The 115,343-nt window shown below is 49.8% G+C and carries 99 protein-coding genes, 2 pseudogenes, 1 riboswitch and 1 other annotated feature (1 of these 103 running past the window's edge); of the genes and pseudogenes, 85 read left to right on the top strand and 16 right to left on the bottom strand.

Going from position 1 to position 115,343, the window contains the following annotated elements; translation table 11 throughout:
• The 9 genes and pseudogenes from DXC51_RS19500 to DXC51_RS19455 form a co-directional block, all read left to right on the top strand.
• On the top strand, nt 1–604 hold the 3' portion of the coding sequence (locus tag DXC51_RS19500) for an NAD(+)/NADH kinase (protein WP_021635773.1). Its footprint begins 269 nt before the window's first position; only the last 604 of its 873 coding nucleotides appear in the window; its start codon lies beyond the left edge, outside the window; the stop codon is at nt 602–604.
• 4 nt (nt 605–608) lie between these two features.
• Nucleotides 609–1,061, top strand: a complete 453-nt coding sequence (argR, locus tag DXC51_RS19495) for an arginine repressor (protein ID WP_021635774.1) — start codon at nt 609–611, stop codon at nt 1,059–1,061.
• A gap of 79 nt (nt 1,062–1,140) precedes the next feature.
• Nucleotides 1,141–2,826, top strand: coding sequence for a DNA repair protein RecN (gene recN, locus DXC51_RS19490; RefSeq protein ID WP_035321653.1), 1,686 nt, complete (start codon nt 1,141–1,143; stop codon nt 2,824–2,826).
• 235 nt (nt 2,827–3,061) lie between these two features.
• A complete protein-coding gene (gene spoIVB / locus DXC51_RS19480) occupies nt 3,062–4,366 on the top strand; it encodes a SpoIVB peptidase (RefSeq protein ID WP_243003234.1) in 1,305 nt (434 codons plus the stop codon).
• 581 nt (nt 4,367–4,947) lie between these two features.
• Nucleotides 4,948–5,310, top strand: a pseudogene (spo0A, locus tag DXC51_RS19475) (sporulation transcription factor Spo0A); the annotation flags it as partial.
• Between the two features lie 82 nt (nt 5,311–5,392).
• A complete protein-coding gene (glgA, locus tag DXC51_RS19470) occupies nt 5,393–6,838 on the top strand; it encodes a glycogen synthase GlgA (RefSeq protein ID WP_021636689.1) in 1,446 nt (481 codons plus the stop codon).
• Between the two features lie 141 nt (nt 6,839–6,979).
• Nucleotides 6,980–7,891 (top strand): DUF3298 and DUF4163 domain-containing protein, encoded by a 912-nt coding sequence (locus DXC51_RS19465; RefSeq protein WP_055725899.1) that lies wholly within the window; start codon nt 6,980–6,982, stop codon nt 7,889–7,891.
• Nucleotides 7,892–7,973: 82 nt separating this feature from the next.
• Nucleotides 7,974–8,159, top strand: coding sequence for a hypothetical protein (locus DXC51_RS19460; RefSeq protein ID WP_025491128.1), 186 nt, complete (start codon nt 7,974–7,976; stop codon nt 8,157–8,159).
• Nucleotides 8,160–8,177: 18 nt separating this feature from the next.
• Nucleotides 8,178–8,432, top strand: a complete 255-nt coding sequence (locus DXC51_RS19455; RefSeq protein ID WP_025491129.1) for a spore coat protein — start codon at nt 8,178–8,180, stop codon at nt 8,430–8,432.
• A 161-nt stretch (nt 8,433–8,593) separates the two neighbouring features.
• Here DXC51_RS19455 and DXC51_RS19450 read toward each other — a convergent pair whose 3' ends face one another.
• From DXC51_RS19450 to DXC51_RS19440, 3 genes are all read right to left on the bottom strand, one after another.
• Nucleotides 8,594–9,250, bottom strand: coding sequence for a GNAT family N-acetyltransferase (locus tag DXC51_RS19450; RefSeq protein ID WP_147332381.1), 657 nt, complete (start codon nt 9,248–9,250; stop codon nt 8,594–8,596).
• Between the two features lie 58 nt (nt 9,251–9,308).
• Entirely contained in the window at nt 9,309–11,045 is a 1,737-nt protein-coding gene (locus DXC51_RS19445) for an Rqc2 family fibronectin-binding protein (protein ID WP_035322035.1), read from the bottom strand.
• Between the two features lie 184 nt (nt 11,046–11,229).
• Entirely contained in the window at nt 11,230–11,961 is a 732-nt protein-coding gene (locus tag DXC51_RS19440) for a TraX family protein (RefSeq protein ID WP_051358390.1), read from the bottom strand.
• Nucleotides 11,962–12,569: 608 nt separating this feature from the next.
• On the opposite strand from DXC51_RS19440, the gene DXC51_RS19435 reads away from it, so the two are divergent.
• From DXC51_RS19435 to xerD, 14 genes are all read left to right on the top strand, one after another.
• The gene (locus tag DXC51_RS19435) at nt 12,570–13,448 is read left to right on the top strand and encodes a YicC/YloC family endoribonuclease (RefSeq protein WP_035322029.1); all 879 of its coding nucleotides are present in this window, start codon (nt 12,570–12,572) and stop codon (nt 13,446–13,448) included.
• A gap of 15 nt (nt 13,449–13,463) precedes the next feature.
• A complete protein-coding gene (locus tag DXC51_RS19430; protein ID WP_021636679.1) occupies nt 13,464–13,724 on the top strand; it encodes a DUF370 domain-containing protein in 261 nt (86 codons plus the stop codon).
• Nucleotides 13,714–14,346 (top strand): guanylate kinase, encoded by a 633-nt coding sequence (gene gmk / locus DXC51_RS19425; RefSeq protein WP_035322027.1) that lies wholly within the window; start codon nt 13,714–13,716, stop codon nt 14,344–14,346. Before DXC51_RS19430 ends, gmk begins: the two co-directional genes overlap by 11 nt.
• Nucleotides 14,347–14,348: 2 nt before the next feature.
• The gene (rpoZ, locus tag DXC51_RS19420; protein WP_035322025.1) at nt 14,349–14,594 is read left to right on the top strand and encodes a DNA-directed RNA polymerase subunit omega; all 246 of its coding nucleotides are present in this window, start codon (nt 14,349–14,351) and stop codon (nt 14,592–14,594) included.
• Nucleotides 14,595–14,652: 58 nt separating this feature from the next.
• A complete protein-coding gene (gene rimO, locus DXC51_RS19415) occupies nt 14,653–15,990 on the top strand; it encodes a 30S ribosomal protein S12 methylthiotransferase RimO (RefSeq protein WP_021636676.1) in 1,338 nt (445 codons plus the stop codon).
• Nucleotides 15,974–16,507 carry a CDP-diacylglycerol--glycerol-3-phosphate 3-phosphatidyltransferase gene (pgsA, locus tag DXC51_RS19410; protein ID WP_021636675.1) on the top strand — a complete coding sequence of 178 codons (534 nt, stop codon included), beginning with the start codon at nt 15,974–15,976 and terminating at the stop codon, nt 16,505–16,507. Before rimO ends, pgsA begins: the two co-directional genes overlap by 17 nt.
• Nucleotides 16,508–16,523: 16 nt before the next feature.
• On the top strand, nt 16,524–17,801 hold the full coding sequence (locus DXC51_RS19405; protein ID WP_021636674.1) for a competence/damage-inducible protein A: 1,278 nt from the start codon (nt 16,524–16,526) through the stop codon (nt 17,799–17,801).
• 80 nt (nt 17,802–17,881) lie between these two features.
• A complete protein-coding gene (locus DXC51_RS19400) occupies nt 17,882–19,348 on the top strand; it encodes a zinc ribbon domain-containing protein (RefSeq protein WP_021636673.1) in 1,467 nt (488 codons plus the stop codon).
• Between the two features lie 515 nt (nt 19,349–19,863).
• Nucleotides 19,864–20,997 carry a recombinase RecA gene (recA, locus tag DXC51_RS19395; protein WP_021636669.1) on the top strand — a complete coding sequence of 378 codons (1,134 nt, stop codon included), beginning with the start codon at nt 19,864–19,866 and terminating at the stop codon, nt 20,995–20,997.
• Nucleotides 20,994–21,632 (top strand): regulatory protein RecX, encoded by a 639-nt coding sequence (locus DXC51_RS19390; RefSeq protein ID WP_021636668.1) that lies wholly within the window; start codon nt 20,994–20,996, stop codon nt 21,630–21,632. Before recA ends, DXC51_RS19390 begins: the two co-directional genes overlap by 4 nt.
• Nucleotides 21,633–21,811: 179 nt before the next feature.
• Nucleotides 21,812–23,359: a ribonuclease Y gene (gene rny / locus DXC51_RS19385; RefSeq protein WP_021636667.1), complete on the top strand. Its 1,548-nt coding sequence runs from the start codon at nt 21,812–21,814 to the stop codon at nt 23,357–23,359.
• Between the two features lie 66 nt (nt 23,360–23,425).
• Entirely contained in the window at nt 23,426–23,968 is a 543-nt protein-coding gene (locus tag DXC51_RS19380; protein ID WP_117545199.1) for an NUDIX domain-containing protein, read from the top strand.
• 122 nt (nt 23,969–24,090) lie between these two features.
• Complete coding sequence (locus tag DXC51_RS19375; RefSeq protein ID WP_162162500.1) at nt 24,091–24,690, top strand: stage II sporulation protein M; 600 nt, start codon at nt 24,091–24,093, stop codon at nt 24,688–24,690.
• 186 nt (nt 24,691–24,876) lie between these two features.
• Entirely contained in the window at nt 24,877–25,761 is an 885-nt protein-coding gene (gene xerD, locus DXC51_RS19370; RefSeq protein WP_117545198.1) for a site-specific tyrosine recombinase XerD, read from the top strand.
• A gap of 234 nt (nt 25,762–25,995) precedes the next feature.
• Here the strand turns inward: xerD and DXC51_RS30105 are convergent, their stop codons facing one another.
• Nucleotides 25,996–26,145 (bottom strand): hypothetical protein, encoded by a 150-nt coding sequence (locus DXC51_RS30105; RefSeq protein WP_242991413.1) that lies wholly within the window; start codon nt 26,143–26,145, stop codon nt 25,996–25,998.
• Nucleotides 26,146–26,170: 25 nt separating this feature from the next.
• Between DXC51_RS30105 and DXC51_RS19365 the strand changes: the two genes are divergently transcribed.
• The 3 genes from DXC51_RS19365 to DXC51_RS19350 all read left to right on the top strand — a co-directional run bounded on the left by DXC51_RS19365 (nt 26,171) and on the right by DXC51_RS19350 (nt 28,937).
• Nucleotides 26,171–27,589, top strand: coding sequence for a DUF1538 domain-containing protein (locus DXC51_RS19365; RefSeq protein ID WP_320912122.1), 1,419 nt, complete (start codon nt 26,171–26,173; stop codon nt 27,587–27,589).
• 11 nt (nt 27,590–27,600) lie between these two features.
• Nucleotides 27,601–28,287, top strand: coding sequence for a P-II family nitrogen regulator (locus DXC51_RS19360; protein ID WP_021636662.1), 687 nt, complete (start codon nt 27,601–27,603; stop codon nt 28,285–28,287).
• A gap of 248 nt (nt 28,288–28,535) precedes the next feature.
• Nucleotides 28,536–28,937: a hypothetical protein gene (locus DXC51_RS19350; RefSeq protein WP_102288438.1), complete on the top strand. Its 402-nt coding sequence runs from the start codon at nt 28,536–28,538 to the stop codon at nt 28,935–28,937.
• A 66-nt stretch (nt 28,938–29,003) separates the two neighbouring features.
• Here the strand turns inward: DXC51_RS19350 and DXC51_RS19345 are convergent, their stop codons facing one another.
• Both DXC51_RS19345 and DXC51_RS19335 read right to left on the bottom strand, forming a co-directional pair.
• The gene (locus DXC51_RS19345; RefSeq protein WP_025491143.1) at nt 29,004–30,032 is read right to left on the bottom strand and encodes a 3-deoxy-7-phosphoheptulonate synthase; all 1,029 of its coding nucleotides are present in this window, start codon (nt 30,030–30,032) and stop codon (nt 29,004–29,006) included.
• Nucleotides 30,033–30,372: 340 nt separating this feature from the next.
• Nucleotides 30,373–31,752, bottom strand: a complete 1,380-nt coding sequence (locus DXC51_RS19335) for a putative polysaccharide biosynthesis protein (protein ID WP_117545195.1) — start codon at nt 31,750–31,752, stop codon at nt 30,373–30,375.
• 210 nt (nt 31,753–31,962) lie between these two features.
• On the opposite strand from DXC51_RS19335, the gene nifS reads away from it, so the two are divergent.
• The 5 genes from nifS to DXC51_RS19310 all read left to right on the top strand — a co-directional run bounded on the left by nifS (nt 31,963) and on the right by DXC51_RS19310 (nt 36,809).
• Complete coding sequence (gene nifS / locus DXC51_RS19330; protein WP_117545194.1) at nt 31,963–33,144, top strand: cysteine desulfurase NifS; 1,182 nt, start codon at nt 31,963–31,965, stop codon at nt 33,142–33,144.
• Between the two features lie 33 nt (nt 33,145–33,177).
• On the top strand, nt 33,178–33,621 hold the full coding sequence (gene nifU / locus DXC51_RS19325; protein WP_021636655.1) for a Fe-S cluster assembly scaffold protein NifU: 444 nt from the start codon (nt 33,178–33,180) through the stop codon (nt 33,619–33,621).
• 3 nt (nt 33,622–33,624) lie between these two features.
• Complete coding sequence (mnmA, locus tag DXC51_RS19320; RefSeq protein ID WP_021636654.1) at nt 33,625–34,701, top strand: tRNA 2-thiouridine(34) synthase MnmA; 1,077 nt, start codon at nt 33,625–33,627, stop codon at nt 34,699–34,701.
• Nucleotides 34,702–34,993: 292 nt separating this feature from the next.
• Complete coding sequence (locus tag DXC51_RS19315) at nt 34,994–36,148, top strand: immunity 26/phosphotriesterase HocA family protein (RefSeq protein ID WP_117545193.1); 1,155 nt, start codon at nt 34,994–34,996, stop codon at nt 36,146–36,148.
• Between the two features lie 136 nt (nt 36,149–36,284).
• Complete coding sequence (locus DXC51_RS19310) at nt 36,285–36,809, top strand: hypothetical protein (RefSeq protein WP_021636651.1); 525 nt, start codon at nt 36,285–36,287, stop codon at nt 36,807–36,809.
• 142 nt (nt 36,810–36,951) lie between these two features.
• On the opposite strand, the gene DXC51_RS19305 is transcribed toward DXC51_RS19310, so the two are convergent.
• Complete coding sequence (locus DXC51_RS19305; RefSeq protein ID WP_117545192.1) at nt 36,952–37,770, bottom strand: histidinol-phosphatase HisJ family protein; 819 nt, start codon at nt 37,768–37,770, stop codon at nt 36,952–36,954.
• 413 nt (nt 37,771–38,183) lie between these two features.
• Here DXC51_RS19305 and gap point away from each other — a divergent pair, with 413 nt between their 5' ends.
• The 5 genes from gap (at nt 38,184) to DXC51_RS19280 (ending at nt 47,855) form a co-directional block, all read left to right on the top strand.
• Nucleotides 38,184–39,203 carry a type I glyceraldehyde-3-phosphate dehydrogenase gene (gene gap, locus DXC51_RS19300; protein WP_021636648.1) on the top strand — a complete coding sequence of 340 codons (1,020 nt, stop codon included), beginning with the start codon at nt 38,184–38,186 and terminating at the stop codon, nt 39,201–39,203.
• A 91-nt stretch (nt 39,204–39,294) separates the two neighbouring features.
• Nucleotides 39,295–40,503 (top strand): phosphoglycerate kinase, encoded by a 1,209-nt coding sequence (locus DXC51_RS19295; RefSeq protein WP_021636647.1) that lies wholly within the window; start codon nt 39,295–39,297, stop codon nt 40,501–40,503.
• An 82-nt stretch (nt 40,504–40,585) separates the two neighbouring features.
• Nucleotides 40,586–41,335 (top strand): triose-phosphate isomerase, encoded by a 750-nt coding sequence (gene tpiA, locus DXC51_RS19290; protein ID WP_021636646.1) that lies wholly within the window; start codon nt 40,586–40,588, stop codon nt 41,333–41,335.
• A gap of 321 nt (nt 41,336–41,656) precedes the next feature.
• Nucleotides 41,657–45,103: a tetratricopeptide repeat protein gene (locus DXC51_RS19285; RefSeq protein ID WP_117545191.1), complete on the top strand. Its 3,447-nt coding sequence runs from the start codon at nt 41,657–41,659 to the stop codon at nt 45,101–45,103.
• Between the two features lie 324 nt (nt 45,104–45,427).
• Nucleotides 45,428–45,676, top strand: a binding site (T-box leader).
• Nucleotides 45,677–45,845: 169 nt separating this feature from the next.
• Complete coding sequence (locus tag DXC51_RS19280; protein ID WP_021638550.1) at nt 45,846–47,855, top strand: 2-isopropylmalate synthase; 2,010 nt, start codon at nt 45,846–45,848, stop codon at nt 47,853–47,855.
• Nucleotides 47,856–47,895: 40 nt separating this feature from the next.
• On the opposite strand, the gene DXC51_RS19275 is transcribed toward DXC51_RS19280, so the two are convergent.
• Together DXC51_RS19275 and DXC51_RS19270 are read right to left on the bottom strand one after the other, a co-directional pair.
• On the bottom strand, nt 47,896–48,303 hold the full coding sequence (locus DXC51_RS19275; protein WP_025491152.1) for a hypothetical protein: 408 nt from the start codon (nt 48,301–48,303) through the stop codon (nt 47,896–47,898).
• A 94-nt stretch (nt 48,304–48,397) separates the two neighbouring features.
• On the bottom strand, nt 48,398–48,958 hold the full coding sequence (locus DXC51_RS19270) for a TetR/AcrR family transcriptional regulator (RefSeq protein ID WP_021638552.1): 561 nt from the start codon (nt 48,956–48,958) through the stop codon (nt 48,398–48,400).
• A 363-nt stretch (nt 48,959–49,321) separates the two neighbouring features.
• Here DXC51_RS19270 and DXC51_RS19265 point away from each other — a divergent pair, with 363 nt between their 5' ends.
• Nucleotides 49,322–49,702 carry a MerR family transcriptional regulator gene (locus tag DXC51_RS19265; RefSeq protein WP_021638553.1) on the top strand — a complete coding sequence of 127 codons (381 nt, stop codon included), beginning with the start codon at nt 49,322–49,324 and terminating at the stop codon, nt 49,700–49,702.
• 162 nt (nt 49,703–49,864) lie between these two features.
• Entirely contained in the window at nt 49,865–52,402 is a 2,538-nt protein-coding gene (locus DXC51_RS19260) for a glycoside hydrolase family 2 protein (protein ID WP_117545190.1), read from the top strand.
• A gap of 193 nt (nt 52,403–52,595) precedes the next feature.
• Here the strand turns inward: DXC51_RS19260 and DXC51_RS19255 are convergent, their stop codons facing one another.
• Entirely contained in the window at nt 52,596–52,808 is a 213-nt protein-coding gene (locus DXC51_RS19255; RefSeq protein ID WP_035323270.1) for a DUF4368 domain-containing protein, read from the bottom strand.
• A 555-nt stretch (nt 52,809–53,363) separates the two neighbouring features.
• Here DXC51_RS19255 and DXC51_RS19250 point away from each other — a divergent pair.
• The 3 genes and pseudogenes from DXC51_RS19250 (at nt 53,364) to DXC51_RS19240 (ending at nt 55,246) form a co-directional block, all read left to right on the top strand.
• Nucleotides 53,364–53,777, top strand: a complete 414-nt coding sequence (locus tag DXC51_RS19250) for a DUF3795 domain-containing protein (protein WP_021638558.1) — start codon at nt 53,364–53,366, stop codon at nt 53,775–53,777.
• A gap of 21 nt (nt 53,778–53,798) precedes the next feature.
• Nucleotides 53,799–54,602: pseudogene (locus DXC51_RS19245) on the top strand (helix-turn-helix domain-containing protein).
• Nucleotides 54,603–54,664: 62 nt separating this feature from the next.
• Nucleotides 54,665–55,246, top strand: coding sequence for a type 1 glutamine amidotransferase family protein (locus DXC51_RS19240; protein ID WP_021638561.1), 582 nt, complete (start codon nt 54,665–54,667; stop codon nt 55,244–55,246).
• Between the two features lie 709 nt (nt 55,247–55,955).
• Here the strand turns inward: DXC51_RS19240 and DXC51_RS19230 are convergent.
• Nucleotides 55,956–56,636 carry a hypothetical protein gene (locus DXC51_RS19230; RefSeq protein ID WP_021638564.1) on the bottom strand — a complete coding sequence of 227 codons (681 nt, stop codon included), beginning with the start codon at nt 56,634–56,636 and terminating at the stop codon, nt 55,956–55,958.
• Nucleotides 56,637–57,043: 407 nt separating this feature from the next.
• On the opposite strand from DXC51_RS19230, the gene DXC51_RS19225 reads away from it, so the two are divergent.
• The 6 genes from DXC51_RS19225 (at nt 57,044) to DXC51_RS19200 (ending at nt 69,135) form a co-directional block, all read left to right on the top strand.
• Nucleotides 57,044–57,463: a hypothetical protein gene (locus DXC51_RS19225; protein WP_117545189.1), complete on the top strand. Its 420-nt coding sequence runs from the start codon at nt 57,044–57,046 to the stop codon at nt 57,461–57,463.
• Between the two features lie 52 nt (nt 57,464–57,515).
• Nucleotides 57,516–62,708, top strand: coding sequence for a DUF4132 domain-containing protein (locus DXC51_RS19220; RefSeq protein WP_025491160.1), 5,193 nt, complete (start codon nt 57,516–57,518; stop codon nt 62,706–62,708).
• A gap of 162 nt (nt 62,709–62,870) precedes the next feature.
• Complete coding sequence (locus DXC51_RS19215) at nt 62,871–65,573, top strand: DEAD/DEAH box helicase (RefSeq protein WP_025491161.1); 2,703 nt, start codon at nt 62,871–62,873, stop codon at nt 65,571–65,573.
• 125 nt (nt 65,574–65,698) lie between these two features.
• Entirely contained in the window at nt 65,699–66,028 is a 330-nt protein-coding gene (locus DXC51_RS19210; RefSeq protein ID WP_330413856.1) for a YqfO family protein, read from the top strand.
• 186 nt (nt 66,029–66,214) lie between these two features.
• Nucleotides 66,215–68,356, top strand: coding sequence for an ATP-dependent helicase (locus DXC51_RS19205; RefSeq protein WP_025491163.1), 2,142 nt, complete (start codon nt 66,215–66,217; stop codon nt 68,354–68,356).
• A 185-nt stretch (nt 68,357–68,541) separates the two neighbouring features.
• Complete coding sequence (locus DXC51_RS19200; protein ID WP_025491164.1) at nt 68,542–69,135, top strand: SOS response-associated peptidase; 594 nt, start codon at nt 68,542–68,544, stop codon at nt 69,133–69,135.
• A gap of 431 nt (nt 69,136–69,566) precedes the next feature.
• On the opposite strand, the gene DXC51_RS19190 is transcribed toward DXC51_RS19200, so the two are convergent.
• Together DXC51_RS19190 and DXC51_RS19185 are read right to left on the bottom strand one after the other, a co-directional pair.
• The gene (locus DXC51_RS19190) at nt 69,567–69,887 is read right to left on the bottom strand and encodes a hypothetical protein (RefSeq protein ID WP_025491165.1); all 321 of its coding nucleotides are present in this window, start codon (nt 69,885–69,887) and stop codon (nt 69,567–69,569) included.
• A 207-nt stretch (nt 69,888–70,094) separates the two neighbouring features.
• A complete protein-coding gene (locus tag DXC51_RS19185) occupies nt 70,095–71,396 on the bottom strand; it encodes a DNA polymerase Y family protein (RefSeq protein WP_035323275.1) in 1,302 nt (433 codons plus the stop codon).
• A 178-nt stretch (nt 71,397–71,574) separates the two neighbouring features.
• Here DXC51_RS19185 and DXC51_RS19180 point away from each other — a divergent pair, with 178 nt between their 5' ends.
• From DXC51_RS19180 to DXC51_RS19120, 13 genes are all read left to right on the top strand, one after another.
• Nucleotides 71,575–72,447, top strand: a complete 873-nt coding sequence (locus tag DXC51_RS19180; RefSeq protein WP_021638581.1) for a carbohydrate ABC transporter permease — start codon at nt 71,575–71,577, stop codon at nt 72,445–72,447.
• Nucleotides 72,444–73,277, top strand: a complete 834-nt coding sequence (locus tag DXC51_RS19175; protein ID WP_021638582.1) for a carbohydrate ABC transporter permease — start codon at nt 72,444–72,446, stop codon at nt 73,275–73,277. Before DXC51_RS19180 ends, DXC51_RS19175 begins: the two co-directional genes overlap by 4 nt.
• A gap of 26 nt (nt 73,278–73,303) precedes the next feature.
• Nucleotides 73,304–74,674, top strand: a complete 1,371-nt coding sequence (locus tag DXC51_RS19170) for an ABC transporter substrate-binding protein (RefSeq protein WP_021638583.1) — start codon at nt 73,304–73,306, stop codon at nt 74,672–74,674.
• A 120-nt stretch (nt 74,675–74,794) separates the two neighbouring features.
• Nucleotides 74,795–76,354 carry a response regulator transcription factor gene (locus DXC51_RS19165; RefSeq protein ID WP_021638585.1) on the top strand — a complete coding sequence of 520 codons (1,560 nt, stop codon included), beginning with the start codon at nt 74,795–74,797 and terminating at the stop codon, nt 76,352–76,354.
• The gene (locus DXC51_RS19160) at nt 76,351–78,159 is read left to right on the top strand and encodes a sensor histidine kinase (RefSeq protein WP_021638586.1); all 1,809 of its coding nucleotides are present in this window, start codon (nt 76,351–76,353) and stop codon (nt 78,157–78,159) included. The genes DXC51_RS19165 and DXC51_RS19160 overlap by 4 nt, the downstream gene beginning before the upstream one ends.
• A gap of 18 nt (nt 78,160–78,177) precedes the next feature.
• Nucleotides 78,178–79,641, top strand: a complete 1,464-nt coding sequence (locus DXC51_RS19155) for a sulfatase family protein (RefSeq protein ID WP_117545188.1) — start codon at nt 78,178–78,180, stop codon at nt 79,639–79,641.
• 212 nt (nt 79,642–79,853) lie between these two features.
• Nucleotides 79,854–80,054 (top strand): FeoB-associated Cys-rich membrane protein, encoded by a 201-nt coding sequence (locus tag DXC51_RS19150; protein ID WP_021638589.1) that lies wholly within the window; start codon nt 79,854–79,856, stop codon nt 80,052–80,054.
• Between the two features lie 5 nt (nt 80,055–80,059).
• On the top strand, nt 80,060–80,521 hold the full coding sequence (locus tag DXC51_RS19145) for a transcriptional repressor (protein ID WP_021638590.1): 462 nt from the start codon (nt 80,060–80,062) through the stop codon (nt 80,519–80,521).
• 282 nt (nt 80,522–80,803) lie between these two features.
• Nucleotides 80,804–81,844 (top strand): alcohol dehydrogenase, encoded by a 1,041-nt coding sequence (locus DXC51_RS19140; RefSeq protein ID WP_021638593.1) that lies wholly within the window; start codon nt 80,804–80,806, stop codon nt 81,842–81,844.
• A gap of 212 nt (nt 81,845–82,056) precedes the next feature.
• Nucleotides 82,057–83,241, top strand: coding sequence for a serine hydrolase domain-containing protein (locus DXC51_RS19135; RefSeq protein ID WP_025491175.1), 1,185 nt, complete (start codon nt 82,057–82,059; stop codon nt 83,239–83,241).
• Nucleotides 83,242–83,540: 299 nt separating this feature from the next.
• Nucleotides 83,541–83,870 carry a TIGR04076 family protein gene (locus DXC51_RS19130; protein WP_021638596.1) on the top strand — a complete coding sequence of 110 codons (330 nt, stop codon included), beginning with the start codon at nt 83,541–83,543 and terminating at the stop codon, nt 83,868–83,870.
• 437 nt (nt 83,871–84,307) lie between these two features.
• Entirely contained in the window at nt 84,308–84,883 is a 576-nt protein-coding gene (locus tag DXC51_RS19125) for a GTP pyrophosphokinase (protein ID WP_025491176.1), read from the top strand.
• A 145-nt stretch (nt 84,884–85,028) separates the two neighbouring features.
• A complete protein-coding gene (locus DXC51_RS19120) occupies nt 85,029–85,286 on the top strand; it encodes an HPr family phosphocarrier protein (RefSeq protein WP_025491177.1) in 258 nt (85 codons plus the stop codon).
• A 221-nt stretch (nt 85,287–85,507) separates the two neighbouring features.
• Here DXC51_RS19120 and DXC51_RS19115 read toward each other — a convergent pair whose 3' ends face one another.
• A complete protein-coding gene (locus DXC51_RS19115) occupies nt 85,508–86,080 on the bottom strand; it encodes a TetR/AcrR family transcriptional regulator (RefSeq protein WP_021638601.1) in 573 nt (190 codons plus the stop codon).
• A gap of 287 nt (nt 86,081–86,367) precedes the next feature.
• Here DXC51_RS19115 and DXC51_RS19110 point away from each other — a divergent pair, with 287 nt between their 5' ends.
• Nucleotides 86,368–88,446 carry an efflux RND transporter permease subunit gene (locus tag DXC51_RS19110; RefSeq protein WP_117545215.1) on the top strand — a complete coding sequence of 693 codons (2,079 nt, stop codon included), beginning with the start codon at nt 86,368–86,370 and terminating at the stop codon, nt 88,444–88,446.
• A 103-nt stretch (nt 88,447–88,549) separates the two neighbouring features.
• Nucleotides 88,550–91,093 (top strand): YhgE/Pip domain-containing protein, encoded by a 2,544-nt coding sequence (locus DXC51_RS19105; protein ID WP_117545187.1) that lies wholly within the window; start codon nt 88,550–88,552, stop codon nt 91,091–91,093.
• A 184-nt stretch (nt 91,094–91,277) separates the two neighbouring features.
• Here the strand turns inward: DXC51_RS19105 and DXC51_RS19100 are convergent, their stop codons facing one another.
• Nucleotides 91,278–91,862 carry a helix-turn-helix domain-containing protein gene (locus DXC51_RS19100; RefSeq protein ID WP_117545186.1) on the bottom strand — a complete coding sequence of 195 codons (585 nt, stop codon included), beginning with the start codon at nt 91,860–91,862 and terminating at the stop codon, nt 91,278–91,280.
• 516 nt (nt 91,863–92,378) lie between these two features.
• Between DXC51_RS19100 and DXC51_RS19095 the strand changes: the two genes are divergently transcribed.
• From DXC51_RS19095 to DXC51_RS19015, 17 genes are all read left to right on the top strand, one after another.
• A complete protein-coding gene (locus DXC51_RS19095; RefSeq protein ID WP_025490270.1) occupies nt 92,379–94,907 on the top strand; it encodes a glycyl radical protein in 2,529 nt (842 codons plus the stop codon).
• 25 nt (nt 94,908–94,932) lie between these two features.
• A complete protein-coding gene (locus DXC51_RS19090) occupies nt 94,933–95,724 on the top strand; it encodes a glycyl-radical enzyme activating protein (protein ID WP_021636243.1) in 792 nt (263 codons plus the stop codon).
• Between the two features lie 28 nt (nt 95,725–95,752).
• Nucleotides 95,753–96,127 (top strand): BMC domain-containing protein, encoded by a 375-nt coding sequence (locus DXC51_RS19085; protein WP_021636244.1) that lies wholly within the window; start codon nt 95,753–95,755, stop codon nt 96,125–96,127.
• Nucleotides 96,124–96,591, top strand: coding sequence for a EutP/PduV family microcompartment system protein (locus tag DXC51_RS19080; protein ID WP_117545185.1), 468 nt, complete (start codon nt 96,124–96,126; stop codon nt 96,589–96,591). The genes DXC51_RS19085 and DXC51_RS19080 overlap by 4 nt, the downstream gene beginning before the upstream one ends.
• A gap of 199 nt (nt 96,592–96,790) precedes the next feature.
• A complete protein-coding gene (locus DXC51_RS19075) occupies nt 96,791–97,600 on the top strand; it encodes a class II aldolase/adducin family protein (RefSeq protein WP_025490268.1) in 810 nt (269 codons plus the stop codon).
• The gene (locus tag DXC51_RS19070; protein WP_025490267.1) at nt 97,600–98,079 is read left to right on the top strand and encodes a GlcG/HbpS family heme-binding protein; all 480 of its coding nucleotides are present in this window, start codon (nt 97,600–97,602) and stop codon (nt 98,077–98,079) included. Before DXC51_RS19075 ends, DXC51_RS19070 begins: the two co-directional genes overlap by 1 nt.
• Nucleotides 98,070–99,461: an aldehyde dehydrogenase family protein gene (locus tag DXC51_RS19065; protein WP_025490266.1), complete on the top strand. Its 1,392-nt coding sequence runs from the start codon at nt 98,070–98,072 to the stop codon at nt 99,459–99,461. Before DXC51_RS19070 ends, DXC51_RS19065 begins: the two co-directional genes overlap by 10 nt.
• 64 nt (nt 99,462–99,525) lie before the next feature.
• Complete coding sequence (locus DXC51_RS19060) at nt 99,526–100,740, top strand: zinc-dependent alcohol dehydrogenase (protein WP_025490265.1); 1,215 nt, start codon at nt 99,526–99,528, stop codon at nt 100,738–100,740.
• Nucleotides 100,741–100,762: 22 nt separating this feature from the next.
• The gene (locus DXC51_RS19055) at nt 100,763–101,077 is read left to right on the top strand and encodes a BMC domain-containing protein (RefSeq protein WP_021636250.1); all 315 of its coding nucleotides are present in this window, start codon (nt 100,763–100,765) and stop codon (nt 101,075–101,077) included.
• 102 nt (nt 101,078–101,179) lie between these two features.
• Nucleotides 101,180–101,455, top strand: a complete 276-nt coding sequence (gene pduA / locus DXC51_RS19050; RefSeq protein WP_021636251.1) for a propanediol utilization microcompartment protein PduA — start codon at nt 101,180–101,182, stop codon at nt 101,453–101,455.
• Between the two features lie 19 nt (nt 101,456–101,474).
• Nucleotides 101,475–101,798: a BMC domain-containing protein gene (locus DXC51_RS19045; protein WP_025490264.1), complete on the top strand. Its 324-nt coding sequence runs from the start codon at nt 101,475–101,477 to the stop codon at nt 101,796–101,798.
• Between the two features lie 213 nt (nt 101,799–102,011).
• On the top strand, nt 102,012–102,290 hold the full coding sequence (locus DXC51_RS19040) for a BMC domain-containing protein (protein ID WP_025483876.1): 279 nt from the start codon (nt 102,012–102,014) through the stop codon (nt 102,288–102,290).
• Between the two features lie 154 nt (nt 102,291–102,444).
• Complete coding sequence (gene pduL, locus DXC51_RS19035; protein ID WP_154466406.1) at nt 102,445–103,053, top strand: phosphate propanoyltransferase; 609 nt, start codon at nt 102,445–102,447, stop codon at nt 103,051–103,053.
• A gap of 64 nt (nt 103,054–103,117) precedes the next feature.
• Nucleotides 103,118–103,384 (top strand): EutN/CcmL family microcompartment protein, encoded by a 267-nt coding sequence (locus DXC51_RS19030; RefSeq protein WP_021636255.1) that lies wholly within the window; start codon nt 103,118–103,120, stop codon nt 103,382–103,384.
• Between the two features lie 12 nt (nt 103,385–103,396).
• On the top strand, nt 103,397–104,725 hold the full coding sequence (locus DXC51_RS19025) for a 4Fe-4S dicluster domain-containing protein (RefSeq protein WP_117545214.1): 1,329 nt from the start codon (nt 103,397–103,399) through the stop codon (nt 104,723–104,725).
• Between the two features lie 25 nt (nt 104,726–104,750).
• Nucleotides 104,751–105,299 carry a BMC domain-containing protein gene (locus DXC51_RS19020; RefSeq protein ID WP_117545184.1) on the top strand — a complete coding sequence of 183 codons (549 nt, stop codon included), beginning with the start codon at nt 104,751–104,753 and terminating at the stop codon, nt 105,297–105,299.
• Nucleotides 105,300–105,322: 23 nt separating this feature from the next.
• Entirely contained in the window at nt 105,323–106,090 is a 768-nt protein-coding gene (locus DXC51_RS19015) for a DeoR/GlpR family DNA-binding transcription regulator (protein ID WP_021636258.1), read from the top strand.
• On the opposite strand, the gene DXC51_RS19010 is transcribed toward DXC51_RS19015, so the two are convergent.
• Nucleotides 106,065–107,057 carry an AraC family transcriptional regulator gene (locus tag DXC51_RS19010; RefSeq protein WP_021636259.1) on the bottom strand — a complete coding sequence of 331 codons (993 nt, stop codon included), beginning with the start codon at nt 107,055–107,057 and terminating at the stop codon, nt 106,065–106,067. The genes DXC51_RS19015 and DXC51_RS19010 overlap by 26 nt on opposite strands.
• A 677-nt stretch (nt 107,058–107,734) precedes the next feature.
• Here DXC51_RS19010 and rhaB point away from each other — a divergent pair.
• The 6 genes from rhaB (at nt 107,735) to thiD (ending at nt 115,274) form a co-directional block, all read left to right on the top strand.
• Nucleotides 107,735–109,141, top strand: coding sequence for a rhamnulokinase (gene rhaB, locus DXC51_RS18995; RefSeq protein ID WP_021636262.1), 1,407 nt, complete (start codon nt 107,735–107,737; stop codon nt 109,139–109,141).
• Between the two features lie 93 nt (nt 109,142–109,234).
• Nucleotides 109,235–110,491 carry an L-rhamnose isomerase gene (locus DXC51_RS18990; RefSeq protein WP_025490260.1) on the top strand — a complete coding sequence of 419 codons (1,257 nt, stop codon included), beginning with the start codon at nt 109,235–109,237 and terminating at the stop codon, nt 110,489–110,491.
• Between the two features lie 191 nt (nt 110,492–110,682).
• Nucleotides 110,683–110,790, top strand: a riboswitch (TPP riboswitch).
• Nucleotides 110,791–110,965: 175 nt separating this feature from the next.
• Nucleotides 110,966–112,273, top strand: coding sequence for a phosphomethylpyrimidine synthase ThiC (thiC, locus tag DXC51_RS18985; protein ID WP_021636266.1), 1,308 nt, complete (start codon nt 110,966–110,968; stop codon nt 112,271–112,273).
• A gap of 34 nt (nt 112,274–112,307) precedes the next feature.
• Nucleotides 112,308–113,195 carry a hydroxyethylthiazole kinase gene (gene thiM / locus DXC51_RS18980; RefSeq protein ID WP_117545213.1) on the top strand — a complete coding sequence of 296 codons (888 nt, stop codon included), beginning with the start codon at nt 112,308–112,310 and terminating at the stop codon, nt 113,193–113,195.
• Nucleotides 113,185–114,480, top strand: a complete 1,296-nt coding sequence (thiE, locus tag DXC51_RS30475) for a thiamine phosphate synthase (RefSeq protein WP_117545183.1) — start codon at nt 113,185–113,187, stop codon at nt 114,478–114,480. Before thiM ends, thiE begins: the two co-directional genes overlap by 11 nt.
• A gap of 11 nt (nt 114,481–114,491) precedes the next feature.
• Complete coding sequence (gene thiD / locus DXC51_RS18970; RefSeq protein ID WP_117545182.1) at nt 114,492–115,274, top strand: bifunctional hydroxymethylpyrimidine kinase/phosphomethylpyrimidine kinase; 783 nt, start codon at nt 114,492–114,494, stop codon at nt 115,272–115,274.
• Nucleotides 115,275–115,343 lie beyond the last annotated feature (69 nt).

Genomic DNA, 115,343 nt, shown 5'->3' with positions numbered 1-115,343 from the left:
AAACCTGGGCACTGTGGGATACCTTGCCGAGGTGGAGCCTTTAGCGCTTGATCTGGCGCTGGAAAAGCTTCTACGGGAGGAATATACCATTGAAGAACGCATGATGCTGTCGGGGCGGGTGCTCCGTGAGGACGGCAGCGGGGAAACGGCCCAGGTGCATGCGCTCAACGATGTGACCATCACAAGAAGAGGCCCGCTGCAGATCATACAGTTCCGTATCTGGGTAAACGGCCAGGTGCTAAACAGCTACGGTGCGGATGGCATTGTCATTGCAACTCCCACCGGCTCCACCGGCTACAATATGTCGGCCGGCGGCCCCATCGTGGAACCGGGAGCAAGTCTGATCCTCCTTACACCCATCTGTCCTCATACGTTGAATACCAGAAGCATAATTCTGCGGGCGGAGGACGAGGTTGTGGTGGAAATCGGTGAAAGGCAGTCCGGGCAGGAGCAGGAGGTAGAGGTGAACTTTGACGGCAGCCGCTGCCTGATCCTCAAATCCGGGGACCGGCTTAAGGTAACCCGCAGCGATAAGACCACCTCCATTATGAAATTGAGCGAACTGAGTTTCCTGGAGCGTTTACATAGAAAGATGAGTGAGTAGGCCGATGAAACAAAGCAGACATGAGAAAATTGTGGAATTAATAGAAAACAGTGAAATAGAGACCCAGGAAGAACTGGCGGACAGACTGCGGGAAGCCGGCTTTACGGTTACCCAGGCCACCGTTTCCAGGGATATCAGGCAGCTGCATTTATCCAAGGTCCCGGCGGGAAACGGCAGGCAGAAATACGTGGTGCTGCGTCAGGACGACAGCCATCTCTGGGATAAATATGTAAGAGTGCTCAGGGACGGCTTCGTTTCTATGGATATGGCTCAGAATATTCTCGTAATTAAGACGGTTTCCGGTATGGCCATGGCGGTGGCTGCGGCTGTGGACGCCATGAAATTCAGGGAAATCGTGGGAAGCATTGCAGGAGACGATACGATCATGATGGCGGTGCGCAGTGTGGAGGACACCAGAATCGTGATGGATAAAATCAGGGAAATCCTGGAAAAGTAAATGCGGCCGCAAGACAATGCCGGGCAGGAATGGGGAACCCGCCGGGAAGCGTTCGGAAGGAGCAATAGGAGAAGTAAAGATGTTAGTAAGCCTACATGTTAAAAATCTGGCATTGATTCAGGAGACCGAGGTGTATTTCGGGCCCCGTCTGAACATCCTGACAGGTGAAACCGGCGCAGGAAAATCCATCATTATAGGTTCTGTGGGGCTCGCGCTGGGAGGCCGGGGCGATCGCGATCTGATCAGGACAGGAGCCGATTATGCCCTGATCGAGCTGGTTTTCCATCTGGAAAAGGAAGGACAGCTGGAACGGGTGAAGAAGCTGGACATCCCGGTGGAAGAGGACGGCCTGGTCATTCTGCAGCGCCGTATCATGCCCCAGCGCAGTATCAGCAAGGTAAACGGCGAAACGGTGAATGCCAAGCTTTTGAAGGAGCTTTCCGGCGTCCTCATCGATATCCACGGACAGCATGATTCCCAGCAGCTGCTGCAGTCAAAAAAACATTTGGAAATTCTGGATGATTTTGCCGGGGAAGAAATTACCGGTATAAAAAAAGAAATAAAAGAGAAATATCATATTTACAGAAAACTTCAGGAACAGCTGAAGGAAACCAATCTGGATGAAAGGGAAAAGGAACGGGAGCTTTCCCTGGCCCGCTTTGAACTGGAAGAAATCGAAAGCGCTTCTTTAAAGGAAGGCGAGGATGAGGAGCTGGAAAACAGCTACCGGAAAATGAGTAACAGCCGCAAAATTGCGGAGGTGCTGAATAACGTACATTCCCTCACCGGCTATGAGTCGGACTGCGGCGCAGGCGGCGCTGCCGGACGCGCCCTTCGGGAACTGAACAGTGTAAGCGCCTTCGATACCTCCCTGGAGGAAATGGCAGGCATGCTGACGGATATCGACGGCCTGCTCAATGATTTCAACAGGATTGTATCCGATTACCTGTCCGATTTGGAGTTTGACCAGAACTTATTTTTACAGATTGAGGAACGGCTGAACATAATCAACCGGCTGAAGGATAAATATGGATCCACAATAGAAGAAATCTTTCAATACCAACAGCAGAAGCAGGAAGAGATGGAACGGCTCCTGGATGCCGATGCTTACCGGGAAAAACTGGAAAAGGAATTAAAGCTGGCCCGTGCCGGCCTGGAAAAGCTGTGCGCAAGGGCCACGAAAATCAGGAAAGACGCGGGCAAGAAGCTGTCTGCCCTGCTGATAGACGCCCTTTTGGACCTGAATTTCAACCAGGTGGATTTCAGCGTGGCTCTGGAGAAAAAGGAGGGCATTGGCCCCGACGGCTGGGACGATGCAGCCTTTATGATCTCCACCAATCCCGGCGAACCCCGCAGACCGCTTGCCAGCGTAGCCAGCGGCGGTGAGCTGTCGCGTATTATGCTGGCGTTAAAAACGGTTACGGCAGGCCAGGAAGATAAGGACACTTTTATTTTCGATGAAATAGACACCGGAATCAGCGGCAAAACCGCATGGAAGGTATCACAGAAGCTGGCGCTTCTTGGCAAAACCCGCCAGGTTATCTGCATTACCCACCTTCCACAGATTGCCGCCATGGCCGACAACCATTTTGTAATTGAAAAAAAATCCATGGAAGAAAGTACCGTTACCGCCATTGCCGAAATCCGCGGGGACGCTATTTTAGACGAGCTTGCCCGTATGCTTGGCTCAGATACCATTACGGAAAGCTCGCTCGCCAATGCCAGGGAATTGAAAGAAATGGCAGCAAATACAAAACAATACTAAATTATCTTGAACCATTTGTCACATACTAGAAAGGACGTACATGTAACGTGTATGTCCTTTTCTTTGTTTTACAGATGAAAAAAACTGTGACGCAAAGACACTGTACCTGCTTTAAGCGAAGTCTGATACCTGGCGGCAGGCTGCCTGGTATCTGCACCGGCCCTTCTGATGATGAAAAGATCCATCAGGCCGGCTGGCTTACTGCGGGAATATACGGCAGGAAGGATGTGGAAAATTGGAAAGAAGAGAAAAATACCGACTGTTTTTATATGTGCTGCTGATCGGCTCAATCACAGCTTTATTTATATGCTGGATGATTCTCATATGGGAAAAAATACCCGGCGCTATTCATATCCGGGCGGGTATCCGGCAGGATCTTGACCTTAATGTTCCGGTATCCGGAAAACTTTACAAAGCTCCGGCTGAAACAGAGGATGGAGCCATCCCCGTTACAGGCATGAATGCTGCGGTCGATGCCAGGGAGACGAAAACCCTCTCCGTGGACCTGGCGGAGCCTCTCACCCTCTATGCGGAGGACATTGAGACCTATACCATGGATCTGAAGCTGTTCGGCCTCATTCCTTTTAAAACGGTAAACGTTCAAGTAATCAACGACAAGACACTGATACCTGCGGGAATCCCCATCGGAATTTATGTAAAAACCGAAGGAATCCTGGTGATTGCCACAGGGGATTTTACCGGAGACGACGGACAGGCGAAGGAACCGGTGGGCCACCTTTTAAAGGAAGGAGACTATATCCTCAAGGTAAACGGACGGGAGGTAGAAGGGAAAGCCGCCTTTATGCGGCAGATAGAAGAAAGCAATGGAGAGGAGCTGGTATTAACCATCCTCAGGGAAGACCAGGAATTTGACTTAAAGGTCAGGCCCGAACGCAACCAGGACGGAGAGTACAAGCTGGGCATTTGGATACGGGACAACGCCCAGGGCGTGGGGACGCTCACCTACCTGGATGAAAACAACTCTTTTGGGGCGCTGGGCCATGGAATCAACGATATGGACACAGCCACGCTTATGAATCTGAAAAACGGAAGCCTGTACACCACCGAGATTGTATCCATAACCAAAGGAGAGAACGGCACCCCGGGAGAGCTTACCGGAGTCATAGACTACAAGGAAAGCAACAAAATGGGAACAATCGAGGCCAACACCGTGGAAGGCATATTCGGGGAACTAAACGAATCCGCCGCCTCCCACATCACCACACAGGCCATGCCCATCGGCCTGAAACAGGAAGTAGACCTGGGCCCCGCCCAGATCCTCTGCAGCGTAGGAGGCGCCCCCCAGCTCTACGACGTAAAAATTACATCAGTCCACCTGGACCATGATAATATAAACAGAGGAATCGAACTGCAAATCACCGACAAAACCCTCCTGGAAACCACCGGAGGAATCGTCCAGGGGATGAGCGGAAGCCCAATCATACAAGACGGAAAACTAATAGGCGCCGTAACCCACGTCCTCGTCCAGGACCCCACAAGAGGATTTGGGATATTTATTGAAAACATGCTCCTCCAATGAGCCGTGCAAAATACAAGTGGAGAGGGCCTTATTGAGCTAGCTCAATAAGGCCCTCTCCACTTGTATTTTATGGGGCGAAGCCCCACAGCCTTGGAATTGCCCGCAATTCCAAGGCTGCCACGGCGGCCCCCCGCTTATTATCCCTTCTCCCTCCCTCCCCCACTATCTGCCCCCTAATTATCCCCTAAATTTTAACATTTCCCCCCATTTTCCTCCATCTCCCCCACCCATCCATCGCCCATTTTCCCCCATTTTCGCCTTCTTTCGCCCTCCCTCCGCGCGATTTACCCCGAATCCCCACGAAACCCCGCCTTTTCTGCGATGAAAGAAGGTTGCCATAAATTGTCATTCTTATATAATAAATGCAGGAAGAGACAGAAAGAAAAAGATTTCTGTTGGAATGGAGGACATATATGGAACAGTTACGCATGAATACAGGGAAAGACAACGAAAGAGTGGTACAGATTCTCACGGATCTTATGAAAACCAATAAAGAATTCCAGATTATGATAACCGTACCGGCATCCGGCGCTTCATCAGCATCCGACTTTATGCCCAGGGAAGAAGAGACGGCAGACCAACCGGCCGTAACCCATAACCTGGAAAAAGACGTAACGGACATGATACATGAAATCGGCGTACCTGCCCATATCAAAGGCTATCAATACCTGCGTGAAGCTATAATGATGTCGGTGGAGGACATCGAAATGCTCAATTCCATTACCAAAATCCTCTACCCCACAATCGCCAAGAAATACCAGACAACACCCAGCCGCGTGGAACGCGCCATCAGACATGCCATTGAGGTTGCATGGAGCAGAGGAAAAATGGAAACTCTGGACTCTCTGTTCGGCTACACAATCAACACAGGTAAGGGAAAACCCACCAATTCCGAGTTTATTGCCCTCATTGCAGACAAAATAAGGCTTCAATATAAAAATTAATCTTTTATTAAATGCCGTAATGATGTATAATATTTGTAAACCTATCTAGGGAAGGTATTAAGAAATTACGGGAGGATTCGGAATGAAGAAAATTTTATTTGTGGCTTCGGAAGGCGTACCGTTCATTAAGACGGGCGGCCTGGCAGACGTAGTAGGTTCCCTGCCCAAATGTATCGATAAAGAGTATTATGACGTACGCGTGATCTTGCCCAAATATGTATGCATGTCCCAGGAAATGAAGGACAGACTGAATTACAGAACGCATTTCTATATGGATTTCCACTGGCAGAATCAGTATGTGGGCATTCTGGAAGCGGAAATGGACGGCGTGAAATATTACTTTATAGATAATGAATATTATTTTAACGGCTTTAAGCCCTACGGTGACAACGCCCTGTTTGAAATCGAGAAATTTGCATTCTTTTCCAAGGCTGCGCTTTCCATACTGCCTGTCATCGACTTCCGCCCGGATTTAATCCATTGCCACGACTGGCAGACCGGACTGATTCCCGTATATCTGCATGAACGCTTCCAGGGAAGCGATTTCTACCGTGGAATCAAGACGGCCATGACCATCCATAACCTGAAATTCCAGGGAAAATGGAGCATTAAGGAGGTGCAGGACATAACTGGCTTACCCATGTCCTTTTTCACCCCTGATAAGCTGGAGGCCTACAAGGATGCCAACCTTCTCAAAGGTGGCCTTGTCTATGCGGACGCGATAACCACCGTAAGCGATACCTATGCGGAAGAAATCAAGACTCCCTTTTACGGAGAAGGGCTGGATGGCCTGATGCGTGCGCGCAGCGGCGATCTCAGAGGTATTGTCAACGGCATTGACTACGACGAATACAATCCGGAAACAGATAAATTCATCACCCATCACTTTAATGCGGTGAATTTCAGAAAAGAAAAAATTAAAAATAAACGGGCGCTCCAGGCAGACTTCGGACTGGATCAGGATGACAAGGCCATGCTGATCGGCGTAGTATCCAGACTGACCGACCAGAAGGGCTTTGACCTGGTAGCCTATGTCATGGATGAGCTGTGCCAGGATAACGTTCAGCTTATGGTGCTTGGTACCGGGGAAGAACAGTATGAGAACATGTTCCGCCATTTCGCATGGAAATACCCGGGCAAAGTATCCGCCCAGATCTACTATTCGGAAGCTGTATCCCACAGAGTTTACGCTTCCTGCGATGCCTTCCTTATGCCTTCCCTGTTTGAGCCCTGCGGACTCAGCCAGCTGATTGCCCTGCGCTACGGCACCGTGCCCATTGTCAGGGAAACCGGCGGCCTGAAGGATACCGTACAGGCATATAACGAATTTGAAAGCACAGGAACCGGCTTCAGTTTCATGAACTACAATGCCCATGAAATGCTGGGGACCGTCCGGTATGCGGAACGCATTTATTACGACAAAAAGAGAGAATGGAATAAGATCATTGACCGCGGAATGGCAATCGATTATTCCTGGCAGGTATCCGCCAAGAAATACCAGGAGATGTATGACTGGCTCATCGGCTGATGAAAGCTGCATAGATAAGAACACAGGGGGGAAACCATCTGACACAGGAGTAAAAATCCTGTGCCGGATGGTTTTTGTACGTTTAAAATTCCCCTCACAGGGAAGGCTAAAGATAAAATAATTCAAAGAGAGGAAGAAATTATGAAAAAATTTGCATGTTTTGCTTTGACTGCGGCGCTGCTCCTTGCAGGCTGCAGCGGCACAGACGGGGATAATGCAGCGCAGAGCCAGACCGAGACCGGAAGCGCCGCTCAGGAAAGCACAGCCCAGGAGAGCACTGGCCAGACAGAGCAGGAGGGCACACAGACGGAAGGTACACAGACAGAAAGCACAGAAGCAGCTTCCGCAAATGGAGCCAGCATTAAGGCCGGAGATTACTCTTACCATGTGGAGTCCCTGGAAAAAGAATGGACGACAGACAATGGAACGCTTGCGTGCACAGTCAAGCTGGCCTACCCTGTGTTTGAAGGCGATACCGAAGGAGAAAAGAATATCAACGCATTTTTTAAAGAATGGGCTGATGATAAACTGGACTATTATGAAAACGATAAGGATTCCATCGTAAACATTGCCCTCCAGTACCAGACAGAGCTGGAAACCGAACAGAATTCAACGCAGGAAGACTCCACGCTTCCGCCTGTCCCGCCCAGTGAAGAAGATTTTTCAGTGGGAGGCGTAACGGTCCGCGGCAGTGTGATTTCTGTTTTCATGGAATCCTACAGCTATGAAGGCGGCGCACATGGTATGCCTGGCCGGGCTAACTACCTCTTTGACAAGACAACGGGTAAGGAAACCACGCTGGCTTCCCTCATCAGCATTTCCGAAGAGGAACTGAACCAAAAGGTACGCGGCTTGTTCCAGGAGCAGGTAAAGGGCAATACGGAAGGCTTCTTTGAGGATGCGGAAGAAACACTGAATAACAAAAAGGATTTTATTGACAACTATTATTTCAGTGAAGACGGCGTTGTTTTTTATGCCACACCCTATGAAATCGCCCCCTATGCGGCTGGCTATACTGAGATCACGGTTCCTTTTGAAGAGCTGGGACTGTAAAAAAAGAAAAAGTTCCCTGCATATTCAACCCCTGTTCGGCGCACAATAAAAAGGCAGAAGCAAATTGAATGGAGGTATGGATATGGCAAATTTATCAGAACTCGATCTTCAGAACCTGCGCCATCTGATTGGCGGTTATGACACTACTCACTGCAAGATGAAGGAATACGCATCCTGTGCGGAGGACCCCAAGGTAAAACAGTTCTTTGAACAGGGCGCAAAGTCCGCTATGGAAAACAAACAGCAGCTGATGAAATTTTTGCAGTAAGGAGGAAAACTGACCATGATGCAGGAAAAAATAATGGTATCTGATACACTGGCAAGCATTAACGGCGAACTGGTAAGATTCGGGGAGATGATTCCCCAGACAGAAAACAAAGAACTGAAAAGCGCACTGAAGCAGATGCGCACAACCTGTGAGCAGTCACAGGAACAGCTCTATGAAATTGCACGCGAGAAATCCTATTATGTGCCTGCCCAAAAGGCATCCCAGGAAGAGGTTGATCACGTTAAAGGCCTGTTTACTTCAGGAACCCTGTAAAATACTTTAGATGTTAACAGCGGCTGATTGTTATCCGAAGCCGCCCCGGAAACCTGGCTGCCTTTCCAAAACGGCAGCAGGTTCAGCCAAAAAGCCACCCTGCAGCGGCAGATGCCTGTGCAGGATGGCTTTTTTTAAATATTGCTCCGTCGGTTGCATTATCAGTTTTCCGGAATCCACAGCCTAAAATTTTTTTCAAATACGGAGATCGGATAAATAGAAAGATAGAAATCACGAAGCGCTTCAAGAAAGGCCTCCTGATTAAACTGTCCCTCACAGAAGGCCTCCTTCTGCAATGTTTCCCGGAGTCCTGTTTTCCCGCCATTTTTACATGCTGTTTTTTCACAATTTTCTCCGTGCAGCTCTTCCTTCAGGGGAGATAACACAAGCATCCGGTAGGTAACACCGAACAGCTGCGCTCTGACCTGCGTCAATACTGCGCCGTTTCTCTCATAAAAACGAATCCGCCTTTCCCGAAGCTCCCTCTGCTCAGCGCAGTCTGCAGTTTCAGGCGCTTCACACTCAATAAAGCATCCCGGGAAATCGCTCTGCTTTTGGATTTCGTGAAGAAATACACTGCCAAGCCCCCGGCAGCGATACTCTTCCATAAAAGCATAATAATCCAGCAGCATCTTTTCCCTGTCCTTATCATGCATCAGCAGGGCATAACCGAGCAGGCCGCCCTCCGCTGCGGCGGATCCGTCATAAAGGCCGTAGCCGGAGTATTGCCCACGCTCCAGCAGCATTTTCACCGAAGAAAGAGGCTTTAATTCTGAATCCGGGAAATGCTCCGGCCCCCAGGCATCATAAACTGCCATAATTTCCTCCGGTGTCAAAGCCTTACATAATTCCTTCATAAATATCCTGACCTGCCTTTTACTCAATTTGTTTTAACGCGCTGATATCCGAATCGATCATCATCGAATAATTGGTATAGTATACAACGAAGCCGGGTTTACCGCCGCCTGGCTTTTTCACGTTCTTTTTTTCCGTATAATCGATTTCCACCTTCTCCTGCCCGCGCCCCCTGGAATAATGGGCGGCCAGCCTGGCCGCATCTTCAAAGGTGCTGTCAGGAAGCTCGTCGCCCCGGGATTTCACCACGACATGGGAACCAGGCATCCCCTTGGCGTGGAACCACCAGTCATTTCCGGAAGCGAACCTGAAGGTCAGCTCATCATTCTGATAATTGTTCTTCCCGACATAAATGTCATAACCATCGCTGCTTACATAATGAAAGGGACGGCTGGTAACTTTTACTTTTTTCGAACCGCCTTTTCTTCGGATATACCCGCTCTCGATCAGTTCCTCCTTGATCTGCACCAAATCCTCTTCCTTCTGGGCAATATCAAGCGCATTGCTCACCGATTCCAGATGGTCGATTTCCGATTTTGTCTCCAGCGTCAGCTGTGAGAGCGCCTCAAAGGTTCTTTTCAGCTTGTTGTACTTATCAAAATACTTCTTTGCGTTTTCCCCTGCTGTCAGCATGGGATCCAGCGGTATGACAATATCCTCATTGGTATAATAATTCAGGGCGGTCATGGACTTCGCCCCTGGCTCCACCCCATAACCATAGGTATTCAGAAGCTCTCCATAAATGCGGTATTTATCCTTCTTTTCCGTATCCCTCATCTGCTTCAGTTGCAGATCATATTTTTTAATATTCCTTTCAAGCGCTGTGGAAACGATCCGGCGCAGGTCGGAGGAACGCTGACGAATCCGCGTAATCGTATTCTTTTCCGCATAATAATCCTCCAGAAGAGCACTGATGGAAGCATAATCCTTTCTCTGCGCCTCAGGATAAGAGGTCAGCCGCAGCGCAGCATACTCAGCAGGAACCCCGTTTTCATACACGATGCAGGGAGAAAAGTCCCCGCTGCGAACATCCCCCATCATCTCAGAAAAAGCGCGGTAAAGCGCCTTGCGTCCCGCCTCATCCAGCGCTGCAGTGGAAAGATCCGCATCCCCTCCCGCCCGGTAGCAAATCTCATGGGCGATGGCCGGAGACAGGCCCGTAAAACCGGAATACAGCGCCTTAAAACAAGGCATGCTGCCCGCAAATACCCTGTCCATAAAATCCTCCTCCGAAGCCGTGAGCGGATTCAGTTTATCCTGCGTATGCGGAATAAAATATTCCTTCCCGGGAAGCACCTCCCGCACAGAGCTGACAAGTCCCGAAATATGCTTGATGCTGTCAATGATAATCCCGGAATCATTACAGAAAATAATATTGCTGTGCTTTCCCATAAGCTCCACAATCAGCAGCTTCCTGCACACATCCCCCATTTCATCTAGATGCTCAATTTCAAAATTAATAATACGCTCCATGCCCGGCTGGCTGATACTGATGATTTTCCCATTCTGAATATGCTTACGCAGCAGCATACAGAAATTCGGAGCCGTCATGGGGCTGGTTTTATTCTTATCCGTCAGATAAATTAAAGGAAGGGACGCGGAAGCAGAAAGCGTGACCCTCTGCTGCGTTCCATTATTCTTAATCGTAAGAAGAAGCTCATCAGGCTCAGGCTGCGCGATTTTATAAACCCGTCCCCCGGTGAGCGCCTCGTCAAGTTCTTTCCTTATATTTGCAATTGTAATACCGTCAAATGCCATGACCTTACCCTCTCTGTTTCCATAATAAAGATACAACCCCCAGTATATCAGAAAATCCCTCCCCGCGCAATTGCATGAAAATCCGCCCCTGAGCATAAAATCCCCTGCCGGCAGCCTTATCAGAACAACTCCGACAATACCGCCGACAGGGGGACAGAACCATAAAACTTGAAAACCACCAAATCTAAAAGCCCATAAAGTACCGCACCAATGCAATGAGAGCCAGGTGAGCCGGATAAAACACATAGAAAAACCACTTAGGAAGCTTAATGGAAGTATTCGTATGGAAATAAATGAAAGGCAGCGCAAGCAGCGAGAAAATTTCAAAACCAACAGGATGCCCGCCAACCACCCAACACAAAGGATCCTCAAGACTGCCTCCAAACAGAGCCGGAAGATAACTCAACGTATACAAAACAGCCCCCAATACCGGTTTTTTACGGCAAAGATAAAAAATAAGCATAAGGAGAATTCCGGTAAAAGAATAATCAAAATTCCAAAAACAGATTACAAAGGTAGAAACTGCAAAAAGCCACCATTTTTTCTCCTTAAAACCCCACACAGCCAAAAGACTGATAAACAAAGTAAAAAATATATTCCAGTTCGTCAGATTCCCCCAAAAATCATGCGGATTAAAAGCAAGAATCCAGAACGGCTGGGAAATAACCGCAAACACCGCAATCCGCCCCAAATACCTCTTAATATCTCTCGTATAAAGCATCCCCACGGTCATACAATAACAAAATATAGGAAACGCCAGCCTCCCGATCCACCGGAACACAGGATATTCAGGAAAAAAAGTCCCCCCCACATGATCCAAAAGCATACTGATAACAGCGACCACCTTTAAAAAAGTAGTATCCAGATTCGTATCCAGCAAAGCCCCATTCTCCAATGTACCATTCCTCATATTCATATTTATCATTTCCTTTCTTCTGTTCTTTTGATACCCCAATTCTACCTCACCCTGCCATCCCCAGCCACCCCTCCAAATGTCAAGAACAACCGCCTTAATGTAAAGTTTGGACATATAAAGTTTTATATAATGTAAATATAAAAAAACCTCCCTGCACTACCAGGAAAAAGGTATCGGGGGCGTGCTTTGCTCCGGTGGCGGCCGGCAGCTGGTTTCCCCTGGGCGGGGCGGCTGTGATGTTTTTTCAGATCCATTGGAAAAAAAGGTGTTGTTTCTTACTGCTCCTGCCTGCCGGAATTCTGCCGCCCTTAGCAGCCTGTCTGACGAACACAGCAGGCCAACGGCCGCTGTGAGAGGAGTTTTGGCTGCGCCGGCAGAATCCCGACAGACAGGAACAGTTAGAAACCCCCCTTTTTTGAGACCGGATCCGAAAAAACATCACAGCCGCCCCGCCCAGGGGAAACCAGCCGCCGGCCGCCGCCAAAGCGAAGCACGCCCCCGATACCTTTTTCCGTCCTTTTCCGACCTCCCTCAAAATCCTTGACTACTCACATGCATTGCTTTATAATAAAATGAATTATGGGAATGTATTTTCTGGAGGAATACTGATGATAAAAAGTATGACAGGCTTCGGCAGATGCGAAATCAGCGAGGCCGAACGTAAAATTACCGTAGAAATGAAGTCCGTAAACCACAGGTATCTGGATGTAAGCATAAAGATGCCAAAGAAGCTGAATTTTTTTGAAGCTTCCATAAGAAGCGTGTTGAAAGAATATATCCAGCGCGGCAAAGTGGATTTGTTCATTACCTACGAAGATTTTACAGAGAACAATGTGACGATCAAGTACAACAGGGATATTGCCGGGGAATACATGCAGTATCTGAAGCAGATGGCAGAGGATTTTTCACTGGACAACGATATCCGTGTTTCCTCCCTTTCCAGATTCCCGGAGGTTTTCTCCATGGAGGAGCAGGCCATTGATGAGGAAGGCATCTGGAAGACGCTGGAAAAGGCGCTGAGGGGAGCGGCAGAAGGACTGTCACAGACCAGGATTACCGAAGGGGAGAACCTGAAGGAGGATTTGATTTCCAAGCTGGACGGCATGCTGGAAAGCGTGGCTTTTATTGAGGAAAGGTCGCCGCAGATAATAGCGGAATACAGGCAGACGCTTAAGGATAAGGTAAAAGAGCTTCTTGAGGATGCCCAGGTGGATGAGAACCGTCTTCTTATGGAGGTTACTATTTTTGCCGATAAAGTGTGTGTGGATGAAGAACTGGTGCGCTTAAGAAGCCATATTGAGACTACGAAAAAAACTCTTGGTGAAGGTGGAAGCATCGGAAGGAAGCTTGATTTTATTGCCCAGGAAATGAACCGGGAAGCCAATACCATTCTTTCCAAGGCCAATGATCTGGAGACCTCCGACCGGGCGATTGAGCTGAAGACGGAAATTGAGAAGGTCAGAGAGCAGATTCAGAATATTGAATAATGGCGGAGGCGGTCAATGAGTCAGTTTATCCATGTCGGTTTTGGCAATATTGTAAATACGGAAAAGATTATCGCGGTGGTCAGCCCTGATTCCGCACCCATCAAGCGTATGGTGCAGACAGCCAGAGAGACGGGGGCGGCCGTGGACGCGACGCAGGGACGTAAGACAAAGGCGGTGCTGGTGATGGAGAACGGTCAGCTTGTGCTGTCGGCGCTTCTGCCGGAAACCATTGCAAACAGGGCGCAGGCCGAACGGGAGGATAATGATGAAGCATAGGGGAATTCTGATTGTCGTATCCGGTTTTTCCGGGGCAGGCAAGGGAACATTGATGAAGGAACTGCTCAAAACCTATGATAATTATGCGCTGTCGGTTTCCATGACGACAAGAAAGCCCAGGCCGGGCGAGGAAGAAGGTAAATCCTATTTTTTTGTGGATAAGGATACCTTCGAAGAGACGATTGCAAAGGACGGGCTGATCGAGTATGCCAGCTACTGCGGCAACTACTACGGAACGCCCAGAGAATATGTGGAGGCCTGTCTGGACAACGGACGGGACGTAATCCTGGAAATTGAAATCCAGGGCGCGCTTAAGGTGAAAGAAAAATTCCCGGAAGCCCTTCTTTTATTTATCATGCCGCCCAGCGCGGAAGAATTAAAAAGAAGGCTGGAAGGAAGAGGCACCGAAAGCGAGGAGGTCATCTGCCAGCGTATTGCGCGCGCGGCAGAGGAAGCGGAAGGCATTGAAAATTATGATTATATCATAATCAATGATAAACTGGACGACTGCGTGAAGGAAATGCATTCCATTATTTCCGCATCCCGCAGAAATCCGAAAAGAAATAAGGAATTGATAGCTGATATGCGTTCCGAGCTGGACGCGTTAGTGAAAGGAGAATGAAAATGTTACATCCCTCTTATACCGATTTAATGAAAGTCGTGAACAGCGACGTGGAGCCCGGCGAAACCAAGATTGTAAGCAGCCGTTATTCCATCGTTATGGCGACTTCCAAAAGAGCAAGGCAGATCATCGGAGGCGATGAGCCGTTAGTAAATATGAAGACAGGCATGAAGCCTTTATCCGTTGCTGTAGAAGAACTGAATGAAGGCAAAATCAAAATTCTCGGAGATGAAGAAACCGAAGATTAAAATGGGGGAAGGGAGAAGAGAAATTGCCGTGTGCATTTCTCTTTTTTCATAAGAAAGCATGAAAATACTATTTATTTCCCTGGGCTGTGATAAAAATCTTGTGGATACCGAGATGATGCTTGGGATGCTGGCCGAAAAGGGGCATACCTTTACGGATGACGAGGCGGAAGCGGAGGCTGCGGTAATCAACACCTGCTGCTTTATCGGCGATGCCAAGGAAGAAAGCATAAATACCATTCTGGAAATGGCCGAATTAAAAAAGAGCGGACAGCTGAAGGCGCTTATCGTGGCCGGCTGCCTGGCGCAGCGTTATAAGGAAGAAATCCAGACGGAAATCCCGGAGGTGGATGAAATCCTGGGGACCATGGCTATTGATGCGGTGACAGCCGCCATTGATGAGGTTTCGGCAGGAGAGAAGCACAACCATATTACGGACCCGGACGCGGCGCTGGTTTACGGCAAGCACCGCAGCGTCACTACAGGCGGCCATTTTGCCTATCTGAAAATTGCGGAGGGCTGCGACAAACGCTGCACCTACTGCATTATCCCAAAGGTGCGGGGCAATTACCGCAGCGTCCCCATGGAAGTGCTGGAAAAGGAAGCGCGGGAACTGGCTGAGGGCGGCGTTAAGGAGCTGATTCTTGTGGCCCAGGAAACCACGGTTTATGGGAAGGACATTTACGGCGAAAAGAAGCTGCCGCAGCTGCTTCACAGGCTCTGCGCCATCCCCGGTATCTACTGGATAAGGATTTTGTACTGCTATCCGGAGGAAATTACGGATGAATTAATAGAAACGATAAAAACAGAACCGAAAATCTGTCATTATCTGGATATGCCAATCCAGCATGCTTCAGACAGGATATTGAAGCAGATGGGCAGGCGGACCGATCAGGCCGAGCTGCGGGAGCGGATCGGCAGGCTGCGGGAGGAAATTCCGGATATCTGTCTGCGTACCACGCTTATCAGCGGATTCCCCGGAGAGACGCAGGAGGATCATATAGAGCTGTATAATTTCGTGGATGAGCTGGAATTTGACCGGCTGGGGGTATTTACCTATTCCCAGGAGGAAGGGACGCCGGCGGCGCGGATGGAGAATCAGGTCCCCCAGGAAGTGAAGGAGGACAGACAGGCCGAGCTGATGGAGCTGCAGCAGGAAATCGCCTTTGAGAAGGCGGAGAACATGAAGGGAAAAACGCTTATTGCCATGATAGAAGGCAGGGTGGACGGGGAGAATGCCTATGTGGCAAGAACCTATAAGGACGCCCCTAATGTGGACGGACTGCTGTTTGTCAATACCTCAAGAGAACTGTTGACGGGTGATTTCGTAAAAGTGCGGATTACCGGATCTTATGAATATGATTTGATAGGAGAGCTGGAAGATGAATTTACCGAATAAGCTTACGATACTGAGAATGATAATGATCATACCCTTTGTGGTATTCATGCTGGTTCCCATCGGCGGTGCCGGGAAGTGGATTGCGCTGGCCCTGTTTGTCATCGCCAGCCTGACGGACCTGCTGGACGGCAAAATTGCCAGAAAATATAACCTGGTAACCACCTTTGGAAAATTCATGGATCCCCTGGCGGATAAGCTTCTTGTATGTTCTGCCTTGATCTGCCTTGTGGAAATGGGAAAAATCCCGGCCTGGATTGTAATTATTATAGTCAGCAGGGAATTTATCATCAGCGGCTTCCGTCTGGTGGCATCCGATAAAGGCGTGGTGATTGCGGCAGGCTACTGGGGAAAATTCAAAACCACCTTCCAGATGGTGATGATTGTGCTCATGATAGCGGATATTCCGGTGCTTTCCCTGGTTACGACGATTGTAATGTGGGCGGCTCTGATTCTTACGGTAGTGTCCCTTGTAGATTATCTTGTGAAAAACAAGGATTGTCTGAAGGACCAGAAATAGAGAAAAGAGGTTCGGTATGGTAGTTGAATTAATTTCGGTAGGAACTGAGCTTCTGCTGGGGAACATAGTCAACACCAACGCAGCATACCTGGCGGAGAAATGTGCGGGGCTGGGATTGTCCTGCTATTATCAGACAGTGGTGGGCGACAATAGCGGAAGGCTTGCGGGGACAATACGGACGGCGCTGGAACGGTCGGATCTTGTGATTCTGACGGGAGGCCTTGGGCCGACCCAGGATGATCTGACAAAGGAAACCGCCGCCGGCGTATGGAACAGGCAGCTTGCCATGGATCCTCATTCCCTGGAAAGAATCGAAACTTATTTCCGGGAACGCGGTTTGGAAATGACGGAAAATAACAAGAAGCAGGCGCTTGTTCCCGAAGGAGCCATTGTTGTAGACAATGACAACGGCACTGCTCCGGGTATTATCATGGAAAAGGAAGGAAAACGGATGATTCTGCTTCCCGGTCCTCCCAATGAATTGAAGCCGATGTTTGAAAACAGCATCGCGCCTTTTCTGACGGGCCTGGAGAACCCTGATGCGCCGGGGATTATTTTTTCCAAAACCGTAAAAATATGCGGTATGGGCGAAAGCAAGGTGGAAAGCCAGATTACAGATTTGGAGGCCCTTGCCAATCCCACGGTGGCTCCCTATGCCAAGACCGGAGAGGTGCATCTGCGTGTTACCGCCCGAGCTGAGGATGAAAAGGAAGCGAAGAAGCTGGTAAAGCCGGTGGTGAAGGAACTGAAATCCCGGTTCGGCAGCGCCGTGTATACCACGGAAGAGGATGTGACGCTGGAAAAGGCGGTGGTTGACCTGCTTTTGGCCAACGAGCTGACCGTATCAACCATTGAGTCCTGCACGGGAGGCATGCTTGCCGCCCGCCTGATTAACATACCTGGGGTTTCCGAGGTCTTCAAGACAGGTTATATTACTTATTCCAATAAGGCAAAAAGAAAAATTGCCGGCGTAAAAAAAGGCACGCTGGATAAATTCGGCGCGGTAAGCCCGCAGACGGCCAAGGAAATGGCGAGAGGAACTGCGCTTCTGACGAAAGCGGACGTTACCTTTTCCATTACGGGAATTGCGGGACCTGACGGCGGCACTGCTGAGAAGCCTGTGGGACTTATTTATATGGGTTGCTATGTGTGCGGCACCACGCATGTAAAGGAATTCCATTTCAGCGGAAACCGGGCAAAGATAAGGGAAACAGCGGTTTCGGCCGCATTAACGATGATGCGTCAGTGTATACTGGAATATTACAGTCAGAAGACTTTCGGGAAAAAAGTATGATTCCGGCCTTGCGGGGAAGAGGGGAAAGAAGAAAAAAGCTTTTGGCACATAAAACCGGCCTGAGCAATGGAGGATAATGTATGTACGAGGATGAAGAATATGGATTTTGTCCGGAATGCGGGGCGCTGATGAAAAACGGTGTCTGTATAAGCTGCGGATATGACCGGAATAAAAAGGATGCAAAAGCAGAAGGAGCAGCGGAGACGGAAGCTCCTGATGGGAATGCCGTTGAACAGGCTGCGGTCCCTCCCTGTGAGACGGGCGGTGAAGCTTCGGTACCTCCTTATGGATACGCTGCCGGGCAGGCGCCGGTGCCCCCTTATGGAAATGCCGGTTCACAGGCTCCTGTGCCTCCCTGTGGAAATGAAAATATTCCGGCCGGCGGCCAGGGAATGCCTCCCTGCGGCGCGCAGAATATTCCGCCCTATGGAAATGTGCCAGGAGGCCAGGCAGGCCCGGGTGCGCCCGGCGCCGCGCAGGGCGGGCAGAATAATACCCGGTATGGCTCTTCGCAGCAGTATGGACCGCAGCAGAGCGGGTACTATGGACAAATCCCTCCGGGAGGAGTGCCTCCATATGGCCGGCAGCCTTATGGAGCCTATCCCAATATGCCCCCTCAGAAGCGTAACAACAGCAGAACCGTGGCGGCGGTTATTGTAGCGGTAATCGCGGTGCTTCTCTGCATCGTCATGGTCCTTATTTTTATTATTGTCAAGGGTGCGGTCAGGGAAGCCAGCAGCGGTATTTCTAATTCCAAGAATTACGGAGGGGCAGTTCCTGAGGAAACGATACCCTTTGGTTATGACAGCGGCGATGACAGCCAGCTTCCTGATTTCAGCGGCGGTGGAACCTATGAACCGGAAACAGAGGAAGGGGATTATGTTCCCAGCCCGGAGGATGACTACTATGTAACAATTGCCAATTCCATCCGTGACGACCTCAGTTATACGGTGGAATGGGAAGATTACAGCTATGTGGATGACGAGACAGGCGCTACGGCAACCGGAAAATACCCGCAGCTGAAGGGTGGGAATATTCCCCATCTGGACGAGCTGAACCAGGAGATTGAATACGAGGCCACTTATTACAGCAAGCTTTACAACTACTATAAGGATGCCCAGGGTGAAGATGAGCAACTCTCCTACGCAACCTCCAGCATTGGTTATGTAACCTATATGGATGAGGAAAAAATCAGCATAGTCCTTCAGGAGAAATATGCAATGAACCAGGAATCCTACATTTCGCTTTACTGCATTAATATCGATCTGGTAAGCGGCGAACTTTTGGACAACGGGGAAATGATAGAGTATAACGAGCAGCTGGCCAAAGAATTCAGGGATCAGGATGCTTACCAGAACGGAACGGCCGAGGCTGTGGATCGGATGGATGACGAACAGCTTCAGGATTTCCTTTCGGATTCGGATACCAATATTATTTTCTATACCCCTGTAGGCCTGGAAATCGGGTTTAATTATACCACCAGCACGAGCAGCGGCTGGGTTACAGCCACTATTAAAGATTATGGACGTTATATGAAGAAAATTTAGGGAGGGCATGGATTGTTGCCCCAATACTACGGCATGTGCGGCAGTTCAGATAAACTGAACTGTTGCGGACATCCGGCCATTTGATTTGCCTCACAACAGGCCGGATGCCTGCTGCCGCTATATATTTGTACAGTATGCGCAGCTAAATTCGCAGACCCGTCTGAACAGTATCCCGGCATGTTCCTTTTTTATGGAAGCATGCTTTTTTTAGTGGCATTTGGATGAAGTTTATGTTACAATCAAAAAAGCATATCTTTGCTGGAGGCGTTCCAAACCGGTGCACCTTTGTCTGAAGGAATTCAGCCATGTCCATTCCATCTATAGAGCGGACATCTAATCGGGCATTTCGCCAATCGTTTCAATGCAATAAAAAATAAAGGAGGGATGCCTGTTGAGGGAGTTTTATCGGACACCTGATATTGTATATTATATTTAAAGTTGGGAATTGACAAATACGAACAGATGTTTTATTATAGAAAAAGAGAACATCCGTTCTGGATAAGAAGGAGAACATAATGGAAAAAGAAGACAAACTCAAAGCGCTTGACGCCGCACTGGCACAGATTGAAAAGCAGTTTGGAAAGGGAGCAGTCATGAAGCTGGGGGATCCGGCTACGCAGATGAATGTGGAGACGATTCCCACAGGCTCATTAAGCCTTGATATTGCACTTGGCCTGGGCGGAATACCCAAGGGAAGAATTGTTGAAATATATGGACCGGAATCCAGTGGTAAGACCACCGTCACCCTGCATATGATCGCTGAGGTTCAGCGCAGGGGCGGCATTGCAGGCTTTATAGATGCGGAGCATGCGCTGGACCCTGCCTATGCGAAGAATATTGGTGTGGATATTGATAACCTGTATATTTCCCAGCCTGATAACGGAGAACAGGCTCTGGAGATTACAGAGACCATGGTGCGTTCAGGCGCCATCGATATCGTTGTTGTTGACTCCGTTGCGGCTCTTGTTCCCAAGGCCGAAATAGACGGCGATATGGGGGACAGCCACGTGGGCCTGCAGGCCCGTCTGATGTCCCAGGCGCTGCGTAAGCTTACTGCAGTAATCAGCAAGTCCAACTGTACAGTTATCTTCATCAACCAGCTGCGTGAGAAGGTGGGCGTCATGTTCGGCAATCCGGAGACCACTACCGGCGGCCGTGCCCTGAAGTTCTACTCTACCATCCGTCTGGACGTAAGAAGGATTGAATCCCTGAAGCAGGCAGGGGAAGTGGTAGGAAACCGTACCCGTGTCAAGGTGGTAAAGAATAAAATAGCGCCGCCCTTCAAGGAAGCGGAATTTGACATCATGTTCGGAGAGGGCATTTCCAAAGTCGGGGATATTCTGGATCTGGCAGCGGATATTAATATTGTCAATAAGAGCGGCGCATGGTTTGCCTACGAAGGAAACAAGATCGGACAGGGAAGGGAGAATGCGAAGAACTTCCTGAAAGAAAATACGAAGATCTGCGATGAAATCGAGAAGAAAGTACGCGCATACTATAAGCTGGACGAGAAGAAAGAAGCCGATGCTTCAGACAGGAAGGAAGAACCTGTGAAGGAAGCTGCCGGAGCCAAAGCTGCAAAGGACAGCAGGGAAGTGAAGGCGGCCGCCGGCGCTGCGGTTAAAGCCGTGCAGGCAGAACAGAAATGATTGTTACCAGGACAGAACCAATAAATAAAACGAAATATGCAGTCAGCATCGATGGAGAATTCGCCTTTGTATTATACAAAGGCGAACTTCATAAATACGGTATTGCACAGGATAGAGAACTGCCCCCTCATGTCTATGAGGAGATTATGGAGAACGTACTCCCCAAGCGGGCGAAGCTGCGCTGCATGAACCTGCTGAAGTCCAGGGAATATACAAGACAGCAGATGGAAGAGAAGCTGCGGCAGGGAAAGTATCCTCCTCCGGTCATTGAAGAGGCTATTGCTTATGTGGAATCCTTTGGGTACATAAATGATGAGGCTTATGCAAGAAGATATGTGGAAACCTACATGGAAACGAAAAGCCGCAGGCGGATGGAGGACGATCTGAGACGCAAAGGCGTTGACAGAAGCTGTATTGAGGAGGCGTTTTGCACCGTTCAGGAAGCGGATGGCCTTCAGAATGAGGAAGCTATGATTAAAGAGCTCCTCAGAAAGAAGCATTTTGATGCGAAACAGGCGGATTTAAAAGAAAAAAGACGGATTCAGGCTTTCCTGTACAGAAAGGGTTTCTCGCCGGATAAGATAAGAAAAGCCATGAATTGCGATGATTTGGAAGAAGGGGACTCCTGGGAATAACAGGTTATCTTGTGCAAAAGTTATGAAATTTGGTCAAAATATGCTTTTCTACTTGACATAATACCTGTTATTTATTAAAATTGAAGTGTTGTAAAATCGCTTATAAGAATGTTTGGCGTACATACATTCTATAACAGATATTCGCACAATGAAAATTTAATAAGGAGGTGCTCCTGTCTATGCTTAGTTATGTAATAGCAGTAGCGGTCACTCTGTTGATTTCTATCCCGGTTACATTTGTAGTAACCTCTGCATATAGGAAGAAAGAAACTGAGACCAAAATCGGCAACGCCGAAGACAAGGCAAGAGAAATTATTGATGATGCGGTGAAAGCTGCTGAAACCAAAAAGCGTGAGGGACTGCTGGAAGTGAAGGAGGAATCCATTCGTGCAAAGAACGAATTGGATAAGGAGATCAAGGAACGCAGAGCCGAGGTGCAGCGCTTTGAAAGAAGAGTGCAGCAGAAGGAAGAGAACGTGGACAAGAAGTCGGATGCCATTGAAAAGAAGGAATCCGTACTGGCAGCCAGGGAAGAGGAATTAGCAAAGCAGAAAGCAGAGATCGCGAAGCTGAACGAGCAGAGAGTACAGGAACTGGAACGAATCTCAGGATTAACCTCCGAACAGGCAAAAGATTACTTATTGAAAATTGTTGAAGATGAAGTAAAACATGAATCGGCCGTGATGATCAAGGATATGGAAAGCAGGGCCAAAGAGGAAGCAGACAAGAAAGCCAGGGAATATGTGGTAACCGCCATTCAGAGATGTGCGGCAGACCATGTGGCTGAAGCTACGATTTCCGTGGTACAGCTTCCGAATGACGAGATGAAGGGGAGAATTATCGGGCGTGAGGGAAGAAATATCAGAACCCTTGAAACGCTGACCGGTGTGGATCTGATTATAGACGATACACCTGAAGCAGTAATTTTATCTTCTTTTGACCCTATCAGAAGGGAAGTAGCAAGAATTGCGCTGGAGAAGCTGATTGTTGACGGACGTATCCATCCGGCAAGAATCGAAGAAATGGTGGAAAAGGCGCAGAAGGAAGTCGAAGTAATGATTAAAGAGGAAGGAGAAGCCGCGGTACTTGAAGTTGGGGTACACGGTGTTCATCCGGAACTCGTAAAGTTACTGGGCAAGTTAAAGTTCAGGACAAGTTATGGACAGAACGCTTTAAAGCATTCAATAGAGGTGGCTCAGCTGTCAGGGCTTCTGGCATCAGAGCTTGGTTTAGATGTGAGAATGGCCAAACGTGCCGGCCTGCTGCATGATATCGGCAAGGCAGTGGATCACGAGATGGAAGGTTCCCATATTCAGCTTGGCGTGGAACTTTGTAAAAAGTATAAGGAATCCGCTACGGTTATTAATGCGGTGGAGTCCCATCATGGTGATGTGGAGCCCACTACGCTGATTGCGTGCATTATTCAGGCTGCAGACACAATTTCCGCAGCAAGGCCGGGCGCGAGAAGAGAGACTCTGGAGACTTATACCAGCAGATTAACACAGTTAGAAGACATTGCAAACAATTTCAAAGGTGTAGACAAATCTTTTGCTATTCAGGCAGGTAGAGAGATTCGGGTAATGGTAGTTCCTGAACAGGTGTCAGATGCGGACATGATTCTGATGGCACGCGATATTTCCAAGGCGATTGAAGCCGAACTGGAATATCCGGGACAGATTAAAGTGAATGTTATCAGGGAGAGCCGTGTTTCTGATTATGCAAAATAGCGATTGCAAAAGCCTTGCAGGGTTTTCCCTGCAGGGCTTTTAAAAGTTTAAGATGGGAGAAATATTATGGCTGACGAATTCAAACGGTTGGACAGGGAACTGGTTTATAAGGGTTCCATTATTGATTTTTATAAGGATACGGTGCAGGTGCCCAATGGAAATATTGTAAAATGGGATTTTATCAAGCACCAGGGTGCGGCGGCAGTGGTGCCGGTTACCGCGGATGGAAAGCTGCTTATGGTAAGGCAGTACCGGAATGCATTGGACAGGTATACGCTGGAAATCCCGGCCGGAGGGCTGAACGGGCCGGAAGAGCCGACGATGGAGGCCGCTGCCAGGGAATTGGAGGAGGAAACGGGCTGCCATGCCGGAAAAATGGAGTGGCTGATTACCATAAGGACCACCGTGGCTTTCTGCAATGAAAAAATTGACATTTATGTGGCTACGGATTTGACACCGGGAAGCCAGCATCTGGATGAGGATGAATACATTAATGTGGAAGCTTACACAGTTGATGAACTCTGTGAGAAAATCCTGTCAGGGGAAATAGAAGATTCCAAGACGATTTCCGCGATTATGAGCTACAGGGCGAAATATTTATGTAAATAAGAGCGAAAGTATTTTATCCCCGCGGCCTGGCCGGAGTATGAACCGGCAGGGTTAACCCCTTTGCATGCATGTGTGCGTTGACCGACGCATATATTAAAAAAAGCAGGCAAAGGGGTTTTTATATGGAAAAAGGTAGTTTGGCAGATGCAAAACTTAACGGGCGCATTCTTGTGCTCTTTACAGCCGGTTTTCTGGCAGGACTTGCTCTTATTTACATAGGGCAGGAAAGCCTGGTGGTAAATGCGGATTTCCTGGACAGCTTCAGTGTGGGAAGAATGGGGGTATTGGATATCGACAGCTCCATGCTTTTCTTTTACAGCATCAAGCAGAGGCTGGCGCCTGCGGTGCTTCTTGCGGTGCTGGCTGTGGCGGGTATTGGAGGTATGGCGGTAAGCCTGTATCTGGTCTGGACCGGATTTTGTGCAGGGACGATTCTGTCAGTGCTCTCTATCCGGTACGGCATCCGCGGGATTCTCCTTTTTTCAGGAGGAATTTTCCCGCAGGTCCTGCTTCTGGCGCCGGCCTATCTGTTCCTTTTCCGGTGGTGCCAGGGTTTTCAGGATAGGGTATACAATGGCCGTTACGGGAGCGGCGCAGGAGGAAAACGGGGAGCGCTTCGTTTAGGCACTTTGCTTGTAATCCTGGGAATGCTGCTGGCAGGCTGTCTGGTGGAGAGCTATATCAATCCGATGATATTACAAAAAGTATTTTTCTTTTTCTGAAAACAGGAACAATATCTGGTACAAACATAATTTCGATTACCGATATATTGTGCTTCAAGCAAATTGTTGTAAAAATCCCCGTAAAATCGGCAAAAATGCGCATTGCTTTTCTTCGAAAAACTGATTATAATGTGTTTTGAATCTTTTTTGGTTTACATAAACAACGAAGCAGGAAGGCATTGGAGCATGGAAAAAGAGATACGGGAGTTTGTTATTTATCTTCATGATGTGAAGAAGACGTCGGAGAACACGGAGCTTTCCTATAAAAGAGATCTGCAGAAGCTTCAGAGCTTTTTGAAGGAGCAGGGGATTGAGGAGCCGGGCCGGATAACGGAGACTTCCCTGAATTCCTATATTCTTTTTCTTGAGAAGAACCAGTTCGCACCGGCTACCGTATCCCGGCATATAGCGGCTGTAAAGGCTTTTTTTCATTTTATGGTCAAAAAGGGCATGGTTTCGGAGGATGTGTCTGAGAATCTGAAGGCTCCCAGGATTGAGAAGAAGATGCCGGAAATTCTGACAATGGGAGAAGTGGTCCGGCTTCTGGAGCAGCCGGGCAGGAATACGCCCAAGGAGATTCGGGACAGAGCCATGCTGGAGCTGCTGTATGCCACCGGTATCCGGGTTTCCGAGCTGATTTCTCTGCAGATAACTGATTTGAATCTCAGGCTGGGCTATATAATATGTCGGGATTCGTCGAAGGAACGTGCCATACCTTTTGGGAACCAGGCGAAGGAGGCGCTGCTTCTTTATCTGAAGGAAGCCCGGGATATCCTGATAAAAGGGACGCAAACGGAGACTCTTTTTGTTAACTGCTCCGGTAAGCCCATGAGCCGTCAGGGGTTCTGGAAGCTGATCAAATATTATGCCGCTAAGGCCGGGATAGAAGCGGACATAACGCCGCATACGCTCCGGCATTCTTTTGCGGCCCATCTGGTGGAAAAAGGGGCGGATCTGCACAGTGTGCAGGAAATGATGGGACATTCCGACATTTCTTCCACGCAGGTTTATGCCAACATAGGCGGTTCCCGCATCCGAAGCGTGTACCAGCAGGCGCATCCAAGAAAATGATCACAAGGGAATAAACATCGGGAAAATAAATACCTGGAAATAAACATTGAGAAAATAAACTATTAACGCGATACATCTTTTCTGCTGTATCGCGTTAAAAAAATGTTAAAAGTTGTAGGAGCGGGCAAATTTTTGCTATCCTGTTTTTCCCTGTTCATGCTATAATAAAAACAGATCATAACTGTAACGCTACCGGACAGTTATGGCAGTCCATTATTCTTTTATTGTGTAACCTCAAATCATGTTGGCGTCGGCGCCGATAACACAACAGAAAGGCAGCGTATATTTGAAGTTTTTTCGCACAAATCTCCAGGAAAAGTTAAAAGAAACAGGAAAAGCAGTGTTTCCTGTCATCGCAATTGTATTGATTTTATGTTTATCCATAGCCCCGGTTTCTCCGGGAATCCTCATGGCATTTCTCATAGGGGCGGCGTTGCTTACCGCGGGAATGGTACTGTTTACTATGGGCGTGGATATGGCTATGACGCCTATGGGGGAACGGGTGGGAACGTGCATGACACAGTCAAGAAAGCTGTGGGTTGCAGTGCCCATGAGTTTCATTCTGGGCTTCATCATCACGATATCCGAGCCGGATCTCCAGGTTCTGGCGGAACAGGTGCCATCCGTACCCAATCTGATTCTGATTCTGGCAGTGGCCTTTGGCGTGGGAATTTTTCTTGTGGTTGCCCTGCTGCGTATGCTGTTCAGCATGGCCCTTCCTCCGTTGCTTCTTTTTTTCTATGGAATCGTATTTTTACTCACTTTTTTTGTACCGAAGGATTTTCTGTCCGTGGCCTTTGATTCCGGCGGCGTTACCACCGGGCCTATGACGGTGCCTTTTATTATGGCAATGGGTATCGGTATTTCCGCCGTAAGAAATGACCGTCACGCTTCGGATGACAGCTTTGGGCTGGTTGCCCTGTGTTCCATCGGGCCGATTCTGGCGGTGCTCTTGCTGGGAATGATTTACCGCCCGGGAAGCGGGGATTATGTGCCTGTGGAGATACCGGAAATAGCGGATACGGTAGAGCTGTGGAAAGTTTTTCAGGCAGGCTTTCCGTCTTATTTGAAGGAGATGGCTGTTTCCCTTCTGCCGATTGTGGTTTTCTTTTTCCTTTTCCAGATGATTTTCAGGCTGGTTCCCGGAAAAAGCCTGGTTAAAATAAGCGTGGGGCTCATCTATACCTATGTGGGTCTTGTGCTGTTTCTTACGGGTGTGAATGTGGGCTTTATGCCTGCGGGAAATTATCTGGGCAGAGTGATTGCCGGACTTCCATACCGCTGGATTATTGTGCCTATCGGTATGCTGATTGGGTATTTTATTGTACTGGCAGAGCCTGCCGTATTTGTGCTGACCAAGCAGGTGGAGGAGATAACGGACGGAGCCATTTCGGCAAAGGCCATGAGCATGAGCCTTTCCATCGGTGTTTCCGTGTCTCTGGGGCTTGCCATGATACGGGTGCTGACCGGTATTTCGATTCTGTGGTTCCTTGTTCCGGGATATTTTATAGCGCTGGGCCTGTCCTTTTTCGTACCGAAAATATTTACGGCCATCGCTTTTGACTCCGGCGGAGTCGCCTCCGGGCCTATGACCGCCACCTTTCTGCTTCCCTTTGCCATGGGAGCCTGTTCGGCGGTAGGAGGAGATATTATTGCGGATGCGTTCGGCGTGGTCGCCATGGTTGCCATGACGCCGCTGATTACCATACAGATACTGGGCCTTGTTTTCCGGCTGCGCGCGGGCAAAGCGGAGATCGGGCAGGCAGGGATTGCCGCCGTTGCCGCAGATGCTGCTGGATGGGGTGATTATGACATTATTGACCTGTAGGAGAAACGTATATGAGTAAAGTATATTTAATGGTTACGATTACAGGGCGGGGCCAGGGCGAGCAGTTCGCCGCGCTGAATCGGACGGAGAACCTTCCTGTTATGATGGTGGCTCTGGGTAAGGGGACGGCCGGTAATGAAATACTGGACTGCCTCGGACTGGAGGGAAGTGAAAAAATAGTGCTTTTTTCCATGGTGACAGGAGATGTGTGGAAGCGGGTAAAGAGAGGGATGGAGCACAAGCTGGGCATAGATGTTCCGGGAATGGGAATTTCCTTTCTCGTTCCCGTGAGCAGCATCGGAGGGAAAAAGGCGCTCCAGCTTATGCTGGCAGGACAGGAATTTGAAAAAGAGGAGGAGACATCATTGAAGGATACGGAATATGAACTGATTGTGGTGGTTTCCGATTTCGGGTATACGAATCTGGTGACAGATGCCGCCAGGGAAGCGGGGGCAGGCGGCGGAACCGTCATTCATGCCAAGGGAACCGGAATGGAGAGGGCGGAGAAGTTTCTCGGCGTTTCCCTGGCATCGGAAAAGGAAATGACGTTCATTGTAACCAGGACTGAAAAGAAAAAGGAAATCATGAAGGCCATTATGGAAAAAGCAGGGCTGGAAAGTAAGGCAAAATCAATCCTGTTTTCCCTGCCGGTGGTGGATACGGCAGGACTGAGAATTTCCGAAGACTGGGAAGGATAAAAAGATGAATCCAATGGAAATATGTGTTAAAATGGAAACAGAAAGTCATTATTTTCTTTATTCCCGCGAGCAACGAGCCAAGTAGCCATGCTTGCATGGATATTTGGCGACTGCCGCGAGGGTCAAATACCCCGCTGCTCTGCAGTGCTGCAAGTTTGTCCCGTTGCTTGCAGCGGGGTATTTGATTGCGGCAAAGCTGCTGATTGCGCCGGGTTTTAAAGCGAAGGAGCAGGAGAAGGAGGAAAAGCATGAATAGAAAAGTACTGGCGGCCATTTTCTCTGCAGCGGTCCTGGTCGTTATTGTGATGACGATTATCCTGTATCATTTAAGCGGTTTTTCTTCCTTTGTGAGCATGGGCTGCACGGCGGAAGGGTATGAGCAGAAAGACGGGACAGGATATCTTACCATCGGGCTGGAGGGCAGCCCGGCCAGGGACAGCGCAGTAATCAGGGTATCTCAGGAAGCGCTGCAGAAAGAACTGTCAGAAGGGGAACTGTCAGATATCATCGGTGTAAATATGGTTCTGGAAATCCCCGCCCATGTGGCAAGGAAAAATAATATTGACAGGAATACCGATGTATTCGGCCTGCTGTATGCGTCGGATGCTTATGATAAGTACCTGACCATAACTGCCGTATTCAGACGCTGAAATCCCGGAGAGACTGCCGTTTCTCCGGGATTTCCTGTTTTTTATTTCCTGTTTTTTGCTTCTATTCTATTCGTATTCGGCAATATCATAAATCAGTCTTTCGGAGTCCTCCCAGGACAGGCAGGGATCAGTGATGGATTTGCCATATACCCCGCCGCCGACCTTCTGGCAGCCTTCCTCGATGTAGCTTTCCACCATAACGCCTTTTACAAGAGAATGGATGTCTTTGTTCAGCTTGCGGCTGTGCATAACCTCTTTGACGATACGTATCTGCTGTTCATGCTTTTTGTCGGAATTGCTGTGGTTGGCATCAATGATGCAGGCAGGATTCTTCAGATCCCGTTCATTATAGAGGGTGAGAAGCGTATTCAGATCCTCATAATGGTAGTTGGGAATATTACGGCCGTGCTTGTTGGTGGCGCCACGGAGTACGGTATGCGCAAGCTCATTGCCTGTGGTGTTGACCTCCCAGCCCCGGTAGATGAAGGAATGGGGATGCTGCGCCGCATATACGGAATTGAGCATCACGGAGAAATCGCCGCTGGTAGGGTTTTTCATACCTGCGGGGACGTCAAAGCCGCTGACGGTAAGGCGGTGCTGCTGATCCTCCACGGAGCGCGCGCCGATAGCCACATAAGAGAGAATATCGGAAAGATAACGCCAGTTTTCAGGATAAAGCATTTCATCTGCAGCGGTAAGGCCGGATTCATCGATGGCGCGAATGTGCATTTTCCGCATGGCGATGAGTCCCTGCAGGAAGTCGGGCTTTTTCTCCGGATCAGGCTGGTGCACGATTCCCTTATAGCCTTCGCCGGTGGTGCGGGGTTTGTTGGTGTAAATCCGGGGAATCAGGATTAGCTTGTCCTTTACCTTTTCATTTACTTTTGCAAGTCTTGCTATGTAATCACAGACAGCGTCTTCATTGTCTGCGGAGCAGGGGCCGATAATCACAAGAAATTTATTGCTTTTTCCGGTAATGACATCCCTTATTTCCTGATCCCGTTCTTCCTTCAGCCTGACCAGCCTTTCCGGCATGGGATATTCTTTCCTGATTTCATCAGGGGTGGGTAATTTCCTTATAAATTCAAAACTCATGATACATAATCTCCTCTGTAAAAATAAAACCGTCCGCCGGCAGTTATTGCTCCGCCGTCAGAACGATATTGCTGCCGGAAATGAAAACGCGTCGTCCGGATAAACGAAAACCATCCGGCCTTCGGGCAGCCTCCTTCACGGACAGGCAGTCTCCGCCGCAGGCGGTATCGGATGCAACTGTCCGCGTACATTATAATATAGAAAAACGTAATGTGCAAGTTTTCCGGGGAAGCTTTCAGGCAGGTCTGCGCAGACGTGTTACTGTTCACACCCCGTTTGGGCTCCTGCCATCGCTGCCCTGTGGCCACGCCTCTGTGTCCGCCAGCCGGCATCGGTCTGTTCAGCCCGGCAGCAGATATTTGCGCAGAGGGATCAGGCAGCAGAGCGTGGTGTAAAGCTGGCTTAGCAGCATACCGGCCAGATATCCCCTGATTCCATAGACCGGTATGGCCTGGAAGACAAAAAGCAGACGCAGCAGAATGCTGGTCAGGTTGAGGAAAAAGGAATAGCCGGTTTTGCCAAGGCCGTGGAGAATGCTGGTCAGGGTGGTGTTCAGGTACAGAAAAGGGCACATAAAGCTGAGGATCATAATAAAATGGCCGGCCATTTCACTGTTGTACAGCATCCTTCCCACCGTGGGGCCGAACGTCAGAAAGCACACAAGGCAGATACAGCCCAGCAGAAGGCAGTATCCAAGGCATTTGCGGACGGCTTTGCGGATGACCTTCTGGTTATTTGTGGCATCGGCCTCGGATATGGCGGGCATGAGCAGTACGGAAACAGAGTTGGTCAGTGTGCCCGGGAAAAAAATAAGCGGCAGGGCCATTCCCGTCAATACGCCGTAAACACTCAGGGAATCACTGACCGAATGGCCGTAAACCTGCAGCTTTGCCGGAATACAGGCGGCTTCAATGGCCTGGAGGACATTCAGGCACAGCCGGTTGGCGCTTAATGGCGCAGCAAAACCAAGAATCTGACGGCTCAGCCTGCCATAAGCCTGAACGAGCCGGGCCGGGCCGGAGCCTGTGGCTTTCCGGTGCAGCGTGCCGGAGGGCGGCCTTCCGCCGGGGTATGCTTTTTTTACAAAATGAAGGTATGCTGCGGGAAGGGCAAGAAGCATGGAGGAAAGCTCTCCAATGGCGAGACCGGCTGCGGCAACCGCGATGGTAGGCTCCTTTCCCTCCTTTATGCACATGGAAGCGATAAGGAAGACGCTTCCCACCCGGAAGAGCTGTTCGGTAAGCTGGGTTGCCGCAGGGACGCCGGTTTTCCTGACACCGTAAAAATAGCCGTTGATGCAGGAATGGACGGAGGCAAACGGGAAAGACAGCGCTGCAATACGCAGAAGCGGCGCGCATCTGGGTTCAAACAGCAGATAAGAAGCAATAAAATCTGAAAAATTATAAACGCCAATGAGGCAGCAGGTGGATAAAGTGAGCGAGAATGTAAATCCTACTAGCAAAATGCGCAAAGATGCTTTATAATCATGGGTAGCTGTTTCACCTGCCACGAACTTGGAAATGGCGTTCTGCAGCCCGGCCGCGGACAGGGAAAAAACGAGAGCCATGACCGGCCCGATCAGCTGATAAATCCCCATATTTTCTTCGCCGAACAGCCGGGAAAGAAAGATGCGGTAAAAGAAACCGATGAGACGGCTGGCAAGGCCTGTGACTGTAAGAATGATCGTTCCGGTGATCAGGGTGTTTTTCTTAATGCGCATACTGCTCCAATCTTTGCGCGGACAGTGACTGTAAACAGTGACCGCAATGGCTCTTTTGGTAAATATATGCAGAGGAGCCTGTTGACAGAACGCAGAGGCAGTGTTATATTAACCATAGAAAACGAAGCGGTTTAGTAGGAATTGATATTCCCCCAAAACCGTCTCCATATAGAAAAAGCATGCATTTCATGCAGACAGGAGAGTAGAATAATGAATAAACTGATTTATCTGGATAATGCGGCAACCACGAAAACCGCGCCTGAGGTGGTACAGGCCATGCTTCCCTGGTTCACGGAGAACTACGGGAACCCCAGCAGCATTTATTCCCTGGGCACGGAGAGCAAGAAGGCCGTGAGCGAGGCGAAGGATATCATAGCCGGTTCCCTGGGCGCTGCCAGCAATGAGATTTATTTCACAGCCGGAGGCTCTGAAGCGGACAACTGGGCGCTGAAAGCTGCTGCGGAGGCCTATGCATCCAAAGGAAAGCATATCATCACCTCGAAAATAGAGCATCACGCCATTCTCCATACCTGTGAATATCTGGAGAAGAAGGGCTGTGAAATTACTTATGTAAATGTGGACGAAAATGGTATAGTAAAGCTGGACGAGCTGGAAAAAGCCATCCGGCCGGACACTATCCTGATTTCCATCATGTTTGCCAATAATGAAATCGGCACAGTCCAGCCCATTAAGGAAATCGGTGAAATCGCGTCCAGACACAATGTCCTGTTCCATACGGACGCAGTACAGGCTTATGGCCAGCTGTCGATCAATGTGGATGAATGCCATATCGATATGCTCAGCGCCAGCGGGCACAAGCTGAACGGACCGAAGGGAATCGGCTTCCTTTATATCAGGAAAGGAATCAAGATCCGTTCCTTTATCCACGGCGGGCAGCAGGAGCGTGGCAGAAGGGCCGGCACGGAGAACGTTCCGGGCATTGTAGGCATGGGTGCCGCTGCCAAACGGGCATTTTCCATTCTGGAAGAGAAAAGGGCAAAGGAAACCGAACTGAGAGACTATCTGATAGAGCAGATTGAAAAGGAAATCCCTTACTGCCGCCTGAACGGAGATCGTAACAGAAGGCTTCCAAACAACGTGAATTTCAGCTTCCGTTTTGTGGAAGGGGAATCCCTTCTTATCATGCTTGATATGAAAGGCATCTGCGCTTCCAGCGGTTCTGCCTGTACCTCGGGCTCTCTGGATCCCTCCCATGTCCTTCTTGCCATCGGCCTTCCTCATGAAATCGCGCATGGTTCCCTGCGTCTGACATTGAATGAAGAAAATACGAAGGAAGAAATGGACACAACGGTGGCCGCAATTAAGGAAATCGTAACCAAACTCAGAAATATGTCTCCTCTGTACGAGGATTTTGTAAAAAAACAGAAATAAGGAAATCAATCAGGAAACGGAAAGGATAACGATATGTACAGCGAAAAAGTAATGGATCATTTTGAACATCCCCGTAATGTGGGGGAAATAGAGAACGCAAGCGGCGTTGGCACCGTAGGAAACGCCAAATGCGGCGACATCATGAGAATTTATCTGGATATTGACGAGGAAGGCATTATCCGCGACGTTAAATTCAAAACCTTTGGTTGCGGCGCGGCTGTTGCCACCAGCAGCATGGCAACCGAGCTGGTAAAGGGCAAGAGCATCCAGGAAGCCATGGAAGTGACCAATAAGGCGGTTATGGAGGCGCTGGACGGCCTTCCGCCCGTAAAGGTACACTGCTCCCTGCTCGCAGAGGAGGCCATCCATGCGGCGCTCTGGGATTATGCCCAGAAGCACGGCATTACCATTGAAGGACTGGAAAAACCCAAGTCCGATATTCACGAAGGAGAAGAAGAAGCAGAGGAAGAATACTAAAATATGAGCAAAAAAGTAGTTGTGGGCATGTCCGGAGGCGTGGATTCCTCCGTGGCTGCCCTTTTGCTGAAAGAACAGGGTTATGAGGTCATCGGCGTCACCATGCAGATCTGGCAGGATGAGGCGGAGGAAACCAGGGAAGAAAACGGAGGCTGCTGTGGCCTGAGCGCTGTGGACGATGCCAGGAGGGTTGCCGAAAAGCTGGATATTCCTTACTATGTTATGAATTTCAAGAAGGAATTCAGAAAATATGTGATGGATTATTTTACGGCGGAATACCTGAAGGGCAGAACCCCCAACCCATGCATTGCCTGCAACAGGTATGTGAAATGGGAATCCCTGCTCACCAAAAGCCTGGGACTGGGAGCCGATTATATCGCAACCGGCCACTATGCCCGCATTGAACAGCTTCCCAACAAAAGATACGCTATACGCAATTCCGTTACGGCGGCAAAGGATCAGACTTACGCCCTTTACAACCTGACCCAGAAGCAGCTTGCCCATACCCTGATGCCTGTAGGCGCCTACCCTAAGGATGAGATCCGCAGGATAGCCCGGGAAGCGGGGCTGCCGGTAGCGCACAAAAAAGACAGCCAGGAAATCTGTTTTATACCGGATCACGATTATGCCGCTTTTATCGAAAGGGAATGCACAGACTCTGTCCCCGGCCCCGGCAATTTCGTATCCGTTACCGGAGAAATCCTTGGGAAACATAAAGGCATCACCCACTATACCGTAGGCCAGAGAAAGGGCCTGAACCTTTCCATGGGACATCCGGTCTTTGTCACGCGGATCAACCCGGAAACCAATGAAGTTATCATCGGAGAAAATGAAGATGTCTTTTCACGCACACTCACCTGCAGCGGCCTGAATTTCATGTCCGTCCCGGATCTGGAGCAGCCCATGCGTGTGAAAGCCAAAATACGCTATGGCCACAGCGGCACCTTCTGCCTCATAGAAAAGACAGGAGAGGACCGAATCAAATGCACCTTTGAAGAGCCGGTCCGCGCCGTAACCCCGGGCCAGGCCGTTGTTTTCTATGACGGCGAATATGTACTGGGCGGCGGAACCATAGAGTAAAAAGAAAGACGGCTTGATGCTGCAGACCCGGAAGTAGGGAAGGACAGCGCCTGCGCTGATGCGTTTATCCTGGCGCTGTCCGTTCAAGCCGCAGCCTGCGGAAAAAATAGAGAGACAAAACGGCATAGTCGTGCAGACTATGCCGTTTTGCCGTTGATAGTTCTGTCAGGTTTTGTGCTGCGAATACACTATATCCATGGATCCGGAATTGTAGTAGAATGATAAAAAGGCCGAAGAAGCGTTCATTTTAACTTAGTACACGCTGTGGCATAGAAAAGGAAGGAGAACCTTTGTGGATAACAAATTTATGTTAACTAATGAACAAAGAAGGTATCTGGGGCTGGAACCTGTGGAAGCGCATTGGGAAGTGATGGATATCAAAGGCACCCTATATTATTTTGACGGGAATATTATTAAAAAGGAAATTATAACTTCATACTGCCGGGAGGAAAATTTCAGATACAGGGAAAGTGAACTCTATGTAGAGACTGCAGAAAACAAAAAGCTGGTCCTGCCCAAAACTGCAAAAGGAAAGCCTAAGAAATTGAATTTTACCGCCACACAGTCCTTCAGGCCTGTTAATGTATATTTTGCATGCGAAGGAAGCTGTATAACGATAGCAAATTATACGACACAAAAGACCTTCTATTTTGAAGATATCAAAAACGATGTCACTGCCCCGGTTTTGGAAAACTGGCTGAAAAACTGGATAGAGGAAACTACACAAGATGACCTTGAGGATTTGGAACGCTTTAAATACGAGAAAAGAGTACATCAGAAATATAAAGAGGGCGATATTTTCACCTTCAAAATCGGAAGAAGACAGTATGGCTTCGGGAAAATCTTAATCGATGTCGCAAAACGCAGGAGAACAGAAGAATTTAAGCAAAATAAGAATTATGGCCTGGCTAATCTGATGGGCCCGGCGCTTATTGTAAAGGTGTACCATAAAATCAGCGATAATATCAATGCAGATATCGATGAATTGGAACGGGGACTTTCCCTGCCGCCCCAGGCCGTCATGGACAACCGAATTTATTATGGCGAGTATAAAATCATCGGAAACAGAAAGGTAACAAACCGGGATCTGGATGATGCGCCAATCTCAACCAGCAAAAGCATAAACTACCAGGACAGAGACATCGCATACCTTCAATACGGCCTGATATACAGGGAACTGTCCCTTTTTGAATTTGAAGCGTACGATGATGAGGATTGGTGCCACAAAGACTACAGGAATGAAGGCATTGGTTTTTCTCTGGATTTGGATGCACTGCAGGAATGCATCAATGCACATTCCAACGAACCCTATTACCGCAGCAATGCCCGGAGAAAGCTGAACCATCCGGCGAATAAAAGGGATAAAAATGCAGCTTTTAAAGCCTTCGGACTGGACGGAAGCCTGGATTATGAAGGAAATTTGAAGAAATGTTTTAAGCGAATGTAGCAAACTTCACTGTCCCGGCAGCAGACGCCCTGCCCGATAGGGCGGTTTTGGCCGGAAATGGGATGCTACAGGCACTTCTTTCCCTTTACCGCATAAACATAAGAAAAAGGCCATAAAGGAAAACAGAAAATTGGATATGGATTTTAATTCGTACAGAATGAGACAGAGACCTGTCTACATGGTATTTGAAGGCGTTGTCACCCACCTGGAAATTGCACCGGGAATGATGGGACGATATGACGGATGCACCCAGATGGTGACCGTAGAAAATGAAGCGGGAAATACCGTAAATTTTTTAATGAACGCCTCCACCTTCGTGGTAGACTATACCACCCTTTATGAAAGCATGCCCGTTACCGTTTTCTACAGCGGCGACACAGCGGTCCCTGCGATTTATCCGCCCCAATATGAAGCGGCGGTCATCGCGCCCCGCCAGGAAGGCCAGAATGTCTTCGTGGGATACTTCAACAACCTCCTCATGAGCAGCGACCAGAGCCTCAAGCTCAACCTGGCTCCCACCACCCAGGTAGTTACCTCAAATAACCAGACCTTCATGGGAAACCCGGGAAACCATACCCTGGCCGTACAATACAGCCAGACCACCAGAAGCATACCCGCACAGACAACACCGGAACGGGTCATCGTCCTCTGCGGCATGTAACCGCCTCTTCCGGGAAATTACCACTGTCTGTCCGGCTCCAAAGGAAGCCTCCCCGAAAAAAGTTCCCCGGAGAAAACTCCCCGGAAAAGACCAACTGAGGAGCCCTCCTGCAAAACCGTATAAGGAGCCGGAAAAAGACAGCCTACAGCTTTATAAAAGAAGCAGTACGCTTATCAAACACCGTATAATAAGAAAAACCACAGTCCCTGAGAAACTCCTCAGCCCTCTTGAACTCCCTGCAAATATCCGCAGGCCTGTGAGCATCCGACCCGACCGTCACAATTTCCCCGCCCAGATCATGATAACGCTTCAGCACCTCCCGGCACGGATGAAGCTCCTTCAGCCCATAACCGATCCCCCCGGTATTGACTTCCACGCCAATCCCATTCTCCAACAGCAGCTCCAGCATCCTCTCAAACAAATCCCGATACTTTTCATATGTATAAAACTTATCCTGATCCGGACCATACCGCACCACATAATCCAGATGCCCATAAATATCAAAATCATGAAACACCTCAAGATTGTCAATTATGGATTCGAAGTACTCCCTGTAAGCCTCCTCCTCACTTCTCCCCGCAAAGAACCCCGCATCATACGGATCCTTCCCATTACACAAATGCGAAGACCCGATAATAAAATCAAAAGGAAAAGAATTCACATATCCCTCCTGCACCTCGGCCAGATAAGCCTGCAGCCCCAGCTCCACCCCAAAGCAAAGCTTAATCCTGTCCCCATAAACCGCCCTGCACCGCAGCAGCTCATACAGATAAGCATCCGTATTCACCTCAAAAAATCCCTTCGGAATCCCCTCCGAAACCGGAAAATCAAAATCCATATGCTCCGTAAAACACATTTGCCCAAGCCCCAACGCAATCCCTCTCTCAACCATCTCCCCCATAGGAGCCTTAGAATCCCCCGAAAAAGAAGAATGCAAATGAAAATCCGCCCGAATAGCCATACAAAAACCGCCTTTCTTATCATCATTAAACAATCCACTATTATATATAAAAAGTGAAATCCTTCTAAAAAGTATATCCTATCCCCAAAAAAAACGCAAAGAAAATTACCCCCCTCAAACTATTCCCAAACCACCCCTTTCCTTTTATTTTTACGATAGCCCCGGGGGGCGTACTCCCTTCAATTATAAACTTTTTGTAAAATAATGGGCGATTTCCAATAATTTTTTAATTACGTCTTGATATTTTTATGCAGATTAGGTAAAATGATTGTGCTGATAAAATTTTGTCAAGCTTTTGGGACAGGCCCGGATGCCAATCCGCAATGTCCAAGGTGAGGACTTACGCTGGACGTGGGTCCATTTGCTGTGCTTGATAAAAGAATATAAAAAAACATTTTTAGGAGGAATTAAAAATGGCAGTAAAAGTAGCAATTAATGGTTTTGGCCGTATTGGACGTCTTGCTTTCAGACAGATGTTCGGAGCAGAAGGATTTGAAATCGTAGCAATCAATGATTTAACATCTCCCGAAATGCTGGCTCACTTACTGAAATATGATTCAACACAGGGCAGATACGCTCTGGCAGACAAGGTATCTTTCAGCGAAGATTCCATCACTGTTGATGGAAAAGAAATCAAGATTTATGCAAAAGCTAACGCTGCAGAGCTTCCTTGGGGAGAAATCGGAGTAGACGTAGTTCTGGAATGTACCGGATTCTACACCTCCAAAGCAAAAGCACAGGCTCATATCGATGCCGGCGCTAAGCACGTTATCATTTCCGCACCTGCCGGAAGCGATCTTCCTACCATCGTTTACAATGTAAACCATGAAACCCTGAGCAAAGATGATCACATCATCTCCGCTGCTTCCTGTACAACAAACTGCCTGGCTCCCATGGCTAAAGCTCTTAACGACGCTTTCCCGATCCAGAGCGGTATTATGTGCACAATCCACGCTTACACAGGCGATCAGATGACTCTGGATGGTCCTCAGAGAAAGGGCGACAAGAGAAGAAGCCGTGCAGCAGCAGTGAATATCGTTCCCAACAGCACAGGTGCTGCTAAGGCTATCGGCCTGGTAATCCCTGAACTGAACGGCAAGCTGATCGGTTCCGCTCAGCGTGTTCCTACCCCTACAGGATCTACCACAATCCTGACAGCAGTAGTTAAAGGACAGCCTACAAAAGAAGCTATCAACGAAGCTATGAAGGCTGCTGCAAATGAATCCTTCGGCTACAACACAGACGAAATCGTATCCAGCGATATCATCGGTATGAGATATGGTTCCCTGTTTGATGCTACTCAGACCATGGTTCTTCCTATTGACGAGAATACATCTGAAGTACAGGTTGTTTCCTGGTACGACAATGAGAATTCTTACACAAGCCAGATGGTTCGTACAATCAAACACTTTGGCAAGCTGCTGGAAGCATAATTTAATCCAGCTGGTGTAAAGGCATAGGCTCATAAAGGGTCCGGTCTGATGAGGGCCGGATCCTTCTTTCATTTTTAAGGAGGTTTTTACCATGTCATTGAATAAGAAATCCGTTGATGATATCAACGTAAAAGGAAAACGCGTCCTTTGCAGATGCGACTTCAACGTACCGCTGAAGGAAGGCAAAATCACAGATGAAAACCGTCTGGTTGCAGCGCTTCCTACTATCAAAAAGCTGATCGCAGACGGAGGAAAGGTTATCCTTTGCTCCCATCTTGGAAAGCCTAAGGGAGAACCCAAGCCGGAGCTGTCTCTGGCACCTGTTGCAGCACGTCTTTCCGAGCTGCTTGGCCAGGAAGTAAAATTTGCAGCAGATCCCGAAGTGGTTGGACCTAATGCAAAAGCAGCAGTAGAAGCTATGAAGGACGGAGACGTTATCCTTCTTGAGAATACCCGTTACAGAGCAGAAGAAACCAAGAACGGCGAAGCTTTCTCCAAAGAGCTGGCTTCCCTGTGCGACGTTTTTGTAAACGACGCTTTCGGTACCGCTCACAGAGCACACTGCTCCAACGTTGGTGTGGCACAGCTGGTTGATACCGCAGTTGTTGGTTATCTGATGCAGAAGGAAATCGACTTCCTTGGAAATGCCGTAGAGAATCCCGTAAGACCTTTCGTTGCTATTCTTGGCGGCGCAAAGGTTGCAGATAAGCTGAATGTTATCTCCAATCTGCTTGAAAAATGCGATACCCTGATCATTGGCGGCGGTATGGCATTTACCTTCCTGAAAGCAAAAGGATATGAAATCGGCGCATCCTTAGTGGATGATGAAAAAGTTGAATACTGCAAGGAAATGATGGAAAAGGCTGAGAAGCTTGGCAAGAAGCTGCTTCTTCCCGAAGATGCTGTTGTTGCAAAGTCCTTCCCCAGCCCGATCGATGCAGAAATCGAAGTTGAGGTTTATGCTGCAGATGCAATCCCTGCCGACATGATGGGACTGGATATCGGACCCAAGACGGCAGAGGCTTATGCAGACGCTGTTAAATCCGCCAAGACCGTTGTTTGGAACGGACCTATGGGCGTATTTGAGAACCCTGTTCTTGCAAAAGGAACCATTGCAGTTGCAAAGGCTCTGGCTGAAACTGATGCAACCACCATCATCGGCGGCGGCGATTCCGCAGCGGCTGTTAACCAGCTTGGCTTTGGTGACAAGATGAGCCACATCTCCACCGGCGGCGGCGCTTCCCTGGAATTCCTGGAAGGCAAAGAGCTTCCCGGAGTTGCAGCAGCAAATGACAAATAATATTATTTAACGCGGGGAGACAGCCTGCGAGCTGCCTCCCGCAAACGATAAAATTCACTTTTATATTAAGGAGACCATAATCATGGCAAGAAAGAAAATCATCGCCGGAAACTGGAAGATGAACATGACTCCCAGCCAGGCTGTTGAATTAATCAATACCTTAAAGCCTCTTGTAGCAACAGAAGATGCTGACGTAGTATTCTGTGTGCCTGCAATTGATATCATCCCCGCTATTGAAGCTGCTAAGGGAAGCAACATCGAAATCGGTGCTGAAAATATGTATTATGAGGAGAAAGGTGCTTACACCGGAGAAATCGCTCCTGATATGCTTACTGATGTTGGCGTTAAATACGTTATCATTGGACATTCTGAAAGAAGAGAGTATTTTGCAGAAACGAATGAGACCGTTAATAAGAAGGTTCTCAAAGCTTTTGAGCATGGCATTACTCCTATTATCTGCTGCGGCGAGTCCCTTACTCAGAGAGAGCAGGGAATTACTATCGACTGGATTCGTCAGCAGATTAAGATTGCATTCCTGGGCGTAACAGCGGAGCAGGCTAAGACAGCCGTTATCGCTTACGAGCCTATCTGGGCAATCGGAACCGGCAAGACTGCAACCACAGAGCAGGCGCAGGAGGTTTGTGCTGCAATCCGTGTATGCATCGGTGAAATCTATGACGAAGCAACTGCAGAAGCTATCCGCATCCAGTACGGCGGATCTGTAAATGCAGCTACCGCTCCGGAACTGTTCGTTCAGCCTGATATTGACGGCGGCCTGGTAGGCGGCGCAGCTCTGAAGCCTGACTTCGGAAAGATCGTTAACTGGAAATAGTTTCAGTTATGGGAAAGTAAAGTATTAACCGGAAAGAACTCCATGGAATTCATTCCGGTATAAAAATCCGCATCTGCCTTTGAAAAAAGGGGATGCGGATTTTTTATACTGCGGGTAATGCTCCAAACGGAGGCGTGTATGTGCTTGTATGACTAAGTTCGTGACGACAGGATTCGACAAAACTTTGTGTCTATCGTAAATAGTTTTGCTGAGATTTGTTTTATTTTAACCTTTTATTACCAACAATATGACATATAGTGATATAATATTTTTAAATTTAAATGCGACAAATTGGAGTTATATTATTGGGAGGAATTTTCAATGGGTACTATTTTAGAACAAATTTTAAGTAGTTTAAATACTAAGATTGGGTTTGCAGGGTCTATTATAACTCTTTATGATCATTTTAAAAATCAAGATGACACCCATATTAAGGAAACGTTTGCCGCTATACGCAATAAATCAAAAGAGGCATATGATTCATATTGTGAATACCGTCAATATAGGAAAGATGAGATAGGCACGCCATTGGAAAAACATATCCTTGGGTATTGGGAGTCGTGTCTAAAACGTGATACTGTTCCAAGCGTTACCGATATGGTGTCTTTAAAAATTGCAAGTAAAGCAGAGGCAGAAATCATGTTAGCATATCTGTTGGAGGCTTGGATGGAAAATCCGGATTTTGTGGAATGGCTGCATGACATTCTGACACAGAATAAGTTGGATAAATTATCAGAGACACTAATTTCTTTGCAGAAAAATCTAGAGGGAGTTTCGGGTTTAGCAAATCAATTAAAGCAACAAAACATCAGTGATATAGCGTTTGTTATTTCTCCAAAGCGCATCGTAGATGCAAAAAATTCATGCACCGATTTAGATGTCAAACGTTACTATATGGTGGATAATAGATTTGTTACAATGTTTAAAGTAGTTAGTGCGGAGCATAATATTCCTCATATGGAGATTATCAAAAAAGTTGAAAATTTAGTTGAAGGCGGCCATCCTGTTATTATTGCTGGAAATGGCGGATTAGGAAAGACAAGTCTGATGATGCATGCAGCTGTGCAATGGACTTCCTCCGGAGGAGTAGCGGTCTGGTTATCTTTATCAAACAAGGACATAATTACAGAACAGAAAGCAGCAGCTTTTTTCAATCATCTTATAGCGTCGATACCTGTTGGGCAACGGATTTTATTATGTATTGAAAATCCTTATGAAGGTAAAGCTTCTTTTTCAAATTTACAAAAAACGTGGCCGAATAATGATAAGATACAGCTTATTATGGCCGAGAGAGCAAATAGGCTCACATTGCTTGCTGATCCTGATCAGGACTTTTTATTGTATTGGTTTGATGATGCACAAATGATTATTTTACAAGGTTTGGGACAATCTGAGCCAACACTTGCTTTGAAAGACTACATATCTTATCCATTTCCAGAAACACAGGAAAGAAGAAAAAAGATACTGGAAAAATGTACCCTGTTTCTTGTAGGGGAGGGAATTGTAGAAGAAAAGGACAGGCTAAGCAGTGTACAAACAGTATTGAGTAGATACAGCAAACCTACTGTTAGCTTGGTTGAGCTAATTTACCGAACTCTCTTTGAATTAAAGAAAAGAGCGTCAAAACCTGGAGATATTAAATTGGATTGGGAAGAATGGGAAAGTTTCATAGAGAGTGAATTTGGAAAAGGTGAAATATACACACAGAAAGAGTTATATGGGGTCATTGCTGCGTTAAAAATATTTAATACACCAATTACAATTACGCTTTTTTGTAAATATTTTGAATTAAAAGAGAGGAAGTTAAGAGGGCTCTTAAATGAAAGGTTGATGGCACGCCATATTGAGCCTGTCATTTTTCATAACGATACTTTACAACCCAAACATGATGTTATTGCAGAACTGTTTTTTTTGTTTCATAAGGAAACAGTTTCAATTAATTTTTTAATGCTGAATTTGTTACAATGTATGGATGAAAATGAGATTGAATTGCTCTTGATAAATATGGTAAATAAACGAGAATTCCAAAAAGGGAAAAAATATAATGTTGGTCAGATTAAATACAGAGATTATATGGATGAAATATACAATCGTATTACAAAGAATAATTTAAATCTTTCGAATACAGGAATGGCAAAATTGTGTTTAGGATATTTATGGTCCAGATTTCAGCAAAATACATTCAGAAATAATGTTTCGTTAAATAGCATTTTAAATAAAATTGCTCCAGAAATAGATGGTAGCCTGGATTTGGCAAAACTTTATACAGAATGGGGTATTTGGGCTCGGGATTTAGGCGATAATACACTTGCCGAAGAAAAATTTAGAACTGTTGTAGACAATTATCCAAAACAGTTACCAGCCCGAACGGAATTGGGAAAACTGCTCTCGAAACAAAAGGGACGTGAAAAAGAAGCGGAAGAAGTCCTCCGAGAGGCAATGCAAATTGAACCTAAACATATCCAATCTCGAACGGAATTGGGGAAACTGCTCTCGAAACAAAAGGGACGTGAAAAAGAAGCGGAAGAAGTCCTCCGAGAGGCAATAAAAATAGACTCCCAAAATATTATGTCTCGAACGGAATTGGGAAAACTGCTCTCGAAACAAAAGGGACGTGAAAAAGAAGCGGAAGAAGTCCTCCGAGAGGTCATAAAAATAGACTCCCCAAATATTATGTCTCGAACGGAATTGGGAAAACTGCTCTCGAAACAAAAGGGACGTGAAAAAGAAGCGGAAGAAGTCCTCCGAGAGGCAATTAAGATTGACCCCAAAAATCTTCATCCTCATACGGAATTGGGAAAACTGCTCTCGAAACAAAAGGGACGTGAAAAAGAAGCGGAAGAAGTCCTCCGAGAGGTCATAAAAATAGATTCCAAAAATATTATGTCTCGAACGGAATTGGGAAAACTGCTCTCGAAACAAAAGGGACGTGAAAAAGAAGCGGAAGAAGTCCTCCGAGAGGTCATAAAAATAGATTCCAAAAATATTATGTCTCGAACGGAATTGGGAAAACTGCTCTCGAAACAAAAGGGACGTGAAAAAGAAGCGGAAGAAGTCCTCCGAGAGGTCATAAAAATAGATTCCAAAAATATTATGTCTCGAACGGAATTGGGAAAACTGCTCTCGAAACAAAAGGGACGTGAAAAAGAAGCGGAAGAAGTCCTCCGAGAGGTCATAAAAATAGATTCCAAAAATATTATGTCTCGAACGGAATTGGGAAAACTGCTCTCGAAACAAAAGGGACGTGAAAAAGAAGCGGAAGAAGTCCTCCGAGAGGTCATAAAAATAGATTCCAAAAATATTATGTCTCGAACGGAATTGGGAAAACTGCTCTCGAAACAAAAGGGACGTGAAAAAGAAGCGGAAGAAGTCCTCCGAGAGGTCATAAAAATAGATTCCAAAAATATTATGTCTCGAACGGAATTGGGAAAACTGCTCTCGAAACAAAAGGGACGTGAAAAAGAAGCGGAAGAAGTCCTCCGAGAGGTCATAAAAATAGATTCCAAAAATATTATGTCTCGAACGGAATTGGGAAAACTGCTCTCGAAACAAAAGGGACGTGAAAAAGAAGCGGAAGAAGTCCTCCGAGAGGTCATAAAAATAGACTCCAAAAATTTGCATGCCCGTACAGTACTTGCAAAATTATATGAAAGCTGTAACAGGCAGATTGAGGCTGTGATACTATATAAAGAAGTCTGTAAATATAATCCCGGAAATCCTTTCGGAGAGAGAGGGCTTGAGAGGTTAAAGAAATATATTAATGCGTAATTATAATATTCTGTTGCTCTGTTATTAAGATAAATTACGCCAACGAATGTATTAAATTTTTTGTCGTGGCCTTGACATAAGGGTGGCGGAAGCCGTGGGCTTTGGCCTGGAAACTTAGCTTCACAGGATGAATGTGGCCGCTTTCCTGAAGGTTTTAGTAAAATGAGGGTAAAAACTGTCTTTTCACCGGTTAATGGAAGGGAAAGAACTGCTGCTGTACTCCCCTGTCAGATATAAATGTTAAAATAAATCAATAATATTGATTAAAATTATACCTTGTAGGATTTTTTAATCTGTGTTAGTATTTACAAAACTGAATATGAAACAAATGCTGAGAAGAGGAGTAGTAGCCAGAAGCTGGAAAACAGAGAACTGCCGGGCGGTGCGAGGCAGTCAGAAGCGGATTGTGAACTGACCTTGGAGCAGCTGACTGAAGGCCCGCAGGGGCTGTGTAGGTGCAGACGGAATACCCGCCGTAGAAAGAGGAAAGGCATGTTAGTGCCGTTGAGTGCATGGTGCGTAAGCAGCATGAAATAGAGTGGTACCGCGTAAAGGTGAATTTACGTCTCTATAAGAATGACCGGATTTTCGGGAAGTCATTTTTATAGAGACTTTTTTTGTCCCGTAAAGCAGATGGCCGGCGGTAAGGCGCACTTCTAGCAGGGCTTTTGATTAAAAGCATCCTGGAAAAAGCCTTCTGCAGGCGCAGCCGGAAATCCGGAACCGGTAAGGAGGAAAAGGAATGAAAGCAGCAGAAAAGTATGGCAGAGCTTATTTTATGCCGCCCGAGGTTACTTATGACTGGGTGAAAAAGGATACAATTGAAAAAGCGCCGATTTGGTGCAGTGTGGACCTCAGAGACGGGAACCAGGCGCTCATTGAGCCGATGGGACTGGAAGAAAAGCTGGAATTTTTCAGGATGCTGGTGGAAATCGGCTTTAAGGAAATCGAGGTGGGCTTTCCGGCGGCCTCTGATACGGAATATGCGTTTATCAGGGCGTTAATCGAAAGAGATATGATTCCGGAGGACGTGACGATTCAGGTGCTTACCCAGGCGAGGGAGCATATTATCAGAAAGACCTTTGAAGCTGTGAAGGGCGCGCCTCATGCCATCGTCCACCTTTATAATTCCACCTCTGTGGCACAGAGGGAGCAGGTGTTTGGAAAGAGCAGGGAAGAGGTGAAAAAGCTGGCGGTGGACGGCGCGAAGCTGCTTAAGACGCTGGCGGAAGAAACAGAAGGGAACTTTACCTTTGAATACAGCCCGGAGAGCTTTCCCGGGACAGAAGTGGATTATGCGGTGGAGGTATGCAATGCGGTGCTGGATGTGTGGAAGCCGGATAAGGAGCATAAGGCCGTTATCAACATACCTACCACGGTTCAGGTTGCCATGCCGCATGTATTTGCCTGTCAGGTGGAATATATCCATAAAAATCTGAAATACAGGGACGGGGTTGTGCTCAGCGTACATCCTCATAACGACAGGGGCTGCGGTATCAGCGACGCGGAATTCGGAATCCTGGCCGGCGCGGACAGAGTGGAGGGCACTTTATTCGGGAACGGGGAGCGGACCGGAAACGTGGATCTTGTTACGGTGGCCATGAATATGGTCTGCCATGGCGTGGAACCGGGGCTGGATTTTGGAAATATTATGAAAATCCGGGAGACCTATGAGCTTTTGACGGGAATGAAGGTGAATGAAAGAACGCCTTATGCCGGTGACCTGGTATTTACGGCATTTTCAGGCTCCCATCAGGACGCAATTTCCAAGGGCATGGCATGGCGGAAGGAAGGCAAGAGCGGCAGCCGGTGGACGGTGCCTTACCTGCCGATAGATCCCAGGGACGTGGGCAGGGAGTATGAATCCGATGTTATCCGGATTAACAGTCAGTCGGGTAAGGGAGGGATTGCTTTTATACTGAAGCAGAATTATGGGATTTCCCTTCCGGACGGCATGAAGGAAGAGGTGGGATATCTGGTCAAGGGCGTTTCCGACAGAAGGCACCAGGAGCTGGCACCGGCGGATATTTATCAGATTTTTGAAGAAAATTATATTTTGCCAAGAAGCATTTTTCATATCCCTGAATGCCATTTCCGGCAGGAGAACGGGATTACGGCGCAGGTGACCATTGAACAGGGAAAAGAAAAAAGAGTGATTGAAACTACCGGTAACGGGCGGCTGGATGCGGTCAGTAACGCCATTAAGATGTATTTTGGAATCAGCTATGAGCTGACGGTTTATGAGGAGCACGCGATTTCCAGGGGTTCCTCATCCAAGGCGGCGGCCTATGTGGGAATTACCTGCAAAGGGAAGGAGTACTGGGGCGTGGGAATCGATGAGGATATCATCAAAAGCTCCGTTGCGGCGCTGGTATCGGCGGGCAATAAGCTGGCGGAAAATGAAAATCTTCGGGAAGGCAGGGAGGAAAGAATCGTGGACATTATAAAATATATTAATGGGCATTATTCGGAGGTGACGCTGGAAAATCTGGCTGAGAATTTTAACCTCTCAAGGCCCTATATTTCAAAATATATCAAAAGCAGAACAGGCATGAATTTCCAGGATGTGGTCAGGGAAGCCAGGATGCGAAAGGCCAGGACCCTTTTAAAGGAGTCGGGCCAGACCGTGGAATCCATTGCCGCAGACGTAGGGTATGAAAGCGTGGAGCATTTTAACCGGCTTTTTAAAAAGTCTTACGGGATTACGCCTGTACAGTTCAGGATGCAGAAAGAGGAAAATATCTGCAACTGACCGGCAGTAAAGTGCAGAAACTGAGAAGAAACAAAAAACGTTACGGGTATTTAATAAACTGCCGGCAGAAGCCCAGGCCTGCAATAATAAGGGAGAGCCCCAGGCCGCTGTAAAAGACGGCGATGAAAACCTCAGGAACAAGCCCCGAGACGCGCAGGCCGATGCCGAAGGTCATCATGAAGGCCATGATGCAGTAGGCCTGCCTGTTGAAAAAGCGGTAAAAGGGCTGTAATTCTTCTTCATATCCGACAATCCGGCAGGTGTGCTTGCCAACCATTTTACGGAAAACAAAAAAGTGGAAGGAAAGAAGGACGGCCAGGCTTAACAGGCACATGGGCAGCGACCATTTTTCCGTGCGGACGGTAAGGCCGATGCGCAGAATATTAATTCCGGCGATCAGCCATACCGTGCCTGCAATAAGAAGCAGAGTTTTCTTTGATACTTTCATGGGGAACCTCCTTGTTGTGAACGATGTTCATATTGAGTGTAAATATATCCCGGCGGCGGATGGCGCAATGAGTGCAAATTCCGCTGCCGGTTTTTTAATACAGAATCCGCTGCAGGGTTTTGGTAAAAAAGCTGCAGTTATCAGCGCCGGAGCGCAACAGGGACATCAAATGATGGAAAACAAATTCCACAAACTGTTCCTTCGTATAATCCGCGTTCCAGATATCCGGGGAAACAGACGGATCTCTGTCAAGGGCGTCCCGGAGAAGGTTTCTGAGTACCTGGAAGCACTGTTCCTCCAGCCTGCGTCCTCTTTTTTTATCTTCCGGATCCATGGTTTCGAGCTGGGCAAGCCAGTCACGTTCAAAATCATTGAGATGGGCATTCATTATTTCATATAAGGAAGCTACAAAGTCGGTAAATCCGGCTGTTTTTGGTTCCATACCGGTAAGGGTGCGCAGAACATCCGTCCAGAAGCCTTCCACCACAGCAAAAATCAAATCCGTTTTTGTCGGGAAATAATTATACAGGACACCCACTGAAATGGAGCATTTTTTGGCTATGTTGCGGATGTTCACTTTATGGACGCCTTCCGTGCGTGAAATTTCCATGGCAGCGTCAATCAGCTCCTGCCTGGAAGTGACATTTTTATTCATGCTTATACCTCTTTTATATCGCAGACATGGCTGCGATGTTGCATCAATCGTTAGTTTGAAAGGAAAATTCGCAACTGAACAATGTTCATTATATGCGCAGGGCCACTTTCTGTCAAGCATATTTCGTGTGTAAATAGCTACTGTACCATGCATTTTTTATAAGCTGTGTGCACTGGATCTTGACCTGGAGCAGGGACAAGGTGTTATGATAGACTTGGAAACCAGGTTGATGCAATCAAAGACCCCGCTGCAAGCAACGGGGTCTTTGACCCTCGCGGCAGTCGCCAAATATCCATGCAAGCATGGCTACTTGGCTCGTTGCTCGCGGGAATAAATATAAGTTAAGAAGGAGCGCAAGTGATTATGACAATTGCGGAAGTGAGCAGAAAATATGGTATGACGCAGGATACCCTGCGTTACTATGAACGTATCGGGCTGATTCCCCAGGTGCCCAGGAATAAAAGCGGCATCAGGAACTATGATGAGGAATCCTGCAGATGGATAGAGCTGATGAAGTGTATGAGAAGCGCAGGGGTCCAGATAGAGGCGCTGATAGAATATGTTGCGCTGTTCCAACAGGGGGATTCCACCATTGATGCCAGAAAGGCGCTGCTGATGGAGCAGAGGGATCAGCTGACGGCCAGGATGGAGGATATGCAGCGTTCTCTGGAACGGTTGAACCAGAAGATAGAAAACTATGAAAACGGGCTGATGGCCACGGAGAAAAAACTGATGAAGCAGTGAAAAAGAGGCGTAAATGAAGTCGGTTTTGGTCACAGCTGAAATGTAAATGTGCGGGACCGGTTATTGCGGAAAACCTTTTAAAAATTATATACTCCTTTTATAAAGAGCGCTGTCCGGCTTTTTTTGGCGGCTGCGCCTGCGGAAGGCAGAAGGAGGTAAGGTATGCTGAGAAAACAATTTAATGAGGGCTGGACGGTGAGCAGCAACGCCGGGGGTTCCCTGGTTGAGGCTTTCCTTAACGGCAAAAAGGAGGAAAAAAAGGTAACGCTTCCCCATGACGCCATGGTGGAAGAGGAAAGGACGCCTGATACCAGAAACGGCAGCCAGACGGGATTTTATCCGGGAGGCCTGTACCACTATGGAAAGAAATTTTTTGCCCCCAAGGAGTGGGAAAATGAAACGGTTATCCTGGAGCTGGAAGGCGCCTATATGAATGCCAGGGTGTACGTGAACGGGGACTATGCGGGGGGATATCCGCACGGATACTCCAATTTCTACGTATGCCTGGATCATTTTCTCAAATACGGGCAGGAAAATGAACTGAAGGTTATCGTCAATAACGGAATGGAGCTGAACAGCAGATGGTATTCGGGAAGCGGCCTTTACCGCAATGTGAATCTGCTGACGGGGAAGCGCCTCCACATCCAGACGGACGGCCTGCGCATAACAACGCCGGAAATCGATGAAAATACCGCAGTGGTCGCCGTGGAAACCAGACTGGTCAATGAGGAAAAGTGCAACAGGAAAATCTGCCTGATAACGGAAATCAGGGATGCGCAGGGAAATATCGCGGCTTCGGATACGGCCCATGCCACGGTGTTCGGTGGTACGGAAATTACGGTCAGGCAGAGAATGGCGGTGGTTCATCCTCTTTTATGGGACTGCGATACTCCGAATCTTTATCACTGCGCTGTACGGGTGGTACAGGAGGAAACCGTCTGGGATGAGGCGGAGGATCATTTTGGCATCAGAAAGATTTCCCTGGATGCAGTTAACGGCCTGAGAATCAACGGCAGGGAGGTTAAGCTGCGGGGAAGCTGCATTCACCACGATAATGGGATTATCGGCGCCTGTACGCTGGAACGGGCGGAGGAGCGCAGATGTGAAATCATGAAGGAGGCGGGCTTCAACTGCATCAGAAGCTCCCATCACCCTATGAGCAGGGCCATGCTTGACGCCTGTGACAGGCTGGGAATGCTTGTAATGGACGAGCTGTCCGATATGTGGACACGTTCCAAAAACAATAATGATTATTCCATGAATTTTCAGGATTATTGGGAAAAGGATGTGGAGCTGCTGGTGGCAAAGGATTATAACCATCCTTCCGTCATCCTTTACAGTATGGGAAATGAGATTCAGGAGGCAGGTACCGCCAAGGGTGCGGAGCTTAACCGTAAAATCAATGAGAAAATCAAGAGCCTTGACAATACCAGATATACCACCAACGCCATCAACGGCATGCTGGCGGTCATGGATTCCATGGGACAGATTATGTCGGATATTCTGGGAAAAACACCGGAAGAGATGATGGCGGAGGCCGCAAAAGCGGCGCAGCAGGCACAAAACGAGGGCCAGGAGGCCGAAAAGGAAGGCGCGGGCCAGAATGAGGGCGGCAGCGACGGACTCAACAGCATGATGGGAATGATGGTGGGACCGATGGCAGACGCTATGGCCTCCCACCGCATTATGACGGAGAAAACGGACGAATTCGTGGATGCCATGGATATTGCCGGCTACAATTATATGACGGGCCGCCATGAGATGGAGCATCAGATCCGTCCCAACAGAATCGTGTTGGGAACAGAAACCTTCCCGGCGGACATTGTCAGGCTGTGGAGCATTGTAAAGAACAATAAGCATGTGATAGGCGATATGACCTGGACGGGCTATGACTATCTGGGAGAAGCGGGAATCGGGATTTTCTATTATGACGGGACCGTGAACTTTTCTTCCCACTGGCCGGATAGAGTGGCCTATATCGGTGACATTAATCTCATCGGCTACCGCCGTCCCATCAGCTATTTAAGGGAAATTGTTTACGGCCTGCGCAAAAATCCCTATATCGCTGTGGAACGTCCGGAGCATTATGGGGAAAAGTGCGGGAAAACGCCCTGGATGTGGAAAAATAATATTGCCAGCTGGACCTGGAAGGGACAGGAAGGAAATCCGGTGAGCATTGATGTTTATTCAGATGCCGATGAGGTGGAGCTGTTCCTGAACGGGAAATCCCTGGGACGGAAGGCGGCAGGGGAAGGCGCGGGCTTTGCGGCAGCTTTCGAAACCGCCTATGAGCCTGGGGAACTGAAGGCTGTCAGCTATGTGGACGGTGAAATAAGCGGGACGCACATCCTGGAAACCGCGGCGGAGGAGGTTTCGCTTTGCGTGGAAGCGGATCGCCGCAGCCTTAAGGCGGATGGCGCGGATCTTTCCTTCCTCACGGTTTCGCTGCGGGATAAGGACGGCAGGGAGAACCTGCAGGCGGTAAAAGAGGTTACGGTGCAGGTGGAAGGCGCGGGAACGCTCCAGGGCTTTGGAAGCGCAGATCCCCAGGTGCTGGGAAGCTACCAGGATACCACTTGGAAAACCTACGACGGCTATGTGATGGCGGCAGTGCGTGCAGGCAGAAGGCCGGGCGCCGTGAAAGTGACCTTTACTGCGGAAGGCTGTGAGCCGGTGGTTGTGGAGCTGGAAGTAAAATAATACTGCAAGTAAATTGAACTGAAATAGACCCGCAATAAAATGAGGCCAGGGCGGGAGAATGACGCGGCTGCGGTTGAAATAACACTGTGTGGCCGCAGCACCGGCAGTTGAGCTTGCCATAATAAAAAGGAACTGGGGTAAGGCGGCCCCCAAAAAAGAAGTATTGTCACAGCAAGCGGCATAGTCATTTTGGCTATGCCGTTTTGCTGTCCGTTTCGTTGGTGTCCGGTAGTTCAATCACACCGACACAGTTATAGCTGATTTCCACCTGCTGCACCCGTTTCCCCGTACTCTTGTCCGGGGCGTGGACGATGATTTTTTCCACAAACTCGTTTAAGATGGTGGGCGTCAGTTTTTCTATCTCGGTGTACTTCTTGACGATGGCGAGAAAGCGGTCAAGGTTCATGGCCTGTTCCTCCTGCCCCGTCAATTCCGCTTGCAGGATAGCAACCTTTTCCTGTAAATCTTTCTGTTCGGCTTCATAGCCGCCGGACAGCTTTGCAAACCGTTCATCAGAGATTTTTCAGGAAACATTGTCCTCATAGAGCCGCTGGAAAAGCCTGTCCAGTTCCTCTATGCGCCGCTGAGCCTGTGACAGCTCCCGGCGCTTTGCGGAGATTTCCTTGCGGCGGTCTGCCGCAGACTTTTCCCCATAGAGCGTACAAACTCGCTTTCGTATTCCCGCACATACTGGACTGTCCTTTGCAGATGTTCCAGCACCAGCTTTTCCAACACCACGGCCCGGATAAAGTGGGCCGAGCTTCCCTTGCCGGTGGTATCTCTTTCGGACGGTCATTCACTTGTGCCTGTCCACCGATGAACTAACACAAGTCTACACTTTTTTGACCGCCCGTCCCGTATATCCGAAAGGTTGGAAATCCCGCTGAAAAATGCACTATTTCCACGCTCTCGGATTTGTGGTAAGATGAAAGAAATAGTAAGCCGACAAGGAGGACGAGCCATGAAAATGCCAACTGAAAAAATTGATACGGTCATGTTTGCCCCCTGCGGCATGAGCTGCTTGGTTTGCTATAAGCATTGTTATCATAAAAAGCCGTGTGCGGGTTGCTTAAACAGCGATATGGGAAAGCCGGAACATTGCCGCAAATGTAAGATAAAAGATTGTATCAAGGGGAAAGGGCTGTCCTATTGTTTTGAATGTCCCGACTATCCATGCAAGCTGATAAAAAAACTTGAAAAAAGCTACAATAAAAGGTATCAGGCAAGCCTTATGGAGAATAGCGAGTTTGTTCGTCAACACGGTTTGGAAAGGTTCATGGAACAGCAGAAAGAGAAATATACTTGCCCAAAATGCGGGGGTATCATTTCTATCCATGACAGAGAATGCAGCGAGTGCCAAGAAAGCATGAAATAAACATAAGAGGGGGTATGCAGATTGGCGTTGACAATACAGGAACGCCTAAAAGACCTGCGTGTGGAGCGTGGCCTGACGCTGGAACAACTTGCGGAGCAGACCGGGCTTTCCAAGTCCGCGCTGGGCAGCTACGAAGCGGACGACTTCAAGGACATCAGCCACTATGCCCTTATCAAGCTGGCAAAGTATTACGGCGTGACCGCCGACTACCTGCTGGGGCAGACGGAAACAATAAGTTACCCAAACGCTGATCTTGCAGACCTGCGTTTGAGTGACGAGATGATAGACCTGCTGAAAAGCGGGCGCATTAACACCGCGCTGCTTTGCGAACTGGCGGTGCACCCGGATTTTGTGAAGCTGCTGGCCGATATACAGATTTATGTGGAGGGTATCGCCGCCACGCAGATACAGAACCTGAACGCATGGGTAGACGTGGCGAGGGCTGAAATTATGGAGAAGTACCAGCCCGGGGAGCATGACAAGACCGCCGGTGTCCTGTAAGCCGTCCATGTGCGGGAGGGCGACTATTTCAGCAGCCGGGTACATCACGATATTGACGCTATCATGGAGGACATACGGGAAGCCCACAGGGGCAGAAGCGACAGCGCCCCGGAGAATACCATTGTGGACGAACTCAAGCGGGATTTGGAGGAAGTGACAAGCTTCAAGGGCAGCCGGGCGGAACAACTGCTGATGGTATTCTGCAAGCAGACGAAACTGTGCTATTCCAAGCTGACAGAGGAAGAGAAACAATGGCTGACCCGGATTGTCCAAAAATCCGAACTGGCGAAATGCTATGTGCCGCAACGGGGTAAAAGAAAATGACAAGTACGCCTTAGGCGGAAAAGGCGCATTATTGATTACCTGCATTAATAAAAGGAAATGTAATGGATAAGAAAAACGAAATATTGTTACTATTGACCGATAGATGGTGCGATTGGGAGGCGAGCTATGCGATTGCTGTTGCCAATACGTTTTCAGATTATGTTGTAAAAACGATAGCTCTTGATACTAATCCTAAAGCTTCAATGGGCAATCTATGTGCAAACATTGATTACAGCATAGATGATTATTTAAATTTTTCCAATACTGCAATTATTATTTTACCTGGCGGTCTTTCTTGGGAAGAAAATAACTACGATAAAATTGCGGAATTTATCAGAAGAATTAAAAATGCCGGCGTTCCTGTAGCCGCTATTTGTGGTGCAACAACATTTTTATGCAGGCATGGTTTTCTGAATGATATAAAGCATACAGGTGATAGCTTGGAACTGTTTCAAAGTCAATGTGGGTATAGTGGGCAGGTACTCTATATTCCCGCTCAGGTAGTGGTAGACGGTGGTTTTATCACTGCAAATGAAACGGCGGCAGTTGAATTTGCTTATGAAATTTTCAAAATTCTAAAAGTGGATAGCGATGTTGAAATGGCAAAGTGGTATGATAATTTCAAATATGGTGCGATAAGGTAGGTATGTGTTTGTAGCAGGTCTTATTGGTATAAGACGCACCCTTAGGGAAATAGCAAAGACGAGCGAGCCAGTCAACGGTCAAGATGAACGGCGCTTACAGCGTCGCTGTTGACAGTCTCGCCCGTCTTTGCTAATGGGTAATCAAGGCAGGAAAGCCCCCTTGTGGCTTTCCTGCCCTATGCCATTTTGGGAAAGATTTACTTCCGTTAAAATTGATAATCGGCGGACAAGCACAGTATGGGATTGCCCGATGTCCTGCTATTTTTCCGGGAGTATGGCCAAACTTCTGGACATTTTTTCCACAAGTTAGGGTGCGGACGAGGGACGGGGGCTTTCATATACGCCCAGTCTGCTGATGAAACCAGCCCTGCGCTTGCGGCGTTCGCCCCTGCAAGCACAGCCCTGTTTTCCTGCCGTTTCAAACGCTCTTGCCCTCCACGGCGGCAACGGCGTTTGAAACGGCAACGCAGACAGAGCGTATAACACACTACACTTTGCTACGCAAAGTCGTGTGCCAAAGGGTGCCCCTTTGGAAACCCCGCCCAGCGTGTAACGGCTTCGCCTGTTCCCACTGGGCGCAAAAGAGGGACTATCAGCTCACCGCCGATAGTCCCTCTTTTGTTGTCACATTCCGCTTGCCGACTGCCCAATCTGAATGTTCCTCAATACTTTCTTATTGGGTGTCAGCCTAAAATACAGTTCCTTTTTTCTATTCCATCCGTTCCAGGACAGCCAGAGGCAATGCATTTATAAAAATATAGTCAGGCTCCCGGAACCTGATTAAGACATAGTAGCTATTGTCATGCATCTTGTCCAGACGGTACTGCAGCTGATAATCCGGCTGGTTATCTTGCTTTTGTCCCAATTCATAATAGGAGACGATTTTTCCCCATTGTTCATCTGACAGACTGGAAAAACGGGAGGCCTCCGGATAATAGAAGGACATTTCCGGGCTGCTGTTTCCGCTGTCCCAGCTGACTTCGGCCAGCTCCCCATAGTGCCGGACAACAGCATCCTCCAGGCTTTCCCCGTTCAAATGGGAAAGCGTTAATGCTGCTGCATATAAACCTAATGGCTTATCATCTTCCAGCTTCGTGGTGCTGATATAAAGCTGTACGGCGGAGCATTCCCCGAACGGAGTGTCGAAATTACCGTTGACATGCAATATTTTGGAAGAATCCTCCTGGATTTCATCCGTGGGCGGACTGTCCAGCAAATTCAATATTTCTTCTTCCCCTGCGCCCCAGTGGAGCTGGCCGGAAAAAATCGGGACATCAAATCTCCCGTCCTTTTTCCGGACCGACAATACTGTGAAAATTATAAGTACGATAAGTACTGCGGCTGATAAGAAAAGAAATAATTTTACCAGATTCTTATTTTTCCTAATCATATATACCTCCGGGGCAGAACCCTGCGTTCGGATATATGCGGTTTAAAAAGCTATTGTTTTTAAACCAGTTACGGCCCGGTCATACAGCCGGGTAGGCATGGAACAATTATGTAGTGTTTGACAGCTGTGAAGGTGCGGAATTGCTACCATAATTGTATTATATCACAGGCCCTTCCCGAATTTGCGGAAGGGCCGTTAAATACTTGCTTTTGTCCCTTAACAGCCATTGAACCCCAATCATTTTCTGAGGAAAGGACTCCGGATCTCTTCAATAGCATTGACTGGGGAAAGCAGTAGATTGTATACTGTAACAAGGGGAGAACAAAAGTTCTCATTGGACAGGAAAAGGAGCGCTGCAGGATGAATGCAATTGATAAGAGAAGAAGCGCCCGGCAGGGAGGTATCGTATGAGGGTTAATATCAATGTAAAGAAAATCGGAAAGAACCGCGGCGCAATAGAGCCTGTTTTTTATGAGTATCCGGAAGGGGTGGATACGGTGGAAAAGCTCCTTCGGGAAACGGTGCGTATAAATCTGGAGGAATTTACAAAGCGCAGGAAACGGACGGAGGTGGAAGCGGTTCTGTCCGGAGAGGATATAGAAGAACAGGCAGGGACGGGGAAGATATCCTTTGGAATCGCATATGACGGCAGAACGGCGGATTTTGAAAACGCCGTGAAGAATGCCTGCCAGTGCTTTGAGGATGGAATTGCGGTAATTTTTCTGGAGGGGAAAAGGCTGGAAACGCTGGAGGAACGGATAGCGCTTCGGGAGGACAGCGAACTGACCTTTGTAAGGATGACGATGCTGGCTGGAAGAATGTGGTAGCGGCAAAGACATTTTTTATCATCGAACGGTTACACAAAAGGAGAGAAAAGGGATGGCATACGATTATCAGAGCAGACAGAAGCTGGTGGAAGCATACCGGGCAAAATGGAAGCGTAAGCTTCTGCTCGTTCCGGGAGAGATTAAAGAAGCGGCGGAAGAAATGGAGAAATTCGGCGGGTACAGGCAGGATACCCTGACCTTTCTGAAAACGGCCCAGGAGCGGCTGAAACAGGGAAATTTCAGCACGCCCTCCGAATTTATGAAAGCATATTACCGGAAGCTGGTGCGGCTGTTTGCGGGAAAACAGTTTGAAGAGGATTTCTATGAAATTATTGACAAATTCAACCAGTTTCCCTATTCCCACAGCATATACCGCAGGACGGTGCGGACAAAATCCTATTTTCCCAGCCTGGAACAGGTATTCCGGCTTTTGTATGCTTACCGGATTATGGATTTTTATGATTGCAGCATTTCGGATTATCTGATGGACCGGCTGCCTGAGGAAAAGCTGGATTATAAAAGAAATCAGGTGTATTCATTTTCCATGAATCATCTGGACGATATGATCGCTGCCAGAATTGACCGCGGAGATGCACAGGTTATCGAAACGGCCAGACAGCTGATACTCAGTGACAATAATACGGCGGTCATTACCGTGGATCTGATCCGCGGCATTATCAAAAGCTCCAACGATGAGCTTCATCAGCTGCTGGCGGATTTCCTGCTGGCGGCCAGACTGCAGGAGGGAGTCAGGCAGGCCGTCTGTGAAAATGCGGACTGCGGTACTATCGCGGCCTTCCGGCGGATTTTTGATACGGTTTGCGCAAATAACCTGATCCGTTTTGCTTCGGTGAAGCGGGCGGTGGCAACCTGGACGGGCATCTGTGATGTGGAAAATGCGGACCGGATTTCCGAAAAAATGCTGAGACTGATGGAGGCTTCAATAAAAGAGCCTGCCATAGCACGGGAATATGTGCAGACGAATGACAGCATACAGATTGCGGTGGGCCTGTGGACGCTGGCCTTTTATGAGCTGCAGGACGCCATTGCGGTGATGGGGGAGTATCTGGAGCAGGGCACGAGAAACCAGATTCTTACCATGTCCTATTTTAACCGGACCCTGGAGTGGGAAGCCTTTACCGGGATTACGGCAAAGAAGGCGTTTTTAAAGTATGCGTCGGATCCGGAAATCCTGGCGGCTTTTATGCCCACCTACCTGACGCGGGCGGAGGAGTATGCGGGCTGGGCGGTACAGGTGCGTCCGCAGGATAATAAGAGGGAGACGATTTACCGCCCGATTCCTGTAGAATGGCTCTTTGAAGATGCAGAGGAAGCCAGGGCGCACTATGAGGTGCTCAAAGGGCTGCTTTTGGGCATGAAAAAGAAAACCCTGGAATTTTCCCCCTGTATTTTTCCCTGGTACGGCGTGGTGCTGACTAAGGGGGATATTCTGAAGCGGATGTGCGTGATTGCATACATACTGGGTGAGGAAGCCCGCATTGAGGAAACGGCTGCCCGGCTGTCGGAGATGAATTTAAGCGACGTTTACACCAGCCGTGCAAAATGGGTGGAGCTTCTTCTCCATGCGCCGGAGAATGACAGGCAGAAAAAGCTTCTGTTAAGCTTCCTGGGGGACAGGGAGACGAGTACCAGGCAGACTGCGTACCGGCTGGTGGAAAAGCTTGAGCTTTCCGATGAGGATTACAGGCAGATGGAAGCGCTTTTGAAGTATAAAAAGGGGGATATCCGCCAGAATGTTTTGAAGCTGCTGCAAAGACGGGATGACGAAGGGCTGGAGCTTTCCGTAAAACGTCTGCTTAAGGATCCTGCAGAGGAGGTACGCGAGGGCGGGCTTACGCTGGTGCGGGAAGCGAAGATCGGCGGCCGCCCGGAGACGCTTGTCGGCCGGCTCGTACAGGAGGCCGGAAAGCTGGAGGGCGTTTCCGATAAGGAACAGATTCTCCTGGAGGAGGTGACGGGGGAGGCTTCCTCCAGCCGGATTCTGGAAGAGGAGGGTTACGGTCTGTACAGCCCTTCCGCGCAGCCCGAATGTCCCGCGCTGCCTGCAGGCAGTGAGCAGCTGCGCTCCTATCTGCGTATCAATGAAGGAAAGCTTAAGGGAATCATGCGCCGCCTTTATGATCTCCTGACAGAAAATGCAAACCTGGAATACAAGGCGTGTAACGGTTATGAAACGCTGCTGGGGGACAGACTTTCCATGGTAAGCCAGGATACCGCCCTTGCGCTGGAGGACAGGTATCCCTTTAAAGAGCTGTGGATCCGTTTCTATGAAGAGAATATCGGTGATCCCCATTTGGTGAAGCTTCTTCTTCTGGCCTGGGGGAACAGTATCGGAGACGGCCGGACGAAAAATCAGGAAGTACTGTACGCTAATGCCGAACTTCTGCTGGGAGACTTTGCGGATTTCCGGGTGCCTCAGGATCGTAATTTCAGCAATGGTTATGGAAGCAGCGCGCATACGGTGCTGACCATTCTGGACAGTATGTATGGAAATGAGGAAGAAAGGCAGTGGAGAAGGAAAGCCGCGCTGGAGCTGGCCGCCTGCCTTGTCCGGGATGTTCCGGAAAAAGAACTGTGGTATGAAAAAGAGAAGGACACCCGTTTCTATTACGCCTATGATCCGGGAATGTATGCGCTGACGGATATCCCTGCGGTTTCCGCCCTGATGCGCACCCTGGCGGAAGGGAAAACGCAGGAGGAGTTCAGAGAAGGCTTTTTTGCCCTGTACCGCCTGGACCGGCGTTTTCAGTATAATGAACACCGCGGGAACCAGAGGATGTATTCCTATAATAACAGTTCCCGGACGCAGCTGACGATTCTTGAATATGTAAAAGCCTTTCAGATGGAAATGATACCAGCGGATACGGTATATCAGGCGATGTTTGAAACGATTGGCCTGGCCTCCTCCATGGAGTCACTTTCCCTCCTGGTGGCGGAGCATCTGCGGCCCTTTGAGAAAAACCGTCTGGGCGCTTATCTGACGGCGGCGGAGCTGGAAGCGGAACGGCCGGATCCGGAAAGTCCGTTTGTAAAAACAGGAAGGGAATTTTTCTTCCGCGCTGTGGATAAAATTCTGGATGTGGAGCTGAAAAGAGGGGATCTGCCCACGGTATTTTCAGGAAGCATTTCGTCCATTAAGCGGATTTTCGGTATGGATCGCCTGATTGGGATTCTGAAAGCGCTGGGAAATGATACCCTGGATCGGACCACCTATTATTACTGGTCAGGCACCGGTACGGGGAAAAGGGAATGCTTAAGCTACCTGCTTCAGAACTGCTGGCCCCTGGAGGGTGAGGATGCCGGGAAGCTGAGAGAACTGCTGAAGGGCACCCGGATCAAGGAACAGAAATTGATAGAGACAGCCATGTATGCGCCCCAGTGGCTGGACATCATCGAAGAATATCTGGGCTGGCCCGGACTGAAAAGCGGCTGTTATTATTTTATGGCCCATATGAACGAGCGCTTTGACGACAGGAAAAAGGCCATGATTGCCCGCTTTACGCCGCTGACGCCGGAAGAGCTGAATAATGGGGCATTTGATGTGAACTGGTTTGAAGAGGCCTACGCACTTCTGGGAGAGGAGCGCTTCGGCAGGCTGTATGACGCCGCCAAGTATATTTCCGACGGCAGCAAGCATGCCCGTGCCAGAAAGTATGCGGACGCGGCGCTTCACAGGGTGGCGGCGGAAAAGCTGGAGGCGGAAATTAAAGCAAAGAGAAATAAGGATCTGCTGATGAGCTACGGCCTGGTGCCTGTAAAAGGGCAGGAGGAATGGCTGAAACGATATGAATTTTTGCAGCAGTTTTTGAAGGAGAGCAGGCAGTTCGGCGCGCAACGCAGGGCAAGCGAAGCCCTGGCGGTTTCCATGGCCATGAAAAACATGGCCACCAAGGCAGGCTTTGCAGATGTGACCCGTCTGACCCTGGCAATGGAAACGCAGCTGGTGAAAAGCTACGCCATATTTTTTGAGAAAAAAGAAGCGGAAGGCGTATCCCTGAGCCTGTCCGTGGATGAATACGGAAGAGCGTCCATTACGGCCGGGAAAGACGGGAAAACATTAAAGTCCGTACCGGTCAGGCTGAAAAAGAACGAGTATTACCTGCAGCTGAAAGAAGTATATACGAAGCTGAAGGAGCAGTATTCCCGTACGGTGAAGATGTTTGAACAGGCCATGGAGGAACGGGAGCGTTACCGGTTCGGCGAGCTTCTGGAGCTGTGCGGCAATCCGGTGGCGGAGCCGGTGGTTCGCAGCCTTGTGTGGATCGTGGATAAACAGCCGGTATCGGGCGGTTCCTGGCGGGAGAACCCATCGCCGGTGAGCGGTTTCGGACAGGAAAGCCAGCTGACGGCCAGCGGGTTCCTACGGGAAAATGGGCTGCAGGATCACAGCGGCAGGATGGTTCCCCTGGATGCCGGGGATTATCTGCGTGTGGCGCATCCGGCGGATCTGTACCGGGAGGGAAGCTGGACGGCATATCAGAAATTCTTGTTTGAAGGCGGGAAGAAGCAGCCCTTTAAGCAGGTATTCAGAGAGCTTTACGTGAAGCTTCCCGAGGAACTGGAAAGGACCCATTCCCTGATGTTTGCGGGGAATCAGATCCAGCCGTCCAAAACAGCGGCCTGCCTGAAGGCCAGGCGCTGGGTGGCGGATTATGAGGAAGGGCTTCAGAAGATTTATTATAAGGATAATATCATCGCCCATATCTATGCCCAGGCGGACTGGTTTTCTCCCAGCGACGTGGAGGCACCTGCGCTGGAATGGGTGGAGTTTACCGACAGAAAGACCTTTGAAGAGATAAAAATCGAAAAGCTTCCGGATATCGTATATTCGGAGGTGATGAGGGATGTGGATCTGGCGGTGAGCGTAGCCCATGCGGGCGGCGTGGACCCGGAGACCAGCCATTCCACCGTGGAAATGCGCAGAGCCATCATTGAGTTCAATCTGCCTTTGTTTGGGATTACGAACGTGACGCTGGAAGGAAGCCATGCGCTGATTGCAGGAAAACGGGGAAGCTACAGCATCCATCTGGGCAGCGGAGTGATTCATCAGCAGGGAGGGCACCAGATCAATGTGCTGCCCGTCCACTCCCAGAGCAGGGGAAAGCTGTTCCTGCCGTTTTTGGATGAAGACCCTAAGACGGCGGAAATTATGTCCAAGATCGTTTTATTTGCCCAGGATAATAAAATTAAGGATCCTTATATCCTGGATCAGATAAAGGCATAGTAAAGACGGAAGCGAAGCGGTAGCCGGGCCGGAGGTGAAGCAGAAGCTAAGCCAGGTTCTGGCAGAAGCAGGGCCGGAAAACCGGCGGAAGCCATATCGGAACCGAACCGGCAAAGAAAAACAAAATGAAAAGCCGGAAACAGGATAAAACAGGAGTCAGGAATGGAAATTAAGGAGCTTGTGGTCTATGAAAAAGAATACCCGGAAAGGAAGGCCGTTTTTTCAGAGTTTCCGCAGGATATGCTGCCGGAGCTGAAAGGCTATCTTGAAAATGCGGGAATTCCCCGTTTATACTGCCATCAGGCGGAGATGTTTGAGCGCGCGCAGAAAAAAGAAAATCTGGTCATCACCACCTCCACAGCCAGCGGCAAAACATTGGGTTTTCTGCTGCCGGTTCTTCAGGAAATCCTGAAAAATCCCCTGGCCAGGGCAATTTTTATCTATCCAACCAAGGCGCTGGCGGCGGATCAATACAGGGCCATCCGGCCGGTGGTGGATTATTTCGGGGAGGACCGGGTCTGTGCGGGAGTCTATGACGGGGATACGCCGGCCAGCGAGCGGAGCCGGATCCGGAAGAATGCCAATCTGATACTGACCAATCCGGAAATGCTCAACGGCGCGTTTCTGCCTAACCACAACAGGTATGGCTTTGATTTTATTTTTTCCAATTTAAAATATGTGGTCATTGATGAGCTGCACACCTACAGAGGCGCCTTCGGCTCCCATCTGGCAAACGTGTTCAGGCGTCTTTCGCGGATTTGCAGATACTACAGGAGCGCGCCGCAGTTTTTGTGCAGTTCCGCCACCATCGCCAATCCGGTGGAACTGGCGTCGGAAATATGCGGGCAGGAATTTTCGCGGATTTCCAGGGACGGATCTCCTGCGGGGGCGAGAACATACAGATTCCTCCAGCCGCCCAAGATCAAGGGGAAGGACGGAAAGGACTATGGGCAGGTGCCCTCAGCGGCGGTGGCCTCCCAGGTGATAGTGCGGCTGGTGGAGGAGAACAGGAGCTTCATAGCGTTTGCCAAATCGAGGAGAAACGTGGAGGTGGTGCTGAAGGAGGCTTCGGATATTCTGGAAGGGGAAGGCTGCTTTGCCTCTCTGGCGAATCGGATATCCGGCTACCGGGGCGGCTATACGCCTGCGGAGCGTAAGGAAATCGAAAATAAAATGATATCCGGCGCGCTTACCGGCCTGATATCCACCAATGCGCTGGAGCTTGGCATCGATATCGGTAAAGTAGAGACTACGGTGCTGGTGGGGTATCCGGGAACGAGGGCTTCCTTCTGGCAGCAGACGGGCCGCGCGGGAAGGAACGGGAAGCCCTGCTGTAATTACCTGATTCTGGAGAATCTGCCCTTTGACCAGTACGTGGCTGTGAACCCGGACTGGCTGTTTTCCGGGGCGAGCGAAAATGCAATTGTGGATAAAAACAATCTTTTTATTGAGCTGGCGCACATCCGGGCCGCCGCCGCGGAGCTTCCACTGACGCTGGATGACATTTCCGTGTTCCCGGATCTGGGGGAGACGATTCCTGTGCTGCTGAAGGTAAAGGAGCTGAACGGGCAGAATGGGAAATTTGCCTGGTCAGGCAGCGTATTTCCCGCAGGGGATTTCAGCCTGCGCAATATTGATAAGATCAGGTATAAGCTTATCCTTAAGGACAACGGAAGGGAAATTACGGAAATGGATGAAATGCAGGCCTTCCGGGAACTCCATGAGGGAGCGGTTTACCTTCATGACGGCGTCCAGTATCAGGTGACGCAGCTGGATCCGGAGACCCATACTGCCCTGGCGGCGCCTTTTCAGGGTAACTTTTATACCATGCCGGTCTCTGCTTCGGAAATCCGGATACTGCACAGCGTCAGGGAATCGGAATATAAACGGACAAAAATCGTGTTCGGGGATGTGAATGTAAATACGATTGTGACCATGTACCGGAAGCTGCAGTTCCATAATCATCAGAGCCTGGGCTTTGAACAGCTTCCCGCGCCGCTTTGCAAGGATATTGATACGGAGAGCACCTGGATACGGATACCCGCCAATGTGGCGGGGACCTACAGGCGGCTGATGCAGATCCGGGAAAACGGCAAAATCATCCGCAACAACCATTTTGAAGGCCTCATGTATGCGCTGAAGAATGCGGCGATGATGGTGACCATGACGGAGCAGGAGGATATCGGAATGGCCATGTCTTCCAATGCGGCGGGAGAGCAGGAATGGGATCCGCAGCTATCCGGAGAGGAGGAGATACCCTTTGGGGGAATGGATACCCTGTTGTTTTTTTATGATCAGTATGCGGGCGGCCTGGGCTATGCGGAAAAAATAGCGGACTGCATGCCCCGTATCATTGAGAATGCGATCATGCTGGTAGGCGGCTGTTCCTGTGAAACAGGCTGCGCGGCCTGCATCGGGGATTACCGGCTGGACAAGGGGCTGGTGCTGTGGGGGCTTAAGAATCTGTCAGAGGAATCCCAGCCGCCTGTGAAAATGTACAAGGATACAAAAGAGCCGCTGCCGTTTGTCCGCAGCCCTTTTACCCTGAAGGAGCTTGAGCAGGCGGGAAAATGGGAGGAATTCTGTGCTTTCCTGCAGAAAAAAGGTGATCCCTTTGCCGCCTTTCTTTCTACGGTTCCCATGGTGGAGTGGAAGGACAGCCGGCTGACACTGTATACATCCCATGCTTTTTACCGGGACTGGGTGCTGGAGGAGAGCAATTACCGCAGCCTTCAGAATATTTTCCGCTTTTATACGGATGCGCCCGCCGGCCTGCGGTTTGACATCCGTACGCAGGAGGAAGCCTCACCGGAGGAGCGGATGAGGATCCATGAGAAGCTTATGAGAAATATAAATAAGAAATAATAGTAACGGTTCAGACAGGATTGTTACAAATAATAAAGTAATCTGCGCAGCGTCCAGATGATATAGACGCAGGATAGTGGGAAAAAAGGAAGCGGCGCGGCAAGTGTAAACTGATGGAGGAAAAAGTGAATATTGATGTAACGGAAGTAAAGCTGGAAATATATGTGCCGGAAGAATATATTGAGCCGATACGGGATGCGCTGACGCATATTGGCGCCTGCCGGGTCGGAAATTATGACCATGTGATGGCTTTCCATTGCTCAAGGGGATCCTGGCGGCCGTTATCGGGCAGCAGCCCGTTTAACGGAAAAACCGGGGAAATCTGCTTTGGTACGGAGATGAAGATGGAGGTGCGGTGCCCGGTAGAGATTGTGGAGACTGCGGTCAGGGAAGTTAAAAAAATTCATCCGTATGAGGAGCCTGTTATTAATGTGATTCCGCTGTTAAATATTTAGTTTAAAAATTATCAAGGGGGGGATTTCGATGTACGAGGATTTTACGCCATCCCCTCAGCATTTTGAAACAAAAGCCATGGAAGAAATGGTCTCATACAATAAATTTATGAGCTGAAGTGTGAAGAATTGTATGGCCATATAAATAAGGCGGCTTTTGCCGCGGCATTCAGGATAGTGAGGATTTTCATGCAGGAACAAGTATTGCCGGCAGAATTGAATGAATATCAGAGAAAGGCGGTGTTTAACGACAGCAGCGCCTGCCTTGTCAACGCCAATGTGGGAAGCGGCAAGACCACGGTGCTTACGGCCAAGGTTAAGTATCTGCACGAGGCCTGCGGAGTGAATTGTGAGGATATGGTGGTTCTCACCTTTACCAACAAAGCGGCCGGGGAGATCAGGGAACGCCTGGGCGCTATGCGTGATCAGGGTGAGCTTGTGCAGATGCGTTATTTTGGGACCTTCCACAGCGTGGCCCTCCAGCTTCTGCGCGAAAGGCTTCCGGTGCAGCAGCTGGGTTATACGCCGGATTTTCTGGTGATGGACCCGGAAGAGGAGCTGGATATGGCGCTGCGCCTGATCCAGGACAGAAAGCTGCAGATCAAATACCGGAACCGGCTGAAGAAGCGTCTTGAGCAGGAGGATGAGGAAGCTGTGCCGTCAGAAAATGGCCGGGAAAAACTGCCCTCCCCTCCCGGAAGGCGGATTCAGGATGATATGCCGGTTTTGCTGCAGGCTATGAAGGAAGAGAAGCGGGCGCGCAACCGGATGACCTTTGCCGACCTTATCCGGAATACGGAGGCTTTGCTTGCCGAAGTGGAATGGAGGCCGGCCTGGGTAATTATCGACGAGGTGCAGGACTGCGATGCATGGCAGCTTGCGCTGGTGAGAAGACTGCTTGATAAGGGAGCCAGGCTGTTTGCCGTGGGCGATCCCAACCAGGTGATTTACAGCTGGAGAGGAAGCGCCTGTAATGTTTTTTATACACTGCGCACAGAATATCAGGCCACGGAGCTGTCCCTGCCGGTAAACTACCGTTCCAGCGCCTCCATTCTGGAAGCGGCGTCCGCATTTTCCCAATATGGCAGCAGTCTTACAGGAAACAGGGAGCGGGGAAGCAAAATCGTGGTAAAGAAACACTACGATCCCTTCCAGGAGGCCTGTTATCTGGCGGATCGGATTAAAGAACTGCTAGGCAGCGGCATTTCTCCGGGACAGATTGCGGTGTTTTACCGTCTCCAGAATCAGTCCGGTGTATTGGAGGAGGTATTTGCCAGGGAAGAAATTCCATTTCAGGTTTCGGTGAAGCACACGCTCCGGGACTGCCCTGTACAATACTGGCTGCTCCAGGTGCTCCGGTTTTCCCTCAGCCGGGAGGATTATCCGGCGGGGATCTATGCCCTCAGCCATAAAGAATACGGAGAACGCAGAAATGGAAAGCCGATCACGGAAAAGACGGCTGCGGCAGTGCTTCATGGGGAGAAAGATCTGAAGCTGCCATTATATGAAAGGATGCTGGCCTTTTCGGAATGCTGTCCGTCGCTTGACAGCCCGCAGGCGCTGTATGATTACTTTTCCCTGGATGGATATCTGCGTCCCACCTCTGCTTCTTTTCAGAAGGATAAGGGAAGGATCCTTGCCATGCTGGAATCCTTATTCCGGCAGCAGCCCTCAGAGGGGGAAAATCTGCCGGACCGCTTGCGGAGCTTTTTAAATGATGCGGTGCTTTACGGCCTTCCGGAGCAGGAAACGAAGGAAGAAGACGGAAGGGTAAAGCTCATGACACTCCATGCCTCCAAGGGACTGGAATTTTCTTTTTGCTTTATCATCGGGGTGAATTATGGGCTGATTCCGCTGCGGACCGCGGGCTTTGAGGAAGAGGACGAGGAAAGAAGGCTCTTTTTTGTGGGAATGACCAGGGCAAAGGATTTCCTGGAGCTTTCCTATTATACCAATCCGGACAACCGCGTCATGCCGGGAGAAAGCCGTTTTATCCGCATGATTCCGCCTGAACTGATTCAGGAAGAAACAGCGGATCCGGCGCAGGGAAATTTGCAGGAGCTGAGAAAAATGGTACGGCAGGAAATCGAAGCCAGACAAAACCGGGCAGAAGAGACGCTGGAAGCAGATTTGCCGGAGTTGCCGGAGGAACCCTCGCAGCCGCAGCCTGCCGGAAAAGAAATAATACAGCCAAGAACCGTAATCCACAGAAAATATGGCCGCGGCACAGTTATCCGGGAGGACGATGCCATGATGGAAATAGAATTTGAGGGCTATGGCGCCAAAGAATTCCTGAAAGCCTTCAGCGCCATGGAGTTTGTGGAGGAATAAAAGAAGGGAATTATGGGAAACTTAGTAAGCAAACGGGTAACTGTCCAACAGGTCTGTGCATTTACTGCACAGACCGTAAGAAAGTGATTCAGGAGTGCAAAAATCCCATCGCTGAAGGCGATTTAGGATGGATTTTTGCAATAACTGTGAAGGTACTGAACAGTTAAAAAAACGGAGAACAAAGAATGTGTGGAAGATACTATATCAATGACGAAACCGCAAAAGAAATTGAAAAACTGATCCGCCAGATAGACGATGCGCTTCTTGCTTCCTGCAAAGAGCGGGACGTTTATCCGTCTGCCAAAGCCCCGGTTATCCTTGCCGGCAGTGATCAAAGCGATCAGCTGACCGCCGGGGAATTTACCTGGGGATTCCCTTCCTACAGTAATAAAGGAGTCATTTTCAACGCCCGCAGCGAAACCGCTCTGGAAAAGAAAACCTTCCGGGAAAGCGTAAAGCAAAGACGATGCATCATACCCGCAACCGGCTTCTACGAATGGTCGGAACAAAAAGATAAATATTTTTTCAGGGCGCCGGATCGCCATGTCCTTCTCTTCGCCGGTTTTTACCGACACTATGAGGACGGGGACCGCTTTGTCATCCTTACCACACAGGCCAATCCCTCCACAAGCTCCGTCCATCCCCGTATGCCACTCATACTAAGCCCACAGGAGGTACAAACCTGGCTTTTCGACGATAATGCCACCGACTTCCTCCTCCATAAACGCCCGGCCCCTCTGGAAAAAGAACTAAAAGGCCAGCTGTCGCTATTTGATTAACACGCATCCCACCATAAAACCGATACCCAATGAAACATCCAACCGGGCAGCCTGTCTTTTTATATCAGGCGGTAGAAACTTTTGCGTCCCCCAGAAGAACAGAGAGCGGGGCAGAGACTTGGGAGGGGAAACGGCGGCGTCCGGCCCGGGGGGAAAGGGGGCAGTTCCAGATTTGTCCGAAAAAATGGTGATAGTTCTTACAGCGTCATACCGCCTTTTTATGGCCGCCCTCAACTGCTTTGTCTGACGAGCGAAGCGAGGAGTTTCAAGCAGTTGGGCCATAAAAAGACGGTATGACGCTGTTAGAACTATCCCATTTTTGAAATCGAATCAGGAACTGCCCCCTTTCCCCCCGGGCCGGACGCCGCCGTTTCCCCTCCCAAGTCTCTGCCCCGCTCTCTGTGCCCTTCCGGCGGGCCGCAAAAGCCCTTCTACCCCATCTCACTTAACGTCCAGCGGCAGTCCTCCGGGAAGTATTGAAGCAGCACCTTCACCAGCAGTCCGTTTACAAAGATGTCGCAGTCAAATTCATAGGACGGAATTCCTGCATAGAGCTTTTTTTCAGAATGATTTACATGGATTTTGTCAAAGGTGCGTATGATGCCGTCCTCATCCTGCATTTTGAACAGAATAGGCGTTACCTGGCCGGAAGCGGTCGTCCAGCTGCAACAGGCGATCTCCTTCCGGTTTCTTTTGGGCTTCCATTCCGCCTCGGAATTATAATTGATATCTTTATCCGTATGAATGAGCAACCCAATCGCCTCCTTTCTTCCCGTTAAATCTTATGGCATGTTTATATGAAAGAGTCAGTCTGTCGCAGAAAAAATCTGTCTTGTCAGCTTCCAAAACGCAGTCCCAAAATGCAGTTTTTTTCATCCTCAATTCCCATAGCCTCAATTCTCCATAACCTCAATTCCCCATAGCCGCAGATTCAGGCCGCGGAGCAGCAGAAAGCAAAGCTACAGAACCGTCTCCCTGCTGTAATCCACATCCATTTTATCCCTGGTAATGCCGCCGGACATGTGATCCACCATGGCGGCCTGTTTTACGAAAACAGCGCGCTTGAGTGAATCAATGCCGTAGCGGGCGCGGATGCTGTCCGCCATGGTATCGGCAAGCTCCAGCTTTTCAAAGCCTGGTTCCCGTTCCCGGTAGAGGGGAGAGCAGTCCAGATCCGCCAGGTGGAGCTGACGGCAGTCCGGCTGATCTTTCACCCGGCCGGTATGGATGCCCAGATGCCGGATGGGGGTGATGCCGTCCCAGGTTTCCCGGAACAGCTCCAGCGCAGTATGGTAAATTTCGTTGGTAATGTTGGTGGATGCAGGCAGCGTCCTTTGGTGGGAGCAGGAAGAAAAATCGGAATATTTGATGCTCACAGCTACCACCTCAATTTTCACCGCATCCCTGCGCATCCGTGCGCCCACGGTTTCCGCCAGGGAAAGGAGCACCATGGCGGCGGGCGTCTCCCCGCAGATGTCAAAAGCGATAGTGGTGGAGTTGCCGTAGCCTTTGTTGGCGGGAGCGATGCTTTCCACCATTGCGGTATCCCATCCGTTGGCATAATTCCAGATCACCTCTCCGTAGGACTTCAGATGCGCCCGCAGAAGCTTACGATCCGTATGGGCCAGGTCGCCGATGGTGGAGATTCCCAGCCTGCGCAGCTTTGGAAAGGTGGAGCGGCCTACGAAAAAAAGGTCGGTGACCGGAAGAGGCCACATTTTCCGGGGGATTTCTTCCGGGAAAAGGGTATGGGTCCGGTTGGGCTTGCGAAAGTCAGAGGCCATTTTGGCCAGCAGCTTATTTTCAGAAATGCCGATATTTACGGTGAAGCCAAGCTCCCGTTCGATCCGTTCCCGGATAGCGTCCGCCGTGGAATGCGGCTCACCCCAGAGCTGCCCGGTGCCGCTCATGTCCATAAATGCCTCATCAATACTGTATTGCTCCACATCGGGCGTATATTCCCGCAGGATTTCCATAAATGCATTGGAGCACTGGGAGTAGAGCCGGTAGTGGGGCGGGACGATCAGCAGGCCGGGGCATTTCTGCCTGGCCTCCATCAGGCTTTCCCCGGTCTGGATGCCGCAGGCCTTGGCAGGAAGGGATTTGGCCAGAATGATGCCGTGCCGTTTGCTGGAATCCCCGCCCACCGCACAGATCTGCTCCCGCAGATCCACGCTCCCTCCCAGGTGCTTCAGCCGGTAAACCGCTTCCCAGGAGAGGTACGCGTTGTTTACATCTACATGAAATATAATCTGTTTCATGAGAAAATTATAGGACAGAACGTATGTTCTGTAAAGAGGAAAAAACAGGAAGAGGGCATCCAGGGGGAAGCCGGAGGCTGGAAGGAAAAAATCTCCCCCTGAAAATAAGAAATGTGGAGTTTTTTTATACCTTCCCATTTTTTATACTAAGAGTAACAAAGGGAAGGAGAGTGGGGAAATGAAAAAGAAGCTGACCTATCATAATTTTTACTTTTATCTGCTTCTGCTGTCTCCGATTCTGGTGGTGTATATCCTGTTTTTTGCGCTGCCGGTAGTGTCCAGTATGTTTTTCAGCCTGACGAATTTCAACGGCATCAGCCTGGACTTCAAATGGATGGGACTGAAAAATTACGATGTGGCGTTTCATGACAGAGTGTTCCGCAAGGCGATGGTCAATACCTTTTTATTCGCGCTGGGAGCCACGGTGCTGCAGAATTTTTTTGCAATCCTGTTTGCGCTGGCGCTGAATTCCAAACTGAAGCTGCAGGGCTTCATGAGGATGCTGGTCTTCGCGCCGTGCATGCTGTCGCCGATTGTAGTCGCTTTTATCTGGCAGTTCATCTACATGCCGGACGGCATTTTAAACAAACTGCTGGGGACGGATATCACCTGGCTGGGCAACAGGAAAACGGCCCTGATATGCGTTATCGTTGCCCATGTATGGATGTGGATCGGTTATTCCGCCACGATTTACATGTCCAACCTGCAGAGTATTTCTTCTGACATTCTGGAGGCGGCGGACATCGACGGGGCTTCCCGGTGGCAGAAATTCAAACGGATTATCCTGCCCATGCTGGCGCCTGCCACGACCATTAATATCACGCTGGCGTTCACCCAGTCGCTGAAGGTATTCGATATCGTTTATGCCATGACCAACGGCGGGCCGCTCAATTCCACGGAAACTGTGGGAACCTATGTGGTGGTGAATATGAACCGCGGGCTGCACGGATACGCTTCGGCGCTGACGGTGCTGCTGACCGTTGTCATCGTTGTTTTCGGGCAGGGCCTTATCGGAATCCTGAAAAAACGGGAGGAGGCGGTTTACGGATGAAAAAGAAAGAAATCAGACGCGTCATATTCACTCTGTTCATGGCGGCGGTGTGTATCCTGGTTTTTTATCCGGTCATCATGATGGTGCTTGTGTCCTTAAAGGACGACGTGCTGCTGGCGAAAGAGCCGCTGAGCCTGAAAACCAGCTTCGCCTTTGAAAATTACAGGCTGGCCGCGGAGAAGATGAAGTATGGGAGGGCATTGTTCAATTCCACGGTGCTCACCATCTGCAGCGGACTGCTGACCACATTTTTAGGGGCCTGCGGAGCCTACGCCATTCTGCGGGCAAAACGAGGGAAGAAATTTTTCCTTATCCTGAACGCCCTTTTCCTCATGGGGCTTGCGCTGCCGCAGCAGGTGGCCATGGTGCCTCTGGTGCTGTGGATGCAGAAGCTCCATGTGGCCAACAGCATATTCGGGCTGATTCTGGCTTTTACCGGGGCCAATGCAGCCTACGCTGTGTTTTTCTTCAGCGGCTTTGTGAATACGGTCCCGGTGACTTTGGAGGAAGCGGCCTATATTGACGGGGCGGGGCCGATGAAAACCTTCCTGAAGGTGGTTTTTCCGTTGCTTAAGCCGCCCATGGTGACGCTGCTTATTGTAATTGCCCTGCGCGTCTGGAACAACTTTATGTATCCCCTGCTGTTGTCTCAGGGGGAAAAATCCAGGACCCTGCCGCTTACGGTATTTTTCTTTAAAGGGGACCTGTCGGTACAGTGGAACATCCTGTTTGCAGCCACCACGCTTGTCATTCTGCCGCTGATGATTGTATACTTCATTTTACAGAAGCAGATCATTTCGGGAATGCTCAGCGGAGCTGTGAAGGGGTAAATATAGAAGAAAAAGGAGGAAACAGAATGAAAAAGAAAAAAACAGCATTGATGATGGCGGCGGTGATGACGGTATCCCTGCTGGCGGCCTGCGGACAGAAGACTTCAGCTCCTGCGGCGGAAAGCGCGGCACAGCCGGATGCAGCGCAGACCACGGAAGCATCCAAAGAAGCTTCCCAGGAAGAAAGCCAGGCTCCCGCAGAAAGCACGGGGGAGGTAACGGAGCTGAAGGTATTCGGCTTCAAAACCGGTGCGGAGGAAGGCGCGATTCCAACTTTAATCGAACAGTTCAACAAGGAAAACCCGGATATTCATGTGGTTTATGAAGGCATCAGCAATGCGGGCGGTTATCAGGATGTTTTGACAGCCAGACTGGCATCGGGCCAGGGCGATGATGTTTTTTTTGCCAATCCCAACTACCTTCCCCAGATGCAGGAGGCAGGCTATGTGGAGGATCTGACGGATATGCCTGTGGTGGCAAATTACAGCGGCCTGGTAAAGGATCTGCTTACAATCAACGACAGCATCCCCGGGCTGGGCATGGAAATTGCAGTGTTCGGCATGTTCTCCAATATGGATGTGCTGAATGAAGTGGGAATTGAAAAGGCGCCTGAGAATTACAAGGAGTTCCTGGAAGACTGCCAGATTCTGAAGGATGCAGGAAAGACACCCATCGTGGCAGGCGCAAAGGACGGGACGGCCATGGCGATTTTTTCCATTGCAAAGAGCCTTGACCCCGTATACCAGGCGCCGGATAAGATGGAGCAGATCGCTAAAATGAATACCGGCGAGCTGATGTTCGGTGATGTCATGAGACCTGGCTATGAAGTGGTGGAGGAACTGATTTCCAAGGGCTATATGGACGGAAGCAAGGCGCTTGTATATGCGCCGGGCCAGGATGATATTGCAGAATTTGCAAAAGGGGAAGCGGGCTTTATGCCGGGCGGTAGCTGGTTTGTGGCAGGTCTGGAGAACGCCGCGCCGGATATGAACTATACATTGGGCGGCATCCCGGTACAGGATGAGGATTCCCTGATTCTGATTAATGCCGGCGTCCGTGTCTGCATCAACAGCGCTTCCGAGAAAAAAGAAGCGGCCAGAAAATTTGTGGAATTCTTCACCAGCCTGGACAGCATGAATGCATACGTGGCAAGCCAGAACAGCTTTAACCCCCGCGTAGACGGCAAGAGCACCGACAATGCGGTGGTGGAGCCTGCGGCAGAGCGTCTTGCGGCAGCCAGAATGGTTCCCTGGGTGGATTCCGCTTTCAATACCGCAGTGGTCAGCCCCTGGGCGGATGCCCGTACCTATGCTGCCAACATTGCGGCAGGGGATTCCGTGGATAATGCGGTTAAGGATCTGAATACACAGATAGAGAATAACCTGAAATTGAATTAAAGAATAAAGAAAAGCGGGGAGCCGGATCCCGGGATTTCCGGCAGATGGGAAAGGGCCGCAGGAATATTTCTTGCGGCTCTTTCCCGCTGATGATAGAATGGCAGTAAGGGGGGCTTTTTCATGTACAGGGTATTGATTGCGGATGACGAATACTGGGTGGGACGATGGCTGGCAGATGTGCTGGCTAAAAGCCCTTATGACATAAAGCTGGCCGGAATCAGTAAAAACGGCGGAGAAGCGCTGGAAAAACTGAAGTCCGATCAGATCGATATCCTTATCACCGATATCAACATGCCGGTGGCCAGCGGGCTTGCGCTGCTGAAGGAGCTGGAGGAATCGGGCAGGAAAAAGCCGAAAACGATCATTATTTCAGGCTATGATGAATTTGAATATGCCAGGCAGGCCATCGAGCTGGATGTGCTTGCCTATCTGTTAAAGCCGCTGGAGCGGGAAAAGGTCTACGAGGCGGTGGAAAAAGCCATAGGGCTTCTGGAGGAGGAGCAGCGTCAGCGGGAAAGCGAAACAAGCGATTTTGCAGGGACCGTGGAGGTGGTTCTGGCAGAATATCTGAAGAATCCGGAGAGTGATCTCAAGGAAAAGCTGGCGGAGCTTTTTGTGCGCAGAAAGGAAAATCCGGGTTTTTACAGACTGGGCCTGCTTCAGACAGGCCAGCTGGAGCAGTCCGCGCTGAGCCGGGAACCGCTGCGCAGAAAGATGGAGGAGGCCTGTCCGGGAAAACGGATATTCCTGCACCAGAGAGACCGTTTTACCTGGGCAATTCTGATCACGGGAATTGAGCACCCGGAAGGCTTTGCGGTGAATGAGACGGCGCTGGCAAGCATTTTGCACAGATATGAATTCGGCCTGAGCAGGGCGCACGATGATTTTAGCAGGCTGGACTGTGCTGTGGAGGAAGCGAAGCAGGCGCTGATTGGGAATCTGGAGGAGGAAGGGGAGGAGAAGCTGCGCTCCCTGGAGCATATACCTTCCGAGTCGGAGCTGCATGCGGAATTCCTTTCCGCCATACAGACACGGAGCCTGCCGCTGCTGGAGGAATGCTCCCGGCTGAGCGCGGAGCTTTTTGTCAGGCGGGATTATGATCTGACGGGCTGCCTGAATTTTTATTTTGTCCTGACAGGAGATGTGATCAAGCTTCTCAACGACTGCTACGGCAAGGAAAATGATACGGAATATCTGAGCCTTATGGAAGAAGGCTATGAGCTGTCCGTCCGGATTAAGAACCATTACAGCATCCGGTCCATCTGTAAACGGTTTGAGGATTATACCCGGAAGGTGATTTCCTGTCTGAAGGAGGACGAATATCTGGCGGTTTCCGATATTGTGAGAAAGGTATTGCTGCTGATTCGGGAAAAATATGCCCAGGATTTAAGCCTGGGGCAGATTGCGGATGAATACGGCGTGAATCCCAGCTATTTCAGCAAGAAATTCAAGGATGAGACAGGCTGTAATTTCATTGATTACCTTACGGCGGTGCGCATGGAGCAGGCCAGGGCGCTTTTGGAAAATACGGCGCTTCCGGTGGCGGCTGTCAGCAGCAGGGTAGGCTTCAGGGAGGCAAAATATTTCAGCAGGGTTTTTTCTTCCGTTATGGGGATGAAGCCGACGGAGTACCGGGAACGGATGCGCAGAGACGGAACGGGCAGGGAGGTGGAAATGTGAAAAAATGGATTGGCAGCAGGCTGAACAGGAAGCTGTGTCTGTGCTTCCTGATCGTTTCCCTGATTCCGCTCTGCCTTGTTTATTTTTACATCAATTCCAGATATTCCGAAAAGCTGCGGTCGGACGCCGTGGTGCTGAACCAGCTGGCGGAAAAAAATACGGCCATACTGCTGGAGGATTATCTGACAAAGATAGAGTATATTTCCAACCTTTTTTATGATAATGACGTACAGGCCATTGTCAGGGGCGCGGTGGGGCCGCTTGATAATTACAATGCCCGCCAGCTCCTGGAAAAGAAGGTGCGGGTGAATCTGGATCTGTTCCATATCCTGGACGATGTGGATCAGGTCACTTTTCTCAGACACAATGGCGACAACCTGGACATTATGAATTCCAGCGGCTATATGGACGTCATTCCCTTTCAGTATGACGACAGGATTGCCCTCAACCGTTATAAAAACCATGTGCTGGTGCCAATTGAGTCACTGGATTCATCCAGGAGCGGGAAATATGTGTATATCCGCAGGGTGAATGATACCGACCCGCGCAAGGGGACGCTGGGCATACTGTATATCGTATTTGACGGGAATAAATTCGATGAGCTGTTTGCGGAGCTGGGCACCGTCCTGGAAACCCGGATATTGATCCGGGAAGGAGAGAAGGTTCTCTATACCAGCTTTGATGCAAAAAACGGTGAGCTGGAGCAGATGGAAAACACCGCGCAGCTTCTTACGCAGAAGGATCGGATGCCTGGCAGAAAGGGTCTGGTAAAATGGGAATATGGAATCGAAAACCTGGGAATCCACATCGTTTTCTATGATACGCTGGAACGGCTGGAGGAGAATGTAAGGGCGCTCAGCCGCCTGACGGGGACCTTTATCTGGCTGACGGGCATCGTTATTCTGGCAGCCAGCCTGTTTTTTTCCAGAACCATCGTGCGTCCGGTCAAAAGGCTGCGGGAAAGCCTTTTGCAGGTGCGTGAAGGGGATTTCAAGGTGCGGGCGCAGGTGGAAACCCATGACGAGCTGGGGGACATGTGTGTGGCCTTTAATGATATGGCAGGGGAGATTGACCGCCTGATCAATCAGGTTTATACGACACAGCTGAAGGAAAACGAGGCCGCCATCAAGGCGCTGCAGATGCAGATCAACCCTCATTTCCTGTACAATACGCTGGATATGATAAAGAGCATGTCGGAGATTTACGGGGCGTATCAGGTATCCGAGGTAATTGTGGCCCTGTCGGGCATGTTCCGCTATGCTGCCCACAGCCCGGGATTTGGCGTCACCATTGGTGAGGAGCTGCGCAATCTTAAGAATTATATGAAAATCGTAAATGCCCGTTTCGGCGGCGGGATTGACTGTCTGGTGGATGTGCCGGAGGAACTGCTGGAAGAGGAGATCATCAGGGTATGCCTGCAGCCGATTGTGGAAAATGCCATTTCCCATGGACTGGGCAGAGGCGGGAGCGGAGGCTGTATTTCCGTGAAAATCCGCCGCCGTGAGGATATTATTTTTGCCGAGGTAGAAGATGATGGCGTGGGAATGGAGCCGGCCAGGCTGGAAGAGGTGAGGCGGAAGCTGGCGGAGCCTCCCGGAGGCCGCGACGGCGCGGAAAACGGGAACGTGGGGCTGAAAAATATCCATGACCGGCTTAGATTGTATTACGGAGAGGAGTACGGCATTACCATTGAAAGCATCCTGGGAGAGGGGACGCGTGTCATGCTTTCCTACCCCTGCGGATTTTCCGGTAAGGACAGGCCGCAGGAATTAATACAGGCTGCAGATGAAAGACAGCGAATATAGAAAAGAATAAGGAGAAGGATGATGAAAAAAAGACCGAATATTTTGTTCCTGATGACCGACGAGCAGCGTTATGATGCGGTGGGGTATGTAAATCCGCAGGTCCTGACGCCTCATCTGGATGCGATGGCAAGGGAGAGCGTATGCTTTCTGAACGCTTATACCGCCAATCCGTCCTGCATTCCGGCCAGGGCGGCTATTTTTACGGGGAGATACCCTTCCCAGTGCGGCGTGCCGGGCTATATGAGTTTCCTGCCGGAAAAGGAAACCACTTTTATGAAGCTTCTGAGGGACGGGGGCTATTATACGGCGGTTATCGGTAAGCAGCATTTCTGGAAATCCAAAATAGAGAAGGGATACGATTATGAGGATATCGTGGATGAGCATTTTCCGCCAGAGGTAATCAGCGATAAGATAACTGAGGGCTATTTCGGACAGCCTGCAAATAAAACGGTGTCCGACCGGGTGTCAAGCTATGTAACCTATCTGATGGAAAATGGATTTACGGAAGGGAGCCAGCTTTACCGCCAGATTAATGATAAGGGTATTTATGAGTTCTTTGCGGATGAAAAATACCATGTGGATTCCTATATCGGCACCAGGGGTAAGCAGTGGCTGGAAAAGGAAGCTCCGGCGGATCGCCCCTGGTTCCTGACGCTTTCCTTCCCGGGGCCGCATATGCCCTTTGACGGCATCGGACTGCCGGATGCGGAAGGATATCATGAGGAGGAAATGGAGCTTCCGGATACCAATATCAGGGATATTTTTAATAAACCGCCCCATTATCTGGACATCGCGAAAAAGTTCGGACAGCTGGATCTGAAAAACCATACTTCGCCGGACGGGCTGACGGCGGAGGATATCCGTTTGATGAAAAAGGCCTATTACGCTAAAATGACGCTGATTGACAGAAAAATCGGAGAAGTGCTGGATACGCTGAAAAAACGCGGCATGTATGAGGATACCCTGATTCTGTTCACCTCGGATCACGGGGAATACATGGGCGATTTCGGTGTGGCTACCAAGGCTCAGTACTGTTCGGAGGCGCTGATGAGAGTCCCGTTCCTGCTCAAGCCGCCTGTTGCGGATTTTAAGGGGTATCCGGAAGATTCCTTTATCAGCTCTGTGGAAATCGCAGCTACCTTCCTGACGGCGGCAGGCCTGCCGGTGCCGGAAAATATTTCGCCCCGCAGCCTGACCCAGTTCTATCAGGGGGACGGAAAGGAGCTGTGGGAGGATATCTATATGGAAGCCAGGGATATCCGTGCCATACGGGACAGCCATTATAAGCTGATTTACTATCAGAACAGGGATTATGGGGAATTTTATGATCTGTCCAATGACCCTCACGAAAAATATAATCTCTGGGACGATCCGGGCGTACAGAAGGAAAAAGCCCGGCTGATGTGCCGCCTGGCGGATCATATGATAGGCCTGGGAGAGAACAGCAGACAGGTATGGAATATCGGCGCACCGCAGATCTGACGTATTCCTGTGTAAGAGAAGTTTGCCCCGCATAATGAAAGCTGGCCGCCGGGCTGAATTATTTGGAGCCCTTTTTGAAAACCCATGTAGAATGTTTATACCCATTGAAACTCCATGAAGAATGTTCTTGACAAAGGATTTAAGTTAGCCTATACTAACTTTAAGATGGTAATTGAGAACCATTCTCAACAGAAAAAAAGGAGATGGAACATATGACATTCCTTATTAATAATATGGGAACCATAATAACAGCGCTTATCCTTATCATAGCGGTTGCGCTGGTAATCCGCGTGATGATCCGGGATAAGAAGGCGGGAAAGGGCTGCTGCGGTGGCTGCAGCGGCTGTGCACATTCCTGTTCCTGCCATGGCAGTGTAAATCAGAATAAGGCAAAACAGGGCAGACAGGAGTAGAACGGATGATACAGACAAAACATAATAACAGTCAATATAAGAAGAAAACAGGCCGCCGTGAGAGAATTCTGGAGGAGCTGAAAAGAAACGGCTTCCGCGTTACCAATCAGAGGAAGCTGCTGATCGATATTATTCTCTCTGATGAATGTTCTTGCTGTAAGGAAATTTATTATAAGGCAGTGCATGAGGATCCTTCCATCGGCATCGCCACCGTGTACCGCATGGTAAAGACGCTGGAAGACATCGGCGCCATTGACAGGAAGAACCTGTACCGCATTTCCTGCGGGGAAAACTGTGAATTTCAGGATAGCTGCGTCCTGGTACTGAAGAACAAGGAAAAGGTGACGCTGTCCATGGAGGATTTCAGGGAGGCGGTAAATGAGGTCCTGAGAAGAAAGGGCTACAGGGAAGATGAAAAGGTGGAGACGGTGATTTTAAACAGCCTCAGCCTTGCGGAAGGCATATGAACCGGCCGGAAAAAATAATATGGTAACAGTGAAAACGGTCTGCGGATTTTATTCCGCAGGCCGTTTTCAAGGTGGAAATCATCGGATATCGGTGATAGAATGAAGGCATAGCTGACATCAGTCCTGATAAATACGTCCTATGACAGCGGCTGGGCTGATGGCCTGCTTCATGCTTTTGATTTTATATGGCAAGGATAAGCGTTGTGCGGCCAGGCTGCCGGTGTCTGGGCAGGAAAAGCCGGCAGGGCTGTCTGAGGTAAGGAAGAAAGGAAGATAAGAAAAATGAAGGCGGTTGTATATAAAGAAAAAGGGGTTTTCAGCCTGGAGGAGCGCCCTCGTCCGTCGCTCCGGGATCCGAAGGACGCCATTGTGAAAATCACACTGTGTTCCATCTGCTCCAGCGATATCCATATCAAGCATGGGAGCGTGCCCAGGGCGGTGCCGGGAACCATCGTGGGACATGAAATGGTGGGCGAAGTGGTGGAAACAGGTCCTGCCGTAACGAAATGCAGGCCCGGGGACAGAGTGGCTGTCAATGTGGAAACCTTCTGCGGAGAGTGTTTTTTCTGTCAAAGGGGCTTCGTCAATAACTGTACAGATGAACACGGCGGCTGGGCGCTGGGCTGCCGGATTGACGGAGGACAGGCGGAGTACGTGAGAGTGCCCTTTGCGGACAACGGGCTGAATCTGATTCCGGAGGGTGTAAGCGACGAACAGGCGCTGTTTACCGGCGATATCCTTTCTACCGGATACTGGGCGGCCCAAATCAGCGAGATCAAAAAGGGAGATACGGTGCTCGTGCTGGGAGCCGGCCCTACCGGCCTTTGCACGCTGATGTGCGCGGCTCTGTATGAGCCGGGGGCAATTATCTGTGCGGACATCAGCGAAGAGCGTCTGGAGCTGGCCGGAAGCCGGAAGCTTGCGGACCGGGTAATCAATCCCCTGAAGGAGGATACAGTGGAAGCGGTGCGCGTCATGACGGGGGGCAGGGGCGCTGACGTGGTGATAGAAGCAGCCGGCGGTGAAGATACCTTCCGTATGGCATGGGAGGCCGCAAGGCCTAATGGGACGGTATGCGTTGTGGCGATGTACGAAGAGGCGCAGCAGCTGCCCCTGCCGGATATGTACGGAAAGAACCTGACCTTTAAAACCGGTGGCGTGGATGCCAATGCCTGTGATGAAATCCTGCGCCTGATTGCGGAGGGACGCCTTGATACCACCTGTCTGATAACCCATAGATTTACGCTGGATCAGGTGATGGAGGCATATGATATATTTGAGAATAAGAAAGAGCATGTGATGAAAATTGCAGTGAAGCCATAAAACTGCCGCGTCGTGCGGACAGTGTTGCGGACGGTGTGTTTTGCGGAATCCTGTTCCGTAGGAGCGGCGCTGGCAGAAATCTGACTGGGACATATGCAGTAATCCGGAGCGGGATTTTTTATGGGTGTACATAAGACAGGTCTTTTCTTTATGCCTGTTTTGTGAGAAAATAGGACAGAAATAAATTGATATAAGGGGAAGGATGCAGAGAAATGAAAGCAGAATTGATGAATCGGATGCAGGAGATACTGGAAGAGGCTGTTGCGGCGAAGGAACTGGCGGGTGGAAGCCTGCTCGTCAGACAGCATGGAGAGGAGCTTTGCTATCTGCAGGCCGGTATGGCGGATCGGGAAAAGGGAGAGGCCGTCCGCAGGGATCATATTTACAGGCTGTATTCCATGAGCAAGCCTGTTACGGCGGCAGCAGCCATGGTGCTGTTTGAGAGGGGACAGCTGGATCTGGCGGAGCCGGTTTCCAGATATCTTCCAGAATTTTCCGGACAGCTGGTGGAGGAGAACGGAAGGCTGGTGCCTGCGGTCAGGGAGGTCACGGTAAAGGATTTGCTGGGCATGACCTCAGGACTGATGTATAACGGAAATCCGGGGCTGACAGGAGCGTATGTCACCGAGCTGTTCCGTCAGGTGGATGAAAGGCTTCTTACAGATCAGGCGATGACTACGGCGGAGATAGCAGGGGCGCTGGGCAAAGGCCCGCTGGCGTTTCAGCCCGGAAGCTCCTGGCTGTACGGAACCTCGGCGGATGTGCTGGGCGCGGTGGTGGAAGCGGCTGCCGGCATGACCTTCGGGGAATTTCTGAAGAAGAATATCTTTGAACCGTTGGAAATGAAAGATACCGGCTTCTTCGTGCCGGAGGAAAAAAGAGATCGCCTGGCTGCAGCTTACCGCCTGAATGCTGCGGGAGAGCTGGAAAGATATACACAGAACCATCTTGGAATCATCAATGCCATGGACAGGCAGCCTGCCTTTGAATCGGGCGGTGCGGGCCTTGTTTCCACCATTGACGACTACGCCCGGTTTGCCCAGATGCTTTTAAACGAAGGGGAGCTGGACGGAAGAAGGATTCTGCAGCCTGCCACCGTGCGCTTTATGACGGCAGGGCAGCTCACTCAGGTACAGAGGGAAGCGTTCGGAAGGAATTTTGCCAACATGCCCGGCTTCAGCTATGGAAACCTGATGCGTGTGATGGTAGATCCCGGACAGTCGGCAACACTGAACCATGTGGGAGAATATGGCTGGGACGGCTGGCTGGGCTGCTATTTTGCCAACGATCCGGCGGCGGGCATGACCATGCTGTTCATGATGCAGAAAACGGATGCGGGACTTACTTCGGTGGTACGCAGAATGAGGAACCTGATGATAAGCAGTCTGGAGGACTGACACAATCGCAAACAGAGGAGAAAATGGCCGGGGAAGGTAAAGAAACCTTCTTCGGTCTTTTTCAACGTAACTTTTGGAAGAGCAAGCACAGGAGTGAGGCACACTTCCTAAAAATAAGTTGTTCAGAAAACTCCCAAACCCACATTGTTTTTGGCATAAGGCTATTTATTTTTATAAGAAATAAAATGGGAAGCCGGTAAAAGATATGATACAATTGTTTTAAGCAAAATTTGTGTAGGCCACTCAAAAAATAACAGGGAATTTATAACGAAGAAAATTTATATAATAGGGGGTTAACTATGCAAAAATGGGTTACCGAGGATTGGGGATTTGAATTAACAGTTACCGAAGGAAAAGCCGGGCATTGCAGACTTGGGTTAGAAAAAGGGGATAAGTTTATCTTTTCGTATGAATGCCCTGCCGGGATGTGCCCAAAAACAATGGCACAGTTATACACATGGTGCGAGGTTATCAGATGTGGCGGCGACTTTACATACAGAGGCTTAAAGGAAAAGTATGAAATGGATATCCCGTGCGCTGACGGATGTATCAAATTCCATCTCAAAGCCATGCCCATAAACAGAGATGAGAACGGAAAACCAAAGCCAAATAAACCAAGACCGGAATAAAAAGGAGTGTTTATGGGGAATGAAGTTTGTGGTAAGAATGTCCTGTGCAATATAATTTTGGATAGTCAGCAAAACATGGTAAGGGATCGATATTACTATCCTCCAAAATGCAATATCCATGCGTTTTTTAGTTTGTTAAGTAGTCCTGATACACAAAAAAACTAATTTTTATACCTTTACATCCTTTATACATCATATTTACAGCCGGGCGGTAGTACATATCAATAAGAGTTGTTAAAATCAGATAGCCCGTTACAGGCAACGGGCTATCTGACCCTCGCGGCAGCCGCCCAATATCCATGCAGGCATGGCTTCCTGGCTCGTTGCCCGCGGAAATAAATAGATGCAGCCGCCGGAAAATGCGGCAATGAAAGGAGAAGTCAGCTACGGAAATCGGGAAGGAACAAAGTCTGAACAGATTTACCGGCGACGAATTTATGGTGAAAAGCAGATGCGTTATCAGCATGCTGCTCGCCAAGCTGGATATCATCAATGCGGAGCTGAGCATGAAGTACGACAGGAATATTATTGTGCAGACCTCCGGGCGCATTAAGGCACCGGAGAGCATCCGTGCAAAGCTGCGCAAAAAAGGATATGAAGAAACCTATGACATGGCCCAGGAAAAAATCAACGATATTGTGGGTGTCCGTGCCGTATGCTCCTTTATGGATGATTTATATCTTGTGGCAAAAGCGCTGGAGCAGCACCGGGATGTGCGTACAGTGAAGGTAAAGGACTATCTGCAGGAGCCAAAGAGATCCGGCTACCGCAGCCTTCACCTTATTGTGGAGGTGCCCATTTATTTTCAGGGGGAGGAGCTGTGGAGAAGGGCGGAAATACAGCTGCGCACGGCGGCCATGGATTTCTGGGCGGGACTGGACCACCAGCTGATTTATAAACGGGGATTGAAAGAAGCGAAGCTGATCGGCCAGGAATTGTATGAATACGCACAGATTGTGGAGGAACTGGATCAGAAAATGGTGGAGCTGCGGGACAGAATCGCGGCTATCTGACAAAAATGCACAATACAACTTTGAGAGTGTAAGAAAAATGTAAAAATAAACAAAAAATTGACGATGGACAGCAGTGATGCTTGTACAATGTGCATGCATATGATATAATGTTTGTGTAACAAGGGGCATTATGGAGGGCATTCTAATGAGGGAATTTGATTACACTGTAAAGTCAATTGTTGGGCTGCACCCGCGTGTGGCTGGAGTATTGATGCATCTCGTGAGAGATTTTGAGAGCGACATCATACTCACGAATGGGGATAAGGGCGGCAACCTGAAGAAGCTGCTCGGCATCCTCCATATGAATATCCAGTATGGAGACCGGCTTCACTTACAGATTTCCGGGGAGGATGAAGAAGTGGCGTGCCAGGAAATGCAGGCATTTATGGCGCAGAACCTATGACGGTCAGGCCGCCTTTCATGGTTCTCTGCCAGTGTAATACGCCGGCAGAAGCCCGGGAAAGAGAAGCAGCAGCCGGATGCAGTGCCTGTTTGAAGCAGGCGGCTGTCGGTTTAAGAAAGGCTTACTGCCCTGGACGCAGATATGGATTATCTGCCCGGGCAGGAAGCTTTTTGTCTTTTTACGGGAAAACGGTATTCTGCCGGAGAGAGGCTGGTTCCTTTTCAAAAAATGGGAGTGACAAGGCCCCGTTTAATCATGTCGCCTGCCAGTGCCGCAATCTGCTTCGGGGGCTCCGGCGCATCCTTATTCAGCCAGGCTTCAATCAGGCCGATGCAGCCCGATACGAGGAAGGAATAGTAGTAATCAAAGGCCTGTGAGGGTTGGCTGCTCCGGTTCCATACCTGGAGAATACGTTCCTTGACCAGACCCTTCATACGGTTGATGAAAGCCAGATCGCCATGGGCGCCCATGAGTACCTGGCCGGCCTGCATATTTTCATAAAGGAATGAAAATACGTCTTCCAGGACGCTGTAGAGACTGTCCTCCTGTATGGCGGTGAAATCCCGGTTCAGGATTTCGCTGAACTGGCAGAACAACTCGTCCTCCACGGAGTCCAGCATGTCGTAAACGTCCCTGTAATGCAGGTAAAAGGTGCCCCGGTTGATATCCGCAAGATCGGAAAGCTCCTTTACGGAAATATCCTTGACCTCTTTTTCCTTCATAAGCGTCAGCAGGACCTCTGTCAGCCGCGCTTTTGTTTTCCGGACCCGGCGGTCAACCTTTTCCATTTTCATAAAACCCCTCCTTTTCCCAAAACCATGCCCACAGGCGCAAATCTTAAAAGATTATAAAAAATTAACACAAAATGCGAAAGTGTTCATTATCAAACACGAAGAAAAACACTGACTATTGAATTTATCCCCTTAAATTACTATAATTTCTTTTAATAAGAAAATCAACAGCTGTTGATTAATAAAATAGAGTTGAATAAAAAAGAAGCTGAAGGAAGAGCGCTTCCGGCGGCCTGATTTGTATATCGCTTAAATACATGCCCGCCAACGCGGGCAGATGGGAGCAAAAAATGGAACGGTATACCCAATTCCTGCTGAGACATAAAAAACTGATTATCGGTGTATTCGTTTTAGGAGCCCTCCTGTGTGCCGTCCTTTCCGGCCTGGTGGGGGTAAATTATGATTTCGCAGATTACCTGCCCGATAAGTCCGCCTCCACCAGGGCGCTGGAGGTCATGGAGGACGAATACAGCCAGTCCGTCCCGAATATGCGCGTGCTTGTTTATGATGTTACCATTCCCCAGGCGCTGGCTGTCAAGGCACAAATCGCCGCTGTAGACGGCGTGGAGGAAATCAACTGGCTGGATGATGCCGCAGATATTTATGAGCCTCTTGAAACAGTGGAGCAAAAGATTACAGACGACTGGTACAAGGACGGAAACGCCCTGTTCAGCGTTACCGTGGATGAAGCGAAGGGAGAAAGCGTAATCCCTGCGGTAAGGCAGATTATCGGCGGGGAAAACTGTATGGAGGGCTCGGCAGTGACCTCCGTGCTTGCGCCTGTGAACACCTCCAGGGAGGTACAGCAGATCATGCTGCTGGCCGTCCCCATCATTTTTCTGATACTCATACTGACGACGGATTCCTGGTTTGAGCCGGTGCTGTTTATGATTACCATAGGCGTGGCTATTCTGCTGAACCGGGGAACCAATCTGATGTTCGGCACCATTTCCTTTGTGACAAACGCTGCCGGAAGTGTGCTGCAGCTGGCGGTGTCCATGGATTATTCCATCTTCCTTCTGCACCGTTTTGCTGAAAACCGGAGCGGCGGCCTGCCGGTGGAGAAGGCCATGACGGAAGCGGTACAGCAGTCCGTGGGAAGCATCCTTTCCAGCGGGCTTACCACAGTTACAGGCTTCCTGGCCCTGGTGCTCATGCGGTTTAAAATCGGGCCGGATATGGGCTGGGTGATGTCCAAGGCCATCGCCTTCAGCCTGCTGAGCGTGCTCTGTTTTCTGCCCGCCCTGGCGATTGTCACCTACCGTCTGATAGACAGGACACAGCACCGCAGCTTTGTGCCGAAGTTTGATAAATTTGCCGCGGTTGTCATGAAAATACGTTTTCCTGTGCTGGCGCTGATTGTGCTGCTGCTTCCCGCCTCTTTCCTGGGACAGCAGAACAACGACTTTTTTTACGGCGGAAGCGAGGTGTACAGCACGGAGGCTACGCAGATGGGAAGGGATATGCAGGCCATCAACAGCATGTACGGCCCCTCCAATCCGGTGGTGCTTATGGTTCCCAAAGGGGATATGGAGAAGGAAATCTCCATGAATGAGGAACTGAAAAAGCTGGACTACGTAACCAGCGTGGTTTCCTACGTGAATTCGGTGGGTAATACAATCCCGGATTCATTCCTTCCCACAGAAACGGTATCCAAGCTGTACTCGGCCCATTACAGCCGGTTTGTCATCACGCTGGAGGCGGCGGAAAAGGATGCGGACTGGTATGAAAAAATAAATGACATCCGCAACATCGGTGAGAAATATTATGGAGATAAAATACAATATGCAGGGAATCTGGTAAGCACGGAGGATCTGAAAACAACCATTACCCAGGATAATGCAAGAGTGAACTTCCTGGCCATTGCCTTTGTTTTCCTTATTCTGCTCGTGAATTTCAAGTCCCTGACCCTGCCGGTAATCCTGACCCTGGTGATTGAATCCTCTATCTGGATTAATCTGGGAATCCCGTATTTTCAGGGGCAGACCCTGTTCTATATAGGATATCTGATCATCAGCACGGTACAGCTGGGGGCGACCATTGACTATGCCATCCTGTTTTCCGACAGATATATGGAATTCCGCAGGGTAATGCCCGGGAAGGAAGCCGCAAGGGAAACGTTGCGTGTCTGCACGGTTTCCATACTGACCTCGGCGGCGGTGCTGACGCTGGCCGGGGTAATCCTGGGAAAGGTTTCCACCAACGGCGTTTTAAGCCAGTTGGGAATCCTGATCGGACGGGGGGCGGCTCTGTCGTTTGTGCTGGTTATTTTCGTATTGCCTACGTTGCTGCTCCTGTTTGACGGCGTTATCAGGAAAACAACGCTGCACTGCAGATTTTACAGGGCTGAGCCTGAAAAGAAGGATTGAGCGGAAGGAACGAAAGAAAGTATCGCAGCTGCGCGCCGGGGGACTGCCTGCTGCGCAAAGCAGCTGGAAAGAATGTGCGCCGGGCGCACAGATAGGAGTGTATATGAGAAAAAAACAGCATGGCATGGCCGTAAAAATTACAGCATATATCCTGTCGGCGGCAATGGTGCTTGGCAGCGGTATTTCTGCGTCGGCAGCGGTTCCGAATACACAGAAGGATGAAAATGTGTATGCAAATCTTAACCAGGACGGAAGCGTGGACGGTATATATGTGGTTAACGCTTACCTTCTGGATAAGGAAACGGATATTGTGGATTACGGAAAATACGATTCGGTTAAAAACCTTACCACGGATGCGGAAATTAATAAAAAAGGGGATACCATTACCACCGCAGCGCCGGAAGGAAAATTTTTCTATCAGGGGAATCTGAAGACAAAGGAGCTTCCCTGGGAGATTTCTATTCATTATTATCTGGATGGTAAGGGAATGGACGCCGATGAGCTGGCCGGACAGAACGGCTCTCTTAAAATTACCATTCACATCGGGAAAAACGATCAGGTGGAGGAAGACTTTTTTGAGAATTACCTTCTTCAGGCGACCGTGACCATGGATATGGATAAATGCAGCCGTCTGCAGGCCGCCGGGGCAACTGTGGGCAATGTGGGAGCTTCCAAGCAGCTGGTGTACAATATTATGGCGGGACAGGAAAAAGATATTGTAATTACGGCGGATGTGCTGGATTTCACCATGGATCCCATCAGCTTTCAGGGTGTACCCATGTCCTTTGATCTGGACAGAGACAGTCTCTCCATGGACAGCCTCACCGAGAAAACGGGGGATATCAAGGACGCGGCGGATGAATTCTCCGATGGTGCAGCCGAGCTGTATGACGGCGCGGGCGCGTTAAAAGACGGCGCTTCAGATCTGCATGATGGGGCAAACAGCCTGAAGGAGGGCATTGAAAGCTATTCCGATGGCGCTCATTCCCTGGGGGATGGCATTGATACACTGAAGGACGGAACTGATGATCTGTCCGATGGAGCCACCCAGCTGTCCGACGGTATCAGTTCCCTGAAGGAGGGCGTGGATAAGCTGGCCGGAGGCTACAGCGGCGACGAAGGCGCGGCGGCCGGGGCGAAGAAGCTGGCGGAGGGCGCGGATAAGCTGAAGAGCGGCGCAGGGCAGCTGAGCGAAGGGATCAGTACCTTTGTCGGGATGATTGGGAGCATGGGAAATACAACGGAGCTGGACAGCCAGGGACAGATGCTTATTGATAAGCTGCTTCCGTTTATGATAAAAATCAATCCTGACTATCAACTGAAGGAGGGCACGGTAGAAGAACAGATAAAGCAGTTATCAGGCGACATGGATAAAATGGTGGAAGATTTACTCAAGCGGCTTGAAGCGATGGGCAGCCCGGATAACACGGAAAAAGAAAGCAAAGTACCGCAGAGTGGTGTTTCGGAAAATACGGTACTGAAGGAGGAAAATCCGGAAGCGGAATCTGCCGGGGAGACTGAGGAAACTGCAGAAGAAACAGAAGCAGGGGAAAACGGTGGGATGCAGGAATCTCAGGAAACTCAGGAAACGCAGGAATCTCAGGAAAATGAAAATAGTACGGTGACAGAAAGCGCAGAATCACAGAAGGAGACGCAGACGTCAGAGGAACAAACCGGGACTGACAGCGCGGAGGCAGTTTCAGAGGAAGAAGTGCAGAAGCAAAGTGAAACGGAAAAGCCGAAGGTGACCGAAAAGGTACAGGAAACAACTATAAGTGGTGGCGGGCAAAGAGAAGAAACGATTGAGGACATTAGATATGAAAAAAGATACAGCGCATATTCTCTTGTTTCATTAAATTACAGGAACGGATATCCTTTGCGGAATACAGGAAATGTGATTAGAACAGCGTCTTATACAGATAATCTGAGTTCACAGAGTATTACTGAAATAATTTCTGATTTATTAAAGGCAAGATTAGGTATGGCACAGCTTCTGGGCGCATACCAGGTAATGGATACTCTAAATGAGAAGCTCAATAATCCGACCACAAAAGAACAACTGGGCCAGCTTACCGCAGGCTCCTCCGCTCTGGCGGACGGCGTGGCTGCCCTGGCAGACGGTGCCAAGGCTCTTTCTGACGGCATCGGCCAGCTCGCGGACGGCACCAGCCAGCTGCAGTCGGGAGTGACCGAATTGAATGATGGCGGAAAAGAGCTTGCGGATGGCACCAGGGATCTGGCGGATGGCGTATCAGGCCTGGCGGACGGTGCAAAGGAGCTGACCGATGCTGCCGATGATCTGAAAGACGGGACCAGCCAGCTTGCGGACGGTACAGGAGATTTTCTCACCGGCACGCAGGATCTGGCGGATGGTGTAAAGGATCTGAAGGAAGGGACGGATGAGTTCAAGGATAAAACCTCAGATATTGATACACAGATTGATGATGAAATAGACAAAGTGGTGAATGATTTTGCAGGAAGCGATTTTACGCCATTATCCTTTGTTTCCGATAAAAATACGAACATCGGCCTGGTACAGTTCGTGATGAAAACAGAAGGCATCAAACTGCCTGAGAAAGAGAAAGCGGAGACTGTAGAAGAGCCGCTTACCTTCTGGCAGAGGCTGGTGAAGCTGTTTAAAAAGTAATGAAAAGACGAGGAAGAGTTTGATAAGTTTTCCGTGAAAAGTGCTCGTTCCGGAAATGAATTCATGCGTATGGCTTTGCGTTATGCACTGGAGCATTTGGAATTTGTACCGGAAAGTGATGAAGCGTAAAAAATTATCAGGATTGCTGGAAAAGAACGGGGCGACGCATCATGCGCCGCCCCGTTCAGAGTTTCCTTTTCATCAAACCGTGTTTATTGCAGTAAAGATACAGGAGCCCATGTCCCCTCAGCCGGAAGCGTCCTTCCGCATTCTGTTCCGGATACAGCTTCAGAAGCTCCAGCTTATTTGAAGTCACCCAGGCCAGGAAGGAGATGTGATGTGCTTTTGACATCTCATGCGCAACGGTAACAAAGGACTCATCCTCCACCTGTTCGATTAAGAAACTGTGTGCATCGTCCGTTTCCTCCGCCTCTTGTGCAGGCAGTGTAATGCCGCAGCAGCTTACCACGCATTTTCCCAGCGTATGAATGACATTGCCGCAAACGGGACATACATAAAAAACACTGCGAAGCATATTCCCCATTTTGTTCTGATTGGTCACATAATCCCCGCTCAATAGCTCTGCGACAGAAATATCCAGCGCTGCAGCCAGAGGCTCCAGGAGGCTGATATCGGGATAGCCTTTGCCTGTTTCCCATTTTGAGATGGTTTTGTCACTGACACCCAGAGTCTGCGCAAGACTTTTCTGGGTGATTTTTTTCTTTTCCCGGAGTTCACGGATTGCATTTCCGGTAATATAATGATCCATTTTTTTATCCTTTCAGCTGTACTTTACAGCACGATATATTTTGGAAGTGCCGACTTCCCTGTAAATCAAGGATAATGGATGACAGGATGGAATGCAACCTACGCTTCGTAGAGAATATATCAGAAAAGAAACACTATTACTGTTTACGGCTGGCTACAGGCTCTCCGGCCCTGCATTCAGGATAAACGCAACAGCGCAGGTACTTGCTCAGCTGCTCCCTGATACGCCTTTTATCTGCACTCTATAAGAAATATATTTGAACTGTTGCAAAAAAACAACAGTGCTGACAAATAAAACAACAAAAAAACACGGCTGAATATGCGGCATTTATTGACATTTCCCCTGGAAAGAACTATACTGAATCTGGAAAACCACAAAAATAAGGCGAAATATATGCCGAAAACAACATAAAACAACGATACACAGTAGATACAGTGCCTTTCGGAGCAGGAACCTCCTATATGTACAGCATGTACAGCCCCTGCCCCGGAAGAGAAATATGGAGGGAAAGCAGGGATGAGCAGTAAATTCAACAACAATCCTACGGCCAAGTCGGAACGCATTACCAGACTGGTTGAAAATCTGTACCGCAACATGCCGGAAATCGAACCGGCCAGGGCGGTGCTGCTGACGGAAAGCTACAAGGAAACGGAAGGGGAGCCGATTATCATGCGCAGGGCCAAAGCCTTCGCGCACATTCTGGCCAATATCCCCATTACCATTAGGGATGAGGAACTGATCGTGGGAAGCTCCACGCTGGCGCCCAGAGGCTGCCAGACCTTTCCCGAATTTTCCTATGAATGGCTGGAAGCGGAATTCGATACAATAGAAAAAAGAAGCGCCGATCCCTTCTACATTTCAGAAGAAACGAAGAAGCAGCTGGCAGAGGTACATAAATACTGGAAGGGAAAAACCACCAGTGAACTGGCGCTTTCCTATATGGCGCCCGAAGCCGCCAGGGCGATTGAACATAATATTTTTACGCCGGGCAACTATTTTTATAATGGCGTGGGACATGTTACCGTGCAGTATGACAAGGTGCTGGAAATCGGTCTGGAAGGCATTATCAGGGAAGCGGCCGCCGAATTGGCAGGCTGCAGTGTGGGAGACGGAGATTATGCCAGAAGGCACTGCTTCCTGGAGGCTGTGATCATGAGCTGTGCAGCCGTAATCGGTTACGCGGGCCGTTATGCGGCGCTTGCCGCGAAAGAGGCGCAGGAGTGTACGGATGCGGAAAGAAAGCAGGAGCTTTTACAGATAGCATCTAATTGTGAGAGGGTTCCCGCAAAAGGGGCGCGCAGCTTCCAGGAAGCCTGCCAGAGCTTCTGGTTCATCCAGCAGCTTTTACAGATGGAATCCAGCGGACACTCCATTTCTCCGGGACGCTTTGACCAGTACATGTATCCTTATTATAAAAAGGATTTGGACGAAGGCAGGATTACCAGGGATCAGGCTCAGGAACTGGTTGACTGCATCTGGGTGAAGCTGAATGACCTGAACAAGGCCAGAGACGCGGCCAGCGCAGAAGGCTTTGCGGGCTACAGCCTGTTCCAGAACCTGATTGTGGGAGGCCAGGATGAAGACGGCCGGGATGTGACCAACGATCTTTCCTTCCTGTGCATCTGGGCATCCGCCCATGTGTTCCTTCCCCAGCCGTCCCTGTCCGTCAGGGTTTGGAACTGCACGCCCCATGAGCTTCTTGTGGAGGCAGCCAGGCTGACAAGAACCGGAATCGGGCTTCCGGCCTACTATAATGACGAAGTGATCATCCCTTCCCTGATGAACCGGGGACTGACTCTGGAGGATGCCAGGACCTACAACATCATCGGCTGCGTGGAACCGCAGAAGGCGGGAAAAACAGAAGGCTGGCATGATGCGGCGTTCTTTAACATGTGCCGTCCGCTGGAGCTTGTTTTCTCCAACGGCAGGGACAAGGGAGAGCAGGTTGGCCTGCAGACCGGGGCCGTGGAGGATATGACCACCTTCGATCAGTTCTTTGACGCCTATAAGAAACAGATGGAGTACTGTATCAGCCTGCTGGTAAACGCGGACAATGCCATTGATACAGCCCATGCGGACCGCTGTCCGCTGCCGTTCCTTTCCAGTATGGTGGACGACTGCCTGAAGCGTGGAAAAACAGTACAGGAGGGCGGCGCTGTTTATAATTTCACAGGCCCCCAGGGCTTTGGGATTGCCAATGTGGCGGACTCCCTGTTTGCCATAAGAAAGCTGGTATTTGAAGAAAATAAGGTGACGCTTGCGGAATACAAGAGAGCGCTTGCCCTGAATTTTGGAAAGGGCTTTGACTCCATCACCGTTTCGGAGATGACCGGTGAAATTATCAAAGAGCTGCAGAAAGCGGGACAGAAGCCCAGCGAGGCTCAGGTCGCAGGCATTGTGAAGGGCATCGTGGACACTCAGCTTTCCGACAAAGACAGACAGCTGTGCGAAAAACTGTATGATATGATCGAAGAGGTTCCCAAATTCGGCAATGATCTGGAAGAGGTGGACTTGTTTGCCAGGGAAGTGGCTTATACCTACACCAGACCTTTACAGAATTACCGCAACCCCAGAGGCGGCACCTTCCAGGCGGGTCTGTATCCTGTATCCGCCAATGTGCCTCTGGGAGCGCAGACCGGCGCTACGCCCGATGGACGTCTGGCCCATACCCCGGTGGCGGATGGTGTTTCCCCAACCGCGGGCAAGGATGTGAACGGGCCGACGGCTACGGCCAATTCCGTTTCCAAGCTGGATCACGGCATTGCCTCCAACGGAACGCTCCTTAACCAGAAATTCCACCCCTCCGCCCTCAGCGGCGATGAAGGACTGAATAATTTCGTGGCTCTCATCCGTTCCTATTTTGACCAGAAGGGCAGCCATATGCAGTTCAATGTGGTGGATAAAAATACCCTGATTGACGCACAGAAGCACCCGGAGAATTACAAGCATCTGGTCGTGCGTGTGGCGGGCTACAGCGCCCTGTTTACTACGCTGTCACGCTCCCTTCAGGATGATATTATCCGCAGGACGGAGCAGGGCTTCTGAGAAAAGAAGAAAAGAGGAATAAACGATGGACTACCTGGACACAACAGGCCGGATTTTTGACATACAAAGATATTCCATCCATGACGGCAGGGGAATCCGCACCATTGTATTTTTAAAAGGCTGTGTACTGCGGTGCCGGTGGTGCTGCAATCCGGAATCCCAGGAATATGCGGTGCAGACCATGATGGTACAGGGTAAACCGAAAATCATCGGCGAAGATGTAACTGTCCGTCAGGTCATGGAAACCGTGGTAAAGGACCGGCCGTACTACAGACGTTCCGGCGGCGGCCTCACGCTTTCCGGCGGAGAAAGCCTCTGCCAGGCGGAATTTGCAGCGGCGCTGCTTCGGGCGGCCAAGGAAGAGGGAATCAACACAGCGATGGAAAGCATGGCCTGCGCTCCCATGGAAACCATAGAAAAGCTTTTGCCCTGGCTGGATCAGTATCTGATGGATATCAAGCATATCAACAGTGCAAAGCATAAGGAGTTTACCGGCAAGGGGAACGAACTGATGCTGGAAAACGCCAGGAAGGTGGCGCAGAGCGGCAAAACAGAGCTGATTATCCGCGTCCCCGTAATTCCCACCTTTAATGATACGGAGAGGGAAATTGAGGAAATCGCCCGGTTTTCAGATGCGCTTCCCGGCGTGAAGCGCATCCATCTCCTGCCTTACCACAGGCTGGGACAGGATAAATATGACGGACTGAACCGGGAATATCTCATGAAGGATATCCTGCCTCCCACCAATGAGCATATGGCGCAGCTGAAACGCACGGTGGAGCGTGTAAGCAGCCTGGAATGCCATATCGGCGGATGACGGAAGGAAAAATGGAGGCACGCAGCACATGAATTTTCAACAATATGATTCTGAAAAAAAACAGAGAATCGTGCAGGAGCTGGTTCCGGGAAAACAGATAACGCTGGCCCATATCATTGCCAATCCTGACGGAGAGCTGTACGAAAAGCTGGGACTGGACCCGAAGGTGGAGCTGAACCGGGCGGCCATCGGCATCATGACGGTAACCCCTGCGGAGACAGCGATTATCATGGCGGACATTGCCATCAAATCTTCCGGCGTGGATCTGGGCTTTGTGGACCGCTTCAGCGGCTCCCTCATTGTGACCGGCACAGTTTCCCAGGTGGAGGCATCCACTACGGCGATTCTGGAATATACGGAGAATAAGCTGGGCTATGAGGTCTGCAGCATAACAAGAACATGAAAAAAATAATACTTATCGGCAGGAGCGGCGCGGGAAAGACAACGCTGACACAGGCGCTGAAGGGCGAAGAAATCAAATATCATAAAACGCAGTATGTGAATTATTTTGAATGTATCATAGATACGCCCGGAGAATATGCCCAGACCCATGAGCTGGGTTACGCGCTGGCGCTCTATTCCTATGAAGCGGATGTGGTGGGACTTCTTCTGGCGGCCACGGAGCCCTATTCCCTGTATCCGCCCAACATAACCTGCATGGTGAACCGGGAAGTGGTGGGAATTGTAACCCAGATCAATGACCCGAAGGCGAACCCGGAGCGATCGGCCAGATGGCTGCGGCTGTCCGGCTGTAAAAAGATTTTTTTCGTGGATTCCAAGGCCGGAACCGGAGTTTCGGATATCCTGGATTATCTGAATGAGGAACAGAGAGAAGAAATACATACAAACAACAAAAACAACAGCTGAAAAACCTATAAAAACAAATAAAAACCACAGGTAAAATGTTGACATGTGTTGTATTTGGGACTATAATGAACACGAGCTAACAAAGCGGACAGTCAGCATGTATGAAAAATGGAAAAGCAGGGCTTTTCCATACAAAATCCGCACAAAGTGCGAACATATTTTTTTTACGCCGCGGGAAGGCGGCAGAATGGAGGAAACAATGCAGAACGAGTACGAACTTAAGAAATTGATGTGCGACATCGGAAAGAGAATTTATGACCGTAATATGGTGGCTGCCAATGACGGCAATATTTCAGTAAAGCTGAACGACAATGAATTCCTTTGCACACCCACAGGTGTTTCCAAGGGCTTTATGACACCCGATTTTATCTGCAAGGTTGACGCGCAGGGCAATGTAATCCAGGCAAACAAGGGCTTCCGTCCTTCTTCCGAAATCAAGATGCATATGCGTGTTTACCAGAAGCGTCCCGATGTGGGAGCAGTAGTACATGCCCATCCTACATTTGCAACCTCCTTTGCTATTGCAGGCATCCCGCTGACACAGCCCATCATGCCCGAAGCCGTTATCGCCCTGGGATGTGTTCCGATTGCTGAGTACGGTACGCCTTCCACGATGGAAATTCCTGATAATGTGGAGAAATATCTTCCTTACTATGATGCGGTTCTGCTGGAAAGCCATGGCGCCCTTACCTGGAGCACGGACCTGACCGCAGCCTATATGAAGATGGAATCCGTTGAATTCTATGCAGAGCTTCTCTATAAGTCCAAAATGCTGGGCGGCCCGAAGGAATTCGATAAGAATACCATTGAGAAGCTGTATGAAATCAGAAGAAAAATGGGACTTCCCGGAAAGCATCCGGCTGACCTGTGCCAGAACAAGGGCAAGAAGAACTGCCACAACTGCGGCAACGGCTGCGGTTCCGTATCCTCACCCGCGCCTGCTTCCAACGAAGTGAGCGAAGAAATGGTTGCTGAAATCGTGAAAAAGGTTATGGAGCAAATGAAATAATGGATGAAAATCTGATTGCAAGAACTGTCCGCAGGGTCCTTTCAGAAACCGGCAGCACGGCGCACATGTCGCTGAAGCTGGCGGAAGCGCTGGCGGCAAAGGTGGAGGAAAGAGCGGAAAGCCTTGGGATGCGCGTGGTTACGGCCATCGCCGACGAGGCCGGCCATCCGAAGCTTGTGCGCAGCATGGACGGGGCCTACATAGGAAGTCTGGATGTGGCTGTGAATAAAGCCTATACAAGCATAGCGTTCCAGATGTCCACAGCGGCGCTGGGAGAACTCAGCCAGCCGGGTGCCCCGCTTTATGGCATCCAGCATACCAACGGCGGCAGGATTGTGATTTTCGGCGGCGGAGAACCGCTTATGGTAAATGGTAAGATCATAGGAGCTCTGGGTGTCAGCGGCGGAACCGCCGAACAGGACACGGCCCTTGCGGCTTACGGAGCATCCATGTTAAAGGAGGTAATCTCGTGCCTGTAAATGAAAGTATGGTACAGGATATTGTGAAGGAAGTAGTTGCCAGGATGCAGCTCTCCGGAACGGCCCAGTCAGCGCAGCACGGTGTGTTCAATGATATGAACCAGGCCATCGAAGCTGCCAAAGAGGCGGAGAAAACAGTCCGCCGCATGACCATGGACCAGCGGGAACAGATCGTTTCCAATATCCGTAAGAAAACCCACGAAGCCGCGGAAATCCTTGCCCGTATGGGAGTGGAGGAAACCGGTATGGGCAATGTGGGCGATAAGATTCTGAAACATCATCTTCTGGCAGACAAAACGCCTGGTACGGAAGATATTACAACAACAGCCTGGTCGGGAGACAGAGGGCTTACCCTGATTGAAATGGGCCCCTTCGGCGTAATCGGCGCCATCACTCCCTGCACCAACCCCAGTGAAACCGTCCTGTGCAACAGCATAGGAATGATAGCCGCAGGGAATACGGTGGTATTCAACCCCCATCCCCAGGCCATCAGGACCTCCATTTTTGCCATCAATCTGGTAAATGAAGCTTCCCTGGAAGCTGGCGGCCCGGATAATGTGGCATGTACCGTGTTCAAGCCCACACTGGAAACCAGCAATATCATGATGAAGCATAAGGATATCCCGCTGATTGCCGCAACAGGCGGTCCCGGCGTGGTTACCGCAGTCCTTTCCTCAGGTAAAAGGGGAATCGGCGCAGGCGCAGGAAACCCTCCCGCGCTGGTGGACGAAACAGCCGATATCAGAAAAGCGGCGGCGGACATCGTGAACGGCTGTACCTTTGACAATAACCTTCCCTGCATTGCAGAAAAGGAAATCGTTGCTGTGGACAGCATCGCTGATGAGTTGATGAATTACATGATTAGCGAGCAGGGCTGCTATCTGATTTCCAAAGAGGAGCAGGATAAGCTGACGGCCACCGTCCTCACACCCAAGGGACTGAACCGCAAGTGCGTGGGCAGAGATGCCAGAACCCTTCTTTCCATGATTGGGATACAGGCGCCGGAGAACATCCGCTGCATCGTATTCGAAGGGGAAAAGGAGCATCCGCTGATTTCAGAGGAGCTGATGATGCCGATTCTGGGCCTGGTAAGGGCAAAGGATTTTGACGACGCTGTGGAGAAGGCTGTATGGCTGGAGCACGGCAACAGACATTCCGCCCATATCCATTCCAAGAACATAGACAACATCACCAAATATGCCAGAGCGATCGATACGGCTATTCTGGTTAAGAACGCACCTTCTTATGCGGCGCTGGGCTTCGGCGGCGAAGGCTTCTGTACCTTTACCATCGCCAGCAGGACCGGGGAAGGACTTACCAGCACAAGCACCTTCACCAAGAGAAGAAGATGTGTAATGTCAGACAGCCTGTGCATACGATAGGAATCGTACGATAGAAGCCGTAGGATTGAAAATCGTATACGACAGGGCAGAAAGGGAAGGAAAAATGGACGTTAATGCAACGAATATAGAAGAAATCGTAAGACAGGTCCTCAACAGCATGGAAGGCAGACAGCCTGCGGCAAACAGCGGCGCAGGAAGCGCTCCTGCGGGAGCAATCCCGAAGACGGCGCATGTGGCCATGCTGACAAGCCTGGAGCATTACGATGTGAAGGAATTCCCCATCCCCGAAGTGGGAGACGACGATATTCTTGTAAAAGTGGAAGGCTGCGGTATCTGCGGAACCGATGCACACGAATTCAAGAAGGATCCCTTCGGACTGATTCCCGTGGCTTTGGGCCATGAAGGAACCGGCGAAATTGTCAAAATGGGAAAGAACGTTAAAAAAGACAGCGCAGGAAAAGACCTTAAGATAGGCGACAAGGTCGTAACCTGTATGATTTTCAAGGATAACCCGGATATCACCATGTATGACCTGAACAGACAGAACGTGGGCGGCGCCGATGTATACGGCCTGCTTCCGGACGATGATATCCATTTAAACGGCTGGTTTTCAGATTACCTGTTTATCCGCGGAGGCTCTACTGTGTTCAACGTAAGCGATCTGGATCTGTATTCCAGAATCCTCATTGAGCCCTGCGCCGTTCTCATCCACGCGGTGGAAAGAGCGAAATCCACAGGAATCCTCCGTTTTAACAGCAGAGTGGTAGTGCAGGGCTGTGGACCCATCGGCCTGATCTGCATCGCTATCCTGCGTACGATGGGCATCAACCACATCGTAGCGGTGGACGGAGAGGAAAAACGTCTGGAATTCGCAAAGGAAATGGGCGCATCCGATACGGTTAACTTCAAGGACCATAAGGGAATCGAAGCCCTTGCAGGCGCTGTGGAAGCCAAATTTGACGGACATCTGGCGGATTTTGCCTTCCAGTGTACCGGTTCTCCCATGGCACATGCCAATATTTATAAATTCATCCGCAACGGCGGCGGACTGTGCGAGCTTGGATTTTTCATTAACGGCGGCGACGCCACCATCAACCCGCACTTTGATATCTGCTCCAAGGAAATCACCATCGTAGGCTCCTGGGTATATACCCTTCGCGATTATGCCACCACCTTTGAGTTCTTAAAGAGCGCAAAGAAGGCGGGCATCCCCATCGAGAAGCTGATTACCCATACCTTCCCGCTGGAGGAAATCAACGAAGCGCACAGGACTAACCTGGCGATGAGCGGCCTGAAGATAGCAATCATCAACAAGTAACGACAGGTAGGAGGCGAAGCCCATGGGGGAAGCCGTAGGAATTTTGGAAGTATTTGGTCTGGTATGCGCCTTTATGGCGGCGGATGCCGGATGTAAGGCAGGCAATGTGTGGCTGGAGCCTTTTGATAAGAACAAGCCGGCCAACGCCGACAGCCTTCCGGTGCCTCTTCTGGTTACCATCAAATTCAGGGGAAGCGTTTCCGATGTGGAAGCGGCGATGGAAGCGGGAGAACGCGTGGCCCGCAGCCTTACGGGAGTGGTGCAGAAGCATATCATCCCCAGGCCCACGGAGGATACGGAAAAAATGCTCAAGCTTTGCGCATTTGACAAGTCATAACCGGATTCAGTACAATAGACAATGAAGACTCAGGTAACTGTGAGAGGACAGAACAGTTACAAACTTTGAACAATTATTCAGTATAAGCGGAGGAAATTAAAAATGGCACAGGAAGCATTGGGAATGGTAGAAACAAGAGGTCTTACCGCAGCGATTGAAGCAGCGGATGCAATGACCAAATCTGCGGAAGTAAGACTTGTGGGAACAGAGAAAATCGGTTCCGGTCTTGTAACCGTTATGGTACGCGGCGATGTAGGAGCTGTAAAGGCTGCCGTGGAAAGCGGAACCGCAGCGGCAAGCAAGCTGGGCGAGCTGGTAGCGGCTCATGTAATCCCCAGGCCTCATACCGACGTGGAAAAAATTCTGCCTTCCATTTAACAATTAGGAGAGAATGTTCATGGGGAAATCATATGGCCTGATAGAAATAACAGGAGTGGTAGCGGCGATGGACGCCCTTGACATCATGTGCAAGGCCGCGGACGTAACCCTGTCAACTTGGGAGAGAAAACTGGGCGGAAGACTTGTAACCATCATAGTGGAAGGCGAAGTGGCGGCGGTTACGGCCGCTGTGGAGGCAGCCAGGACACAGGCGTTAAAGCCTCTGGCAGCTTTCGGCGTGATTGCCAACCCCCATGAAGAGATCGTCGGACTGGTGGAGCGCAGTGCAAGCCGCTTTAAGGACAGTGAGCCTTCCGATGAAAGCTATCTCCAGGAGGTTTAAAGCCTGGTTTAATGCCGCATCGGGCGGCATTGCCGTGTAAGCGGCAGCAAGGAGGAAGTCATGCCGGACAGCAATAAAGATAAGACAACACAATCCGAAACAGTCTCTGGCGGAGCTATCAAAACGGCCCGCAGGACAGCAGCAAAAACAGCACAGAAACCCGAAAAGGCACAGGTTAAAGAAGAGCCTGCAGTGAAAAAGGAGGAAAAAAGAATGTCACAGGAAGCATTGGGAATGGTGGAAACAAGAGGACTTGTTGCAGCAATTGAAGCAGCGGATGCAATGTGCAAAGCGGCTAACGTAGCGCTGGTAGGCACAGAGAAGATCGGTTCCGGACTGGTAACCGTTATGGTGCGCGGCGATGTAGGAGCCGTGAAGTCCGCAGTGGAAGCAGGCGCAAGCAGCGCAGGCAGACTGGGCGAATTAGTGGCTACCCATGTAATCCCCAGACCTCACACCGACGTTGAGATGATTCTGCCTAAGGTGAAATAAGATAGCGGTTCAGCCAACTGAGCTGCTGTAAACTAATTTTACCTGAAAGGCAGGAAATCAGTCCGGACAGGATTCTCTGTCCGGCCCGGTTTCCGGATTACGAAGAAAAGTGGGTGTGGCTGTGGAGACGAATCAAATTGAACTGATTACCAGAATGGTAATGGAAGCCATGGAAAAGAAAGAAAATGCCGGAAACGGCTATATGGTTCCCGTGGGCGTATCCGCCAGACATATACATCTTACCCAGGAGCATGTGGAAGCGCTCTTTGGTCCCGGATATCATCTGACCAAAAAAAAGGATCTGATGGGCGGCCAGTTTGCGGCAAACGAACAGGTTACCATAGTGGGCCTGAAGCTGCGGGCGATAGAAAACGTAAGGGTCCTGGGTCCGGTCAGGAAAGCCTCCCAGGTGGAGATTTCCGCGACAGATGCGATGAAGCTGGGCATTAAGGCTCCTCTGCGGGAGTCCGGAGATGTGGCGGGAAGCGCTGCGATTGCAGTCGTAGGCCCCAAAGGCGCCGTATATCTGGATGAAGGATGCATTGTTGCAAAGAGGCACATACATATGTCTCCCCGCGATGCACAGGCTGCCGGAGTAAAGGACGGCGACTATGTTTCCGTGAAAGCGGATAACGAAAGAGGAACTGTTTTTGACCATGTGAAGATCCGCGTGGACGACAGCTTCACGCTGGAAATGCATATTGACACGGATGAAGCCAACGCGAGTAAAATCGCTACCGGGGACACTGTGAAAATTATCTGAAGGTTCTCCCGGTATTCTTTCTTATTAAAAAGGATACCGGGAACTATGGAATAAGGGGAGCGCTATGATAGTAGGAAAGGTAACAGGAAGCATAGTTTCCACACGCAAAAGTGAGAAACTGATAGGCAATAAATTCATGATCGTTGAGCCCCTGGAATCCATGAAAAGTCATGCGGACCGACTGGTGGCTATTGATAATATCGGCGCGGGAATCGGCGAATATGTACTGGTAGCCCAGGGCAGCGCCGCAAGAATCGGCTGTGATATGCAGGACGCTCCTGTGGATGCGGCCATTGTTGGAATCATAGACGACGCAAGCCGGTTGGAATAAGTGGGGCAGGCTATGGATAGTAAGGAACTGAGCAAAATCATAAAGGATAACGGCATTGTCGGTGCAGGCGGCGCCGGCTTTCCGACTTATATGAAGATTGACGAAAGAGCGCAGACGATTCTGCTTAACTGCGCGGAATGTGAACCGCTGCTGAAGCTGCACAGACAGCTTTTGCAAAGGCATGCGGAAGAAATCCTGGAGACGTTCCAGCTGGTGGCTGACACCGTGGGCGCCGAAAGGGCGATTGTCGGAATTAAAGAAGAATATAAAGACACTGTGGCGGCCTTAAAGGAATGTATCCATAAATTTCCCAAGGTATCCCTTCATCTTCTGGACAGTGTATATCCCATGGGAGATGAAGTGGTGCTGATTTATGAGGCGACGGGAAAGGTGGTCAGGCCCGGTGGACTTCCCATAGAAGAAGGCATTGCTGTCTTCAATGTAGAGACCATGTATAATATCCACAAGGCGCTGGTGAAAAAAGAGCCGGTTGCCGATAAGCTGGTAACCATTGTGGGAGAGGTGGCGTCTCCTGTCACCATCAGAGTCCCTCTGGGGACCTCTTTGGAAAAATGTGTGGATTTTGCAGGAGGGGCTGTAATAAAGAACCCTGTATTCCTGGTAGGAGGCCCTATGATGGGCAATATCAGGGAGGCGGCTTTTCCGGTCACCAAAACCACCAATGCGGTGCTTGTGCTGTCTGAGGAGCATCCGTTGATCCAGAAGAAAAAACTGAATCCGGCCATTGGGCTGAAACGTGCGGCCTCCGCCTGCTGTCAGTGCCAGATGTGTACGGATTTATGCCCCAGGCATGCGCTGGGACACCCGATAGAGCCGCATAAATTCATGCGCGCTGCAGCGAACCGGGATTTCCGGGACGCCAATCCCTTTGTCAATACATACTTCTGCAGCTCCTGCGGGTTATGTGAACTGTATTCCTGCCCACAGGGCCTGTCGCCCAGAAGCCTTATGGCAGAATACAAGGTGGGGCTCAGAAATGCCGGAGTAAAGCCTCCGGCAGGCGTAATCCCCGCTCCCGTAAAGGAGTCCAGGGAATACCGCAAGGCGCCGGAGGAGAGGCTGGAGGCCAGGCTTGGACTTTCCGCCTATGACAGGGAAGCGCCCATTGATGATGAAGTGAAAAAGGTAAATACCGTTACGATTCTGCTCAGCCAGCATATCGGCGCCCCGGCCCGTCCGGTGGTTTCCGAGGGGGATATGGTAGCCAGAGGACAGATGATTGCATCCGCTGCGGACGGCCTGAGCGTACCCATTCACGCATCCATCAGCGGAAAAGTAATGAAAGCAGACAAAAACATGGTGGTTCTGGCGGCGGTTTAGACGTGCAGATGAGAGGTAGAAATAGATGAGCAAGGCAATAGGCATGATTGAATTTAAAACGGTTTCAGCAGGAATTACCGCTGCGGACGCGATGGTAAAGACCGCGGATGTGGAACTGCTGGAGGCACAGACGGTCTGTCCCGGAAAATACATTGCTTTAATTACCGGTTCCCTGAGCGCGGTGAACGCGGCTGTTGAGGCGGCACAAAAGACACGGCAGGAGGAGCTGATTGACAGCTTTGTCCTGGGGAATCCTCATGAAAGTATTTTTCCGGCCATCTACGGAACGACCCAGATAGAAAAGGTAAACGCCTTCGGCATTCTGGAAACCTATGATGCGGCATCCATAATCGTTGCTGCGGATGTGGCTGCCAAAACCGCAATTGTTGATCTGATCGAACTGCGGATCGCCAAGGGAATGTGCGGAAAATCCTATCTGATTCTCACCGGGGAGGTAGCGGCAGTGGAATCTGCAATTGAGAAGGCAAAACAAACTGTTGCAGGCAATGGAATGTATCTGGATTCCTCTGTGATTGCCCATCCGGATGAACAGATCTGCCGATCCATACTATAAAGAAAGGCTGGGTTTTTGGGGTTATGTTAGCGGTAGAGAGAAGAAATCTGATTCTTGAAAAGCTTCAGGAGGATAAGAAGGTTATTGTCAGCGAACTGAGTCAGGAATTCCAGGTATCGGAGGAAACCATACGCCGGGATCTGGATAAGCTGGATAAGGACGGCCTTGCCGTTAAGAGCTACGGCGGAGCGGTGCTCAATGAAAATACAAGTCTGGATATGCCCTTTAATATCCGGAAGAAAAATAATCCGGCGGGAAAACAGAAAATAGCCAAAATCGTGGAAACCCTGATAGAAGACGGAGATCATATCATCCTTGATCCCAGCACCACGGCGGTATTCATTGCCAAGGCGCTCAAGGCCAAGGAACGTCTCACCGTGATCACCAATTCCATAGAGGTTATCCTGGAACTGTCCGATGTTTCGGACTGGAATATCATCTCCTCCGGCGGAAGCCTGAAGGAAGGGTATCTGGCCCTGGTAGGCCCCCGCGCCATTGAAGGACTGGGTGCCTTCAACGTGGAGAAGGTGGTGCTTTCCTGTAAGGGGCTGGACATGGAAAAAGGAATTACCGATGGTAATGAACTTTTTTCCCAGGCAAAGCAGACCATGCTCAAATCCGCGAAGCAGTGTATTCTTGCGGTGGATCACACCAAGTTCGGAAGAGTTGCTTTTTCAAAAATCTGTGACATCAACCATGTTCAGGTGGTAGTCACCGATGAAAAGCCCTCCGATGTGTGGCTGGAAACCTTTGAACGTTCCGGCATTACCTGCCTGTATCCTGAGAATTGACAGCTTCATGGGCAAGGCGGTAGGCGCGCGGCGTCATGCCGAACTGCTCCCGGAAAATCCGATGAAAATAACTTGTGTTGTCATATCCCACAGACGCAATAATTTCCTCCACGGGAAGTGTTGTTGTGGTAAGCAGAAAGGCTGACTGGTTCAGCCTTTTTGTCTGCAGTAAATTCTTAAAGGTCTTTCCTGTCATCCGGCGGATCAGCCGGCTCAGATAATAGGCAGGTTCACAAAGACGGACGGACAGCTCCTCCAGCGCAGCCGTCTTATAATTTTCCTCAATATATTTCATGGCCGTAAATACTATATTCTGCTCATGCTGCCCGGGATCATCCTGGTTGATCTTGTCCGTATGGTTCAAAAGCTGCAGGAAAAGAAGCCCCATGGTCGTCTGATTGATATTCCTCCGGTTAGGCTGCCTGTTCACCAAAGACCAGATAAGATTTTCCACCAGGTTCTGAATGGGCAGCACCTCGCTCACATGGAAATGCAGGTAATCGGTAAAGCTGCGATCCTTTTTCAGGGAACCCACCAGAAATTCCCGCAGCTCGCTGCGCTCATCCATCATGAGAAAAGCCCGGTCAAAAAACTCAGGCAGAACAATGAAATTCACTGCAATATCGTCCTCCCCCGCCGGAAGAATTTCCTGCGCGGCGTTCTGGTTCAGGAACAGCAAATCCCCCGTATCCAATACGACACGCGTCGATTCATTAATTATATGAGTCGTCGTCCCGCTGCACATGTAAATAATTTCGATATAATTATGACGGTGCTTCGGAAAACGCACAAACCGCGTATGCGGCCTGATATCGATCAGCTTCCCCGCATCCAGCATCTGCCTGCTGTCCACAATAAAATCATCGTCCGCGGTGTAAATGCTCTTCTCCACCCGGGCCTCCCCGTCCAATATCTTCCTTTCCTCCGGCGAAATCACCCTCAGCTTATCAAGCAGCTCCTGATTCATCTGTTTCCCCTTCCGGTCCCGTCCCGGACCGCCTGTTTTCTCTTAAAAGCCTGTCCCTGCGCCTGCTGCAGCATATCCGCTTTGCGGTATATTGGCCTCCGGCGGAGTTTAGTACCATGTTTTCTGCGGTGGCTGCAGAAACCGGAATGCACATATGGAAAGTCAGTCGCATCGACTTTCCATGGTATAATGTCAGCTATGCTGACATTATACCATTTCCGCCATCTTGCCGTCAAAAGGGATATATCTCATGTGATTGGTGGGTAACTGTGAAGAGGCTGAACAGTTACATTAGTGGAGTAACACCTGCAGTTATTTTCGGAATTTCCCGGAGGAGGATCAGGCACTGATTTATGGTATTGTAGGAGGGACTCCTCAATATCTGCTGCAAATAAACGATCGCCTGAGCGTTGAGGAGAACATTAAGAATACATTTCTGAATCCCACTTCCTCAATGTTTGAGGAACCGGAAAAATAATTGAATCTTGCCGGATGAAATCAAGGCAGAGTATATTTAAAAGCAGCAGGAGCAAAAAAGATAAAATTATTTTTTACTCCTGTTTCTTTAAAATAGGAGTGCAAATAAGGACGGTAAATTTGCAATTGCCGTCCTAAAAAAATAAGCGCCGCAGAGGTATAATAGTAGCAGTGAAATCGGGACGAAAGAAGGTAAAATTATGGCAGAGTACTATCTTGCTGTGGATATAGGCGCCTCCAGCGGCCGCCATATCCTGGGACACCTGGAAGACGGCAGAATCGTATTGGAGGAGGTATACCGTTTTGAAAACGGCATGGAGAAAAAGGACGGCCATCTGTGCTGGAATCTTCCCCGCCTTTTCCACGAAATCAAGGAAGGCCTGAAGGCCTGCAGGGCGGCCGGGAAAATCCCCAAATCCATGGGCATTGACACCTGGGCCGTGGATTATGTCCTCCTGGACGGGGAGGACAGGATCCTGGGAAACACCTATGGCTACCGGGACGGCAGAACCAAAGGCATGGACAAAGAGGTGTATAAAATCATACCGGAGGACGCCCTGTATGCCAGGACGGGAATCCAGAAACAGATGTTCAATACCATTTACCAGCTGATGGCGGTGAAAACCCAGGAGCCGGAGAACATGGAAAAAGCGGAGTGGCTGCTGATGCTTCCTGATTATTTCCATTTTCTGCTCACGGGCAATAAGCTGTCCGAGTACACCAACGCCACCTCCACACAGCTGGTCAGCCCGGAAACAAAGCAATGGGACTATGAGCTGATTGAACGGCTGGGCTATAAGCCCTCTGTTTTCCGGCCGCTGCATATGCCGGGAACCGTGGTGGGACCTTTTTCCAAAGAGGTGGAAGAGGAAGTCGGCTTTACCTGCGAAGTGGTGATGCCTGCAACGCACGATACGGCATCCGCGGTTATTTCCGTACCCGCACTTACCGATGACTGCCTGTACATAAGCTCCGGGACCTGGTCGCTGATGGGAATTGAAAATGACAAGGCAATCTGTTCCCCGGAAAGCAGGGAAAGAAACTTTACCAACGAAGGCGGATATGAGTACCGTTTCCGTTATCTGAAAAATATTATGGGGCTGTGGATGATCCAGTCCGTGCGCCATGAGCTGGGGGACAAATATTCCTTTGCACAGCTGTGTGATATGGCGGAGGCAGAAAGCGATTTTCCTTCCCGCGTGGATGTGAATGACGACGCTTTTCTGGCGCCCGACAATATGACGGAGGCCATTAAGGCTTACTGCAGAAAGCATGGATGGAGAGAGCCGGAGACAACCGGACAGATTGCAGCCGTTATTTATCAGAGCCTGGCGGAAAGCTATGCGGAAACCGTCAGGGAAATCGAAGCGCTCACAGGGAGAACCTTCCCGGCCATCAATATTGTGGGCGGCGGATCCAATGCGGCATATCTGAACCAGCTGACTGCGGATAAATCCGGAAGATGCGTTTACGCAGGCCCGGGAGAGGCGACAGCTATCGGCAACCTGGCGGTACAGATGCTGAAGGACGGAAAATTTGAGGGACTTGCCCAGGTGCGCGCCTGCATTTACGATTCCTTCGGTGTGAAAAAATATGAAGCGAGGTAAAGGTTCATACCCATCTGAACGGTTACCCAATTACATCATCAGTCGAAAACGTGTGAAACGCACGTCGTCCCATGGGACGGAAAGGAGATAATTATGAACGTAAAAGAAAGATATGAATCCGCAAAGGAAATTTATGCGGCAATTGGCGTGGACACCGACAAGGCGGTGGAAACCCTGGAAAACATTGCGATTTCCATGCACTGCTGGCAGGGCGACGATGTTACCGGCTTTGATCAGAAGGGACCTCTTACCGGAGGAATCCAGACTACCGGAAACTATCCCGGAAAGGCAAGGACACCGGAAGAACTGATGGCAGATATTGATAAGGTATTCAGCCTCGTGCCCGGAAAGCATAAACTGAACCTGCATGCAAGCTATGCTATTTTTGAAGACGGTGAATTTGCGGACAGAGACAAAATCGAGCCGAAGCATTTCAAAAAATGGGTTGATTTTGCGAAGGAAAAAGGAATCGGCCTTGATTTCAACCCCACCTTCTTCTCCCACAGCAAGGTAGTGGACGGCCTGACCCTTTCCAGCCCGATCGATGAAGTTCGTAATTTCTGGATTGAGCATGGAAAAGCCTGCATCCGCATTTCCCAGTATTTTGCAGAAGAGCTGGGAATCCCCTGCGCAATGAACATCTGGATTCCGGACGGCTATAAAGACATTCCCGCCGACAGGCTGGGGCCCAGGGCTAGATTCAAAGATTCCCTGGATCAGATCCTTTCCATCCCTTACGATAAATCCAAGGTTCTTGTGTGCCTGGAATCCAAGGTATTCGGCATCGGCCTGGAATCCTACACTGTGGGATCCAGTGAATTTACCGTCAATTATGCGGCAAACAACGGCATTATCAGCCTTATGGACAACGGACATTATCATCCCACAGAGATGGTATCCGATAAAATTTCCTCCATGCTCCTGTTCAATGACAAGATTGCGCTTCATGTAACAAGGCCGGTACGCTGGGACAGCGACCATGTAGTTCTTTTTGATGATGAAACAAGAGAAATTGCAAAGGAAATCGTAAGAAACGACGCCATTGACCGCGTGCTTCTTGCCCTTGATTTCTTTGATGCCAGCATCAACCGTATTTCCGCGTGGACCGTTGGTATGAGAAATATGCAGAAGGCCCTTCTTTACGCCCTGGTTTCTCCCAACAAGCGTTTTAAGGAGCTGCAGGATACCAACCAGTTTACAGAACTGATGGCAATGCAGGAAGAAATGAAAACCTATCCCTTCGGTGATGTGTGGGATTACTTCTGTGAGAAGAACAATGTTCCTGTCAAGGGAGATTGGTTCAGGGAAGTAATGAAATATGAAGAAGAGGTTCTTTCCAAAAGAGCGTAGTTGCAATAACACCGGAAAACGTCAGGACAAAATTGTAATTGCCGGTCATTCTGGCCCGTCCGGACTGTTACAGATTGACGGGGAATCAGAAAAAAGGCCGGAAAAACCGGCAGGCCATAAAATTTGACAAAATAGGACAGGCATGATATGATTTCCACGTAAAGGCCGGTTAAGCCCGGCGGGAAAAAGTACATATTTTTCAGGGGAGCTTGTGGAGCAGGCTGAGAGGAAGTAATCCAACTTCGACCCTTAAACCTGATTTGGGTAATGCCAACGTAGGAAGAAGTTGCACAGCTTACATGATATGAAAGCGGAGTATACCGATCCTGGTATGCTCCGTTTTTTTAGTGAGCGTCCGCCAAAAGCCGCATTTTCTTTTGCCGCAATTCCTGTTTCCTGCATTCGCACTGCCGCACAGGCCCTGAAAAGAAAGAGAAAAACTGTGAAGGAAGCAAACGGTCAGGAGGAAACAGTATGAATTATGCAACACAGATGGAAGCCGCGAGAAAAGGTTTTCTCACGGAACAGATGATAGCGGTGGCGGAAAAGGAGCATATTTCCGGGAAGGAGCTGTGCAGGCTTATGGCGGAGGGCAGGATTATCATCCCCTGCAACAAAGAGCATAAGTCGATTGTGCCAAACGGTCTTGGCTCCATGCTGAAAACCAAAATCAATGTGAACCTGGGCACATCCAGAGACATGACGGATTTGGAAATGGAATATGAGAAGGTGCGAAAGGCAGTGGAAATGGGAGCGGAAGCCATTATGGATCTAAGCTCCTTTGGCGACACGAGGAAGTTCAGACGTTACCTGACGCATAACTGCCCCGCCATGATTGGAACTGTGCCGATTTATGATGCGGTGGTTTATTATCATAAGCCCCTGAAGCAGATCACTTCGGGGGAATGGATTGATATTGTGAGAATGCACGCCCGGGACGGTGTGGATTTTATGACTATCCACTGCGGGATCAACAAAGAAACCGCCCATAAGTTTAAGAAGAATAAGCGTTTGACCAATATCGTTTCCAGAGGCGGTTCCATTATTTTTGCGTGGATGGAAATGACAGGAGAAGAAAATCCTTTTTATGAGCACTATGACGAGATTCTGGATATCTGCCGGGAATATGACGTTACCCTCAGCCTGGGGGATGCCTGCCGTCCAGGATGCCTTGCCGACGCTACCGACGCGTCCCAGATAGAAGAACTGATTACCCTTGGGGAGCTTACAAAAAGAGCCTGGGAAAAAGACGTACAGATCATGATTGAGGGACCCGGGCACATGCCGCTTAACCAGATCGCAGCCAATATGGAAATCCAGAAAACCCTCTGCCACGGTGCACCCTTTTACGTGCTCGGCCCCATAGTAACGGACGTGGCCCCTGGCTATGATCATATTACGGCGGCCATCGGCGGGGCGGCGGCAGCGGCGGCGGGAGCCTCCTTCCTCTGCTACGTAACGCCAGCGGAGCATCTGCGCCTGCCTGATGTGGAGGATGTGAGGGAAGGCATCATTGCCGCCAGAATCGCAGCCCATGCGGCCGATATCGCCAAGGGCGTACCCGGGGCCATGGACTGGGACAATCAGATGAGCCTTGCCAGAAAGAAGCTGGATTGGGAGCGGATGTTCTCTCTTGCCATGGACCCGGAGAAGGCCAGAAGCTACAGGGAATCCTCCCGGCCGGAAAAAGAGGATACCTGCAGCATGTGCGGGAACTTCTGCGCCGTAAAAAATATGAACCGCATTCTGGATGGAGAAATCGTGTCCATCTATGAAGAGTAGCGCAACTAAATCTATGGAAAACGAGGGTGAAAAAATGCTGAAAGAGCAACTGGAAAAAGTAAGAGGGCAGATGCCTTTAATTCACAATATTACAAATTATGTCACCGTAAACGACTGCGCCAACATCCTGCTGGCCTGCGGCGGTTCGCCGATTATGGCCGATGATTTGGAGGAAGCGGAGGAAATTACCGCTGTCTGCGGCGGCCTTAACATCAATATCGGAACACTGAACCGCAATACGATTCCCTCCATGCTGGCTGCCGGTAAAAAAGCCAATGCCTGCGGCCATCCTGTGCTGCTTGACCCGGTGGGCGCGGGAGCCAGCCGGCTGCGCACGGAAACTGCCCGGAGACTGCTTAAGGAAGTACATTTTACAGCCATCCGCGGGAACATTTCCGAAATCAAAACCCTTGCGCTGGGAATGGGAGGCGCCAGAGGCGTGGATGCTGACGGCATGGATGCAGTAACGGATGCGAACCTGGAAAGCACGATCCTTTTTGCCGGCCGCTTCGCAGAGGATACAGGAGCCATAGTGGCAATTACCGGAGCGATCGATATTGTAACAGACGGTGATTTTTCCTATGTCATCCGCAACGGCCATCCCCTGATGAGTAAGGTGACCGGCACCGGCTGTATGCTGTCCGCCATGATGACAGCATACCTGACCGCCAATCAGGAACAGCCCCTGGAAGCGGCCGCTGCGGCCGTCTGTGCCATGGGGCTGGCAGGAGAACGGGCTTACCAGAGGCTTTCCGCCAAAGAAGGCAATGCCTCCTATCGCAGCAAAATCATAGATGAAATTTTCCTGATGGACGGGAAAACCCTGGAGGAAGGCGCCAGGCTGCGCAAATACCGGCTCCAAAAGCAGGAAAACGGAGCTTCTGAAAAAATCATCTGCACGGAGGTTCCCTATGAAATGTGACAGAAGCATGCTGCTCCTCTATGCCGTAACCGACCGTGCCTGGACGGGTAAAAAAACACTGCTGCAGCAGGTGGAGGAAGCCCTGTCAGGCGGCGCCACCTGCATCCAGCTTCGGGAAAAGGAGCTGCCGGAGGAAGAATTCCGGCAGGAAGCCCTGGCTGTGAAAGAACTCTGCCGCAGATACCATGTCCCTTTCCTCATTAACGATAACGTAGAGCTGGCTGTCAGCTGCGGCGCGGACGGCGTTCATGTGGGCCAGCACGACATGTCTGCGGCGGATGTGCGCCGCAGAATCGGCCCCGGCAAAATACTGGGAGTATCCGCGCAGACGGTGGAGCAGGCCCGCCAGGCGGAAGAAGATGGCGCAGATTATCTGGGCGTGGGCGCTGTTTTTTCCACCTCCACTAAATCCGACGCAGACGCGGTATCCCATGAGACCCTGCAAAAGATCTGCGCCGCAGTATCCATCCCCGTCTGCGCCATAGGCGGCATCCATAAAGAAAACCTGCATTTGCTCAAAGGCACAGGCATCGCCGGCGTGGCCCTTGTTTCCGCCATCTTCGCAAGCCCGGATATCCGTAAGTCCTGCGAAGACCTGAAAAAACTGGCCCTGCAGATAAACGCGCAGGACACACTGGAAGCACTGCTGCATACAAACATCCGCGGAGCCATCTTTGACGCGGACGGCACCCTTTTAGACTCCATGGGCATCTGGGATACCCTGGGGGAAGATTACCTGCGTACAAAAGGGAAAATCCCCCGGGAAAACCTGCGTGAAACCTTCCGCGACATGAGCCTTCTCCAGGCCGCCTGCTATTACCGGGAAAACTACGCCCTTACGGAAAGCCCTGAAAAAATAGTGGAAGAGCTTAACGCCATGATCACCTCCTTCTATGAAAAAGAAGCTCCCCTGAAGGAAGGAGCCGCCGCCTTCCTGGAAGAGCTGTGCCAAAGAAACATAAAAATGTGCATTGCAACAGCCACCGATCACAGCCTTATCCGGGCTGCCCTGAAGCGATGCGGAGTGCTGCATTACTTTACTTTTATACTTACCTGCGGACAGGCGGGCGCAGGAAAAGACACTCCCGCCATTTATGAAGAAGCCCTGGCCCTGCTTGGAACCGGAAAAGAAGAAACCTACGTTTTCGAAGATGCCCTGTACGCCCTGAAAACGGCGAAAACAGCCGGCTTTCCCACAGTCGGTGTAAAAGACCCCTCCTCCGCCGGACAGGAAAGGGAGATTATAAAACAAGCCGATTACTATCTTTATACCTTCACGAAATGAGGAACAGCCCCATGAAAAAGATACTTACCATAGCCGGCTCCGACCCAAGCGGAGGGGCCGGTATCCAGGCCGATATCAAAACCATAACAGTACATGGCATGTACGCCTGCAGCGTCATCACCTCCCTGACCGCCCAGAACACCACCGGCGTATACGGAATACACAACGTTCCCCCGGAGTTTGTAGCTGCCCAGATGGACTGCGTATTTACCGATATATATCCGGATGCCGTCAAAATCGGCATGGTATCGGAGGAGCCGATACTGGCCCAAATCATCGCCGGGCTGCAGCAATACCGCCCCCAAAACCTGGTCATCGATCCTGTCATGATATCCACCAGCGGCCGCCGCCTCCTCTCAGAACCCGCTTTTTCTCTGCTGAAAGAGAAACTCCTCCCTCTGGGAACCCTCATCACCCCCAACCTCCCCGAGGCACAGGCCCTCACCGGCCTTGCCATCCGCACGCCGGAAGACATGGAAAAAGCCGCCCGCCTCCTTTTCAACGCCACGGGAACCGCTGTCCTCATAAAAGGCGGACACCTTACGGACGATGCCACAGACCTGCTTTATGACGGCGCCCAAACCACCCTTTTCCCCTCCGCCCGTATCCACAACCCCAACACCCACGGCACCGGCTGCACCCTTTCCTCCGCCATCGCCTGCCGCCTGGCCGAAGGAAAAAGCCTCCCCCAAAGCATAAAAGAAGCCAAAACCTACCTGACCGGAGCCCTTAATACTCCCCTGGACCTGGGAAAAGGCAACGGCCCCCTGAACCACATGTATGCCCTCCCTTAAAATTCAGCTGCTTCCAGGTTCTGCCGCCGGATGTTCGTGTGTTCCGCCTGGGCGCCATGCCGGTTTGGG

This window comes from Eisenbergiella massiliensis, assembly GCF_003435485.1.
The sequence above is the reverse complement of the archived record's forward strand: the minus strand, read 5'-3'. Positions and strand labels throughout refer to the sequence as shown.

What these genes read in the sequence shown, in the direction of transcription:
- DXC51_RS19155 (WP_117545188.1), top strand. Translation starts at nt 78,178, where the DNA reads ATGATGAAAAAAAGACCGAATATTTTGTTCCTGATGACCGACGAGCAG.
- DXC51_RS19075 (WP_025490268.1), top strand. Translation starts at nt 96,791, where the DNA reads ATGCAGAACGAGTACGAACTTAAGAAATTGATGTGCGACATCGGAAAG.
- rny (WP_021636667.1), top strand. Translation starts at nt 21,812, where the DNA reads ATGCTTAGTTATGTAATAGCAGTAGCGGTCACTCTGTTGATTTCTATC.
- DXC51_RS19070 (WP_025490267.1), top strand. Translation starts at nt 97,600, where the DNA reads ATGGATGAAAATCTGATTGCAAGAACTGTCCGCAGGGTCCTTTCAGAA.
- gmk (WP_035322027.1), top strand. Translation starts at nt 13,714, where the DNA reads ATGAAGCATAGGGGAATTCTGATTGTCGTATCCGGTTTTTCCGGGGCA.
- DXC51_RS19460 (WP_025491128.1), top strand. Translation starts at nt 7,974, where the DNA reads ATGGCAAATTTATCAGAACTCGATCTTCAGAACCTGCGCCATCTGATT.
- DXC51_RS19390 (WP_021636668.1), top strand. Translation starts at nt 20,994, where the DNA reads ATGATTGTTACCAGGACAGAACCAATAAATAAAACGAAATATGCAGTC.
- argR (WP_021635774.1), top strand. Translation starts at nt 609, where the DNA reads ATGAAACAAAGCAGACATGAGAAAATTGTGGAATTAATAGAAAACAGT.
- DXC51_RS19255 (WP_035323270.1), bottom strand. Translation starts at nt 52,808, where the DNA reads ATGAACCTTGACCGCTTTCTCGCCATCGTCAAGAAGTACACCGAGATA.
- rhaB (WP_021636262.1), top strand. Translation starts at nt 107,735, where the DNA reads ATGGCAGAGTACTATCTTGCTGTGGATATAGGCGCCTCCAGCGGCCGC.
- DXC51_RS19380 (WP_117545199.1), top strand. Translation starts at nt 23,426, where the DNA reads ATGGCTGACGAATTCAAACGGTTGGACAGGGAACTGGTTTATAAGGGT.
- DXC51_RS19275 (WP_025491152.1), bottom strand. Translation starts at nt 48,303, where the DNA reads ATGAAAGTATCAAAGAAAACTCTGCTTCTTATTGCAGGCACGGTATGG.
- DXC51_RS19095 (WP_025490270.1), top strand. Translation starts at nt 92,379, where the DNA reads ATGAGCAGTAAATTCAACAACAATCCTACGGCCAAGTCGGAACGCATT.
- gap (WP_021636648.1), top strand. Translation starts at nt 38,184, where the DNA reads ATGGCAGTAAAAGTAGCAATTAATGGTTTTGGCCGTATTGGACGTCTT.
- nifS (WP_117545194.1), top strand. Translation starts at nt 31,963, where the DNA reads ATGAATAAACTGATTTATCTGGATAATGCGGCAACCACGAAAACCGCG.
- DXC51_RS19335 (WP_117545195.1), bottom strand. Translation starts at nt 31,752, where the DNA reads ATGCGCATTAAGAAAAACACCCTGATCACCGGAACGATCATTCTTACA.
- DXC51_RS19270 (WP_021638552.1), bottom strand. Translation starts at nt 48,958, where the DNA reads ATGAATAAAAATGTCACTTCCAGGCAGGAGCTGATTGACGCTGCCATG.
- thiE (WP_117545183.1), top strand. Translation starts at nt 113,185, where the DNA reads ATGAAATGTGACAGAAGCATGCTGCTCCTCTATGCCGTAACCGACCGT.
- tpiA (WP_021636646.1), top strand. Translation starts at nt 40,586, where the DNA reads ATGGCAAGAAAGAAAATCATCGCCGGAAACTGGAAGATGAACATGACT.
- rimO (WP_021636676.1), top strand. Translation starts at nt 14,653, where the DNA reads ATGAAAATACTATTTATTTCCCTGGGCTGTGATAAAAATCTTGTGGAT.
- DXC51_RS19045 (WP_025490264.1), top strand. Translation starts at nt 101,475, where the DNA reads ATGGGGAAATCATATGGCCTGATAGAAATAACAGGAGTGGTAGCGGCG.
- DXC51_RS19230 (WP_021638564.1), bottom strand. Translation starts at nt 56,636, where the DNA reads ATGATTAGGAAAAATAAGAATCTGGTAAAATTATTTCTTTTCTTATCA.
- DXC51_RS19170 (WP_021638583.1), top strand. Translation starts at nt 73,304, where the DNA reads ATGAAAAAGAAAAAAACAGCATTGATGATGGCGGCGGTGATGACGGTA.
- pduL (WP_154466406.1), top strand. Translation starts at nt 102,445, where the DNA reads ATGGTAATGGAAGCCATGGAAAAGAAAGAAAATGCCGGAAACGGCTAT.
- nifU (WP_021636655.1), top strand. Translation starts at nt 33,178, where the DNA reads ATGTACAGCGAAAAAGTAATGGATCATTTTGAACATCCCCGTAATGTG.
- pduA (WP_021636251.1), top strand. Translation starts at nt 101,180, where the DNA reads ATGGCACAGGAAGCATTGGGAATGGTAGAAACAAGAGGTCTTACCGCA.
- DXC51_RS19015 (WP_021636258.1), top strand. Translation starts at nt 105,323, where the DNA reads ATGTTAGCGGTAGAGAGAAGAAATCTGATTCTTGAAAAGCTTCAGGAG.
- thiM (WP_117545213.1), top strand. Translation starts at nt 112,308, where the DNA reads ATGCTGAAAGAGCAACTGGAAAAAGTAAGAGGGCAGATGCCTTTAATT.
- DXC51_RS19400 (WP_021636673.1), top strand. Translation starts at nt 17,882, where the DNA reads ATGTACGAGGATGAAGAATATGGATTTTGTCCGGAATGCGGGGCGCTG.
- recN (WP_035321653.1), top strand. Translation starts at nt 1,141, where the DNA reads ATGTTAGTAAGCCTACATGTTAAAAATCTGGCATTGATTCAGGAGACC.
- DXC51_RS19375 (WP_162162500.1), top strand. Translation starts at nt 24,091, where the DNA reads ATGGAAAAAGGTAGTTTGGCAGATGCAAAACTTAACGGGCGCATTCTT.
- DXC51_RS19465 (WP_055725899.1), top strand. Translation starts at nt 6,980, where the DNA reads ATGAAAAAATTTGCATGTTTTGCTTTGACTGCGGCGCTGCTCCTTGCA.
- DXC51_RS19240 (WP_021638561.1), top strand. Translation starts at nt 54,665, where the DNA reads ATGGATAAGAAAAACGAAATATTGTTACTATTGACCGATAGATGGTGC.
- DXC51_RS19260 (WP_117545190.1), top strand. Translation starts at nt 49,865, where the DNA reads ATGCTGAGAAAACAATTTAATGAGGGCTGGACGGTGAGCAGCAACGCC.
- DXC51_RS19310 (WP_021636651.1), top strand. Translation starts at nt 36,285, where the DNA reads ATGGATTTTAATTCGTACAGAATGAGACAGAGACCTGTCTACATGGTA.
- DXC51_RS19435 (WP_035322029.1), top strand. Translation starts at nt 12,570, where the DNA reads ATGATAAAAAGTATGACAGGCTTCGGCAGATGCGAAATCAGCGAGGCC.
- DXC51_RS19085 (WP_021636244.1), top strand. Translation starts at nt 95,753, where the DNA reads ATGAATTTTCAACAATATGATTCTGAAAAAAAACAGAGAATCGTGCAG.
- DXC51_RS19060 (WP_025490265.1), top strand. Translation starts at nt 99,526, where the DNA reads ATGGACGTTAATGCAACGAATATAGAAGAAATCGTAAGACAGGTCCTC.
- DXC51_RS19055 (WP_021636250.1), top strand. Translation starts at nt 100,763, where the DNA reads ATGGGGGAAGCCGTAGGAATTTTGGAAGTATTTGGTCTGGTATGCGCC.
- DXC51_RS19440 (WP_051358390.1), bottom strand. Translation starts at nt 11,961, where the DNA reads ATGAATATGAGGAATGGTACATTGGAGAATGGGGCTTTGCTGGATACG.
- DXC51_RS19280 (WP_021638550.1), top strand. Translation starts at nt 45,846, where the DNA reads ATGAAAGCAGCAGAAAAGTATGGCAGAGCTTATTTTATGCCGCCCGAG.
- DXC51_RS19450 (WP_147332381.1), bottom strand. Translation starts at nt 9,250, where the DNA reads ATGGCAGTTTATGATGCCTGGGGGCCGGAGCATTTCCCGGATTCAGAA.
- thiD (WP_117545182.1), top strand. Translation starts at nt 114,492, where the DNA reads ATGAAAAAGATACTTACCATAGCCGGCTCCGACCCAAGCGGAGGGGCC.
- DXC51_RS19215 (WP_025491161.1), top strand. Translation starts at nt 62,871, where the DNA reads ATGGAAATTAAGGAGCTTGTGGTCTATGAAAAAGAATACCCGGAAAGG.
- DXC51_RS19130 (WP_021638596.1), top strand. Translation starts at nt 83,541, where the DNA reads ATGCAAAAATGGGTTACCGAGGATTGGGGATTTGAATTAACAGTTACC.
- DXC51_RS19115 (WP_021638601.1), bottom strand. Translation starts at nt 86,080, where the DNA reads ATGAAAATGGAAAAGGTTGACCGCCGGGTCCGGAAAACAAAAGCGCGG.
- mnmA (WP_021636654.1), top strand. Translation starts at nt 33,625, where the DNA reads ATGAGCAAAAAAGTAGTTGTGGGCATGTCCGGAGGCGTGGATTCCTCC.
- DXC51_RS19010 (WP_021636259.1), bottom strand. Translation starts at nt 107,057, where the DNA reads ATGAATCAGGAGCTGCTTGATAAGCTGAGGGTGATTTCGCCGGAGGAA.
- pgsA (WP_021636675.1), top strand. Translation starts at nt 15,974, where the DNA reads ATGAATTTACCGAATAAGCTTACGATACTGAGAATGATAATGATCATA.
- DXC51_RS19455 (WP_025491129.1), top strand. Translation starts at nt 8,178, where the DNA reads ATGCAGGAAAAAATAATGGTATCTGATACACTGGCAAGCATTAACGGC.
- DXC51_RS19145 (WP_021638590.1), top strand. Translation starts at nt 80,060, where the DNA reads ATGATACAGACAAAACATAATAACAGTCAATATAAGAAGAAAACAGGC.
- DXC51_RS19105 (WP_117545187.1), top strand. Translation starts at nt 88,550, where the DNA reads ATGAGAAAAAAACAGCATGGCATGGCCGTAAAAATTACAGCATATATC.
- DXC51_RS19200 (WP_025491164.1), top strand. Translation starts at nt 68,542, where the DNA reads ATGTGTGGAAGATACTATATCAATGACGAAACCGCAAAAGAAATTGAA.
- DXC51_RS19125 (WP_025491176.1), top strand. Translation starts at nt 84,308, where the DNA reads ATGGTGAAAAGCAGATGCGTTATCAGCATGCTGCTCGCCAAGCTGGAT.
- DXC51_RS19250 (WP_021638558.1), top strand. Translation starts at nt 53,364, where the DNA reads ATGAAAATGCCAACTGAAAAAATTGATACGGTCATGTTTGCCCCCTGC.
- DXC51_RS19295 (WP_021636647.1), top strand. Translation starts at nt 39,295, where the DNA reads ATGTCATTGAATAAGAAATCCGTTGATGATATCAACGTAAAAGGAAAA.
- DXC51_RS19225 (WP_117545189.1), top strand. Translation starts at nt 57,044, where the DNA reads ATGAGGGTTAATATCAATGTAAAGAAAATCGGAAAGAACCGCGGCGCA.
- DXC51_RS19345 (WP_025491143.1), bottom strand. Translation starts at nt 30,032, where the DNA reads ATGAGTTTTGAATTTATAAGGAAATTACCCACCCCTGATGAAATCAGG.
- thiC (WP_021636266.1), top strand. Translation starts at nt 110,966, where the DNA reads ATGAATTATGCAACACAGATGGAAGCCGCGAGAAAAGGTTTTCTCACG.
- DXC51_RS19360 (WP_021636662.1), top strand. Translation starts at nt 27,601, where the DNA reads ATGAGTAAAGTATATTTAATGGTTACGATTACAGGGCGGGGCCAGGGC.
- recA (WP_021636669.1), top strand. Translation starts at nt 19,864, where the DNA reads ATGGAAAAAGAAGACAAACTCAAAGCGCTTGACGCCGCACTGGCACAG.
- DXC51_RS19220 (WP_025491160.1), top strand. Translation starts at nt 57,516, where the DNA reads ATGGCATACGATTATCAGAGCAGACAGAAGCTGGTGGAAGCATACCGG.
- DXC51_RS19100 (WP_117545186.1), bottom strand. Translation starts at nt 91,862, where the DNA reads ATGGATCATTATATTACCGGAAATGCAATCCGTGAACTCCGGGAAAAG.
- DXC51_RS19090 (WP_021636243.1), top strand. Translation starts at nt 94,933, where the DNA reads ATGGACTACCTGGACACAACAGGCCGGATTTTTGACATACAAAGATAT.
- glgA (WP_021636689.1), top strand. Translation starts at nt 5,393, where the DNA reads ATGAAGAAAATTTTATTTGTGGCTTCGGAAGGCGTACCGTTCATTAAG.
- DXC51_RS19120 (WP_025491177.1), top strand. Translation starts at nt 85,029, where the DNA reads ATGAGGGAATTTGATTACACTGTAAAGTCAATTGTTGGGCTGCACCCG.
- DXC51_RS18990 (WP_025490260.1), top strand. Translation starts at nt 109,235, where the DNA reads ATGAACGTAAAAGAAAGATATGAATCCGCAAAGGAAATTTATGCGGCA.
- rpoZ (WP_035322025.1), top strand. Translation starts at nt 14,349, where the DNA reads ATGTTACATCCCTCTTATACCGATTTAATGAAAGTCGTGAACAGCGAC.
- DXC51_RS19025 (WP_117545214.1), top strand. Translation starts at nt 103,397, where the DNA reads ATGGATAGTAAGGAACTGAGCAAAATCATAAAGGATAACGGCATTGTC.
- DXC51_RS19080 (WP_117545185.1), top strand. Translation starts at nt 96,124, where the DNA reads ATGAAAAAAATAATACTTATCGGCAGGAGCGGCGCGGGAAAGACAACG.
- DXC51_RS19150 (WP_021638589.1), top strand. Translation starts at nt 79,854, where the DNA reads ATGACATTCCTTATTAATAATATGGGAACCATAATAACAGCGCTTATC.
- DXC51_RS19030 (WP_021636255.1), top strand. Translation starts at nt 103,118, where the DNA reads ATGATAGTAGGAAAGGTAACAGGAAGCATAGTTTCCACACGCAAAAGT.
- DXC51_RS19445 (WP_035322035.1), bottom strand. Translation starts at nt 11,045, where the DNA reads ATGGCATTTGACGGTATTACAATTGCAAATATAAGGAAAGAACTTGAC.
- DXC51_RS19110 (WP_117545215.1), top strand. Translation starts at nt 86,368, where the DNA reads ATGGAACGGTATACCCAATTCCTGCTGAGACATAAAAAACTGATTATC.
- DXC51_RS19175 (WP_021638582.1), top strand. Translation starts at nt 72,444, where the DNA reads ATGAAAAAGAAAGAAATCAGACGCGTCATATTCACTCTGTTCATGGCG.
- DXC51_RS19430 (WP_021636679.1), top strand. Translation starts at nt 13,464, where the DNA reads ATGAGTCAGTTTATCCATGTCGGTTTTGGCAATATTGTAAATACGGAA.
- DXC51_RS19140 (WP_021638593.1), top strand. Translation starts at nt 80,804, where the DNA reads ATGAAGGCGGTTGTATATAAAGAAAAAGGGGTTTTCAGCCTGGAGGAG.
- DXC51_RS19285 (WP_117545191.1), top strand. Translation starts at nt 41,657, where the DNA reads ATGGGTACTATTTTAGAACAAATTTTAAGTAGTTTAAATACTAAGATT.
- DXC51_RS19040 (WP_025483876.1), top strand. Translation starts at nt 102,012, where the DNA reads ATGTCACAGGAAGCATTGGGAATGGTGGAAACAAGAGGACTTGTTGCA.
- xerD (WP_117545198.1), top strand. Translation starts at nt 24,877, where the DNA reads ATGGAAAAAGAGATACGGGAGTTTGTTATTTATCTTCATGATGTGAAG.
- DXC51_RS19305 (WP_117545192.1), bottom strand. Translation starts at nt 37,770, where the DNA reads ATGGCTATTCGGGCGGATTTTCATTTGCATTCTTCTTTTTCGGGGGAT.
- DXC51_RS19265 (WP_021638553.1), top strand. Translation starts at nt 49,322, where the DNA reads ATGACAATTGCGGAAGTGAGCAGAAAATATGGTATGACGCAGGATACC.
- DXC51_RS19135 (WP_025491175.1), top strand. Translation starts at nt 82,057, where the DNA reads ATGAAAGCAGAATTGATGAATCGGATGCAGGAGATACTGGAAGAGGCT.
- DXC51_RS19020 (WP_117545184.1), top strand. Translation starts at nt 104,751, where the DNA reads ATGAGCAAGGCAATAGGCATGATTGAATTTAAAACGGTTTCAGCAGGA.
- DXC51_RS19165 (WP_021638585.1), top strand. Translation starts at nt 74,795, where the DNA reads ATGTACAGGGTATTGATTGCGGATGACGAATACTGGGTGGGACGATGG.
- DXC51_RS19180 (WP_021638581.1), top strand. Translation starts at nt 71,575, where the DNA reads ATGAAAAAGAAGCTGACCTATCATAATTTTTACTTTTATCTGCTTCTG.
- DXC51_RS30105 (WP_242991413.1), bottom strand. Translation starts at nt 26,145, where the DNA reads ATGGATAAACATAAAATCAATACAATTGCGATGACAGGAAACACTGCT.
- DXC51_RS19405 (WP_021636674.1), top strand. Translation starts at nt 16,524, where the DNA reads ATGGTAGTTGAATTAATTTCGGTAGGAACTGAGCTTCTGCTGGGGAAC.
- DXC51_RS19185 (WP_035323275.1), bottom strand. Translation starts at nt 71,396, where the DNA reads ATGAAACAGATTATATTTCATGTAGATGTAAACAACGCGTACCTCTCC.
- DXC51_RS19365 (WP_320912122.1), top strand. Translation starts at nt 26,171, where the DNA reads ATGGCATTTCTCATAGGGGCGGCGTTGCTTACCGCGGGAATGGTACTG.
- DXC51_RS19350 (WP_102288438.1), top strand. Translation starts at nt 28,536, where the DNA reads ATGAATAGAAAAGTACTGGCGGCCATTTTCTCTGCAGCGGTCCTGGTC.
- DXC51_RS19205 (WP_025491163.1), top strand. Translation starts at nt 66,215, where the DNA reads ATGCAGGAACAAGTATTGCCGGCAGAATTGAATGAATATCAGAGAAAG.